This window comes from Oleispirillum naphthae (assembly GCA_027864655.1).
In the GTDB taxonomy this organism is placed as follows: Bacteria; Pseudomonadota; Alphaproteobacteria; order Rhodospirillales; family Rhodospirillaceae; genus Oleispirillum; species Oleispirillum naphthae.
In genome coordinates this window covers 338,415-445,866 of the sequence record JAQAZG010000002.1, presented here as the reverse complement: position 1 = coordinate 445,866, position 107,452 = coordinate 338,415, and the positions used below count along the sequence as shown (strand labels likewise).

Annotated in this window: 124 protein-coding genes, 2 tRNA genes and 1 other RNA gene (2 of these 127 only partly in view); 52 read left to right on the top strand and 75 right to left on the bottom strand. The window is 67.5% G+C overall.

What is annotated here, in order from left to right; translation table 11 throughout:
* On the bottom strand, positions 1-105 hold the 5' end (the start) of the coding sequence (locus tag O7R11_RS04345; protein ID WP_337996260.1) for a glutathione S-transferase N-terminal domain-containing protein. It extends 519 nt beyond the left edge of the window; 105 of the gene's 624 nt are visible here — the first part of the coding sequence; it begins with the start codon at positions 103-105; its stop codon lies off the left edge, out of view.
* Between the two features lie 28 nt (positions 106-133).
* Positions 134-1,039 carry a LysR substrate-binding domain-containing protein gene (locus O7R11_RS04340; protein WP_337996259.1) on the bottom strand — a complete coding sequence of 302 codons (906 nt, stop codon included), beginning with the start codon at positions 1,037-1,039 and terminating at the stop codon, positions 134-136.
* Between the two features lie 206 nt (positions 1,040-1,245).
* Here O7R11_RS04340 and O7R11_RS04335 point away from each other — a divergent pair, with 206 nt between their 5' ends.
* The gene (locus tag O7R11_RS04335; RefSeq protein ID WP_337996258.1) at positions 1,246-1,749 is read left to right on the top strand and encodes a Dps family protein; all 504 of its coding nucleotides are present in this window, start codon (positions 1,246-1,248) and stop codon (positions 1,747-1,749) included.
* Between the two features lie 79 nt (positions 1,750-1,828).
* Here O7R11_RS04335 and O7R11_RS04330 read toward each other — a convergent pair whose 3' ends face one another.
* Positions 1,829-3,373 (bottom strand): acetyl-CoA hydrolase/transferase C-terminal domain-containing protein, encoded by a 1,545-nt coding sequence (locus O7R11_RS04330; protein ID WP_337996257.1) that lies wholly within the window; start codon positions 3,371-3,373, stop codon positions 1,829-1,831.
* A gap of 439 nt (positions 3,374-3,812) precedes the next feature.
* Positions 3,813-3,888 (bottom strand) — tRNA-Glu (locus O7R11_RS04325).
* Positions 3,889-4,044: 156 nt separating this feature from the next.
* On the opposite strand from O7R11_RS04325, the gene O7R11_RS04320 reads away from it, so the two are divergent.
* The gene (locus tag O7R11_RS04320) at positions 4,045-4,614 is read left to right on the top strand and encodes a GNAT family N-acetyltransferase (protein WP_337996256.1); all 570 of its coding nucleotides are present in this window, start codon (positions 4,045-4,047) and stop codon (positions 4,612-4,614) included.
* Here the strand turns inward: O7R11_RS04320 and recJ are convergent.
* The 9 genes from recJ to rplM form a co-directional block, all read right to left on the bottom strand.
* Entirely contained in the window at positions 4,611-6,413 is a 1,803-nt protein-coding gene (gene recJ / locus O7R11_RS04315) for a single-stranded-DNA-specific exonuclease RecJ (RefSeq protein ID WP_337996255.1), read from the bottom strand. The two genes, O7R11_RS04320 and recJ, sit on opposite strands and share 4 nt — an antisense overlap.
* Before the next feature lie 3 nt (positions 6,414-6,416).
* A complete protein-coding gene (gene glpX / locus O7R11_RS04310) occupies positions 6,417-7,418 on the bottom strand; it encodes a class II fructose-bisphosphatase (RefSeq protein ID WP_337996254.1) in 1,002 nt (333 codons plus the stop codon).
* Positions 7,419-7,428: 10 nt separating this feature from the next.
* Positions 7,429-8,748, bottom strand: coding sequence for a homoserine dehydrogenase (locus tag O7R11_RS04305; RefSeq protein ID WP_337996253.1), 1,320 nt, complete (start codon positions 8,746-8,748; stop codon positions 7,429-7,431).
* Positions 8,749-8,750: 2 nt separating this feature from the next.
* The gene (locus O7R11_RS04300) at positions 8,751-9,971 is read right to left on the bottom strand and encodes an LL-diaminopimelate aminotransferase (protein ID WP_337996252.1); all 1,221 of its coding nucleotides are present in this window, start codon (positions 9,969-9,971) and stop codon (positions 8,751-8,753) included.
* A gap of 200 nt (positions 9,972-10,171) precedes the next feature.
* Entirely contained in the window at positions 10,172-11,071 is a 900-nt protein-coding gene (locus tag O7R11_RS04295) for an OmpA family protein (RefSeq protein ID WP_337996251.1), read from the bottom strand.
* 163 nt (positions 11,072-11,234) lie between these two features.
* Entirely contained in the window at positions 11,235-11,753 is a 519-nt protein-coding gene (locus tag O7R11_RS04290) for a gamma carbonic anhydrase family protein (RefSeq protein ID WP_337996250.1), read from the bottom strand.
* Positions 11,754-11,798: 45 nt separating this feature from the next.
* Positions 11,799-12,839 carry an N-acetyl-gamma-glutamyl-phosphate reductase gene (gene argC, locus O7R11_RS04285; protein ID WP_337996249.1) on the bottom strand — a complete coding sequence of 347 codons (1,041 nt, stop codon included), beginning with the start codon at positions 12,837-12,839 and terminating at the stop codon, positions 11,799-11,801.
* A gap of 162 nt (positions 12,840-13,001) precedes the next feature.
* Positions 13,002-13,472, bottom strand: coding sequence for a 30S ribosomal protein S9 (gene rpsI / locus O7R11_RS04280; RefSeq protein ID WP_337996248.1), 471 nt, complete (start codon positions 13,470-13,472; stop codon positions 13,002-13,004).
* 4 nt (positions 13,473-13,476) lie between these two features.
* A complete protein-coding gene (rplM, locus tag O7R11_RS04275; RefSeq protein ID WP_337996247.1) occupies positions 13,477-13,941 on the bottom strand; it encodes a 50S ribosomal protein L13 in 465 nt (154 codons plus the stop codon).
* A gap of 390 nt (positions 13,942-14,331) precedes the next feature.
* Between rplM and O7R11_RS04270 the strand changes: the two genes are divergently transcribed.
* The 3 genes from O7R11_RS04270 (at position 14,332) to O7R11_RS04260 (ending at position 16,431) form a co-directional block, all read left to right on the top strand.
* Positions 14,332-15,360, top strand: a complete 1,029-nt coding sequence (locus tag O7R11_RS04270; RefSeq protein WP_337996246.1) for a phosphohexomutase domain-containing protein — start codon at positions 14,332-14,334, stop codon at positions 15,358-15,360.
* Between the two features lie 81 nt (positions 15,361-15,441).
* The gene (locus O7R11_RS04265) at positions 15,442-15,864 is read left to right on the top strand and encodes a CoA-binding protein (protein ID WP_337996245.1); all 423 of its coding nucleotides are present in this window, start codon (positions 15,442-15,444) and stop codon (positions 15,862-15,864) included.
* 36 nt (positions 15,865-15,900) lie between these two features.
* Positions 15,901-16,431, top strand: coding sequence for a hypothetical protein (locus tag O7R11_RS04260; RefSeq protein ID WP_337996244.1), 531 nt, complete (start codon positions 15,901-15,903; stop codon positions 16,429-16,431).
* Positions 16,432-16,608: 177 nt separating this feature from the next.
* On the opposite strand, the gene O7R11_RS04255 is transcribed toward O7R11_RS04260, so the two are convergent.
* From O7R11_RS04255 to O7R11_RS04180, 16 genes are all read right to left on the bottom strand, one after another.
* A complete protein-coding gene (locus O7R11_RS04255; RefSeq protein WP_337996243.1) occupies positions 16,609-16,890 on the bottom strand; it encodes a hypothetical protein in 282 nt (93 codons plus the stop codon).
* On the bottom strand, positions 16,890-17,102 hold the full coding sequence (locus O7R11_RS04250; protein ID WP_337996242.1) for a helix-turn-helix domain-containing protein: 213 nt from the start codon (positions 17,100-17,102) through the stop codon (positions 16,890-16,892). The genes O7R11_RS04255 and O7R11_RS04250 overlap by 1 nt, the downstream gene beginning before the upstream one ends.
* Positions 17,099-17,266: a hypothetical protein gene (locus O7R11_RS04245; RefSeq protein ID WP_337996241.1), complete on the bottom strand. Its 168-nt coding sequence runs from the start codon at positions 17,264-17,266 to the stop codon at positions 17,099-17,101. The genes O7R11_RS04250 and O7R11_RS04245 overlap by 4 nt, the downstream gene beginning before the upstream one ends.
* Before the next feature lie 340 nt (positions 17,267-17,606).
* A complete protein-coding gene (locus O7R11_RS04240; RefSeq protein ID WP_337996240.1) occupies positions 17,607-18,137 on the bottom strand; it encodes a hypothetical protein in 531 nt (176 codons plus the stop codon).
* Positions 18,127-18,684 carry a glycoside hydrolase family 19 protein gene (locus tag O7R11_RS04235; RefSeq protein WP_337996239.1) on the bottom strand — a complete coding sequence of 186 codons (558 nt, stop codon included), beginning with the start codon at positions 18,682-18,684 and terminating at the stop codon, positions 18,127-18,129. Before O7R11_RS04235 ends, O7R11_RS04240 begins: the two co-directional genes overlap by 11 nt.
* Complete coding sequence (locus O7R11_RS04230) at positions 18,665-19,063, bottom strand: phage holin family protein (protein WP_337996238.1); 399 nt, start codon at positions 19,061-19,063, stop codon at positions 18,665-18,667. The genes O7R11_RS04235 and O7R11_RS04230 overlap by 20 nt, the downstream gene beginning before the upstream one ends.
* Positions 19,064-19,149: 86 nt before the next feature.
* Complete coding sequence (locus tag O7R11_RS04225) at positions 19,150-21,579, bottom strand: host specificity factor TipJ family phage tail protein (protein ID WP_337996237.1); 2,430 nt, start codon at positions 21,577-21,579, stop codon at positions 19,150-19,152.
* Positions 21,580-21,987 carry an NlpC/P60 family protein gene (locus tag O7R11_RS04220; protein WP_337996236.1) on the bottom strand — a complete coding sequence of 136 codons (408 nt, stop codon included), beginning with the start codon at positions 21,985-21,987 and terminating at the stop codon, positions 21,580-21,582.
* Positions 21,988-22,007: 20 nt separating this feature from the next.
* Complete coding sequence (locus O7R11_RS04215; RefSeq protein WP_337996235.1) at positions 22,008-22,622, bottom strand: DUF1833 family protein; 615 nt, start codon at positions 22,620-22,622, stop codon at positions 22,008-22,010.
* 39 nt (positions 22,623-22,661) lie between these two features.
* Positions 22,662-24,188 carry a hypothetical protein gene (locus O7R11_RS04210; protein ID WP_337996234.1) on the bottom strand — a complete coding sequence of 509 codons (1,527 nt, stop codon included), beginning with the start codon at positions 24,186-24,188 and terminating at the stop codon, positions 22,662-22,664.
* Between the two features lie 16 nt (positions 24,189-24,204).
* Positions 24,205-24,714, bottom strand: a complete 510-nt coding sequence (locus tag O7R11_RS04205) for a hypothetical protein (protein WP_337996233.1) — start codon at positions 24,712-24,714, stop codon at positions 24,205-24,207.
* 3 nt (positions 24,715-24,717) lie between these two features.
* On the bottom strand, positions 24,718-27,180 hold the full coding sequence (locus O7R11_RS04200; RefSeq protein WP_337996232.1) for a phage tail tape measure C-terminal domain-containing protein: 2,463 nt from the start codon (positions 27,178-27,180) through the stop codon (positions 24,718-24,720).
* Entirely contained in the window at positions 27,170-27,361 is a 192-nt protein-coding gene (locus O7R11_RS04195; protein WP_337996231.1) for a hypothetical protein, read from the bottom strand. The genes O7R11_RS04200 and O7R11_RS04195 overlap by 11 nt, the downstream gene beginning before the upstream one ends.
* A gap of 95 nt (positions 27,362-27,456) precedes the next feature.
* Complete coding sequence (locus tag O7R11_RS04190) at positions 27,457-27,939, bottom strand: hypothetical protein (RefSeq protein ID WP_337996230.1); 483 nt, start codon at positions 27,937-27,939, stop codon at positions 27,457-27,459.
* Positions 27,939-28,817, bottom strand: coding sequence for a BRO-N domain-containing protein (locus O7R11_RS04185; protein ID WP_337996229.1), 879 nt, complete (start codon positions 28,815-28,817; stop codon positions 27,939-27,941). The genes O7R11_RS04190 and O7R11_RS04185 overlap by 1 nt, the downstream gene beginning before the upstream one ends.
* Positions 28,814-29,179, bottom strand: a complete 366-nt coding sequence (locus O7R11_RS04180; protein ID WP_337996228.1) for a hypothetical protein — start codon at positions 29,177-29,179, stop codon at positions 28,814-28,816. The genes O7R11_RS04185 and O7R11_RS04180 overlap by 4 nt, the downstream gene beginning before the upstream one ends.
* Before the next feature lie 76 nt (positions 29,180-29,255).
* Between O7R11_RS04180 and O7R11_RS04175 the strand changes: the two genes are divergently transcribed.
* Genes O7R11_RS04175 through O7R11_RS04165 form a run of 3 tightly spaced genes read left to right on the top strand, consistent with a single transcriptional unit; the run spans position 29,256 to position 30,551 of the window.
* A complete protein-coding gene (locus O7R11_RS04175) occupies positions 29,256-29,492 on the top strand; it encodes a helix-turn-helix domain-containing protein (RefSeq protein ID WP_420792969.1) in 237 nt (78 codons plus the stop codon).
* A gap of 58 nt (positions 29,493-29,550) precedes the next feature.
* Positions 29,551-29,826 carry a hypothetical protein gene (locus O7R11_RS04170; RefSeq protein WP_337996227.1) on the top strand — a complete coding sequence of 92 codons (276 nt, stop codon included), beginning with the start codon at positions 29,551-29,553 and terminating at the stop codon, positions 29,824-29,826.
* Between the two features lie 23 nt (positions 29,827-29,849).
* Positions 29,850-30,551, top strand: a complete 702-nt coding sequence (locus O7R11_RS04165) for a hypothetical protein (RefSeq protein WP_337996226.1) — start codon at positions 29,850-29,852, stop codon at positions 30,549-30,551.
* Here the strand turns inward: O7R11_RS04165 and O7R11_RS04160 are convergent.
* The 19 genes from O7R11_RS04160 to O7R11_RS04070 all read right to left on the bottom strand — a co-directional run bounded on the left by O7R11_RS04160 (position 30,545) and on the right by O7R11_RS04070 (position 45,795).
* Positions 30,545-31,513: a phage tail tube protein gene (locus O7R11_RS04160; RefSeq protein ID WP_337996225.1), complete on the bottom strand. Its 969-nt coding sequence runs from the start codon at positions 31,511-31,513 to the stop codon at positions 30,545-30,547. The two genes, O7R11_RS04165 and O7R11_RS04160, sit on opposite strands and share 7 nt — an antisense overlap.
* An 11-nt stretch (positions 31,514-31,524) precedes the next feature.
* Positions 31,525-31,956, bottom strand: coding sequence for an acyl-CoA transferase (locus O7R11_RS04155; RefSeq protein WP_337996224.1), 432 nt, complete (start codon positions 31,954-31,956; stop codon positions 31,525-31,527).
* A gap of 6 nt (positions 31,957-31,962) precedes the next feature.
* Positions 31,963-32,649 carry a DUF6441 family protein gene (locus O7R11_RS04150; RefSeq protein WP_337996223.1) on the bottom strand — a complete coding sequence of 229 codons (687 nt, stop codon included), beginning with the start codon at positions 32,647-32,649 and terminating at the stop codon, positions 31,963-31,965.
* Positions 32,650-32,652: 3 nt separating this feature from the next.
* Positions 32,653-32,964 (bottom strand): head-tail joining protein, encoded by a 312-nt coding sequence (locus O7R11_RS04145; RefSeq protein ID WP_337996222.1) that lies wholly within the window; start codon positions 32,962-32,964, stop codon positions 32,653-32,655.
* A gap of 52 nt (positions 32,965-33,016) precedes the next feature.
* Positions 33,017-33,388 carry a capsid cement protein gene (locus tag O7R11_RS04140; protein ID WP_337996221.1) on the bottom strand — a complete coding sequence of 124 codons (372 nt, stop codon included), beginning with the start codon at positions 33,386-33,388 and terminating at the stop codon, positions 33,017-33,019.
* 66 nt (positions 33,389-33,454) lie between these two features.
* Positions 33,455-35,542, bottom strand: coding sequence for a ClpP-like prohead protease/major capsid protein fusion protein (locus O7R11_RS04135; RefSeq protein ID WP_337996220.1), 2,088 nt, complete (start codon positions 35,540-35,542; stop codon positions 33,455-33,457).
* Positions 35,543-35,545: 3 nt separating this feature from the next.
* On the bottom strand, positions 35,546-37,057 hold the full coding sequence (locus O7R11_RS04130; RefSeq protein WP_337996219.1) for a phage portal protein: 1,512 nt from the start codon (positions 37,055-37,057) through the stop codon (positions 35,546-35,548).
* Positions 37,058-37,059: 2 nt separating this feature from the next.
* Positions 37,060-37,263, bottom strand: coding sequence for a phage head-tail joining protein (locus O7R11_RS04125; RefSeq protein ID WP_337996218.1), 204 nt, complete (start codon positions 37,261-37,263; stop codon positions 37,060-37,062).
* A 3-nt stretch (positions 37,264-37,266) separates the two neighbouring features.
* Positions 37,267-39,228 carry a phage terminase large subunit family protein gene (locus O7R11_RS04120; RefSeq protein WP_337996217.1) on the bottom strand — a complete coding sequence of 654 codons (1,962 nt, stop codon included), beginning with the start codon at positions 39,226-39,228 and terminating at the stop codon, positions 37,267-37,269.
* On the bottom strand, positions 39,218-39,748 hold the full coding sequence (locus tag O7R11_RS04115; protein ID WP_337996216.1) for a hypothetical protein: 531 nt from the start codon (positions 39,746-39,748) through the stop codon (positions 39,218-39,220). Before O7R11_RS04115 ends, O7R11_RS04120 begins: the two co-directional genes overlap by 11 nt.
* A 276-nt stretch (positions 39,749-40,024) precedes the next feature.
* Positions 40,025-40,669 carry a hypothetical protein gene (locus O7R11_RS04110; protein WP_337996215.1) on the bottom strand — a complete coding sequence of 215 codons (645 nt, stop codon included), beginning with the start codon at positions 40,667-40,669 and terminating at the stop codon, positions 40,025-40,027.
* A gap of 162 nt (positions 40,670-40,831) precedes the next feature.
* Positions 40,832-42,343, bottom strand: a complete 1,512-nt coding sequence (locus O7R11_RS04105; protein ID WP_337996214.1) for a DNA primase family protein — start codon at positions 42,341-42,343, stop codon at positions 40,832-40,834.
* A complete protein-coding gene (locus tag O7R11_RS04100; protein ID WP_337996213.1) occupies positions 42,340-42,741 on the bottom strand; it encodes a hypothetical protein in 402 nt (133 codons plus the stop codon). Before O7R11_RS04100 ends, O7R11_RS04105 begins: the two co-directional genes overlap by 4 nt.
* Positions 42,738-43,472 carry a DNA-methyltransferase gene (locus O7R11_RS04095; protein ID WP_337996212.1) on the bottom strand — a complete coding sequence of 245 codons (735 nt, stop codon included), beginning with the start codon at positions 43,470-43,472 and terminating at the stop codon, positions 42,738-42,740. Before O7R11_RS04095 ends, O7R11_RS04100 begins: the two co-directional genes overlap by 4 nt.
* Positions 43,472-44,482, bottom strand: a complete 1,011-nt coding sequence (locus O7R11_RS04090; protein WP_337996211.1) for a CHC2 zinc finger domain-containing protein — start codon at positions 44,480-44,482, stop codon at positions 43,472-43,474. The genes O7R11_RS04095 and O7R11_RS04090 overlap by 1 nt, the downstream gene beginning before the upstream one ends.
* Entirely contained in the window at positions 44,479-44,796 is a 318-nt protein-coding gene (locus O7R11_RS04085; protein ID WP_337996210.1) for a DUF6378 domain-containing protein, read from the bottom strand. Before O7R11_RS04085 ends, O7R11_RS04090 begins: the two co-directional genes overlap by 4 nt.
* Positions 44,793-45,275 carry a hypothetical protein gene (locus tag O7R11_RS04080; RefSeq protein WP_337996209.1) on the bottom strand — a complete coding sequence of 161 codons (483 nt, stop codon included), beginning with the start codon at positions 45,273-45,275 and terminating at the stop codon, positions 44,793-44,795. Before O7R11_RS04080 ends, O7R11_RS04085 begins: the two co-directional genes overlap by 4 nt.
* On the bottom strand, positions 45,272-45,583 hold the full coding sequence (locus O7R11_RS04075) for a hypothetical protein (protein WP_337996208.1): 312 nt from the start codon (positions 45,581-45,583) through the stop codon (positions 45,272-45,274). Before O7R11_RS04075 ends, O7R11_RS04080 begins: the two co-directional genes overlap by 4 nt.
* Positions 45,583-45,795, bottom strand: coding sequence for a helix-turn-helix domain-containing protein (locus O7R11_RS04070; protein ID WP_337996207.1), 213 nt, complete (start codon positions 45,793-45,795; stop codon positions 45,583-45,585). The genes O7R11_RS04075 and O7R11_RS04070 overlap by 1 nt, the downstream gene beginning before the upstream one ends.
* A gap of 117 nt (positions 45,796-45,912) precedes the next feature.
* Here O7R11_RS04070 and O7R11_RS04065 point away from each other — a divergent pair, with 117 nt between their 5' ends.
* From O7R11_RS04065 to O7R11_RS03955, 23 genes are all read left to right on the top strand, one after another.
* Entirely contained in the window at positions 45,913-46,665 is a 753-nt protein-coding gene (locus O7R11_RS04065) for a LexA family protein (protein WP_337996206.1), read from the top strand.
* Between the two features lie 158 nt (positions 46,666-46,823).
* A complete protein-coding gene (locus O7R11_RS04060; RefSeq protein ID WP_337996205.1) occupies positions 46,824-47,066 on the top strand; it encodes an Acb2/Tad1 domain-containing protein in 243 nt (80 codons plus the stop codon).
* 61 nt (positions 47,067-47,127) lie between these two features.
* Positions 47,128-47,379 (top strand): hypothetical protein, encoded by a 252-nt coding sequence (locus O7R11_RS04055; protein WP_337996204.1) that lies wholly within the window; start codon positions 47,128-47,130, stop codon positions 47,377-47,379.
* 3 nt (positions 47,380-47,382) lie between these two features.
* Positions 47,383-47,712 carry a P-loop NTPase family protein gene (locus O7R11_RS04050; protein ID WP_337996203.1) on the top strand — a complete coding sequence of 110 codons (330 nt, stop codon included), beginning with the start codon at positions 47,383-47,385 and terminating at the stop codon, positions 47,710-47,712.
* A 3-nt stretch (positions 47,713-47,715) separates the two neighbouring features.
* Complete coding sequence (locus O7R11_RS04045; protein WP_337996202.1) at positions 47,716-47,910, top strand: hypothetical protein; 195 nt, start codon at positions 47,716-47,718, stop codon at positions 47,908-47,910.
* Positions 47,911-47,979: 69 nt separating this feature from the next.
* Positions 47,980-48,102, top strand: a complete 123-nt coding sequence (locus O7R11_RS04040) for a hypothetical protein (protein WP_337996201.1) — start codon at positions 47,980-47,982, stop codon at positions 48,100-48,102.
* Positions 48,103-48,105: 3 nt separating this feature from the next.
* Complete coding sequence (locus tag O7R11_RS04035) at positions 48,106-48,360, top strand: hypothetical protein (protein ID WP_337996200.1); 255 nt, start codon at positions 48,106-48,108, stop codon at positions 48,358-48,360.
* The gene (locus O7R11_RS04030) at positions 48,357-48,953 is read left to right on the top strand and encodes a DUF2312 domain-containing protein (RefSeq protein ID WP_337996199.1); all 597 of its coding nucleotides are present in this window, start codon (positions 48,357-48,359) and stop codon (positions 48,951-48,953) included. Before O7R11_RS04035 ends, O7R11_RS04030 begins: the two co-directional genes overlap by 4 nt.
* Positions 48,953-49,840 carry an AAA family ATPase gene (locus tag O7R11_RS04025; RefSeq protein ID WP_337996198.1) on the top strand — a complete coding sequence of 296 codons (888 nt, stop codon included), beginning with the start codon at positions 48,953-48,955 and terminating at the stop codon, positions 49,838-49,840. Before O7R11_RS04030 ends, O7R11_RS04025 begins: the two co-directional genes overlap by 1 nt.
* The gene (locus tag O7R11_RS04020) at positions 49,837-49,959 is read left to right on the top strand and encodes a hypothetical protein (protein ID WP_337996197.1); all 123 of its coding nucleotides are present in this window, start codon (positions 49,837-49,839) and stop codon (positions 49,957-49,959) included. The genes O7R11_RS04025 and O7R11_RS04020 overlap by 4 nt, the downstream gene beginning before the upstream one ends.
* Positions 49,956-50,573 carry an HD domain-containing protein gene (locus O7R11_RS04015; protein ID WP_337996196.1) on the top strand — a complete coding sequence of 206 codons (618 nt, stop codon included), beginning with the start codon at positions 49,956-49,958 and terminating at the stop codon, positions 50,571-50,573. The genes O7R11_RS04020 and O7R11_RS04015 overlap by 4 nt, the downstream gene beginning before the upstream one ends.
* A 2-nt stretch (positions 50,574-50,575) precedes the next feature.
* Positions 50,576-51,055, top strand: a complete 480-nt coding sequence (gene ssb / locus O7R11_RS04010) for a single-stranded DNA-binding protein (RefSeq protein WP_337996195.1) — start codon at positions 50,576-50,578, stop codon at positions 51,053-51,055.
* Positions 51,056-51,071: 16 nt separating this feature from the next.
* Positions 51,072-51,494 (top strand): hypothetical protein, encoded by a 423-nt coding sequence (locus O7R11_RS04005; RefSeq protein ID WP_337996194.1) that lies wholly within the window; start codon positions 51,072-51,074, stop codon positions 51,492-51,494.
* 12 nt (positions 51,495-51,506) lie between these two features.
* Positions 51,507-51,872, top strand: a complete 366-nt coding sequence (locus O7R11_RS04000; protein WP_337996193.1) for a hypothetical protein — start codon at positions 51,507-51,509, stop codon at positions 51,870-51,872.
* 20 nt (positions 51,873-51,892) lie between these two features.
* Entirely contained in the window at positions 51,893-52,084 is a 192-nt protein-coding gene (locus O7R11_RS03995) for a hypothetical protein (protein ID WP_337996192.1), read from the top strand.
* Positions 52,081-53,103 (top strand): hypothetical protein, encoded by a 1,023-nt coding sequence (locus tag O7R11_RS03990; RefSeq protein ID WP_337996191.1) that lies wholly within the window; start codon positions 52,081-52,083, stop codon positions 53,101-53,103. Before O7R11_RS03995 ends, O7R11_RS03990 begins: the two co-directional genes overlap by 4 nt.
* 2 nt (positions 53,104-53,105) lie before the next feature.
* Entirely contained in the window at positions 53,106-53,549 is a 444-nt protein-coding gene (locus O7R11_RS03985; protein WP_337996190.1) for a hypothetical protein, read from the top strand.
* 241 nt (positions 53,550-53,790) lie between these two features.
* Positions 53,791-54,111, top strand: a complete 321-nt coding sequence (locus O7R11_RS03980) for a hypothetical protein (protein WP_337996189.1) — start codon at positions 53,791-53,793, stop codon at positions 54,109-54,111.
* Positions 54,089-54,412 carry a DUF4326 domain-containing protein gene (locus O7R11_RS03975; protein WP_337996188.1) on the top strand — a complete coding sequence of 108 codons (324 nt, stop codon included), beginning with the start codon at positions 54,089-54,091 and terminating at the stop codon, positions 54,410-54,412. The genes O7R11_RS03980 and O7R11_RS03975 overlap by 23 nt, the downstream gene beginning before the upstream one ends.
* Positions 54,406-55,248 carry an adenine nucleotide alpha hydrolase family protein gene (locus O7R11_RS03970; protein ID WP_337996187.1) on the top strand — a complete coding sequence of 281 codons (843 nt, stop codon included), beginning with the start codon at positions 54,406-54,408 and terminating at the stop codon, positions 55,246-55,248. Before O7R11_RS03975 ends, O7R11_RS03970 begins: the two co-directional genes overlap by 7 nt.
* Positions 55,245-55,475 (top strand): hypothetical protein, encoded by a 231-nt coding sequence (locus O7R11_RS03965; protein ID WP_337996186.1) that lies wholly within the window; start codon positions 55,245-55,247, stop codon positions 55,473-55,475. Before O7R11_RS03970 ends, O7R11_RS03965 begins: the two co-directional genes overlap by 4 nt.
* Before the next feature lie 59 nt (positions 55,476-55,534).
* Positions 55,535-55,753, top strand: a complete 219-nt coding sequence (locus O7R11_RS03960) for a helix-turn-helix transcriptional regulator (protein ID WP_337996185.1) — start codon at positions 55,535-55,537, stop codon at positions 55,751-55,753.
* A 14-nt stretch (positions 55,754-55,767) separates the two neighbouring features.
* Positions 55,768-56,865 carry a tyrosine-type recombinase/integrase gene (locus O7R11_RS03955; RefSeq protein ID WP_337996184.1) on the top strand — a complete coding sequence of 366 codons (1,098 nt, stop codon included), beginning with the start codon at positions 55,768-55,770 and terminating at the stop codon, positions 56,863-56,865.
* Positions 56,866-56,952: 87 nt separating this feature from the next.
* On the opposite strand, the gene O7R11_RS03950 is transcribed toward O7R11_RS03955, so the two are convergent.
* Positions 56,953-57,029, bottom strand: a tRNA-His gene (locus O7R11_RS03950).
* Between the two features lie 39 nt (positions 57,030-57,068).
* Positions 57,069-57,893 (bottom strand): hydroxypyruvate isomerase family protein, encoded by an 825-nt coding sequence (locus O7R11_RS03945; RefSeq protein WP_337996183.1) that lies wholly within the window; start codon positions 57,891-57,893, stop codon positions 57,069-57,071.
* 114 nt (positions 57,894-58,007) lie between these two features.
* Between O7R11_RS03945 and hemN the strand changes: the two genes are divergently transcribed.
* Positions 58,008-59,369 (top strand): oxygen-independent coproporphyrinogen III oxidase, encoded by a 1,362-nt coding sequence (gene hemN, locus O7R11_RS03940; protein WP_337996182.1) that lies wholly within the window; start codon positions 58,008-58,010, stop codon positions 59,367-59,369.
* A 228-nt stretch (positions 59,370-59,597) separates the two neighbouring features.
* On the opposite strand, the gene O7R11_RS03935 is transcribed toward hemN, so the two are convergent.
* Complete coding sequence (locus O7R11_RS03935; RefSeq protein WP_337996181.1) at positions 59,598-60,575, bottom strand: mitochondrial fission ELM1 family protein; 978 nt, start codon at positions 60,573-60,575, stop codon at positions 59,598-59,600.
* A 161-nt stretch (positions 60,576-60,736) separates the two neighbouring features.
* Between O7R11_RS03935 and O7R11_RS03930 the strand changes: the two genes are divergently transcribed.
* On the top strand, positions 60,737-61,438 hold the full coding sequence (locus O7R11_RS03930) for an orotate phosphoribosyltransferase (protein ID WP_337996180.1): 702 nt from the start codon (positions 60,737-60,739) through the stop codon (positions 61,436-61,438).
* Between the two features lie 81 nt (positions 61,439-61,519).
* Here the strand turns inward: O7R11_RS03930 and O7R11_RS03925 are convergent, their stop codons facing one another.
* From O7R11_RS03925 to pdxH, 4 genes are all read right to left on the bottom strand, one after another.
* On the bottom strand, positions 61,520-62,467 hold the full coding sequence (locus tag O7R11_RS03925) for a ketopantoate reductase family protein (RefSeq protein WP_337996179.1): 948 nt from the start codon (positions 62,465-62,467) through the stop codon (positions 61,520-61,522).
* 238 nt (positions 62,468-62,705) lie between these two features.
* Positions 62,706-63,542 (bottom strand): universal stress protein, encoded by an 837-nt coding sequence (locus tag O7R11_RS03920; protein WP_337996178.1) that lies wholly within the window; start codon positions 63,540-63,542, stop codon positions 62,706-62,708.
* A gap of 137 nt (positions 63,543-63,679) precedes the next feature.
* Positions 63,680-64,639: a cation diffusion facilitator family transporter gene (locus O7R11_RS03915; RefSeq protein ID WP_337996177.1), complete on the bottom strand. Its 960-nt coding sequence runs from the start codon at positions 64,637-64,639 to the stop codon at positions 63,680-63,682.
* Between the two features lie 11 nt (positions 64,640-64,650).
* Positions 64,651-65,241, bottom strand: coding sequence for a pyridoxamine 5'-phosphate oxidase (gene pdxH, locus O7R11_RS03910; RefSeq protein WP_337996176.1), 591 nt, complete (start codon positions 65,239-65,241; stop codon positions 64,651-64,653).
* Between the two features lie 211 nt (positions 65,242-65,452).
* Here pdxH and O7R11_RS03905 point away from each other — a divergent pair, with 211 nt between their 5' ends.
* Positions 65,453-66,367: a DnaJ C-terminal domain-containing protein gene (locus O7R11_RS03905; RefSeq protein WP_337996175.1), complete on the top strand. Its 915-nt coding sequence runs from the start codon at positions 65,453-65,455 to the stop codon at positions 66,365-66,367.
* A 170-nt stretch (positions 66,368-66,537) separates the two neighbouring features.
* Here the strand turns inward: O7R11_RS03905 and O7R11_RS03900 are convergent, their stop codons facing one another.
* A complete protein-coding gene (locus tag O7R11_RS03900; protein ID WP_337996174.1) occupies positions 66,538-67,824 on the bottom strand; it encodes a YihY family inner membrane protein in 1,287 nt (428 codons plus the stop codon).
* A 129-nt stretch (positions 67,825-67,953) separates the two neighbouring features.
* On the opposite strand from O7R11_RS03900, the gene fabI reads away from it, so the two are divergent.
* From fabI to sppA, 4 genes are read left to right on the top strand one after another with little or no spacing between them, the layout of a single operon-like run.
* Positions 67,954-68,790, top strand: a complete 837-nt coding sequence (gene fabI, locus O7R11_RS03895) for an enoyl-ACP reductase FabI (protein WP_337996173.1) — start codon at positions 67,954-67,956, stop codon at positions 68,788-68,790.
* A gap of 46 nt (positions 68,791-68,836) precedes the next feature.
* The gene (gene aroC, locus O7R11_RS03890; RefSeq protein ID WP_337996172.1) at positions 68,837-69,937 is read left to right on the top strand and encodes a chorismate synthase; all 1,101 of its coding nucleotides are present in this window, start codon (positions 68,837-68,839) and stop codon (positions 69,935-69,937) included.
* A 25-nt stretch (positions 69,938-69,962) separates the two neighbouring features.
* Positions 69,963-70,313, top strand: a complete 351-nt coding sequence (locus O7R11_RS03885; RefSeq protein WP_337996171.1) for a rhodanese-like domain-containing protein — start codon at positions 69,963-69,965, stop codon at positions 70,311-70,313.
* Positions 70,314-70,342: 29 nt separating this feature from the next.
* Positions 70,343-72,088 carry a signal peptide peptidase SppA gene (gene sppA / locus O7R11_RS03880; protein ID WP_337996170.1) on the top strand — a complete coding sequence of 582 codons (1,746 nt, stop codon included), beginning with the start codon at positions 70,343-70,345 and terminating at the stop codon, positions 72,086-72,088.
* A gap of 189 nt (positions 72,089-72,277) precedes the next feature.
* Here sppA and O7R11_RS03875 read toward each other — a convergent pair whose 3' ends face one another.
* The 4 genes from O7R11_RS03875 to O7R11_RS03860 form a co-directional block, all read right to left on the bottom strand.
* Positions 72,278-73,012: a TlyA family RNA methyltransferase gene (locus O7R11_RS03875; protein ID WP_337996169.1), complete on the bottom strand. Its 735-nt coding sequence runs from the start codon at positions 73,010-73,012 to the stop codon at positions 72,278-72,280.
* Between the two features lie 184 nt (positions 73,013-73,196).
* Positions 73,197-75,110: a 1-deoxy-D-xylulose-5-phosphate synthase gene (dxs, locus tag O7R11_RS03870; protein WP_337996168.1), complete on the bottom strand. Its 1,914-nt coding sequence runs from the start codon at positions 75,108-75,110 to the stop codon at positions 73,197-73,199.
* Positions 75,107-75,958 (bottom strand): polyprenyl synthetase family protein, encoded by an 852-nt coding sequence (locus O7R11_RS03865; protein ID WP_337996167.1) that lies wholly within the window; start codon positions 75,956-75,958, stop codon positions 75,107-75,109. The genes dxs and O7R11_RS03865 overlap by 4 nt, the downstream gene beginning before the upstream one ends.
* Before the next feature lie 63 nt (positions 75,959-76,021).
* On the bottom strand, positions 76,022-76,279 hold the full coding sequence (locus tag O7R11_RS03860) for an exodeoxyribonuclease VII small subunit (protein WP_337996166.1): 258 nt from the start codon (positions 76,277-76,279) through the stop codon (positions 76,022-76,024).
* Positions 76,280-76,503: 224 nt separating this feature from the next.
* Between O7R11_RS03860 and O7R11_RS03855 the strand changes: the two genes are divergently transcribed.
* A complete protein-coding gene (locus O7R11_RS03855; protein WP_337996165.1) occupies positions 76,504-76,830 on the top strand; it encodes an ArsR/SmtB family transcription factor in 327 nt (108 codons plus the stop codon).
* A gap of 7 nt (positions 76,831-76,837) precedes the next feature.
* Here O7R11_RS03855 and O7R11_RS03850 read toward each other — a convergent pair whose 3' ends face one another.
* The gene (locus O7R11_RS03850) at positions 76,838-77,866 is read right to left on the bottom strand and encodes an MBL fold metallo-hydrolase (RefSeq protein WP_337996164.1); all 1,029 of its coding nucleotides are present in this window, start codon (positions 77,864-77,866) and stop codon (positions 76,838-76,840) included.
* Here O7R11_RS03850 and O7R11_RS03845 point away from each other — a divergent pair.
* Together O7R11_RS03845 and O7R11_RS03840 are read left to right on the top strand one after the other, a co-directional pair.
* Positions 77,865-78,851 carry an ROK family protein gene (locus tag O7R11_RS03845; RefSeq protein WP_337996163.1) on the top strand — a complete coding sequence of 329 codons (987 nt, stop codon included), beginning with the start codon at positions 77,865-77,867 and terminating at the stop codon, positions 78,849-78,851. The genes O7R11_RS03850 and O7R11_RS03845 overlap by 2 nt on opposite strands.
* A gap of 104 nt (positions 78,852-78,955) precedes the next feature.
* The gene (locus O7R11_RS03840; protein WP_337996162.1) at positions 78,956-79,387 is read left to right on the top strand and encodes a hypothetical protein; all 432 of its coding nucleotides are present in this window, start codon (positions 78,956-78,958) and stop codon (positions 79,385-79,387) included.
* Between the two features lie 184 nt (positions 79,388-79,571).
* Here the strand turns inward: O7R11_RS03840 and aspS are convergent, their stop codons facing one another.
* Positions 79,572-81,386: an aspartate--tRNA ligase gene (gene aspS, locus O7R11_RS03835; RefSeq protein ID WP_337996161.1), complete on the bottom strand. Its 1,815-nt coding sequence runs from the start codon at positions 81,384-81,386 to the stop codon at positions 79,572-79,574.
* 170 nt (positions 81,387-81,556) lie between these two features.
* Between aspS and rnd the strand changes: the two genes are divergently transcribed.
* Positions 81,557-82,792 (top strand): ribonuclease D, encoded by a 1,236-nt coding sequence (rnd, locus tag O7R11_RS03830; RefSeq protein WP_337996160.1) that lies wholly within the window; start codon positions 81,557-81,559, stop codon positions 82,790-82,792.
* A 25-nt stretch (positions 82,793-82,817) separates the two neighbouring features.
* On the opposite strand, the gene O7R11_RS03825 is transcribed toward rnd, so the two are convergent.
* Together O7R11_RS03825 and O7R11_RS03820 are read right to left on the bottom strand one after the other, a co-directional pair.
* Positions 82,818-84,347: a Ppx/GppA family phosphatase gene (locus O7R11_RS03825; protein WP_337996159.1), complete on the bottom strand. Its 1,530-nt coding sequence runs from the start codon at positions 84,345-84,347 to the stop codon at positions 82,818-82,820.
* A 66-nt stretch (positions 84,348-84,413) separates the two neighbouring features.
* Positions 84,414-86,570 (bottom strand): RNA degradosome polyphosphate kinase, encoded by a 2,157-nt coding sequence (locus tag O7R11_RS03820; RefSeq protein ID WP_337996158.1) that lies wholly within the window; start codon positions 86,568-86,570, stop codon positions 84,414-84,416.
* A 138-nt stretch (positions 86,571-86,708) separates the two neighbouring features.
* Here O7R11_RS03820 and O7R11_RS03815 point away from each other — a divergent pair, with 138 nt between their 5' ends.
* Positions 86,709-87,221, top strand: a complete 513-nt coding sequence (locus O7R11_RS03815; RefSeq protein WP_337996157.1) for a SixA phosphatase family protein — start codon at positions 86,709-86,711, stop codon at positions 87,219-87,221.
* 175 nt (positions 87,222-87,396) lie between these two features.
* Here the strand turns inward: O7R11_RS03815 and O7R11_RS03810 are convergent, their stop codons facing one another.
* The 3 genes from O7R11_RS03810 to O7R11_RS03800 are packed head-to-tail and all read right to left on the bottom strand — an operon-like array spanning position 87,397 to position 90,248.
* Complete coding sequence (locus O7R11_RS03810; protein WP_337996156.1) at positions 87,397-88,080, bottom strand: P-loop NTPase family protein; 684 nt, start codon at positions 88,078-88,080, stop codon at positions 87,397-87,399.
* Positions 88,073-89,143 (bottom strand): AI-2E family transporter, encoded by a 1,071-nt coding sequence (locus O7R11_RS03805; RefSeq protein ID WP_337996155.1) that lies wholly within the window; start codon positions 89,141-89,143, stop codon positions 88,073-88,075. Before O7R11_RS03805 ends, O7R11_RS03810 begins: the two co-directional genes overlap by 8 nt.
* Positions 89,144-89,153: 10 nt before the next feature.
* Positions 89,154-90,248: a DUF2066 domain-containing protein gene (locus O7R11_RS03800; RefSeq protein WP_337996154.1), complete on the bottom strand. Its 1,095-nt coding sequence runs from the start codon at positions 90,246-90,248 to the stop codon at positions 89,154-89,156.
* 93 nt (positions 90,249-90,341) lie between these two features.
* Here O7R11_RS03800 and purM point away from each other — a divergent pair, with 93 nt between their 5' ends.
* Positions 90,342-91,508: a phosphoribosylformylglycinamidine cyclo-ligase gene (gene purM, locus O7R11_RS03795; RefSeq protein WP_337996153.1), complete on the top strand. Its 1,167-nt coding sequence runs from the start codon at positions 90,342-90,344 to the stop codon at positions 91,506-91,508.
* Entirely contained in the window at positions 91,505-92,167 is a 663-nt protein-coding gene (gene purN, locus O7R11_RS03790; protein WP_337996152.1) for a phosphoribosylglycinamide formyltransferase, read from the top strand. Before purM ends, purN begins: the two co-directional genes overlap by 4 nt.
* Before the next feature lie 448 nt (positions 92,168-92,615).
* Here the strand turns inward: purN and ndk are convergent, their stop codons facing one another.
* Entirely contained in the window at positions 92,616-93,038 is a 423-nt protein-coding gene (gene ndk, locus O7R11_RS03785; RefSeq protein ID WP_337996151.1) for a nucleoside-diphosphate kinase, read from the bottom strand.
* A gap of 214 nt (positions 93,039-93,252) precedes the next feature.
* Between ndk and O7R11_RS03780 the strand changes: the two genes are divergently transcribed.
* Together O7R11_RS03780 and O7R11_RS03775 are read left to right on the top strand one after the other, a co-directional pair.
* Positions 93,253-95,160, top strand: a complete 1,908-nt coding sequence (locus tag O7R11_RS03780; RefSeq protein WP_337996279.1) for an ABC-F family ATP-binding cassette domain-containing protein — start codon at positions 93,253-93,255, stop codon at positions 95,158-95,160.
* Between the two features lie 38 nt (positions 95,161-95,198).
* A complete protein-coding gene (locus tag O7R11_RS03775; RefSeq protein ID WP_337996150.1) occupies positions 95,199-95,570 on the top strand; it encodes a cyclophilin-like fold protein in 372 nt (123 codons plus the stop codon).
* Between the two features lie 191 nt (positions 95,571-95,761).
* On the opposite strand, the gene O7R11_RS03770 is transcribed toward O7R11_RS03775, so the two are convergent.
* From O7R11_RS03770 to hflK, 6 genes are all read right to left on the bottom strand, one after another.
* A complete protein-coding gene (locus O7R11_RS03770; protein ID WP_337996149.1) occupies positions 95,762-96,166 on the bottom strand; it encodes a hypothetical protein in 405 nt (134 codons plus the stop codon).
* Between the two features lie 18 nt (positions 96,167-96,184).
* Positions 96,185-97,897: a hypothetical protein gene (locus O7R11_RS03765; RefSeq protein ID WP_337996148.1), complete on the bottom strand. Its 1,713-nt coding sequence runs from the start codon at positions 97,895-97,897 to the stop codon at positions 96,185-96,187.
* Positions 97,898-97,976: 79 nt separating this feature from the next.
* Positions 97,977-98,441 carry a DNA polymerase III subunit chi gene (locus O7R11_RS03760; protein WP_337996147.1) on the bottom strand — a complete coding sequence of 155 codons (465 nt, stop codon included), beginning with the start codon at positions 98,439-98,441 and terminating at the stop codon, positions 97,977-97,979.
* Between the two features lie 69 nt (positions 98,442-98,510).
* Positions 98,511-100,025, bottom strand: a complete 1,515-nt coding sequence (locus O7R11_RS03755; protein WP_337996146.1) for a DegQ family serine endoprotease — start codon at positions 100,023-100,025, stop codon at positions 98,511-98,513.
* Positions 100,026-100,057: 32 nt separating this feature from the next.
* Complete coding sequence (gene hflC, locus O7R11_RS03750; RefSeq protein WP_337996145.1) at positions 100,058-100,927, bottom strand: protease modulator HflC; 870 nt, start codon at positions 100,925-100,927, stop codon at positions 100,058-100,060.
* Positions 100,924-102,060: an FtsH protease activity modulator HflK gene (gene hflK / locus O7R11_RS03745; protein ID WP_337996144.1), complete on the bottom strand. Its 1,137-nt coding sequence runs from the start codon at positions 102,058-102,060 to the stop codon at positions 100,924-100,926. The genes hflC and hflK overlap by 4 nt, the downstream gene beginning before the upstream one ends.
* 169 nt (positions 102,061-102,229) lie before the next feature.
* On the opposite strand from hflK, the gene O7R11_RS03740 reads away from it, so the two are divergent.
* Complete coding sequence (locus O7R11_RS03740) at positions 102,230-103,318, top strand: Mrp/NBP35 family ATP-binding protein (RefSeq protein ID WP_337996143.1); 1,089 nt, start codon at positions 102,230-102,232, stop codon at positions 103,316-103,318.
* A 10-nt stretch (positions 103,319-103,328) separates the two neighbouring features.
* Here the strand turns inward: O7R11_RS03740 and thyX are convergent, their stop codons facing one another.
* The gene (thyX, locus tag O7R11_RS03735) at positions 103,329-104,264 is read right to left on the bottom strand and encodes an FAD-dependent thymidylate synthase (RefSeq protein WP_337996142.1); all 936 of its coding nucleotides are present in this window, start codon (positions 104,262-104,264) and stop codon (positions 103,329-103,331) included.
* Positions 104,265-104,344: 80 nt separating this feature from the next.
* Here thyX and ssrA point away from each other — a divergent pair.
* The 4 genes from ssrA to O7R11_RS03715 form a co-directional block, all read left to right on the top strand.
* Positions 104,345-104,698: a transfer-messenger RNA gene (gene ssrA / locus O7R11_RS03730) on the top strand.
* A 137-nt stretch (positions 104,699-104,835) separates the two neighbouring features.
* Positions 104,836-105,357, top strand: coding sequence for an SspB family protein (locus O7R11_RS03725; RefSeq protein ID WP_337996141.1), 522 nt, complete (start codon positions 104,836-104,838; stop codon positions 105,355-105,357).
* Between the two features lie 63 nt (positions 105,358-105,420).
* Positions 105,421-107,034 (top strand): fumarate hydratase, encoded by a 1,614-nt coding sequence (locus O7R11_RS03720; RefSeq protein ID WP_337996140.1) that lies wholly within the window; start codon positions 105,421-105,423, stop codon positions 107,032-107,034.
* 184 nt (positions 107,035-107,218) lie between these two features.
* Positions 107,219-107,452: the start of an alpha/beta family hydrolase gene (locus tag O7R11_RS03715; protein WP_337996139.1), read on the top strand. It continues 402 nt past the right edge of the window; the window shows 234 of its 636 coding nt (coding positions 1-234); it begins with the start codon at positions 107,219-107,221; the stop codon falls past the right edge of the window.

Genomic DNA, 107,452 nt, shown 5'->3' with positions numbered 1-107,452 from the left:
GGCGCGGATATTGACCACGTGGGTGGCATACGGCAGCCCGAGCTCTTCGAGCATTACCGAAACCTTGCGCCCGTTGGGCGTGCCGAAGGTGTAGAAATCGATCATCCGGGGAACTCCTGCTGGGAACCGAAACTCAGTTCCCTAGATGGGTACGCAGGGTCTCTCCCAAAAGCCTGAATTCCTCCTTGCGCGGCGACGAGGCGCGCCACGCCAGCGCGATCCCCCGGCTCGGCCGCGGCGCGGCGAAGTGGCGCGCGATCACCCCGGAGTTGTCGTGCGCCTCGGTGGGCACCGCCATCGCCGGGATCAGGGTGAGGCCGAGGCCGTTGGCGACCATCTGGATCAAGGTGCCGAGGCTGGTCGCCTGCACCGCCTCGTTGGTGCGCAGGGGGTGCCCGGTGCACGCCCCGAGCGCGTGGTCGCGCAGGCAGTGGCCGTCCTCCAGCATCAGAATTTCCTCGGTCTCCAGGCGCGCCGGGTCGATCTCCTTGGCGGCGGCGAAGGGGTGCCCCGCGGGCACCGCCACCAGCAATTCGTCGAGGCCGAGGTCCATGGTGGAAAGATCGCCGAGATCGTAGGGGGTGGCCAGCACCGCACAGTCGATGCGCCCGCCGCGCAGCCCGTCGATCAGGCGTGCGGTCTGGTCCTCGCGCAGATAGAGCTTCAGTTCCGGATAGCGCTCCCGCACCCGCGGCAGCACCCGCGGCAGGAAGTACGGCCCGATCGTCGGGATCACCCCCAGGCGCAACCGCCCGGCCAGGGGGCGGCGGCCGCTTTCCGCCACTTCCGCCAGCGCCTCGGCATCGCGCAGGAGGTTGCGCGCGCGTTCGACGATCTCCTCGCCCAAGGGCGTCAGCATCACGCGCCGCCGCGTGCCGCGCTCGATCAGGCGGCAATCGAGAACGGTTTCCAGGTCCTGGATGCCGGAACTCAGGGTCGATTGGGTGACGAAACACGACTCCGCCGCCTGGCCGAAATGGCGCAGGTCGGCAACGGCCACCAGATATTGGAGTTGGCGGAGAGTCGGGATCAGCTTCATAGGTTTTCCCAATCGATTTTGTAGTTTTTACTCGTTTTACGAAAAACTGCAAGGTGTTTAGGGTTGTTCACGAACCGATTGGTTCGCCAGAAGTTTTCCGGCTGCGCCGCCCCATGGGGCGGCAGGCCGGGGTTGCCGCAACCCGGAAGAGACCACACAATAACCGGGATCACCCCAACGATCCACCGAGACGAAGGAGCACGATCATGTCCAAGTCCACCGCCATCGATATTTCCAAGCCGCTGCCGATCGACATCGGCATCTCCGAGAAGGACCGCCAGAAGATCGCCGAGGGACTGAAGGTCCTCCTGGCCAGCAGCTACACCCTCTACCTCAAGACCCACAATTTCCACTGGAACGTCACCGGCCCGATGTTCAACGGCCTGCACAACATGTTCGAGGAGCAGTACACCGAGCTCGCCGCCGCGATCGACGAAATCGCGGAGCGCATCCGCGCCCTCGGCGTCTTCGCGCCGGGCAGCTTCAGCCAATACAAGGAGCTCTCCGCAGTGAAGGAGGAGACCGGCGTACCCTCCGCCGTCGAGATGATCGCCCAGTTGGCCAAGGACAACGAAACCTTGTCCAAGGTGGCGCGCGAGGTCCTGCCCGCCGCGGGCAAGGCCGAGGACGAGCCGACCAACGACCTCCTGACGCAGCGCATGCAGACCCACGAAAAGGCCGCCTGGATGCTGCGCAGCATGCTGTCCTGAACCGGCCACGACGGCCGGACGAAGAAAAAAAGAGCGGCAGTGCAAACTGCCGCTCTCTCGTTTTGGGGTCGGCCTGCAATTATTCGCAGAGATCGACCTTGATGTCCCAGTTCTTGACCTTCATGGTGCCGTTCTGCGCCAGGTTCAGCTGCATCTTGAGGGCACGGTCCCACAGCTGCGGCTCGTGGCCGACACCCTTCGCCAAGCATTCCTTCTTCGCCATGTCGTAGTATTCCTGAAGGATCGGCTTGTACTCCGGGTGCACGCACTTGTCGATGATGCACTGGGCGCGTTCCCGCGGCGCCAGGCCGCGCAGATCGGCGAGGCCCTGCTCGGTGACCAGGACGTCGAGATCGTGCTCGGTGTGGTCGATGTGCTGCGCGTGCGGCACGATGCAGCTGATGCCGTGCGGGTCGGTCTTCGACGGGCGCACCGACGGGGAGTGCATGATCTTCAGGAAGCCGGAGCGCAGGAAGTCGCCCGAACCGCCGATACCGTTCACCATGCGGGTCCCGTTGATCAGGGTGGAGTTGGCGTGGCCGTAGATGTCGAACTCGACCGGGGTGTTCATCGCGATGACGCCGAGGCGACGGCTGACTTCCGGGTTGTTGGAAATCGCCAGCGGACGCAGGACGATCTTCGACTGATAGAAATCCCGCTTTTCCAGGAAGTGGGCGAAGCCGGTCTCGGACAAGGACAGGGAGCACGCGGAAGCGCTGTCCAGACGGCCGGCGTCGAACAGGTCGAGCATGCCGTCCTGCAGCACTTCGGTGTAGACGCTGAGGTTGTAGAACGGGCCGGTGGCCAGGCCGCCGACGACGGCGTTGGCGATGGAACCCACACCCGACTGCAACGGCAGCAGGTTCTTCGGCAGGCGGCCGGCCTTCACTTCGGCGCCGAAGAATTCGAGCAGGTGGTTCGCGATGGCGACCGAGCTGTCTTCCGCGTCGGCCAGCGCACGGCCCTGGTCGGGAAGCTCGGATTCGACGATGGCGACGATCTTGTTCGGGTCGCAGGGCACATAGGTGGTGCCGACGCGGGTGTCGGCGGCGGTGATGCCGATGATTTCGCGATGCGGCGGCGCCTTCTGCACGATGACGTCGTGCATGCCCTCGAAGGACGGCATGGCGGTGTTGACTTCGAGGATGATCTTGTCGCAGACCTTCAGGATTTCCGGAACGATGCCGCAGGAGGCGGTGAGCACCAGGCCGCAGTTCTCGGTGATGGCGGAGACTTCGATGACGGCGATGTCCAGCTTACCGGACGGGGTATCCTTGGTATAGAACCCATAGCCCATGTCCTGGGCGAACAGCGACAGGTGCTTGTCGCCCATGCGGATGTGGCCGGTGTTGATGCCCTTGGCGATGTCCTTGCCGGTCTGGTACGGCCACCGGCGGTCGATCATGTCGTTCTGCGCCCAGCGGTTCTCGATGGAGGCGGTGGACGACGCGCCGACGAACAGGCTGAAACGCAGTTTGCCCTGCAGATTGTTCTTCTCGACATAATCGACCAGAGCGGTCGGCACGGCCTTCGGACAGCCGGCGGGAGTAAACCCGGAGAAGCCCACATGCATCCCGTCCTTGAACATCGGAATGACACCGTCAACCGGAACGACCTTGGACATAAGGGACTTACAGCGGATGCGCTCATCCAGTGTTCCATACTTACCCATTTACAGTCTCCTGTTAGAGATTTGCCCGTTTTGAACAACCAAGTTTTGGGTCAGTTCTACGCCCCGCTTCCGGCAAAAGAAAAAGCGCGGCGCATCACTGCGACCGCGCCGGCTGGACTCGTGACATAATTTCCCGGCACTGCGGCAACCCCCATCGCAGTGCAAGCCGTAGAGTGGACGCAAGCATCCTCCGCCATCCCGGCGCTCCGGCGCGGCATGGTCACCTGCGAGTCATCGTATTCGGCGTGTCCCTTATGCGGCCACAAGGTCGTCGCCCCCACTTCGTCATCGATCCAACACGTTTCGTGCGCGCGTTCTCCCCGCGCGCTGCAACGCTTCGGACCCTCCCCCGTGCCGACGGCGCGAATGCAAGCTCCCCCGCCGGTTAGACTGGCGACCCCAACGGGATTCGAACCCGTGTTGCCGGCGTGAAAGGCCGGTGTCCTAGGCCTCTAGACGATGGGGTCGGCGCCAGATTTCTTAGCCGAAAAACGCCACGCTATTCAATCCTTTTCGGTAGGTTCCGGGCCAAAAAGCGGCGGGTTGCGCGGTCTCTTGCAGGGGATGCGCAAATTGTCCTATACCACTGCTCCACGGTTTTTCCGGCCAAGGATGGCAGAACGATGACGCAGTCCGGACTCTCGGTGCTCAAGGTCGCGGTCCCGATCGACATGACGGTGCGGGATTCCCGCCCCGAGGACATCGCGGAAATCCACCGCATCTACGCCGCGAGCGTGATGCACGGCACCGGCTCTTTCGAGGAAACCCCGCCCTCCGCCGCGGAAATGGTCGCGCGCCGCCAGGCGATTCTCGACCGCGGCCTACCCTATCTGGTGGCGGAGTTCCGCGGCGGCGTGGTCGGCTATGCCTATGCCGGGCCGTTCCGCCCGCGCTCGGCCTACCGCTACACGCTCGAGGATTCCGTCTACGTCGCGCCCGAGCTGCGCGGGCTCGCGGTCGGGCGCACCCTGCTCGCCGCGCTGATCGACCGCTGCATCGCGCTCGGCTACCGCCGGATGATCGCGGTGATCGGCGATTCCGAGAACCACGCCAGCATCCGCGCGCACGAGGCCAACGGCTTCATCCACGCGGGCACGCTCGTCCACGTCGGGCTGAAGTTCGGGCGCTGGCTGGATTCCGTCTACATGCAGCGGCCGCTCGCCGACGAGGCGGGCCGCGACCCGCAGGACTAGGCGGGTTCCTCGTCCGCCCAGGCGGCGTCCTCGACGACGAGCTGCACCTCGTTGCGCCCCTGCCAGGTGTCGGCGCGCAGCGCCCCCAAGAGATGCAGGGGCCGGTCGCGGTGCGCCAGCAGCGCGCGGCCCAGTTCCTCCTCCGCGGCGCGGAAGGCGATGATCTTCAGCCGCCCGCCGTTCTTGCCGTAGGCGTGCGCCCGCACATGGCTGGAGCCGACGATCTCGGCACGGCCCAGGCGCACCGCGGGCACCGCGAAGCGCGGCTCGTCGTTGCCCGCGCCGAAGGGTTCCATGCGGGCGAGCACGGAGACCAGCTCCGGCACCGCGCCGCGCACGTCGATGGCGCCATCCACCGGCACCACGGTCACCGCCTCGCCGCCCGCGCGCTGCGCCCGCACGTGGTCGGCGAGGAAGGTGCAGAAGCGCGAAAGCTCGCTGCGCATGATGGTGAAGCCCGCAGCCATGGCGTGGCCGCCGCCGGTGAGCAGCACCCCCGCCTCGCGCGCCGCCAGCACCGCGGCGCCGAGGTTGACGCCGGGCACCGAACGGCCGGAGCCCTTGCCGTGCTCGCCGAGGAAGGTGACGGCGCAGGCGGGCACGTTGAAGCGTTCCTTCAGCCGCGCCGCGACCAGGCCGACGACGCCGGGGTGCCAGTCCTCGCCCGCGGCCACCACCACCGGGGAGTCCGGAGGCAGGGTCGCCTCCACCTGGGCCACCGCCTCGTCCAGCGCCGCGGCCTCGATCTCGCGGCGCGAGACGTTGTGCTCCTCCAGTTCGGCGGCAAGCGCCCGCGCCTCCGCCGGGTCGTCGCAGGAAAGCAGGCGCACCCCGAGGTCCGAGGTGCCGACGCGCCCCCCGGCGTTGATCCGCGGGCCGAGGACGAAGCCGATGTGATAGGTCTCGGGCGTGGTGACCCCCGCCATCTCGGCGAGCGCGGCAAGCCCGGTGTTGCCGCCCGCCGCCAGCACCTTCAGCCCCTGGGCGACGAAGGCGCGGTTGATCCCGGTGAGCGGCACCACGTCGCACACCGTGCCGAAGGCCACCAGGTCGAGCATGCGCATCAGGTCCGGCTCCGGCCGTCCGGCGGAGAAGCGCCCGGCGGCGCGCAGCGCGCGGTTGAGGCCGACGAGCAGCAGGAAGGTCACCCCCACCGCCGCCAGGGCCTCGGCGCCGCTCGCGTCGTCGCGGCGCTTCGGATCGACCACGGCGAAGGCCGCGGGCAGGGCCTCCTCCACCTGGTGGTGATCGACGACGATCACCTCCATCCCCGCGTCGCGCGCGGCCTCCAGCGCGGCGAACGCGGTGACGCCGCAGTCCACGGTGACGAGAAGCCGCGCGCCGCGGTCGCGCAGCCCCAGAATCGCGGCGGCGTTGGGGCCGTAGCCCTCGGTGATGCGGTCGGGAATGTGCACCGCGACGGGCATGCCGAGCGCGCGGAAATAGCGCACCATCAGCGCCGCGGAGGTGGCGCCGTCCACGTCGTAATCGCCGAACACCGCCAAGGGCTCCGCCGCCGCCACCGCCGCGGCGAGGCGCGCCACCGCGCGGTCCATGTCGGCAAGGCGGGACGGGTCGGGCAGCAGGGTGCGCAGGGTCGGCGAGAGGTAGGCCTCGGCGGCCGCCTCGCCAATGCCGCGCGCCGCCATGGCGCGCGCCACCACCTCCGGCAGGCCGAAGCGCCGGATCAGGGTGGAGACGAGGGCGGCATCGGCCGGATTGAGGCGCCAGAAACGGCCGCGCAGCGAGCGGCGCACGCCGAGAAAGGCGTCCTCCCCCGATGCGGTGGGATCCGCCACCCTCTACTCCTCCCGGCGGCGTTGCTGATGAAAGGCGGTGATGTAGCGCACCGTGCCGGACTTGGAGCGCATCACCACCGAATGCGTCACCACGCCGTGCGGCATGCGGCGCACGCCTTGCAGCAGCGCGCCGTGGGTGACGCCGGTGGCGGCGAACATCACCTCGCCCTTCACCATGTCGGCGATGCCGTACTTGTGGTCGAAATCGACGATGCCGAGGCGCATCGCGGCGGTGCGCTCGGCCTCGCTGCGCAGGCGCAGGCGGCCCTGCATCTGACCTCCGGCGCACTTCAGCGCCGCGGCGGCGAGCACGCCCTCCGCCGCGCCGCCGGTGCCGAGATAGATGTCCGGCCCGACGTCGGGGCCGCCGTGGGCGGTGGCGATGGCGGCGGAGACGTCGCCGTCGGGGATCAGCATCACCCGCGCGCCGCAGGCGCGCACCTCGGCGATCAGGCTCTCGTGGCGCGGCCGGTCGAGGATGCACACCAGGAGGTCGCGCACCGCCACGCCCTTGGCCGCGGCCAGGGCGGAAAGGTTGTCGCGCGGCGGCGCGTCGAGATCGACCACGTCCGCGGGCAGGTCCGGCCCCACCGCGATCTTGTCCATATAGACGCGCGGCGGGTTGAGGAAGCCGCCCTGCCCGGCGAAGGCGATCACCGACAGCGCGTTCTGGCCGCCGCGGGCGACGATGGTGGACCCCTCCAGCGCGTCCACCGCGATATCGACACTGGGGCCCGCGCCGGTGCCGATGCGTTCCCCGGAGTGGAGAAGCCGCGTCTCGCCCGCATCGCCCTCGCCCACCGCGATCACCCCGTCGATGCCGATGAAGCCGAGGGTGTGGTGCATCGCCTCGATCGCCGCCTGGTCGGCGGCGCGTTCGTCGCCGTGGCCCATCAGGCGGGCGGAGGCGAGCGCCGCGCATTCGGTGGCGCGCACCGCCTCGAGCGCCAGGTTGCGGTCCATGCGGCCGTCCGGGTTGTCCTGCGGCGCGTCGTGCTCGGCCATGCTGTCCTCCTTACACCGCCTCGATGCGGATGGCGCGCGGCGTGTCGAGAATGCCATCGACGCGGGCCATGCGGTCCAGGGCGCGCATGAACGCGCCCTCGGTGGTTTCGTGAATGGTCAGCACCACCGCCACCGGGCCGTCGGGATGGCGGCCGTGCTGCAGCACCGATTCCATGGAAACGTTCTCCTCCCCCAGCGCCGTGGCGATGGCGGCGAACACGCCGGGCTTGTCCACCACCATCAGGCGGACGTAGTAGGAGCCGAAGTGATCGCCCATCGGCGCCGGGATCAAGGCCGCCTGCGCCGCCGCGGGAATGCCGAAGGGCGCGGCGGGCGCGCGCCCCGCCGCGATGTCGATGAGGTCGGCGACCACGGCGGAGGCGGTCGGCCCCTCGCCCGCGCCGCGGCCCTGGAACACCACCGGCCCGACGAAATCGCCCTCCACCATCACCGCGTTGAACACCCCTTCCACCGCGGCGATGCCGGAGGTTTTCGGCACCATGCAGGGGTGCACCCGCTGCTCGATGCCCGCCTCGGTGCGCCGCGCGATGGCGAGAAGCTTGATGCGGTAGCCGAGTTCGTCGGCATAGGCGATGTCCTGGGCGGAGACGTGGCGGATGCCCTCCACGTGCACCTTGGCGAAGTCCACGGCGGTGCCGAAGGCGAGCGAGGTGAGCAGGGCGAGCTTGTGCGCCGCGTCCACCCCGTCGATGTCGAAGGAGGGGTCGGCCTCGGCATAGCCGAGCGCCTGCGCATCGGCCAGCACGTCGGCGAAGTCGCGGCCGGTCTCGCGCATCGTGGTGAGGATATAGTTGCAGGTGCCGTTGAGGATGCCGACGACGCGGCCGATGCGGTTGGCCGCCAGCCCCTCGCGCAGCCCCTTGACGATGGGGATGCCCCCCGCCACCGCCGCCTCGAAGGCGAGCGCCGCGCCCTTGGCCTCGGCCTGTGCCGCAAGTTCGCCGCCGTGATGCGCCAAAAGCGCCTTATTTGCGGTGACCACGGAACGCCCGGCGGCAAACGCCGCCTCCACCGTCGCCTTGGCCGGGCCGTTGGCGCCGCCGATCAGCTCCACCACCACGTCGGCGTCGGCCTCGCGCGCCATCGCCACCGGGTCGTCGAACCAGGCGAACCCGGCAAGCGGCACGCCGCGGTCCTTGCCGCGGTTGCGCGCGGAGACCGCGGTCACGGTAATCGGGCGGCCGGCCCGCGCGGCGATCCCCGCGGCGTTGCCGCGCAGCAGTTTCAGCACCCCGGCGCCGACCGTTCCCAGTCCGGCGACCGCGACCTTCAGCGGCGCTTTGCCGCCGGATTTACCGGATTCGCTCACCTCTATTTCCCCACAGGTTTGGCGTCGGCGTCGGCCAGGACCGCATCGCCGCGCGACAGGAAGGATTTGATGTTGCGCACCGCCTGACGGATGCGGTGCTTGTTCTCGACGAGCGCGATGCGCACGTGGGTGTCGCCGTATTCGCCGAAGCCGAGGCCCGGCGCCACCGCCACCGACGCCTCGGAAAGCAGCAGCTTGGAGAACTCCAGCGAGCCGAGATGGGCGAAGGCGGATGGAATCGGCGCCCAGGCGAACATCGTGGCGGGCGGGCTGGGCACCTCCCATCCCGCCTGGGCGAGCCCCTCGATCAGCACGTCGCGGCGCTCGCGGTAGAGGGTGCGGATCTCCTCCACGCAGTCCTGCGGGCCGTTCAACGCCGCGGAGGCCGCCACCTGCACCGGGGTGAACGCGCCGTAGTCGAGGTAGGACTTGATGCGCGCGAGCGCGGCAACCAGGCGCGGGTTGCCCGCGGCGAAGCCGATGCGCCAGCCCGGCATGTTGTAGCTCTTGGACAGCGAGGAGAACTCGATGGCGATGTCCTTCGCGCCCGGCACCTGCAGCACCGAGGGCGGCGGGTTGCCGTCGAAATAGATCTCCGCATAGGCGATGTCGGAGAGGATGTAGACCTCGTGCTTGCGGCAGAACGCCACCACCTCGCGGTAGAAGTCGAGGTCGGCCACCCGCGCCGTCGGGTTCGACGGGAAGTTGAGGATCACCGCGACCGGCTTGGGAATGCTGTGGCGCACCGCGCGGTCCATCGCCTCGAGGAAGCTCTGGTCCGGCGCGGCGGGAACCTGGCGGATCGCGCCGCCCGCGATGATGAAGCCGAAGGCATGGATCGGGTAGCTCGGATTGGGCACCAGCACCACGTCGCCGGGCGAGGTCATCGCCATCGCGAGGTTGGCCAGGCCCTCCTTGGAGCCGAGCGTCACCACCGCCTCGGTTTCGGGGTCGAGGGTCACGCCGAAACGGCGCTCGTAATACCCGGCGAGCGCCTTGCGCAGGCCCGGAATGCCGCGCGACATCGAATAGCGGTGGGCGCGCGGGTTGCGCGCCGACTCGCAGAGCTTATCGACGATGTGCGCCGGAGTCGGCTGATCCGGATTGCCCATGCCGAAATCGATGATGTCCTCCCCGGCGGCGCGGGCGCGCGCCTTCATCGCGTTGACGGCAGCGAAGACGTAGGGGGGCAATCGTTTCACGCGGTAGAATTCTTGTTCCATTTCAGAGCCGTTTGACTGGCCGACACGCGGTCGGATGGGTTTCACGCACAGGTTTCATTCACAGGATCGCCCGGTTTTCCGGGTCGGGGGACAAATACTAGTCTGGCAGCAGCGGGATTGGCGACTGGTTTTCCGCAACGCAAAAGGCCCGGCGATCGGGCCGGGCCTTTTTTCGTCGATACGACGAAGGGCTCTCCCGATCAGTGATTCAGGAAGATCTCGGTTCGACGGTTGTAGGCCTCGCCGGACGGCATGACTTCCTGGTACACGGGCTCTGCGTCGGCAACCGCGCCGACGTAGATAGCTCGGGCCGGCACGCCGAGCTTGGCGAGCGCCAGGGCGACGCTTTCGGCGCGGCGCGCGGAGATGTCGAAATTGGCGATCTTGTGCGACACCGCGGACATGTCGCCGGTGCGCGACGAGGCGTGGCCGACCACGGTGACCGCGCCGCCGGTCTTCTTGTATTCGGCGGCGATGCCGCGCAGCGCCGCGAGATCGGCGGAGCTCAGGTGCGCCGAGCCGTGGCCGAACGGCACCGTGGCGGCGAGGTAGGAGAGACTGTAGTTCTCCGGCGAGAACGACTCCAGACCCTGCATCGCCTCGGCCTTGGCCTTCTTGCCGGAGGCCGGAGCCTTGGAGGCGGAATTGGGATCGCCCAGCATCCTCGGCGCGCCGGGCGCGTCGGAAGGCACGTCGGAGGCGGAGGCGACGGCGGACGGCGCAGGCTGCGGCGCGGTGCGCTCCACCGGCGCGACCGGCGCGGCGGCGGGCGCGCCGGGCTGCGCGCCGACCGTGACCTTGGGCGGCGGCGCGTTGCGCAGCGGCCGGACCACGGTGACGTCGGAGCGCCCGCCCTCGGCATAGCCGTGGCCGGAGTCGGCGGAAAGGCCCTGCGGCAGATCGCCCCGGTCGGCGGTCGGCTCGTCGGGCAGCGCGATCTGCTGCGGTTTCGGCGCGTCGGAGCCGAACCAGTTCACTGGATTGTAGGAACTGGAGCACCCGGAAAGCAGAAGCCCCAAGGCCCCGGCCATCACGACGGCGCGCACGCGCGCGGACCAGCGGATTCCGGCGCCCCCCAAACCTTCTGCCCCGATCTGCATTGTTTCCCGTTCCCTATGTGACGCGAAGGACCGACGGCACGGTCCGACCCGGCGCCCAGACCCCCAGAGATCGGCGCCGCTCCGGTGCTTTTCCGATACCGTTATCCATATAGCATCAAAACCGAAACAGGTGAAATCCGAAACGCGTCCAGACGCTTCCGGATCACAACCCGTTTTCGGTCTTGTACCGGCGGGCGAGTTCCACATAGTGCCAGGCGTGCGGTACGAAGCCCTCGATCTCTTCGGCGGTCAGCTTGCGCAGGAAACGCGCGGGCGAACCGGCCCACAGCTCGCCCGCGGGCACCCGCTTGCCCTGGGTGAGCAACGCACCCGCGCCCAGCATGCCCTCCACCACCGCGCCGTCGAGCACGGTCGCGCCCATGCCGACGAAGGCGCGGTCCTTGAGCACGCAGCCGTGCAGGATGGCGCCGTGGCCCACCGTCACGTCGTCGCCGATAATGGTAGGCGCGTCGCGGCTGAGGTGCACGATGGTGCCGTCCTGGATATTGGTGCGCTTGCCGATGCGGATGACGTCCACGTCGCCGCGCAGCACGCAACCGAACCAGATGTTGGTGTCCTCGCCGATCACCACGTCGCCGAGCACCGCGACGCCGGGCGCGACGAAGGCGGAGGGGTGGATGTCGGGAGAGACGCCCTTGTAGGGCAGAACGATCGCGGCCATCGGCTATCCTTTACGCTTGCGGCAGGGGTCTTCGGATATGGGGGCTCAGGGGAACATCGGCGCCTGGGCGAGTCCCAGGGTCTCGTCGAAGCCGAGCATCACGTTCATGTTCTGCACCGCCTGGCCGGACGCGCCCTTGGTGAGGTTGTCGATGGCGCAGGTGAGGATCGCGGCGCCGGGGCGGCGGTCGGCGGTCACGCCGATCAGCGCGAGGTTGGAGCCGCGCACGTGCCGGGTGTGCGGCGTCGCGCCGAAGGGCAGCACCTTGACGAAGGGCTCCCCGGCATAGCGCGCGGAAAGCGTGGCGTGCAGGTCGGCGGCGGCGGCCCCGGTCATGTTGACGTAGATGGTGGAGAGCATGCCGCGGTTCATCGGGATGAGGTGCGGCGTGAAGCTCGCCATCACCGGCTTGCCCGCGGCGATGGAGAGGCCCTGCTCGATCTCCGGTCCGTGGCGGTGGCCGGCGACTCCATAGGCGTGCATGCCCTCGGCCACCTCGCAGTAGAGCGAGCCCTCCTTGGCGGCGCGTCCCGCGCCGGAGACTCCGGACTTGGAATCGATGATGATGTTGTCCAGGCCGATCTGCCCCGCCTCGATCAGCGGCACCAGCGGCAGCTGCGCCGTGGTCGGGTAGCAGCCGGGGTTGGCCACCAGCCGCGCCTTGGCCACCGCGGGCCGCGCCAGCTCGGTCAGGCCGTAGACCGCCTCCGCCTGCAACTCCGGCGCGCGGTGCGGATGGCCGTACCAGGTGGCGTAGGCGTCGAGGTCGGCGAGCCGGAAGTCGGCGGAAAGATCGCAGACCTTCAGGCCGCGCGGCAGCCCGGCGATGATCTCCTGCGTCGTGCCGTGCGGCAGCGCGCAGAACACGAAGTCCGCCGACGCCGGGTCGAAGGCGTCGAGGGAGACGAGATCCGGCAGGTCCATCGCGGCGAGGTGCGGAAACACCGAGGCCATCGCCTGCCCGGCCTTGCGGTCGGCGGTGAGCGCGGACAATCGGACGCGCGGGTGGCTCGCCAACAGGCGGATGAGTTCCGCCCCGGTGTAGCCGCTCGCTCCGAGAATCGCCACGTCGGCCATATCCGCCATCGCCCTGGTCCTTTCCTGACTCGTCATCCGCGCGGCATCCGCGCCGCATCACATTATGAAAACCCAATCGCCGCCGCAATTGGAGATACCGTGAAAAACGAAAAGGCCCGCCGGGTGGGCGGGCCTTTCCAACATCGCTGCAACGGGCGGCCGCCCGCCGCCTCAACGCTTGGAGAACTGGAAGCTGCGGCGGGCCTTCGCCTTGCCGTACTTCTTGCGCTCGACGACGCGGGAATCGCGGGTGAGGAAGCCGCTCTTCTTCAGAACCGGACGCAGATCCGGCTCGTAGAGGTTGAGCGCGACCGAAATGCCGTGGCGCACCGCGCCCGCCTGGCCGGACAGCCCGCCGCCCTTCACCGTGCACACCACGTCGAACTGACGCTCGCGGTTGGTCACGACGAACGGCTGGTTGATCACCATGCGCAGCACCGGACGCTGGAAGTACTCCAGGATGTCGCGGCCGTTGACGGTGACCTTGCCGGACCCGGCCTTCACCCAGACGCGGGCGATCGCGTTCTTGCGCTTGCCGGTGGCATACGAACGGCCCAGAGCGTCGCGCTTCGGCTCGGCCTTGGCCGGGGCCTCGGCTTCGACGGGCTTCAGCGCCTCGAGGGACTTGAGATCATCGGCCATGGAGTTACGCGCTCCTCTTGTTCTTCGGGTTCAACGCGGCGACGTCGAAGGTCTCCGGCTGCTGCGCCTCGTGCGGATGCGCCGGGCCGGGGTAGACCCGCAGCTTCTTGAGCTGCGCGCGGCCCAAGGGCCCCTTCGGCACCATGCGCTGCACCGCCTTTTCGATGACGCGCTCGGGGTTCTTGCCCTCGAGGATCTGGCCCATGCTGCGGTTCTTGATGCCGCCCGGATAGCCGGTGTGCCAGAAGAACAGCTTGTCGGTCAGCTTGCGGCCGGTCAGCTTCACCTTTTCGGCGTTGATGACGATGACGTTGTCGCCGCAGTCGATATGCGGCGTGTAGGTCGGCTTGTGCTTGCCCCGCAGAAGGTTCGCGATAATGACCGCCAGACGGCCGAGGACCACGTCCTCGGCATCGATCAGCAGCCACTTGCGCTCGACTTCGGAAGGCTTGGCGGAATAGGTCTTCATCACACCATCCGTCTGGTTCTGAATCCATGAATCGCCGTCCGGGACACCACGCCCCGGGCCGTCGAGGCCGCGGAGTATGCCACAGAACGAAGCGCCGTCAATTACTATTTTTCCTTTGTTTTCATGAAGTTAGTATGTGGTATTTTGATACCACCATTATTCTCTTTTTATATCAAAGGATTATTGTGTTTTTCCGGAGCGGATGAAAGCGTTGCCAATCTGCAAAACGCCCCGCCGGGGTTTTGCATTTCGCAAACCGCTTTGCCCCGCCGGGCTGCGCCGATAGCGATTAATTCATTGTAAATCAATCGACTATTCCGAAGTTCGGTCTTGGCATAAAGCGTGCTTTCTTTCTTCTGAAATCAAACAACCCGGTTGCGGAGCAGATAAATGAGCGGAAAAATCGCGATTCGCCAGGATCACCACATCTACGGTCTCTTCGGCGAGGACTTCTCCGCGCGGGACATCTACCGCTTCGGTCTGTCCATCGGGCTTTCCATCGCCCCGGGCTCGGAACGCCGCATCGCCGTCGCCTCCGACCGCCGCAGCCTCAACCGCATCCACGTGCAGCTCGCCATCGGCGGCCTGCAGGGCGCGGACTGCGACGTGGTGTTCCTCGGCTGCGCGCCGTACCCGATGCTCACCTACGCCTGCCGCAGCCTCGGCATTCCGCACGCGCTGATGATGACCTCCGCCGAGGCGGAGGACGGCACCGTCGGCTTCCGCCTGGTTCTCGACCAGCGCCCGCTCGCCAGCTTCGAGCTGAAGGAGGCCTTCGAGGCGAGCCGCGTCGCCGGGTTCGAGGCCGCGGCGGGCACCGGCCGTCTCAACGAGGTGGATCTGGAGCACGGCTACCTGCGCTGGCTGATGCACGGCTCGCGCCCGGCGGGCGAAGGCCCCGCGGTGCTGTGGGACGCGGGCAACGGCGCCGCCGCCGACATCGTCACCAGCCTCGCCGCGATGCTGCCCGGCCGCCACGTGGTGATCAACCAGGGCGGCGACCCCACCCTCGCCGCCCGCGACACCGAAACCGTGCTGCGCGACCTCGGCGCGGCGGTGACCGGCGGCGGCTTCGACCTCGGCGTGGCGTTCTCCGGCGACGGCGCGGGAATGCTGATGGTGGACGAACTGGGCGAAGCGATCCGCGAGTGGCACCGCCTGCACATCCTCTCCACCCGGCGCGGCCGCCAGCCGATCGCGGGCAACGGCCTGCTCGCCTCGCGCCGCAAGGTCCGCACCGACATCATCAAGCACGCCCTCAAGATCATCCAGGTTCTGAGCGAGGGCAGGCAGTCCGCCTCGCACCTGCGGCGCGAGATCGACGACCAGCCGATCGTCCTCGGCAAGGGTTCGGTCACGCCCGCCTATGCCGGGGCCAATGTCGTCGCGGGCGCCGGGCTGCGTCTCGGCAAGGACTGACGCCGACGTTGAACCGCGGCGGCGGGAAGGGCATGATGGCGGCATCGCCGTTCCCGGCCAGACCCTTTCCGGAGGCCCGCCATGACCGCCACGTCCGCCACCGACGAAACCCTCCGCGGCATCCTCGCCTCGGTGCGCACCATCGCCCTGGTCGGCGCTTCCGCCAACCCGCACCGCCCGAGCTACGAGGTGATGGCCTTCTTGCAGGAGCACGGTTACCGGGTGATCCCGGTCAACCCGGGACTCGCCGGGCAGACCCTGCTGGGCGAGACGGTGCGCGCCTCCCTCTCCGATCTCGGCGAGCCGGTGGACATGGTGGACATCTTCCGCAACAGCGCCGACGCCGGGCCCCTGGTGGACGCCGCCGCCGCCATCGGCGCGAAGGTCGCCTGGATGCAGCTCGGCGTGGTCAACGAGGAGGCGGCGGCGCGCGGACGCGCCGCGGGCCTCGCCGTGATCATGGACCGCTGCCCGAAAATCGAAATCGTCCGCCTGGGGCTGTGACTCCACGCCCACGGCACGCCCGGAGGACCAGCCCGCATGAGTTTCGCCGCCGTTCTGGGCATCGCCCTGGTCATCGGGACAGCCGTCATCCTGGGGATCGCCCTGGTCTCCTACATGTCGTCGCTGGCGCGCAGCGCCTATGAGCTCAAGGTCGAGATGCGCAAGGACCTCGACGACGGGATCAAGCGCGTCGAGGCGGAGATGATCAAGCAGACCAAATGGGCGCGCGGCGACCTGATGGCCGAGGTGGAACGCAGCCGGGCGACGATGCTCGAAGACCTCGCCCGCCGCGCCGAGGCGCTGCGCGCCGCGCTCGCCGCCGAGGCCCTGCACCGCGAGGCCGCCGCCACGGCGGAACGCGCCGAGATCTCCATGACCCTCACGCGGATCGCCGAGCGCATCGGCGCGCTGGAGGCCCGCACCGCGCGCCTGCGCCTGCGCGACATGACCAAGGAGCCCGAGGCCGCGCCCGCCGAGCCGGTGGCCCTGCCGCCCGAACTCCCGTCCTTCCCGGAAGAAACGGCGAACGGCAGCAATGGCGCAACCACCACCTCCGCAGTGCGCTGACGGCGGGTGGACGGCGTGGGAAAAGGGGGGAATGGGGCGAGTGATCGGAATCGAACCGACGACATCCAGTACCACAAACTTAAAATTCTGCAACGATATCAATGCGGTTTGCCACAATTCCCGCTCTGTTCACGGTTATAGATATCAATGCGTTATAGGTGGTGTGGCAAACCGATGTTAACGGCGCAGCCTCCGAATGCACCACTCAGCCGCGCCAACCATCACTTCACCGGCAACATTCAACAACCCAGCGACCGTGATTCCCTTCATCGCGCCGACCGATGCGCCGAGAACGGCAAAACCGATTCCTGGAACACCCGTCAAGGTTTCCAGGAAATCGTTCATCTGGACGTGGATACTTCCGCTGACCACCATGAGCAGCACCGTCAAAACGATGGTTCCGACCCCAGCCGAAACCGCCCCAAGAAGCGCGGCCCCCACCAACACCCGGAAAAACATCACGCCCCCTCCCCCCATGGAGAAAGCCTGTGGTACAGAGCCGAACAGGCCAAGGCGACCGTGTGCGGGATATCGACCGGAGCGCCGTTGTCCCGGCGCTTTCCGGCCTCATACAGTTCCACCGTTGACTTGCCGAGGCCCAATGCCTGCGCCGCAGCAGTCTGGGTAAGCCCAAGCGCCTTACGCCAGGCGCGAAAATCGTCCGACGTCATGATCCTTCTCCCTCCACCCGTTTACCGAAGATCAACGCCACGGCGATCGCCACCGGAACGCCGATAGCAAGCGCCACCAGCAACCCGAAGAGGAAAAGCACCGCGCCGCCCGCGATCACCCCCCCCGCGATTGCGGGGATAATAGCACGCGCTTGAAATCGCATGAGCAGCCTCCTACACTTAGGGAGTTCCGGGGAGGGGGTTCCAGCCCCTCCCCGGCCTCCTACCTCTCGATTTTCAGTTCAACGGTGAAACCGAAGAACCTGAACCGGAGGTGAAGGAAGAAAGGGACGTCCATCTTTTCTTCCTCCGTTGTGGCGGGGGAGCGGGACCGCCCCGCCCCCTGACCACAAAAGAAATATACCGTACTGAGTACGGTTTTTCAACGAAAATAAGCGTACTGAGTACGTTTTTTGTTGGCTCTGGGCACAAAAAAAGCCCCGGACTCAATGAGAGTCCGGGGCTTTTTGATGCCCGTTTCCTTCAGTCCCTATGGGCAAGTGGCTACTTCCGCCCCGCACCGATTCTCGAAATCAGGTCATCCTTGCTGCGCGAGCCTGCGCTCGAGCCGAAGTAGTAGCTCACCACCTGATCGGCCTTCGCGGAGACATAGCCAATCACGGTGCCGACCAGAGTGGCATTCACGGTGTCCGTCACGGTGTATCCAGAGATGACCATGAACACCGCCACCATGAACCCAACCACAACGAGGCTCGCCAGCAGCGGGTTAGCCCACCCTCCGACCTTCGCCTCCCGTTCGCGCGCGCTCGATCGATCCACCACCGCGAGCTTTTCGAGATCGACATCGAGTTCCGCGATCCGCTGCTGATACTCGATTTCCGCTTTCTTGATCTCGGCTATAGCCTCCGGTGAGGCCGAAGCGATGGCGGACACGATGTCCTTTTGGCTCGCATCGCTGCTCAAACCGAGCGCACTCGTCAGCAGCGACACAGCCCCACCGGCAAGCGGTCCGCCCAAGGCGGTTGCGATCGTCGGGGCAACAGCGCCGATCAACCCTTTGACATCATCCCACATGATCGTCCTCCACCTTCAGGCCCAAGGCCTTCTTCGTCCGCCGCAGGTTCGCCAGGCGGTCCTCGAGGCCGTTGGTCCCGCCGTTGATGCGCCGCGTCACCTTCAGCGCGTCATCGGTATCGGCGATGCCGTTGAGTCCGCGGGTCTCCCAATACCAGCCTGCCGAGAGACACGCCGCCTCGGGCTCCGCCAGCAGCTCTGGCTGGTCCTCGAGCGGCAGGTTAAGCGCCGCGCCGCATTCGCGGTAATTGAACCGCCCGGTCAACTGGATCAGCCCGCGCCCCTTATAGCGCCGCCCATCGCCAGGATGGGTGTTGCCGAGATTTGTCCGGCCTTCGTAGGCATCCCCGCTCGCAATCTCTTCGGTGTAGCGCAGGCTGCCGCTCTCATGCGCTACCTGCGCGAGGAAATGCGCCAACCGCAGAGGCCTAGCCGCGATGCCGAAGCGGTCGACCGTAGCCTGAAGATGCGGCATGAAAACCTCGACACGCCGCGTCTGCGCATACGGCATCGCGGCGAACAGAATGTCACGCGTCAGCGCGATCATGATGATCCCCCTTTGGCTGCGGAAAGTACTTGTTGACGACGCGACCGAGCAGCACCTCGGTGCCGCGCGGACCAAGCCAGGCGCACACCCCCACGATGCAGTTGCCGATGGTGTAGAGCCGCGCCGGATCGTCGCGCACCGCGTCGGCGATATGCGGCATCAGGATCTCGGCGACGCCGCTGCCGATGGTCGCCGAAAACAGCGCGGTCGGGACCTCCCACAACAGATCGCGGGACCAGAACCTCCGCTGCCCCAGGCGCACGAGGCGGTGATGCCACAGCATCCGCGCCAGCCCCGCCGTCATCACCATTCCGCCGAAGCCCCCGGTCAGCGACCGGAGCGCCTCGATCCCCTTGTCCGCTTCCGGCGGCACGTCCATCGGCCCTCTCCCCCATGAAAAAGGCCGCCCATGCCCGGGCGGCCCGAATATGCGCCGAACGCGGCGCGTCGAATGCTTGTGCATGCCTAATTCACATAGACCCTGGTATCATCCACCACGCCGGAGACTTCCACTTGCTGACCGGCGCGGCGGGGGCGCAGGCCGGTGATGATCACCATGCGGGAATAGGCGCTGGCGGGGCCGAAGCTGAAGTGCGTCCGCTCGGCCTTGGAGCCGACGTAGGGGGCAATCGTCAGAGTCTCCTCCAACGCCACGGTGTCGGCACTCGCCCCCGGCGTTACGAGGAACGGACCCGCCATCCCGCCCGTGCGATCGCGGAGGGCGATATAATGGTCCTCCCCCTCGGTCCACTGCGGCGGTTCCGAGAGTCGCAACACCGCGTTGGGCCACGCCACCGGGTTTCCCTCACCGTCGGTTTCCGGATCGTCCGAGGTCCAGGCGATCACCTCGCCCGACAGACCCCACGCCACCATCGGATAACTGACCGAGGCGAGATCGCCGTAGGTCGGGATCATCCCCTCCATCTCGGTGCGGAAGGTGGGGAAGATGCGCCGATATCGGTTCTTCGCGGCGAGGTAGTCGGCCTCGCGCAACGCATGCGCCTTGCCGGTGATTCCCGGTTGGCTCACCCGCACCGGGTTTTCGGCAAGGTCCGCCCACGCCAGGCGGGCCGCGTCACCATCCGTCAGACCTTCGCTTGCCAGCCATGCGTCGTAGGCCGCGTCCCGCACCCTCGCCTTGACCTCGGCGAGCTTCCAGGTTTTTGCCGAGTAGTATTCCAGGATCACCGCATCGGCGGTGTCATCGGACGGCATGGCGTACTTGACCGAGAAGCTGGACTTGAGGATGTTGCGCCCGGTGAACATCGCGCTTGGGATCGCCTGCGGCGCATCGCGGAACACGCGGATAACGCCGCCCTGCTGGATCGGCACGGAACGCCCGCACAGCAGGATTTGCTTGGCCGCATCCCACACCGTCGTCTGGGTTTCGAAGCGATAGTCGAAATAGTCGCCGCGCGCCGCGTGCACCGCGTCGAGCGCCGCCCACTCCGCCAGCGGCAGACGGGCGTCGGCCACCTTGCCGCCGTAAGCCGCGCGGAACACGTCGGCGGCGGCCCACACCAGAGACCGAGACGCCTGCAGCGACCAGCCGGTTTCCGGCGTCCACACCTGGATTTTCCGCGTGGAGATCACCTTGATCGCGCGCGAGGAGCGGTTGGAGAGATTGTCGGTCGCCCGCATCTTGAAGGCGAGCAAGGTCTTATCGCCCCAATTCTGCGCCGCGTCGAGATACCCCCGCGCCTGCGCCCAGCGCAGTTCGTGCCCGGCCTGGGCGGAGGTGTCGATATCGTTGGTCCGCCGCAGCCGCGCCTGATAGCGACCGGATGCCACGGCGTATTTATAGCTGCGGTACTGCGGCGTGTTCGTGGCTGCGGTCACGCTCTCGCTGCCCAGCGCGAACCAGTCGTCCACCGCCTCGCCATCGTCGTCGATCAGCTGCGCCTGCACCTCCCACGTCACCGTGCGGGAGTCGAACCCGCCCGAGGTGTTGGCGTAATAGAGCCCGCGCGCGAAGGCGGCATCGATGCCGATGGAGGTGATGGTGTCGCCCGCATCGCAGATCACGAACGGCCCCACCCAGCCATCCTCGCCCTCAGCCAATTCATTGGGGGCCACCGCCTCCTGCCCCGCCACCTCGAGCGCGGTCACCACCTGCGGGTCGATCAACGTCACCGACCCGCCGGGTTCCACCACCTCGTACTCCACCTCCTCGAAGCTCGATATCGGCGTGTCGTCGATTCGAATCTGCTCGATTTCGTGATAGCCCTGGCCGAGGCAGACCACCGCGTGGAGCATTTGATCGTTATCGACGTATTCCTGGTAGGGCGGGGACGCGTAATCCGGCACCGCGATGTGACGCCCATACTGCGCCGGCACCGCCTGCCCCAACCGCGCCTGATTGCCTGTCGCGGTCAGGCTGTAGGTCGGGCTGGCCTCGGGATAGGCGGAAGCGGAAACGGCGGTCGAGGCGGGCTTGCCCGCGGGCACGACCGCCGAGATCAGCGCCGACCCGGCGACGGCAACACCTCCAGTCACAAGGGCAGTGCCGTAAAGCGCCTGGGTGGGGGTGATCACCCCGGAGCCGCCCCACAGTTCGATTGCCAGGTCCGCGCCCCACACCTGACCCGCCGCGACCGCACCGATCATCACGGCAAGAGACAGGACCGTCGCGAGGGGGTTCTTCTTGCCGCCACCGCCACCGCCCTGCGGCAGAGCGACGAACACGCACACGTCGCCGCCAAGGATGCGCGTCGTCGCCCAATCGGCACGCAGCAGCGCGCCACCGTTATGAATGCAGATGGTCGGTCGGGCGAACTCGACGATGCCGTGCGCATCCAGCCACCCGCGCACCGTCGTCGGTTCCGTCACCGGGTGCAGCTTGCGCCCCGCCGCCAGGTCGAAGGCATTGGGGCATTCCACCACGCTCGCCAGCATCTAGGCTCCCTCCCCCACGAAGCGGTAATACCCCTCGATCTTCCAGCCGTTTCCCGCCAGAGCGTCGGGCCGCTGGTAGACCACCCCCGCCGCCTCGGCGCAGTGCAGCACCCCACCGCCGACCGCAGGCCCAGCCCACACGCCGACGTGCACCGGATAGCGGGCGCAGCGCAGCAACACGCAATCGCCCTCCATCGGCACTTCGACGCGCGGCCAGCGTACCCGCTCCGGATGATCGCGGAACGCCCGCGCCAAGGGCAACAGGTCGCCCGGGTTGGGAATCGGCGGCAGGTCGCGGCCAAAATGCTTGGCCTCGACCATCCGCACGAACGACCAGCAGTGATAGCTTTCCGGTCCTTCCCCGGTTTCGGACCAGGGAAGGCCGATGTATTGCGCCGCCCAATGCATGCTGTATCTCCGCCGGATGCTTACTGAGACGCCGCGAGGGCGGGAAACCGTGTCGCGGTATAGGTCTCGTTGGGGAATGCCCGGTTGCCCACGTCCGACACGCCCGCGTTGCCGGAAACCTGCATGTCGGTGACCGTCACGTCGCCCACCGTCAGCACCATCGGCGGGTCCGCCTGCGGCCCCTCGATATCCGAGGAGATGTAGGGTCGATAGATCATGCGGATTTTTTCGGTGCTGGTGGCGGCAAGATCAAGCTGCCGCGTGATCTCTTGATCCACGTTGTCGATCGTCACCGTCGCCTCCGGCGCGGCGCTTGTCGCCACCTCAGGCAGATCGACGTCGAAGGCCAGAGCGACCCACGCCACCATCTCGCCCGGGTTTTCCGGCGCGCTCGCTTCCAGCCGTGCGACCAGGCCGATGTTCCGGCGCGTCTTTTCATCGAGCGCATCGAGCACCGACTGCACCGCCGCGCCGCCGAGCGCGAGCCAGGTCTTCGTATCCGCATGATTGCGCACCACCCGGACCGGCGCGTCGAAGTTGGGGTGCAGAAGCTCGAGCGTATGCAGCGTCACCACGCCGGAAGGCGACGACGCATACGCCTCACGGATCGCCTCGGAAAGGTTCGGATCAGGCATAATCGCCGCCCGCCTCAAAATCGATCCGGTTTTCCTTGCTCACAGCGCCACCTCCACGATCACGTCGCGCGGCGCGCCGGAACGGTTGATAAACGTCGTGTTGGTATCCTGGTTCGCGTCTGATGCATCGGCAAACTTCACCGTAATGCAGTCCGTTGCCGCGCTGTCGATGGTGGCGGAGCCGATGCGCACAGGCTCATCGCGGGTCGCAGAGTATTCGTAAAAGGTTAACTCCGCGCAGTAGCAGAAGTTTTCCGACCCGGATGAAGACAGAACGTCAACCCAGTAGTTGGCATATGTCGAGGCATTCGCCCCCTCCAGAGTAACGGACAGCAAACTGGCATCCGAAACCGTTGTGGTGGCAATAGAGGTACCGCCGCCATAAGCGGCAGCAGAGTCCGACCCGCGCAGGGTCAGCGTGACGCTGGCTCCGTCGTAGATGAACCCATAATTGTTTGACCCGACTGCAACAGCCTTGATAACGCGTTTCCCTCCGGAATAGGTTTTGCCAACGAACCCCGTGGTTCCGCTCTTAGTCGCACATGAGGTGTGCCCCTGATTGGCATTCCCGTCGAAAGCGGCGGCAATCCCACCGTTTTCAGTCATGTTCCCGATGGCGGTGCCGGTTCCTTGCGCGATAGCGGAAGACCCGCCGGCCGCGACGTAGGCATGAGGCACACGCTCTCGCGCGCCGCCATCGGTCCAGTGGTTGACAACCACCGATGAGCCGACGGTAAGTGCGGAATTGCGCGCAATGAAGGTAGTGACCGCCTCGGGCGTGAAGTCGATCTCGGTGGCAGAGGCGGCGATGCCGACCAGCCGAGATGCCGTCTGCGTACCGCTGGCCGGAACTGCGGGCGCGGTCTGCGTCACGCCGCCAGCCGTGGCGGAGGCCCACACAAGACCGCCCACCGTCAGGCCGGTGAAGCCATCGACGCGACCGGAGCGCACCTGCGCGGACCCCGAGGCGGCTGAGGAAATGGCCTCCAGCGCGATGCCAACCCGCGGCGATATGCGAACCGGGGCCGTGGCGTCCGCATCAATCTTGTACCACAGCGTTGCCCCGCCGCCGCGCTGGTTGAACACGTCCTGATAGATCAAGTCGCGGTCGGCAAGGTTCTCGCCAGCGGTGATAGTTTCGGAACCCGACGCCGACAGTGCCGCGATGGCCTGGGCAGTCCTCAGCGCGGTCATGTATGCGTCGTTATCAGTTCCAGAGATAGCCTGTGCTTCGGTAGCAAGGGCCGGGACAGACGCAACCGCAGCAGCCGCAGCCAGGGCATAGTCATGCGCCGCATCAGCGGCGGTTTCCGCCAGCCCCCGCTCGGTTTCGGCCAGTCCCCTCGCCGCCTCCGCTGCGGTGCGCTCCGCCTCGCACGCGGCTACCGCCCCCGCCGCCGCGTAGGCGGCATCCAGGTCCGCCAGCTTTTTCGCCACGGTCGGCACCGATCCGCCTTCGGTCTCCACCGTCTCGGTCGGGCCGCCGTGCACGATATCGTGCAACAGACCCTGATTGGTTTCCATGTTCTCGGTCGCCGTCTCGATCCGCTCCTGCAGCGTCGCCATGCCGTTCCCCTTTTTCTCAGGCCGCGAGATCCGGCCACACGATATTCGCCAGCGTGCCGACCCCCGCCATCGCGGCGATCAGCCCATCCATGTCCTCGGTCAAAGCGAGATCCAACACCTCTTCGGACAGGTCCGGGCTTTCCCGGACCTCCAGCGTCGCGGTGACGATCCACGTCACGCCGTCGCCCTTGCCGCCGCGTTTCGGCTTGGCCGAAAACGGCTTCCCACCGGACCCGGTGAAGCGCGCCTCGTGTTCGACCATGCCGAGGCCGGTCAGCAACGTGATGCCGAACCACTCCGCCCCGCGCTCGCCCTTGAATTTGTACCAGGCCCGGAACAGCGCGTACTGCCACTGCGTGAGCCGCCACCGCACGGAAACCTGTTCCGGCACCGAGGTGTATTGCACCCGCTGCCGCGCCGGACCCTGGGTCATATCGGTGCGCAGAACGCCGTCCTGCGGATCGATGCCGTAGCCGTCGAAGGTCGGCAACGGCAGCTTGTCGGGCCACTGCAAATCCACCGCCATGCCTCACCCCCTCGCCGCGCCGGACGCAGCGGAAAGGCCGTAGCGGCCCTCCAGCGTCGGGGCCAATCCACGGCCTTTTCCGATGTTGCTCGCCAACCGGCCTTCGATGGTTTCGACGATGGTGTCGATTTGCAGCGACCCGTCCGCGCCGCGCGAGACCTGCGTTTTCGCCTCGGTTCCGGTGGCATTGTTATAGACGTTGCTCACCACCTTGAGGTCGCCGCCGCCGGACTGCATCGCCATCTTCGCCAAACCGCTGATGGTGGCGGCGGTGTTATCCTGCTGCGCCTGGGTCAACACGCGCTCGCCCGCCTGCGCAATGATCGGCACCTCGCCGGGCAGCAGCCCACCCGTGTGGAAGCGCGACGCACCCGCGAACACCAGCGGCGACACCGCACGTGACATCGCGCCGGGCTCCCCGACCACTCCGCCCTCGTGGAAGAGGCTCAGGAGCCCCGAAGCCAATGGCGCGGTAATCGTTTGCCTTGCAATGATTCTTGCCATATCCGACAGCACTGAATCGGCAAAGTTGCTGAACGATAGCTTTCCCGTCGTGACAAACGTGGCGAGCGCATTCTCCATAGAAGAAAACGATTGCTTAACTGCGCTCTCGACGACGGAAGCAGAGTCCGCCGCAGACTTCTGATATTCCTGGAGAGCGCGCTTCATCCCGCTCGCCGCATCGGTTGCGGCATAAAGCTTCCGGCGCTCCGCGTCTTGCGTCATTAAGGCGTAGACCTGATCATTGATCGCGCCATTCGCCTTGAGCTTATCAATTTCTTCAATTTGAAGCTTATATACAGTCTCAGCATCTGCGTTTTGCAGAAGGAACTGCCGACTGCGCTCAATCGCCCGCCCGCGCTCGTCTTCCGCCTTGGCGTCCTCCTTCTTCCTTTCCGTCAGATCGTAGAGTTCCCCAGCCCACGCGGCGGTATCCGCAATCTCGTCTGCGGTCGCCGACTTCGGCAGGCTCGCCACCTTCTGATCCACGAACGCCGTGCGCGGATCGGAGACGCCGCCAACCTCGCGCTGCAGGTCGGCAAGCACCTTGGCCGTCTGCTCCGCCCCGCGCTTCTGTGCTTCCAGCAGCGGCTTCTGCACCGCGTCGATTTTCTGCTGTGCCACCGCGCGCAGCAGAGCTACCTCCTTGTCCACATCGGCTTGGGTCACCCCGGCGAGGGAACCGCGCTGCTGCGCCGCCGCGACGTCCTTGGCAAGCTGATCCTCGATCGTCTTGATCTTCGCCGCCGCGTCGGAAACGCCCTTGACCCTCTCCGCCTCCAGCGTCTTCAGCCGCGCGGACATCATCTCCGCGTTGCGGGTGCGTTCGGCATTCGCCCGGCCTTCGTCCGCCTTGCGCTGCGCCGATGCCTCGGCTTCCCTCTGTGCCGTGTCGAGTTTGCGGAGAGCCGAGACTTCCCTCTCGATATCCCTGATTCGCGCGCGGGCGAAATTCGCGACCGGAGACCAGCCGCGCCCGCTGTTTTCAAGCTCCGCCAGCTTGGTCTGATATTCCGCCAGCGCCGCCTCGCGCTCCGCCAGTTTCGCGGAGGTATCTTCGGCCTGGCCAAGTCCGCGCAGAGATTCGGTGATCCCATTGAGCGCATTCGCCACCGCCGAGCCAACGCCCGTGGTGCGTGCAAACTCCTCGAGCATATCGTCCCAGGCTTCCGCCGCATGCTTCGCCGCGCCGGTCACCCCGCCGTCTTCGCCCCGCGACGCACCGCCGACCTGCTGCTCCAGCGCGTCGAGGATCACGCCTTGCGCCCCGGCGACGTTGCCGGTCTCGACCATCGCGGAGATCATGTCCTTCTGCGCCTGCGTGAACGACACGCCGACACGCCGCAACGCGGTCAGACCCTCGACCGGGTCCTCGAGCGCCTTGCCCAACTGCATAGCCGACGAACGCATGTCGCCGCCGAACACCGTCGCCATGTCGAGCGCCAGAGCCGTCGCGCGGCGGAAGGCGTCGCCGGACACCGAACGAAAGGTCGAAAGAACCGACGTGGCGTCAACAACGTTTTCCGCCGTCGCCATCGTCGATTTCTCGATCTCGTCCGCCATGTCGGCAATCTGTTTCGACGTCAGGCCCGAGGCATAGCCCGTCGCCTTCATCACGGAGCCCAATCGCCGCATCGACGTGTCGGCGAGTTCCATCTCCCGCACGCCATGGGCCAGACCGGCGCTGATCGCCGCGATCGACACGCTCGCCATCAGGCCCGCCGGGCCGAGCGCAGACATCGCCTCCCCGGCGATGCCCAGGCGGCTCGCATAGCCTTGGATTTCGCCTTTCGCGCTGGAGGTCACGGTGTTGATCGCGAGCAGACCACGCGACGCCGGGGCCGAAGCCGCCTCGATCCGCGCCAGGGCCTTCTGTCCATCAGCGCCCAATTCGTTCAGGGCGCGACGGACAACCTCGGAATCCTTGAGGCTCAGGCGGATTGCAAGGTCGCGTTCAGTCATCATTCTCACGCCCCTCCACAATCGCCTGCGCCACACCCGCCTGTGCGAACGGCAGCAAAAAAGCGGCGCGGCGCTCTTCGCGCCCAGCCGCCCGCGTCAACGCCAACACCGTCGCGGGGTCCACCCCCGCGCCCAGGACCGAAACCCCCACCTGCCCCACGCAAGCGGTCACCGCATCCGCCATTCCCTGCCCATCCGCCGTGCGCGGCGGATCGGCATAGGGGCACAACTCCCCGGTTTCCGGGTCGCGCGCTGCACAGGGGCAACAGGTGCCGACGCTCAGGCACCCTTCGCGATATTGCCGCCCGGCCCCGAGGTCCCATCGGAGCCAGCGGCGGACCCGTTTCCCTCCGCACTCGCCGCCGCCGCCGGAGCCAGGTACGCCGCCAGGAACGGCGGACCGATATCGGGGTTGCGCATCAACTGCGCCGCCGACCCCTTCGAGAGATCGGCCTTGACGCCCTCCCACGCGACGATGCCGATTTCCGCCAGGGCCTCGACGAACAGGGCCTCCGCCAGACCGGCGCGGATATCCGGGTCGCCGAAATCCGGCAGGCCGGTGACATCTCCGCCCGCCTCGCGCACCCCGGCGACGTGGGTCACCAGTTCGCGCACCTTGCGCTGGCTGCGCGCCTCCGCCGCCTTCATCGCTGCGGTATCGAGCGGACGCACCCGAACCCGCACGCCGCGCGGCAGATCGAGCCAATAAGGCTCGGTCGGCAAATCCAAACTCACCAGTTCGGGCATCGTCATCTCCACCATCAGGCCGTTCGCCGCTCGAAGCGGGGAACGGCGTTCACGCACGCCATCGGCACCATCACCGCACGACGCTTGCGACCGTTGAAACCGAGTTCGGGCACCTTCCGCGCGCCGGGCAGGCCCATCAGTCCGACCGTCCAACCACCCTCGCACCACGGCGTATCGCGATAGATCGCCGAGAGGGTGGCGCTGCGCTCCGCGACCGCCAACTTGCCGGGGTGACCGGCGGGCGAAACCAGCAGGCCGATTTCCGCCAGAATTTCGAAATCGCCGCCGCTCACCGCCGAGTCGATCAGATCGCCGATGGTGTTGTGCTTGCCCACCGCATAGCGCAGCAGGTGCGCGAGGCAGCCGGTGGGATCGAACAGTTCCGTTTCCTCCGGGTCTCCCTCCACCTGCGGAAGGCCGCTCGCCCGCCACAACTGCCGCGCCGCCGCAGCGCCGAACACCGCGCGGGCCTCGGCGATCATCCGAATTTGGGTGTTCAGCACCTGGACCGGCTGTTCCCATTGGTCCCCCGCATCCTCCGCCCGTTTCGGCAACGCCAGAACGTAGCGCCCGGTGCGGCGGATGGCGGGCAGCACCTCGGCGGTGACCCACTTCTTGAACCGCCTGGCCGAGGCCTTGCGGCTGGTGAGCACCAGCGAGTAGAGACCGGATTCGTTGATGATGGTGAACACCTGAGCGCCACACCCTGCCTGACCCTCCATATTATGGAGGGTCGTCTTTTCGTCATCGTCGAGCCGCGCCGCAACGTTGGACGGATTGGCGATCTCCAACACCCGGCAAACATCCGCCAGCACGAACCAGGGCGAACCCTCTCGATCCAGCACCCGCACCGACGCGCCCTCGAAATCGAACGGAATCACGTTGCCCATCATCCGGCCCTCCGCAGCAGGTCTTCCATCTCCCGCGTCTGCCGCCCGGTGGCGACGCCGACGCCGGACCTGGTTTCCAGATACGCCGTCAGCCGGTCCGCCAGCCGCCAGCCGAGGCGAAGAAACGCCGGGTCCACCGCCGCGCCCGCCTCCAGGTTTTCCATCACGCCTTCGATCAGCGCCGTCAGGTGATGCGCTCGCAGCGCCGCATCGGCCTCCCCCGTCACCGGGGTGAACGACAGCGCCGCGAGAAAGCCCTCCATCCGGTCGCCGAGGTGGCGGGAGGTATCCTCCGATAGCCGCACGGTTTCCGATTGCACCCGCATCGTCCGCCGCAGTTCTTTGTCCAGTTCCACATTGCACATGGTTACCGCCTCCGTTTGGAAACTTTCACCATGTTGTGCATAATTCCATTTGTCGTCAAGGTGCATTTTGTGCAAAATGCACAACATGACGCCTGAACAATCACGAATGGCGCGTGCGGCGCTCAACTGGAACCTGGAAACGCTGGCCTTCAAGTCCGGCGTTAGCAGGAACACCATCTCTCGCTTCGAAGCAGGAAACCCTGCAAACAAGGCCACGATTACGGCAATGCGGCTTACCCTCGAAGCCGCTGGCGTCATCTTCATCGACCAGAACGGCGAAGGCCCCGGCGTGCGGTTGAAGAAAACCCCTTGACGCGACTCCTCCGCGAAGCCGACCCTTCCCCTGGAACGCAACCTGGGGAAAGTCCGCCATGCATACCTGCCGAGCGTTGATCGTCGTTCTTTCATCCCTTTCCATCGCCGCCTGTGCAACAACGATGGACCGCACCCCATCCGGTCCACCCGCCTACCGCGAAGGCTTCGCCGCCGGGTGCGACAGCGGCTACTCCGCCGCCGGTAACATCTATTACCGCTTCAACAAAGACCCTCAGCGCGCGATCTCCGACGCGATGTATGCGTCAGGATGGAATGACGGCTTCGCCGTCTGCAAAGGCAAATACGACAACATCGTCCGCAGCCCCTATTGAGCCTCGCCAGATTGGAGCAATTCATGGGCACGCTTCTCTTGGCCGTGTTGGCGATCGCCATCGGCACATGGTTCTTGTTCCAGACGCAACAAAAAAACAAAAACGCGGAGCCCCAGCTGCGCCGCTTCGATCCCGGCCCAACCCTCGCCGACAATCTCAACCTCGTATGGGACATCGCCTACACCGACCGCAGCGGCGAAAGCACCGAGCGGCGCATCACCGTGCGGTCACTGCATGGAAAGAAGTATCCGAAGTTCGCCTTCGCCTTCTGCCACCTGCGCAACGAGATGCGCCACTTCGACCTCTACAGCGTCACCCGCGCCATCGAGGCGGACACCGGCTTCGAGGTTCCCGTCACCTACCAACTGATTCCGTGGATCGGCAATCGCGAAGGCCGCCTACTGTCGGCGCGGCTCCGCACCACCGCCGAGGCGGACGTTTCCGCCTTCGGCGTCTCGTTGATCGTCGAAACCGGCGGCGAGACGTTCACCGTCGCCGTCGAGCACGCCAGCGCGAACGGCGAGTTCTCCACCATCCGGGGCAAGGCGAAACGGGCGAGAACCGATCTCAAGCGCGCGTGGAGCGGGCAGAAAACCTTCCGCTCCCACGAATGCACGCTGGTCGCGCTCGCCGAAACCGGCGAGGTATTCGACCCCGACGCTACATTCCGCATTTTGGCAAACGGTCAGATTCCGGTTTCGCCATCGTCGGTTCAGACTCAGTAGCCATCCACGTCGTTGACCAGCGTTGCCCGCAGCAGATAGCCCGCAACCGGGTCGCGGGCGGCTTGCCAGTTGTAGGTGGCCTCGATGCCGCCGGGGCCGGAAATCTCGGTTTTCGGCTTGGGCAGATAGACGCGCGGCAGTTCGAACTTGAGCAGATAGTCGGTGTCGGGGATCGAGTAGGCGTATTCCAGCGCCACGGGGGACTGCGCCGCCACCGCCGCGCGAATCGGGCTATCGGGGCCGAAGCGCACGGTCAGTCCGCCGGTCGCGGTCGCCTCGCCCTCGTCCACGCCGTCGATCTTGCCGTCGTCGCGGATGGTTTCCACCCCTTCCAGATTGTTGCTGTAGGTCAGGTTGCCGCCGGTCACCGCCGCCACCTGCGACCCGTCGAGCTTGATGGTGCCGCGCCCGGCGCTGAAACGGGTGAGCGCGAATTCCAGCGGCGCGGCATCCAGCGCCGTCGCGGCGGAGGTTTCGCCCTGGGCGATGGTGGCGATGGTGGCGTTGACCGCCCCGGTCCGCGCCATCTGAAACGCGAGGGAGCCGAGCTTGACGCCCGCGTGGGCGAAGTGCACCTGCGGCGAAAGCTGCATGTGCCCGACCTGAAGGGCGAGAGAAGGCAGCGCCCCGCCCGAGGTGAAGACATGGGTATACACCCCTTCGGCCTCGGTGGTGACCGGCGCACCGAACAGACCGCGCAGCCAGAAGCCGATGCCCCGCAGATCGACCGGCGCGACGATATCGCCGGACACCGAGATGGCGTCGTAGTACGGGTCCTGCGCATCGCGGCCCATGCCGAGCAGCGGATCGGTGCCGAGCGGCTGTTCGGACCCCAGCGCGTGGGACTTGAACGACAGCTTGCGATAAACCCCACCGCCCGCGCCGCTGGGGGCGGTGCCGTAGGTGGTCTCGAACGCGCCGAGCAGCTGGGTATCGGCACCGGAAGCGCGAATTTTCGCCATGTCTCTCTCCTTCAGCCCAGCGGGCTATCGCTGATGAATTCCAGCGCGCAGACGATCCGCGCGCCCTTGATCGGCTTGCCTTCCTCGGCGGGCTCGGTCAGGCGCTCGGGCGATCCCAGGTTTACCGACTCCACCGTGCCGCCCAGGGTTTCGTCGGCAGACACCGCCGCCTCGATCTTCAGCACCAGCGCGTCGAGAGCCGCGTCGCGCTCCGCCGCGTCCGCCGCCTGCACCATCGCAACGATCTCTGCGTTGGCGGTGTGACCATAGGACAGCGGCGACAGGTAGACCTCCGGCTCCGCCAGGTCGCCGTCACTCAGGTCGATCCGCCCGCCAGGCGGCACCTCACGCTCGGAGGGGTCGTTGCGCGCGAACTCCGGCCCCGGGATCGCCGCCAGCACCGACGCCAACGCCGCCAGGGCGGTTTCCCACTTACTCGCCATAGCTCATCACTCCTTGACCCGGCGGTCCGCCGCGTCGATCCCGGCGAGGACATGCCCCATGAAATCGCGCCCCGCCTGCGCCGCCGCGCCGCCGATATCCAGCCGCTTACCGAGCCGTACCCGCTTGACCAGCAGGAACAGCGGCATCGAAACGTTGCCCACCCCCTGCACCGTGCCGCCACCCTTGGCCTGCCGCACCTTGCGGCGAGAGCCTGAGGCGGTGACGCCATCCGCGACCAGAAGGATGCGTCCGCCCTTCAGCGGAACCCGCCGCAGCGAGCCGAAGCGCCGCACCGCGGCGTCCACATCGGACCAGTGCCGAGGCTTGCCGCCGCGCGAGCGCGAATAGGACACATCGAATTTCAGCCTCCGCGCGGCGGGCAGGGGGATCACCAGCCACTGCCCGTTGCGCGGCGAGATCGACGCCCCCGCATCGAACGCCGCGTGAATGCGCGTCGCCTTGGAAAACACCAGGCCCGCCGCACCCATACTGTCGCCCTTGGGGTAGACCTTCGACTGCCACGCCTTTTGCACCGACTGCGGCAGCCCGGCGGCACGCACCTGCGCGCGCAGTTTCTCCTTGAGATTATCCGTCGCCGTCTGCGTACCGGACTTGATACCGGACCTCAGCACGCTGATTTCCCGCGTCATGATCTTGCGCAGGTCACCCTCGAGAGCCGCCCCGATTTTCACGGCTCAGTCTTCCACCGCCGACGCCACCCAGATCAGCCGCGTCGCATCCCGCTTTGGCTTGGCGGAAACGGTCAGCACGCCGCCGTCCGCCAGGGTGAAGGTATCGCCCCGCGCCAGGGCCGCGACCTCGGAAACCCGCACCTGCAGCGCGGTCGAGGCGGAAACCACGGGCACATCGTAGACCGGCGTCATCACGTCCGGCTGCGAGAGGATCACCCGCACCGGAAGCGGGTCGCCGTTGGCCGGGGTGTAGGTGGCGTCCACCGCCATCGGCCCCGCGAACATCAAATCCACCGATACCGAAAACGGGTTCATCCGATCCTCCCTCGTCACGCGGCGGGGCGCTGCCGCCCCGCCGGATGCTCGCTTAGGTGCCGGAGGCCACCGCGCCGTTGCCGACGCCGATCTTGACATTGACCGTGGTGTCGGCGCTCGCCGCCGTCGCCCAGGCGGTCACCGCGCCCGTGATATCGCCCGCCGCCGTGGCGGTGCCCGCAGGCACGAACGCCCCGGCGCTGACGTCGAAGATCGGCGCGGTGCCCACGTTGATCGCCGCACCCGACGTCTTCGGCAGGGTGTAGACGCCTTCCATCGAAAGCGTGCCGGAAGCGCCGTCCGCGATGTCGTTGATCGCCACGCCGACCTGCCCGCCAACCACCACGGCGGCACCAGCGGAAATCGTCGCGCCGCTGGAATTGTAGTAACTGAGGGTCCGTCCCTCCTGAACGTAGTTGCGCATCTGCTTTCTCCTTGCGCGAAGGGGTTATCGGCGCGGCGCAGGGTTGCGCCGCGCCAGGGGTATCGATTACACGCCCGCGTTCTTGTAGAGACCGCGATGATCGAGAGCCTTCACGCCAGCGTCGATCCGGACCTTGAAGTCCACGCCGTCGACGTTCCAGCCATCCTTGCTTTCCAGGTACGGTTCCTCGACGCCGTCGAGATAATCGACCTCGATGGTATCGACGACGTTGGGGTTGGCCGCGCCATACCACGCCGTGGTGGAGGCGATGTCGAGGCGCGCATCGGAGATGACCTCCGCGAAGTCCCGCACCGAGTTGGGCAGACCCTTGTCGCCCGAAGCGCTGTCGAACTCGGAGGCGATCACCGCCTTGCTCTTACCCTCCAGGGCGACCGGCGCAAGCACATAGGCCGGTCGGATGTTGAGGGCCTGGGTCTTCAGGTCGGGATCGCGCTGCGTCGCCATCGCGGTCCGCATCGCATCGAACGTCGCGGTCGAAGGCGCGGCACCGGCGGAGGCCAGGTTCTTGTGCGTGGCGTGGAACAGCGCCACGCCGTCGGAAAGAGCGGCGTTGCTGGTCAGGACCGCATAGACGAGGTTGCCGATGGTCCGTTTCGAGGCCGCGCCCATCTTGCCGGGAATGCGGGTGAAGGCACCGACATCGTCGTTGATGATCGCCTGCCGGGTGATCGAGAACATCTTGCCGTAGGTCGCGAGCTGGATGGTCTCCCCGCGATCGCCGAAGGTGCCGTATTTGTATTCCGCGCCTTCCGGAACCTCCGCCAGGGCGTCAAACAGACCGGCGTCGATGCGCTTCAACGGCTTGAAGTCGGTAAGAATGCCCTTGCCGGTCCACAGCGTGAACGTCTCCTCCGCGTCGGTGAACCCTTTGAGCATGGCCTTGTTGGCGACGTTCGACAGAACGTTGGCGAAGTCGGAAGTGCTGTGCGTGCCGCCCGCCATGCTCGGCACGAAGGCAGTGCCGATCATCTGCAACACGTTCATACTCCCGGAACGGATGCCGCGGATATCCAGCGCAGCGCGGGCCATCTCGCGCAACGACAGGCCGGAGAACTCGTTGCGCTCGCCGCCGAGACCGGCGCGCAGGAGCAGCGCCTCCTCCATCCCGGCACGGAAGCGATCCACCGCGTCGTCGGTGACGATGGCGCGGATGTGCGAACGCGGTTCCGGCCCTCCCTCCGCCTGGAGACGGGCGAGTTCGGCGATGATGCGGGCGCGGGCGTCGGCGACGCTGACGCCCTCGGCAACCATCTGGTCGCGGAAGGCATCGGTCATCCGCGCAGCACCGCAAGCGACGCCGATGTCGGCGACGCGCTTGCGCTCGGCGGCGACGGCGGCGTTGGCCGCCGCCTCGATCGCGGCGGTATCGGCCACGTCCACGGGGGCCGGAGCCGGATTGTTGGCGGAGGTCTTCGGGTCCGCCGCGTCCGGATTGGTATTGGGCATGGGAATGCTCCTCGGCTGGGGTTCGGCGGCGGACGCCGCCAGGGAACGCAACGGCGCGGGCAGCGCCCGGCAGTTGCGAAGGTCGAATTTCGCGGCGGCGGCGAGATCCGCCTCCACCTCGATCAGCTCGTCGGCGAGGCCAAGCGCGACCGCGTCGGCACCGGAAAGCCAGGTTTCCTCCGCCATCATGCGGCGGATTTCGGCTTCGTCCTGGCCGGACTTCGCCACGTAGATGCCGACCAGTTGATCGCGGATTTTGTCGAGCACGTCCGCCTGCTTGCGCATCTCCTCGGGCGTGCCGGAGGCATACCAGGACGGATCGTGGATCATCATCAGCGCATTGGCGGGCATCTGCGTCGGCTTGCCCGCCAGGGCGATGATCGAGCCCATCGAGAGCGCGATGCCATCGACGATGGTGGTGACCGAGGCCGCGCGGCTGATCAGGATGTTGTAGATGGCCAGGCCTTCCCACACGCTGCCGCCGACGCTGTTGATGTGCACCACCAGCGGCGTGGTGGGCGTCGCCACATCCCGCAGGTCGTTGAGGAACGACTGGGCGGTGACCTCCCAACCGATCTCGCCGTAGACGAAGATTTCGACGGCGGCGTCATTGCCGACCGCCATGCGCATGTCATAGCCGTAGGGGCCGCGCGCCCCCGGCCAACTGCGCCGGATGCTTTTGGGCATGGCTTACTCCTTGATGTCGGGGAACTGCGTATTGTCGGTACGAACCTGCGTGAGGCCCGCGCGCGAAACCCGGCGCGGGTCCGAATCCAGGATCAGGCCGAGGCGGTCGATCAGCTCGACGCCCCGCGCATATTCGGCAAAATGTTGCTCCGGGTCCTTCCCGGCTGCGCGGACCATCTGCTGTGGCGTCATCCGCCCGGCGCGGACCTCGGAGACGACGGTCTCGATTTCTTCCTTCGGGTTGATCATCTCCACCGCAGGTGGCGTCCACACGCCGCGAAACGGCACGGTAACGCCGCGCTCAATCGCCATCGCTTCGCGAAACCATCCCTCCAGGCGGCGGCAGATCATGCGGATGCTGATCCTCGCCTGATAATCCTTGATGCCACGCCGGTAATCGAGCCACCCCAGCCGCCCGGCGGAAAAGTTGATTGCGCCGTAATCGCCGGAAAGCACAAACGGCGGCATGCCGATCCCCACCGCCACCTCGCGCAGCGAGATCGCCGCCGTCTCGGCGAACCCTTCCACCCCCGGCGGGGTGGCGAACTTGATGTCGCGCCCGGCGGGCAGCTTGACGATCATGCCGGGGGAGAATTCCTCGACCGGCATATCGCCCGCCGACGATCCGCCAGAAACCAGGGGCGATTCCGCCGTACCACCCTGATAGTCGGTCTCGAACGCCGCGAAGCATGCGGCGATCTTCTGCCGCATGCGGTAGGCGTCGGCGAGATCGGCGTAATCCGCCACTGCCAGCATCACCGGAGCGAGCCACGGCACCCCACGCACCTGCCCAGGCCGGTCGATGCGGTAGGCGTGGATCACGTCTTCCGCCGGGACCCGGCGCGACTGGGTAATGCGGTAGCTGCCGCGCGACCCCGGATGTTCGTCGAACAACCAGTAGGCAACCCGCCGACCGATGCCGTTGAACTCAACGCCCTGCACCGCGACGTTGCCGTTGCCGAGGGGACCGTCCTTTGTGGAGTCGAGAAAATCCGGCTCCAAGATTTGCACCTGGAATGCCAACGGCAAACCGTCCGATGCCTTGCGGCGGCGGCGGCGGAACAGCACCTCGCCGCCCTCGAACACCGTCCGCGCTGCCAGAGATTGCAGACCGTAGAGGTCCATCTGCCCGCCCGCGTCGATAGCCTCGGTATCGAGAAATTCTCGCGCGACCGCCTCCGCCTCCGGCTGCGCCAACTCATCCGGCGTGACGAAGCTCGGGATGATCCCCTCGCCGATAATGGTCTGAGCCAGTACCGCAGCCGCGCGGGAGGCGTGCGGGTTGTTGCGGACCATCTCCCGCGAGGCATCGCGCAGGCGACCCAGCGCGCCGCCCGCCGTTTCGGCATTGGCGTCGGTGGACACCCGCCGCCAGCCGGAGGTGCGCCGACCGACGCTCGCGCCGTCATAGGCGTTGCGAACCTCCCGCAGTGCCCGCACCTTGAGCCGGGCATGCTCCCGCCGCGCCGCCGTCTCTGGCGAGATGGCGGCGATCACGTTTTCGAACCAGCGCATGGTCATGTCCCCCGGCGATATGCCGCGACGGTGCGGACGATGCCGCCGCCGGTCGCGACCCCGGCCTTGCGGGCCAGAATCTCACGCACCCGCAGCATGTCGTCGAGCGAGCGGTATTCGTGGGTCTTTCCCTCGAATGTGAAGCGCAGCAGGCCGGAGGCGATTGCGTCCTCGAGTGCCTGCAGTTGGGTCGCGGCATCCGCCATCCGTCACCTCCTCAACCAGCTTCCGCCCCGACCGCCGAGGTAACCGCCGCGCGGCTTCGCGGGTTGCGCCGAGGCCGCCGGTTTCGGCGGCGGCGGCGCTGGCGGCTGCACCACGCTTGGGGTAAACAGGTCGCCCTGCATTTTCGGCGGCGGCACATTGCGCTGCGCCGCCAGACGCGCCCAATCGTCCATCGTCATCCGGTCGATGCCGAGGTGATACGCCAGGGCGAGGTTATACACGCGGCAGTCGAGAAAGTGATTTTCGCCCGTCGCTTTCCACACCTTCACCGTCCGTCCGCCACGCACTTCGTCCGCGACGTATTCGGCGGTCAGTTGCTTGAAAAACGCCTCGTCGTGCAGAGCCTCGGTGAAGTGGCAGTACCCGGGCGGATCGTGGTCGGCTCCCTCGCGGAGACCGGGCTTACGCAGCAGCGCATAGACCTCGGCCTTCAACGGCCACGTCCCCACCGGCCACATCACCGCGCCGCGACGAAGCTTCTTCCCGCCGTAGTCGATGTCCTGTTTCGACGGCGTGCCGAGCGGCGGGCGGCCCCAGCCGTCCTCGCCCTTGATCACCATCGCCTTGGGCCGTCCACGGCACCACCACTTGACCGCGTTCGTGTTATAGCCGCTGTCGATCCCCATCAGGTCGATAGGCCAGGAATTGCCGTAAGCGTCCGGATACCGGCGTTCGTAGACCTCCGCCAGCGCCCGCCAGGCGGGGCTGTCGGCGTCTGCCGTATCGCCGGGCAGGAAGCCCTTGTCGATGGACCAGGACTCCTTCCCGACGCCCCAAGCGACGACTTCGTAGAAGAGCCCCTTCATCTGCACGTCAACCGCACAGGTGATCACCAGACCGCCGAGCAGCACCGTGCGTAGCGAATAGGTTTCCCGCCGCGTGTAAAGCCGTTCCCACTCCGGCGCTTCGCCGCGCTCCTCCCAGCTTTCGCCGAGCCAGAGGTTGACGAACGTCTTGAGTTTCCTCGGGTCGCCCTGAGCCGCGATCCACTTGGCGGCGATGTCGTCCCAGGTCACCAGTAGCGACGTGAGGGTGTCGAGATGGAACGACGGATGCCGCCCCGGCCCCGGCATGGTCGCCACCCACCGGCCCCCGCGCACCATCGCGTCGCGGTCGGAGGCCTCGATCGGGCAACCGTTGCACTGGCACTCGTAGAACGCCTTGTGCGGAAACGTCTTCTCGAATTTCAGGTGTTTGAACTCAAGCCGCTGTTCCTCGCCGCAGTGCGGGCAGGTGACGGTCCAGTACCGCTGATCGCCAGCCTCGAATGCCGCGTCGATCCGGGAGATGCCCTTGATCGTCGGCGTCGAGCCTTCGAGCTTCTTGTACCCACCGACCCGGAGGAACGCGCGAAACCGCGCGTCGAACATCTCCATCGGGTCGCCCTGCTTGTTCAGGTCGAGCGGCCAATCGTCGATTTCGTCCGCGAACCCGAACTTGACCGTCTTCGACCGCAGGTCCGCCGAGGAGTTCGCCCCGGTGATCGTGATCGTGCCGCCGGGGAAGCGCTTCTTCCGCGACGTCGAGGCCCGGGCCGAACGGCTGCGGGTTTCCGCCACACGGCGCTTCAGGCACTTCGTCGCCTCAAGCGTCGGGTGGAACTTCTCCGAGTTGAAGTCGTCGCCCACCTCGATCGTCGGGAACACCACCAGGGTTTTCGCCGGGGTGTTGTCGATGATCGAACCGAGCCAGGCGATGCCGACCTGGGTGAAACCCACCTGTGCGGACTTCCGGACCGACACCCGCGTGCACGGATCGTCCGGCCCGAGGCAGTCCAAAATCTCGATCAGTTGCGGTGTCAGCGACGGGTCCCACAACTCGCCCTCAAGCGGGCCGTCCGGAACGATCAGATTGGCCCGCGCCCACTCCGAAGGGCGCACCCGCCGATCCGGCGCGAGGCCCTTCGCCAGAGCGCCGCCGACCAGGGCAAGCGCGCTATCCGTCATCCTCGCCCCCCGGCTTCGCCAGGGCGTCCGCAATCGCCTGTTCCAGAGCCTTCACCCGCTCGGTGATGGCCTGACGCACGTCGCGGGCACCGCCGCCCCCGGCGACGATCGCCACCACCTCGTCCGCCATGTTCGGCAAACTGTCCAACTTGTTCCGGATCTTCCGCCCCGTCGCCACCAGCGCGTCGGCGATATCCTGCCGCGAGATCAACTCGCCCTTGAGCTTGGCGAGGTTCATCGCATCGCGCTCAGCGGCGATCCGCTCGCGCTCCGCGCGGCTGGATCGGTACGTCGCATCCTCCGGCGCGGATGTATCCGCATCGGTTGGCTCCGGCAGAAACTCTGTTTCCGGATCTCGCGCCGGATTTGCCGACCGCCGCCGGGCTTCGTCCGCCAACTCGAAATCGATTTTCCCGTCAGGCCGAAGCGGGATGGTCCCGGACTTCACGGCCTTGCTCACCGCCTGACGGCTGATCCCGGCGCGCTTGGCGTATTCGGCTTGCGATCCGATTTGAGCCATGCCGCCTCCGTCCAGTTGACGCGGATGTCAACCCGTCAACCCATTCGTCAACCTCGATTTTTTGCAAGAAAACTAGCGACATATCGCGCCTTTGCCACCCGTGTAGCTCGGGGCCTGGGAAGGACCCAAGAAGGGGCGGAGGGCTGTGCGTGTGGGCTGCGGCCCCGCCCCGAGGGGGAGCGTCAGCAAGAGCGCGAAAAAGAAGAGGCCCGCAACCCATCGTGGGTAGCGGACCTATCGCATCTTCATGTGGTATGCCAAACTTTTTCTGCGGCGTCAAGCCCGGTCTATCCACGGCTCCCTCGCGAGGGCCGGGCCGGTGACGCGGTAGCGGTCCAGATCAAGATGGGCAGCAGCAAGCCGCGCCACCGCATCCCACCACTCGACGTAAAGCTGACGGGCAAAGGCCAGATGCACCGGGTCCACCGGAACGTAGCGGAGGAGGCAGTAGAAGGGCTTGGTCTTTGCCCCGTCGCGATACTCCATTTCAGCCTTGCCGTTCGGGCGGAAGACGCCAACCGGGCGGGGTATCACCCCCTCCAGCCAATCCGGAGCCGCGCCCTGCTTGGCGTAGTCGATGACGATACAGACCATCTTCCGAGGCAACAGATACCGCACCGCGTCGTGAACACGCTCTGCGTCCTCGGGAAGATAGTCGGCCCCGTCCGCGCCAAACCCCATGCGCCCACCATCGGTGATGACACCGAGGCACCCGGTCTCAAGCGCCCTGGCCGCGTTGCTTCGATACCCACCGTTTATCCCGCTCGGCACAGACCGCCGCACCACCTCATCGACCCTCTGGGTCTGGTAAGCCCAGCGGAGTAAATCGACGATGTCGATATCCTCCCGTGGAGGGTTGTGGAGGCCCTGGAGGGTGACACTGGAGGGATTAACCTGTGATTTCATCATTATTTTCAACATGGTAACAACTCCAATGGAGGATATGGAGGGTCAGTTATTAAAAACCTCACGCGCTTGCGCGCATAATATGCTTCCGAAACAATCCTCCACACCCTCCACACCACCCAAACCTATTGATATAGAACACAAATTCCGATGGAGGGTTGTGGAGGGTGTGGAGGGTCAGAAGTCCTCCGGACCGGGCGGCGGCGGCGTTTCGTCCTCGGACGGCACATCGTGCAGGACGATATCGGCATACTCGTTCCCGAAAGCCTTCTTGACCCGGCGGAACCCGCGTTCCGGCAGCCCCTGCCCAAAGGCCTTCTGCGACCACGGCCTTTCCGCATTCGCGCGGCACCACGAGACGAACGCCGCATACAGCCGCGCAGCCGGAACGCTCTGGCCTTCCTCGCGGTTCACGCAGTCCTCGATAAACCGCCCCAGAGGGTCCGAATCGCGCCGGTATTCGTCGGTCGCCGCCCGCACTGCTGCGGGAACGACAAGGCCCTTCTCCAGCCAAATACGCGCCCCGTCCAACAGCCAGTTCAGCACCCCCGACCGCTCCTCCCACAGCTTAGCGGGGAGCGTCTTATCCTGCCGTTCGTCCGGGATAATCACCTCCCATGGCACCAGCAGGAACCGCCGCCAGATGCCGTGGTCGCCGCCGCGTATCCGAGGCCGGTGGTTGCCTGAGAGGATCAGCTTGAACATCGGCACCATGTCGAAGAAATCGTGCCGCAGCCGCCGTACAGGGAACTCCTCGCCCCCGGTGATCGACTTGATCGTCGCCTCAGCGAAGGCGGCCCCCTTTTCGGGTTCCGAGGCCCGAACCATCCGCGCCCCAGGCAGCCGGGCAAGATCCGGCGTCGCCTCGCTTCCGCGCTTGCGATCGTCGCGCAGCAGAGAGGAAAACGGCAGCGTGACGGCATAAGGCCCCATGATCTTCGCCAGAAGATCGACGAACACCGACTTGCCGTTGCTGCCCTCGCCGAAGTTGAAGAGCAGCTTCTGCTCGCGGGTGTCGCCGGTCAGGCAGTACCCCCCGAACACCTGCAGGAACAAACGACGTTCCGGGTCCGGCTGCACCTCGCAGAGGAAGTCATGGAACGCATGGCATGTCGCCGCCGGGTCGAACGCGACCGGCATCACCTTGGCCAGCAAGTCGTCTCGGCAGTGCTTGCGCAAATCATCGCACGAGCCCTCAATCCGCAACGTGCCGTTCTCCAGGTTGAGGATCATCGGGTCGGCATCGAGTTCTCGCGGCCCGACCGTCAAATACGGCACGGCCTGGGCGATCATCGCGGCGGTCCGGCGCTTGTCCCCGCTCTCGACCGCCCAGTCGAGCAGCATCTTGGCTCGTCTTTCGTCCCCGTTACCGCCACGCTTCTGCAGCGCGTCCGCCTCCTCGACCACAGACCGCGCGGTTTCATGCGCGGCGCGGAGCCATCGCTCCGCCGCCCCTTCAGGGGACCAGTGCGTGCCGGTCCACTGGTGTTCGCCCACGTCCTTGACGTAGATCAGGTCCGCGCCATGCCGGGCGCGGAAGCGGTCGCCGTTGCCGAGGTCGTTGAACTCCTTATCGGCGAGTTCCAGGTTTATGTCCCGCCCGCCGCCATCGTCGTCGCGCCCACGCGGGAATCGCACGACCGCCGCGCCGTCGATGCATTCGCGAACCGCATCCGCCCCGCCGCTCATAGCAGCACCCCCTGCCCATTGATCACCTGCCGACGCGGCGGTTCCTCCCGCCGCTCTGCCGCCTGGGGCTCACTCGCAGTCACCTGCGGCTGTGCCAGGAAGCTTGGCGGCACATGCTCCCGGCACCACCAGCGTCCCAGCCAACGTGCGGCGTCCTGCTTATCCGAGGCCTTGGCATAAGCCTTGAGGATGTCGCCGCCCTGGCCATAGCACCCCTCCCGCCCGCATCCGGGGTGCGAGCACGGATGATGCAGCCGCCCGGCGGCGTCGATCGCCGGTGAAGCGTTCGGATGCTTCGCGCCGGAAGCTTCGCTACGGGCATGTAGGGGTGTATCCGCACCACCCGTATCGGAAGAGACGGATCGATGCTCCAGCGCCTTGCCGCCGGGGCCGGTCATCCGACCGCACTCCCGAACAAATCCTCCTGCGCTCCGGAAACCCCGACGGGGTTTTGGGCCATTCTGTCGCAGGCGACACGGAAATGGTTTTCGTCGATCTCAACCCCGACGAATCTCCTTCCCAACTCCAGCGCCGCAACACCCGTTGTTCCGGACCCCATGAACGGGTCTAGGACGATATCCCCCGGTCTGGTCGACTGCCGGATATATTCACGCATGAGCGCAACTGGCTTTTGCGTCGGGTGGACCTTGGAGCCGACAGGATTCGGAAACCGGTGCAAGGATGGTGAAGACGGATCGTTGATGCCGCGCGCCTTGCCCTTATAGACATAGGCTGTGAATTCGCACCCCTTCATGTACCAACGGTTAGGGGTGACGTTACCCTTGTCCCAAACCAGCAGATTATGATCACGGAATCCGGCCTTCAGAGCCGACGACATCAGCTCGACGATATTGCGAGAATCCGCCATCAAATAGGCGTCGGCATCGGCGGCGCATGCCGCGTAGATCAGCGGCAGGAATTCACGAAACGTGATTTCACAGCGGACGATCTTGCCGTTGTTGTTGTATCCCTTAGCGACGCGCCATGCGGCCATGGAGCCCCCCCCCCCCGAAGTCAGCAGGTAAGGCACGTCGCTCACCACGCAATCGGCTGTCCCGCGCAACAATGGGAGAACCTTTCGAGCGTCCGCGCAATAGAGCGTCGCGTCACCGATGATCACGGGTTCCATCACACCCTCCGCAACAGGTCGTTGAAGTCCATGCCGCGCGGCGGGCAGGCGACGCGGACGATCACGCCGCGCGCGGAATGGGCGGCGATGGCGGAATCGACGCGCTTGATCGTCGTCGCCTCGTCCTTGGTGTCGTTGTCGCGGCAGATGGTGAGGTCGCGGACGATGGTGGGCATCGCCGCGCCGAGGTTGCCCTCCGACAGCGCCGCCCACCCCGGTCGCCCGGTCGCGCCGATTGCCGAAAGCGTTGTCTCGATCCCTTCGGCGTTGAGCATCTTCGCCGAGGCTGGGCACAGGCGAAGGTATCCGCCGAACACGTTGCCGAGCATCTTCTTCGGCTTCGGCACTACGGCCTTGCCCGAGCCGTCCGGCGTCAGGAATGTGCGGTGCACCCCCACGAACTCGCGGTTCGGTCCCTGCACATAGCCGACCATCGCGGGGAACGCCCCGGCGTACCAACTGCGGTCCGCCGCCTTGTCGTATTGCCAGCACGGCAACGCGGGGACGAAGCGCAGCGTCGGCACCGGCCAGCCCGGCACCCGCGGCAGGTCGATCCCCCGCGCCTCGAGATACCGTTCCGCCAGGCTCCCGGCGATCGGCAGCGCGTCGCGCCAGATCGCCGCCGCCTTGGCCAGCTTCTCCGCGTCTTCGGCGGCGGCTTCGGCCTCCGATGGCCGCGCGATCGGCTTCGCCTCCGGCAGCATCCGGCCTTCCCGATCCGGTTGCAGCCCGGCCTTGATCGCCAGTTCCTCGACCGCTTCGGGGAAGGTGACGCCGTGCCGGTCCATAACCCAGTCGAAGGCGTCGCCATGCGCGCCGCAGCCGAAGCAGTGATAGAACCCCTTGCGCTCGCTCACCGTGAACGAGGGCGTCCGCTCGGAATGGAACGGGCACAGGCCCGAGAACTCGCCATTACGGCCCGAGAGTTTGACCTTCGCGCCGATCAGCGCGACCAGCGAAGTCCGCGCCCGCACGTCGTCGATGAACCTGTCGGAGAACCCGCCGTTCATCGCCCGGACTCCAGCCGCGCCGCGACCTCTCCGCCACAGCCGCCGTAACCGCTGATATCCACGAAGTCGTCGGGATTGTGGTGACCGTGCAGCACCCGCACCCGCTTGAGGTCGATCAGCATCAACGGCACGTCCAGCGGGGTAATCACCGAACGCCCGTTGAGGTAGGCGGTCCACAGCGCCGCCAGGTGTTCCGCCCCGGCAAGGATGTCGCCGTGCGTTTCCGCCCTCGGTCCGCCCACCGCGTCGGCGGCGGCAAGGCAAATCCCCACGGCGGTATTCACCGCGCGCGGTGGCGGTGCGGGCGCTTTCATCGCCCGTCCTCCAGGGTTTCGAGGGCAGAGTCGATCCGCGCGAGCACTTCCATCGCCTCGCGCAGTTCTCTCCGCAGGCCCATCTTCCGGCACTTCGCGGCGGACAAGGGTTCGGGCGCGCCCAGCGCAGAGCCCAGGAAGGTTATGGCCTCACCCGCTTCCTTCGCGAGCGCGCCGACATCGCCGATGGAAACCCCGCCCCTCGCGGCGGGTTTTGGCTTCGGCACCAGCACGTAACCGAGGAACCCGGCAAGCACCCGCGTCACCTCCGGCACGCCCGCCTCGGCTTCAAGGTCGGCGATCACGTCGAGCGGCGCGTGCATCGCCTCCTCCGCAGCGCCGTAGCGCGAAAGCCGGGGCGCGTCGCTTCGGGTAATCCCGGCGGCGGCATTCGGCCCGCCGCAGGAACGCACCAGAGAGCGGACAGACGCCTTGAGCGCGAGGTAATCGTTGAGCGGCAGATAGCGGGCGGCGGTCATGCAACACTCCCGATCCGGATTGCATGGCGGGGCTTCACCCCGGCGGCGATAATCACCGCATGGAACAGCACCTGAACGACCTGGATCACCTCGCCGCCCAACTGGCACAGCGCCTGAAAGCCGACCCGAACCACCCGGACGCGGCGCACATGCAGCAGAGCCTCGCGGCGTACCGCCGCGCCGTGGAGAGGGGAAAAAGAGCGGCGCGGAGAGGTCCTTCTGAGGATGGAGCGGACCCCCCCGTCCGTGCCGATTGCCGAACGGAGGCAGTAGTCGAAAAGAACCGAAAGGATCGAGAGGAATGACATCACGCCCCCTTGAGCAATTCGGCAATCGGAAAGAAGTCGTTCGGCTGCACCTCGCCATGCGAACCGACGATGATCCGGCGCATCACCTCATCAGTCGGTGCGCGACCGTCCGAAAGAATGCGATTAATCGTCGAAGGGGGAAGCCCACACTTCCGCGCAAAAGCGGATGGAGTAATGCCTTCCCGCGTCAACCAATCTCGAAGATGCATCATGCCCTCACCGTTTGAGCGATCATCATGCGCAATGATGCGCACTGCGTCAAGCGCAATGATGCACAGACGTTCACCGGGTGAAATATGCAAAAATGCACCAGCAGAACAGAGGGACGGATGGACACATCGACTGAGAAAATCCAGGAAGGCGCGCGAAACCGTATACGCCTCGCCATGCAGATCACCGGATGGACATCGACCCAATTGGCCAGAGCCTCAGGAATCGCGCCGTCGACGTTAAATCGCTTCCTCAACCAAGAGGTGAAACACACCCTAAGCGTACCCACCATGGCGAAAATCGACGACGCCGTGAGTAGCTACCTCAAAAAAATCACCGACAAACATGAAGCGGCGGTCAAGGCGCAGATATATGGAATATCTGGATCGTCATCCCTGGAGCCTGTTGCGGCGGATTCCATAACCATTGACGTCAAGGGCGCAGTCCAGGCTGGCGTATGGACCAGCGCTTATGAGCTACGCGAGGATGAGTGGACCCCGGTTACTCTTCCCAGACCAGACAGCCATACCCAATATTTCGGGCTGCGCGTCATGGGAGAGTCGATGAACCTTGTCTATCCTGAGGGAACAATCCTCGTGTGCGTCCCCATGATGGAATACGACCACTCGTTGATCGATGGCGATCATGTCATCGTGCAGCGGTGGGAGAATGGCATGGTGGAAGCGACGGTAAAGGAACTCCGCCACGACAAAGATGGTCAGGCTTGGCTCTGGCCTCGATCCGACAGGCCGGAATTCCAGGCACCCTTACGCCTTCCGAAAAACGGCGACTGGACCAACGAAGCCGAACCCCAAAACGAAATTCTGGTCACCGCCGTCGTCGTCGCAGACTACCGGACACGGCACCGGTAAACACGACAATTTCGATCAGATGAATCCCTGACGGACTTCCGCAGCGCGTAGACTGCGCATTATTGCGCTTGACATGTTGCGCAATACTGCGCATCGTTCTCCCGTAACCACCTCGGGAGGGCACCCCTCCTGAGAACACCATCAGGAGGAGACCAGACATGTCCACGAACGACACCACCACGGTTCCCAGCACCTCCGACGAACGCACCGTCAACAACGTCATGCGCCACGCCTATCGCGTCCTGTCGGATGAAGAGAAAGCCGCGATGTCGGCCCTCAAGGATCAGGGCCTCGCCTTCGTCGAGTACTGCGACTGCCTCGGCAGCAGCCGCGAACTCGCGCTCGCCAAGACGAAAATGGAAGAAGCCGTCATGTGGGCGGTCAAGCACATCACCCGCTGACGCTTACACCCCGCGCCGGATGCATCCGACGCGGCAGTAAGCGCCAACCCAGGAGGTCAGCATGATCAACCCCGTTTCTCCGCAGTATGTGTGCCGCCGACAGGCGCAGGCGACCCATGCCCGCGCCAGGATCGAAGCCCAGGCCGCCCGCAAGGGCATGACCGCCGTGATGGCCGAAGTGATGCAGGACCGCGCCGCCGCGTCCGGCGCTTGTACGGAGGACGACCTCCTCGCCGCAGGCTTCACCCCCGAGGAGATCGCCACCCACGCCCGGGCCGCCCGCCGCGCGGCCCAGCGCAACGCGAGGGCCTGAGCCATGCCTTTTCACACCACGATCAATACGATCAACGGCGAACTGCGCGTCAGCATCACCGAGCGCACGTCCACTGGGACAGTTGTTCGCCTGACCGGGTACGGCCCGGTCGGCAAGTCCACCGTCCGCTGGGCAATGGAAGACGAACTCCGCAAGCGCGGTTGCTCCATCGCCTTCAGCGACCAGGAACTCACTAAGGATTTTGGGTTCCTCCCCGCGGACCGGCTCGTCGTCGATGACGCGCATGTGAAAACCGTCATCTCGATCTTTCGTTCGCACGGAATCCCGGCACTTCGCAACGCCGGGCTGATCTCTTCTGACGCGAGGGCCTGAGCCATGCCGCGCACCGATCACGCCGCCAACCTGTTCGCCATCGCCCTCGGCATGCGCGAAGCCGCCAGTGCGCCGCAGCGCACCGATGCCGAGCGCCGCGCCTTCGCGACGATGGTCGGCAAGATCGAAGCCGCCGCCGTCCACATCCGCAAGGGCGAGGACAAGCGGCAGACGATCAACCTCCGCAAGAGGGCCTGAACCATGGCCAAGCCGCCGCCGGAACATGAATACGGGGAGCCCACCTCCCCACGACAACTCCCGTGGAATGTGAGCTTCACGGTGGTCCTCGCCCTCTCCACCGTCGTCGGTGCCGGTCTGGTGATCGGCGGCACCTGCGCCACCGAGGTCATTCGCCTGATCCGCACCCTCGTGCATGCATTCGGAGCCTGAGCCATGCCCGCCACCCTGTGCCAGTTGGGCCTCGCCCTCCCCGCCATGTCGCTGTGGCGCGCCACGGCAGCCGCCCGCGCCGCCATTCGGCGCGGAGACGACGCCACCGCCCGCGAAATGGTTGACCGCATCAACACCATCGAGACGTTCGCGCGGGTCCAGTCCCTGCGCTCCGCCTGTTCCAGCGCCCGCGCCAGCCTGTTTCGCGCCCGCCGCGAGGCCCACCCCGTCACCACCACACAAGGAGCCGCGTCATGAGCATCGGCGGTGCATCCGGAGAAAAACTCCGCAGTCTGATCGAGCGCGTCGAGCGCCTGGAGCAGGAAAAAGCGGCGATCACCGCCGACATCGCCGCCGTCTATTCCGAGGCCAAGTCCCAGGGCTTCGATACCAAGACGATGCGCGAGATCGTCAAGCTGCGGAAGCTCGACCCGCTCCAGCGGGAGGAGCAAGAAGCCCTGCTCGACATCTACAAGGCCGCCCTCGGCATGCTCTACGACACGCCGTTGGGCGAGGCCGCGCGCCGCCGCCTGGAAAAGAAGCCGAAGCGCGACGACGACGGCGACGGCCAGTACGACATCGAGGACCGCCGCGAGCCGGAGCCGGAGCCGGAAGCGCCCGCCCCCTTCGACGCCGACGCCGACATCGATAAGGCCCGCGAAATGGGCGATGCCGCCGCCCGCGCCGGACAGTCCGTCACCGCCAATCCCTTCCCTGCCCGCGACCCCCGCCGCGCGGCGTGGGATGAGGCATGGTGCCGCGCCGCCGGAAGCGACGGCATGGACCTCCCCGAGGCGTGGCGGCGCAGCAAGAAGCCGAAGAAGCCCGACGATGAAGGGAGCGCCGAGTGATGGGAAACGACCTGAAGATTCCGCACGACGTGAAGGGGTTCGTGCGGGTGTTGATGCCGAGCGAGGCGGAACAGCCGATTCTCGCCCGCCCCGTCCGCGAGGCGGTCCACCAGTGGATGACCGAGTTGTGGGCGACCGAGGAGTTAAAGGCGGTCGGGCTCAAGCCGCGCCGGTCGATGATTCTCGAAGGCCCGCCCGGCTGCGGCAAAACCACCCTCGCGCATCACTTTTCCGCCCGCCTCGGCCTGCCGCTCCTGTGCGTGCAGACCGACAACATGGTCGGAGCACACCTCGGCGAAACCGGCAAAAACATCGCCGCCGCCTTTTCGTGGCTGGAGGAACGGAAGGACGACGCCATCCTTTTCCTCGACGAGTTCGACGCCGTCGCCACAAAACGCACCGAAGACAACCAGGCCTGCGCGCGGGAGATGAACGCGACCGTCAACAGCCTTCTGCAGCGGCTCGAAGCGTCGCAAGGCATCATCATCGCCGCGACCAACCGCTCGGAGGCGATCGACCCGGCGGTATGGCGGCGGTTCGGCATGCATCTGACCATCGAACTCCCCGGGGACGAGGAACGCTATGCGATCATCTCGCGCTATCTCGCCCCCTACAGCGTCGGCATTCCCATGCTCGACGCGCTGACCGACGCGCTTGACGGGGCAAGCCCCGCCCTCCTCCGCCAGCTGATGGAAGGCATCAAGCGCGACCTTATCCTCGCGCCGCGACTGAACCGGGACCTCGACCTCAAGGCCACGCTGCTGCGCCTGACGGTATCCGTCCGCCCGCACCCTGCCTACAAGCTGCCCCCCTTCTACAAGAGTTCTGCGGTGATCGACCGCATCGCCGGAATGCCCTGGCCACCCGAGAGAAAGGACGCCGCATGACCGCCGCCCGCCGCCTTCACCGCGCCGCCCGCGTCTTCCGGATGCTCACCCCGTTCGGATGGTCCTGTCTGTTCGTCGCCCTCTGCGCCACCTGCGTCATCGGAGTCTGCGCGCGATGAACGCCATCCCCCCGTATAACCCGGACTTCTTGTTGCAGATGTGCTCCGGGCGCGCATGGAGCCTCTCCGACCCCGAACCCGCCGCCATCCACTGGCCCGACATCGCCGAGCAACTGGCGAAGGTCAACCGCTTCGTCGGCGCGACCCCCGGCGTTACCTACTCGGTGGCGCAGCACTGTTGCGTGGTGGCGGACATGCTGCCCCCGGCGCTGCGCCCATATGGCCTGCTGCACGATGCGCCGGAAGCGTTCTCGGGCGACATCCCCACGCCATACAAACGCCTCTGCGCGATGATCGCCGCCGAGTACGGCGCGGGGGACGTGCTGGCCATCGCCGAGGACATGCAGGCCCGCGCCATCCACGCCGCCGCCGGGCTCGATTACCCCCTGACGGTCGGCTTCGGCGGCGCGATCAAACACGCCGACCTCGTCGCGCTGGCCACCGAACACCGCGACATGCAGGTCGAAAACGCCGCGCTCTGGCGCGAGCCCCTGCCCGGCCCGCTCACCACCGTCATCCGCCCCTGGCCTTGGCCCAAGGCGGCGGACGAATGGCTCACCCGCCTTTATCGCTGGTGCCCCAGCGCCTGGGCCCGCGAACACATGAGCTTCTGATCATGGCCGGTAGCGTCAACAAGGTCATCTTGATCGGCAATCTCGGGCGCGACCCCGATATCCGCACGATGGCGAACGGCAATCGCGCCGCCACCCTCAGCCTCGCCACGTCGGAAAGCTGGACCGACAGGGCCACCGGCCAGCGCCAGGAACGCACCGAGTGGCACCGCGTCGCCGTCTTCAACGACACCCTGGTCGGCGTGCTGGAAAAGTACGCCCGCAAGGGCTCGAAGCTCTACGTCGAAGGCCAGTTGAAGACCCGCAAGTGGACCGACCAGAGCGGCGTCGAGCGCTATACCACCGAGGTGGTTGTCCATGCCTTCAAGGGCGAAATCACCCTGCTCGACAAGCCCGCCGGAACCCCGCCCGCCGCCGATCCCGACGCCTACGGCACGCACAGCGGCGGAACCGCCCCGCAAACCGCGTCCGGCGCTTCGTGTGGCACCACCTCGCCGCCGCGCGACGACGACATCCCATTCTGAGGCAGGAGGCTACACGATGCCCGCACCCACGAAGAAATGCCCGCGCCTTCGCCGCTTGGCGAAGCAGTACCTGTTCTTGGAAGAGAACGGGGTCAAGGTCTACCACGTCCTCCACGACCGCGAGAACTATCCCCTCGGCTACTGGTATTGCCTCGATCCGATCGGCATTCCGGGAGGATGCACCGAGGAGGAACACGCCGTCACGTTCGATGTCCGCGATCTTCCGGAAGAGTTCCGGCAAGGACCGATGGAAATCCTGAGAACCTATGAAGTGGTGAGGAAGCAGTGCGAACGCGACCTGCACCGCGCTGCGATCCGGCGCGCTATCGCTGCTGGGTTCGACATCCTCGCGAACCAGGAGGCGGTTCTCAACAAAAGGTGGGCCGAAGAAGCAGCGCGCCAAGCTGCCGCCATTTCTGACGACGACGTGCCGTTCTAAGGGAGCCCAATCATGCCGATCACCATCATGAAACCGCGCGACGTCGGGAAGACGCTGGATATGCAGCACATCAAACCCAAAGGTATACCGCTCGGTATCCGCTATTGCCAGGAATGCGGCGCGCCCTTCTACCCAGCCCGGCAGGATCAGGTGTTCTGCGCCACCGCCTGCCGCCGCAATCACCACCACCGCCGCGAGGGCCGCGCCGCCCAGCTTTACGACTTCGCGATGAACTGGCGGGCCAAGCGCGGGCGCGGCGGCTTTGCCGAAATGTGCCAGATCATCGACGGCTTCCGCGCCGAGGACCGCACCCGCAAGGCCAAACACGCGGAGATTCGCAAAGCCTACGAGAAGCAGCGCAAGGACGGATCGCCATGAGCTTGAAACCCCGTACGCCGATGACGGACAGAAAGCTCGGATACCAGATCGGCCTGGAGCGTGCCGCGATCGATAAGGGAGACGGCATCCGCCAAAACCCCGATCAGCTCTGGCACCCGCACCACGCGTCTACCGACTACGTCGCCGGGCTCACCGAAGGCTACCGCGACGGCATGGACAACAAACCTAAACACCTGGAGGACGTGGCATGACCGACACCATAAAACAGACGACCATCGAGGCGATTCTGGAGGTTGCCGCCGAAGAGGGCGTGCCGGATAGCACCGTCCTTCCCATCTGGACCGCCCTGCCCATCTTGCCTGCCGGATGCTCCGGGCCGGATTATCCGAGGCTCACCATCGGCGACTTGCGCGCCGCCGCGGATGTAATCGAGGACCTTCGAGGGGAAATGAAGGATATCGCCATCGCCGTTGGCCGCAGTCAGACGGATGGCGAGAACGATTGCGATTGGCACAACCTTTCCGGAGATGTGCGCGCCGCCGTGGCGCGGGCCGAGAGGGCGGAGAAAGACGAATCCGATTTGCGCTATGCCGTCCGTGTCCTTGAGCGCGATCATGCGTCAGATATTGCTCGTCTCCAGCATGAAATCGAGGGTTGGCAGGCGGAGCGCAACATAGCTCGGCAGGATCAAGAAGCGGCGGAGGATGAAGCGAGCGCCCTCCGCGCCCGCGTCGCCGCGCTGGAAGCGGCGCTCGCTGAAGATGATGCGGCGCTGATCGAGGCGCGCGACACGCTGTGCGACGTTCCGCCGGAAGACGATGATGTCTACTGGGAATGGTTCAACCGCTACGAAGATACGGTTTTCACGCGGCTTGCCGGGAAGACCGTTGCCGATGTGACCGCCGCCCCCTCCATCCCGCCCACGTCAGTCTCCCAGGCCGCCGCCGACGTGATCGCCGCTGTTAGGAAGCTCGGCACGAAAGAGCCTGGGTGGAAGCCGGGAGACGATGACGAGCGTATGGGCGAGGGTGAGGGCGAACTCGGCCTCGCCGCTGCGCTCTATCTACTGCCCTACGAAGCGACCGTCGACGGGGAGAAACTCCTCAAACAAGACGATTACATCCGCCTCGACATGATCCTTGAACTCACCTGCGGGTGGAGCCTCAAGCCCATCCCTGACCGGCGAGAACGACTGGTTATGGGTGTCGCGCTCGGCCTCGCCGAGATCGAGCGCCTTGACCGCGCGAGCACCGGCAGCGGGGAGGGCTGAACATGGTCAAGAAATGGGTCCCCACGGACTACATCGACGAAGTCACCCCGCCCGGACGCGCCACCCCGGACGATTGGATCGTCGAAGGAGCCGGACTTGGCGGGTTCGACGAGACCGACCCGCCGATGCCCCTGAATGAGGGGGAAATCGTCCTCTTCGATTGGGTGGTGGATTTGGGGCGCGCGACCGTCCTCATCGAGGAAGACGGCACCTACGACTGCACCGTACCCATTCCCGTGCCTCCGCCGGGCGGCACCTTCCATGTCTTCATCCCGTTCGACCCGGACACCATGGCCCTCGACATGGATACCTTCGTTGCGGCGACGTTCGCCGCCGATGGGCCGGGCGGATACGACGTCTCGTTCTACTCGTGGTCCGCCGAATCGCTCCCCTTCGAATTCCGCGACGGAAGATTCATCCAGGTCGGCAGCGGGGAGGGCGAGTGATGCGCCTAGAAATTCCAGGCTCAGGTGGAACAAAGCCTAACGTAGAGATCGGTGATGTCTATCGGAACACAAAGGGCAGTTACTACTTCGTCGTTGGGCAGAAGTCTGATGAAACCTGCTTCTGCCTAATACTTGATGCACGAGGAGAGGTGTCTGGCGTGATGCGGTGTGGCACTCGCTACCTCTCTGATCGGTCCTATGTTGGACGCGCCAGACTTCCAGCGAAGTTGGAGGTGCTGCAATGACAGACCGTAATCTCTATGCCAACGAGGATGCAGCGCTTTTCAAGTCTCGGGCAGGTCACCCATATCGCCCCACCAGCGGCACCGAGGGCGACGGTTTCTATTACAACTGGTGCGCGGATTGCCGACGAGACGAGGCTTTCCGCAAAGACCCGGATAGCGGCTTCGGATGTTGCATTCTCTCGGCTGCCCTAGCCTTCAACATTGGCGCCGCTGAATACCCGAAGGAATGGGTGTACGACGAGGAAGGCCAGCCGAAGTGCACGGCACACGAACCCATGGACGGCACCACGCACGATGGGAGGCCGGGCCATGCCTAAGCGTATACAGCGCAAGCGCACCAAGGGGTGGCGCATGCCGCCGAATACCGTCTACGTCGGGCGAGGCAGCCGATGGGGGAACCCCTATCAGGCCGGGAAAGACGGAGATGGAAAGCGGGAATATCTCTCCGACCTGTACCGAGGCTATTTGGAGCGCCCGGAGAACGCCCGCCTTGTCGAGGCGGCGAGGATTGAACTGCGCGGGAAAGACCTTGCCTGCTGGTGCCCGCTCGACCAGCCCTGCCATGCAGACGTGCTATTGGAAATCGCGAACCAGGACGACGGGAGGCCGGGATGCTGAACCCGTTCGCCATTACCGGCCCCGCCATAATCTCCTTCTCCGGAGGGCGCACGTCCGCGTACATGCTCCACGAAATCATCCAAGCACATGAGGGGCGGCTACCTGATGACGTCCAGGTCGCCTTCGCCAACACGGGCAAGGAGCGCGAGGAAACCCTTCGCTTTGTCTATGAGTGCGGCGTGCGCTGGGGTGTGAATATCCATTGGCTGGAATGGCGCGACGCGAAGCCGTGCTTCGAGGAAGTGGGCTTCAACAGCGCCTCGCGAGATGGCGAGCCTTTCGAGGCACTGATCAAGAAGAAGCAACGCCTGCCAAATTGGCGGGAACGGTGGTGCACCGGGTTCCTCAAGGTCAAAGTCCTTACGGCCTTCGCTGCATCGTTGGGATGGAACCCCGGAGAGTACGCGGAAGTCATCGGCCTGCGCTATGACGAAGGCATGCGCATCTTCCGCGGTCTTGAAAACGCCGAAAAGGATGGACGCAAGGTTCTCTACCCACTCAGCCGCGCAAAGGTGGTGAAACAGCAAGTCATGGCGTTCTGGAGCGCCCAGGACTTCGGTCTACAGCTTGAGCCGTGGGAGGGAAACTGCGACCTGTGCTTCAACAAAGGCCGAGACATCCGCAAACGCATCATCGCTGACCACCCCGCCTCGGCAAAGTGGTGGCACGAGCAAGAAGTGGAACAGAATGGGTTCTTCGACCGGCGCGACCGCGTGGCCGACCTTGCCAGAGAAGTCCGCGAAAACCCTGATCTCCTCGACCCTCCGATAGACGAGGAAGAATTCGACACCGAATGTGGTCTGTCGTGCGGGTACACCCCGGAGGCTGCGGAATGATGCTGACCCTGACCGGCGGCGCGGTGCCACAGCGCAAGAACGAAATCATCCTCGACAGCTTCGCGGGCGGCGGCGAGGCGGATTTCGTCGATATCGAGTACAACGGCAAGCGCCTGTCGAAGGCGTCGCAAGTTCGCATGTGTGGCAACTCGGTTCCTCCAGTCATGGCAGAGGCCATCGTCCGCGCGAACGCCGCCGACCTCGCCCGCCAGGCGGAGGCCGCATGATGCCAAGAACACCACGCAACTGGCCACCAGGCGCGCTGCCGCGAAGGATGGATAAGGAGATGGCCGCATACTACTGCGGGCTATCTCCCACCACATTCGACAACCGTGTCCGCTGCGGCTCCCTGCCTCGACCCCACAAGGACGGGAAACGCGTGTTGTGGGATTTGCGCGAGATCGATCGAGCCCTCGGGGAGGTTGACGGCAGCGACAACGGCAGCGCATCGTCTGCTGATGATGTATCCGCCGCCGAGGCTCAAGCTATGGCGGCCATCGGCTAATGGAGCCTGACGCTGTGGGCCTGATCGACCTACCGTACCTCCACAGTTTCCGCGACCGTCACGGTCACCTGCGCTGTTACTACCGGCGCGGCGGACGGCGGCAAGCCATATCTGGAGATCCGGGATCGCCAGAGTTTCTGGCAGAATATCATCGTATCCACGCTCAAGCGGATCGCCCTCGCACGAACAAGGCGACGCGCGGCACCTTCGGCGCACTTGTCGAAGCCTACTACGCTGCACCGGAATTTTGGAAAAACCTGCGCGAATCGACGCAGATCGAATACAAGCGCCACATCGAGCCGATGCGAGAGAAATGGCGGGACGTGCCGGTGATCGGCATCACTAAGCGCGTGATCCGCGCCTACCGCGACAGCCTCGCCGAACAGCCGCGCAAGGCAAACCAGGCGCTCGACGCGCTGCGCATCTTGCTCAACTACGCGGTCGAGATCGAAATCATCGACAACAACCCCGCCACTCGGATCAAGCCGATCCGAATCGATACCGAAGGGTGGAAGCCTTGGCCGCAGCCCGCGCTTGAGAGGTTTTCCAAACTAGCGTCCGGTGCGCCCCGCACCGCGTTTTTCCTTGCTCTGTTCACAGGCCAGCGCCGCGCCGATGTTTTAGCCATGCGATGGGACGCCATCACGCCGGACGGCGGCGCGATTGTGGTAAAGCAGGCCAAAAAGAAAAAAGAGGAAGGCGCGCTCACCATCCCGCTCCACCCGATTCTCCGGGTAGAACTCGCTAAAATCAAAGCCGAGCAGACCTCTCGCACCGAGACTCGCCGCCGACAAAAGCGCGCGGCAGCCACGCCTCTCACCATCGTGGCACGTCTCGATGGCTCCGCGTACACCGAGGACGGATTCGCCGCCCTATGGAATCGCGCCCAGCACGCCACCGGCTGCGCCGGACTGCCATTCCACGGACTACGGAAAAACGCGACGAACACACTGATGGAAGCAGGCTGCTCTACAAAAGAGGCGCAGGCCATCACCGGGCATAACACCCTGATGATGCTTGAACACTACGCTAAAGGTGCGAACCAAAAGCGACTCGCCGAGTCCGCGATGGCCAAGGTGGTCCGCGCCGAAAAGAGCAAAGCGAGAACGTGAAGTGGCAAACCTTCAGAATAAAAGTGGCAAACCTTCAACGCCCCTCTCGCGGAGAGTTGATAACATATTGGTTCTAAAGGGGAAAAATGGGGCGAGTGATCGGAATCGAACCGACGACATCCAGTACCACAAACTGGCGCTCTAACCGACTGAGCTACACTCGCCACACGGGGCGCTGTTGATAACGCCCTTCGCCCGCCTCGTCAAGGGGCGGATTTGCCCTTGCCCGGCGCCGTCGGCCCCTCCGGCATGATCCCCCAGGAGCGCGCCCAGCGCAGCCCGGCGAGCGTGCCCAGGCGCGGCCGGTATTCCAGCCCGACCCAGCCGGAATAGCCGTGCGCGTCCAGCAGGTCGAAGAGATAGGGATAGTTGACCTCGCCCGCGTCCGGCTCGGCGCGCTCCGGCACGCCCGCGATCTGCACGTGCGCGAGGCTGCCCATCGCCGCCTCGATGGTCTCGGCCAGGCGGCCCTGCGCCATCTGCGCGTGGAACACGTCGAACATCAGGCCGAGGCCGCGGTCGTCCACGTCGGCGATCACCGCCAGGGCCTGGTCCGGCGTCTCCAGCATGTAGCCGGGAATCGCGGCATGCGAGACCGGCTCGATCATCACGGTGAGGCCGCGCTTGCGCGCCTCCTTGGCCGCCTGCGTCAGGTTGTCCACGTAGGTGTCGTAGACCTCGTCGAAGTCCGCCTTCTCGGGGATCAGCCCGGCCATCACGTGGACGCGCTTGGCGTCCACGAAATCCGCCAGGTCGAAGGCCCGCTCCAGGCCGTCGAAGAACTCCTCCTCGCGGCCCGGCAGCGCGGCGAGGCCGCGCTCCCCCGCTTCCCAGTCCCCCGCCGGGGCGTTGAACGCGGCGAGTTGCAGGCCGTTCATCGCCAGCAGGTCGCCCAGCTTGCCGAGGCCGATATCGTAGGGAAACGGCAGCTCCACGCCCTTGAAGCCGGCCTCGCGCGCAGCGACGAAGCGCGCTTCCGGCGCCCATTCTTGGAAAAGAAACGACAGGTTTGCGGAAAACCTCGGCATCTGGCAAATCCTTACAGACGGAATGCGTTACGGAAAAGGAAGTGTGCGCAGGTACGCCGCCCCTTGCAACCCCCTCGCCGCAAGCCTAGCTTTCAGCAGGAACAGGGAGCCTTCATGCCGACCGAGTTGATTGCCAAGTACGATGCGCGCATCCCGCGCTATACGTCCTATCCCACCGCCCCGCATTTCCATGCCGGGGTCAGCCCCGAGGTGTTCGGCGGCTGGCTCGACGCGCTGTCGCCCGCGCAGGAACTGTCGCTCTATCTGCACGTGCCCTATTGCGAGGTGCTGTGCTGGTTCTGCGGCTGCCACACCCGCGGCACCACCACCTATACGCCGGTCGCCTCCTACCTCGACACCCTGAAGCGGGAAATCCGCCTGATCGCCGAACGCCTCGGCGCCGGGGGCCGCGCGCCGCAGCCGGTGCGCCACCTGCACTTCGGCGGCGGCAGCCCCTCGATCCTCGCCGCGCCGGACTTCGCCGGGCTGATCGCGGACCTGCGCAGCGCCTTCACCTTCCGCGACGACGCCGCCATCGCCATCGAACTCGACCCGCGCACCACCCGCCCCGAACTGGTCACCGCCATGGCCAAGGCGGGGGTCACCCGCGCCTCGGTGGGGGTGCAGGACCTGACGCCGAAGGTGCAGAAGGCGATCCACCGCATCCAGCCGTTCTCGGTGGTGGAAAACACCATCGCCTCCCTGCGCGCCGTCGGCATCGACCACATCAACGTCGATCTGATGTACGGCCTGCCCTACCAGACGCAGGCCAACGTGCGCGACACCATCGACCGCATCCTCACCCTTTCGCCGGACCGCCTCGCGGTGTTCGGCTATGCCCACGTGCCGTGGATGCGCAAGCACCAGAACCTCATCGCCGAGGACACCCTGCCCGGCGCGGCGGAGCGCTGGGACCAGGCGGCGCTGGCGCGCGAGCTGCTCCTCGCCGCGGGCTATGTGGAGATCGGCTTCGACCACTACGCCAAACCCGAGGACGACCTGGCGCTGGCGCTGGCGGCGGGCACCCTCAACCGCAACTTCCAGGGCTACACCAGCGACACCGCCATCGCGCTGATCGGCATCGGCGCCTCCGGCATCAGCGAACTGCCGCAGGGCTATGCGGTCAACGACGGCGACATCGCCGCCTACAAGGACTCCATCGCGGCGGGGGTCTACGCCACGCGGCGCGGCATCTCGGTCTCGGTGGAGGACAAGGCGCGGCGCGCCATCATCGAACGCCTGATGTGCGACCTCCGCGTCGATGTGGCGGCCACCGCGGCGCTGCACGGCGTGGATATCAGCGACCTGCGCGCCGACTACCCGCGGCTCTCGGAAATGGAAAGCGACGGCCTCCTCACCCGCAGCGGCGACATCGTGGCGATGACCGAGGCGGGCCGCCCGTTCGTCCGCTCCGCCTGCGCCGCCTTCGACCGCTACCTGGTGGCGGGCGAACAACGCCACTCCCGCGCGGTGTGAGCGGGTAAAACTTTGCGAGGGGACATTTCCGTCTTGGGAACGCCCACCGGGCGTTCCCACCGCCTCCGGCGGTCGGCTCCAATCCCCTCGCGCACCCCATAATTTTTAGTTTTTGCGCGTAGCGCCATAAGCCTGCGGCGGTTGCCGCAGGTCTGTTGTCTGCCGCTTCGCGGCGAAAAACATATGGGGGGTGTGGGGGACCGAGTCCCCCCGCAAAGTTTTGGTTTTTCAGATCAGGTTCTTCGCGCGGATCGCGGCGGCCACCTCCACCGCGGCGTTGAGCGGGCGGCAGGAGAGCCGCGCCAGGGCCTGCGGCCCCGCGGCGGCAAGCGGCAGGGCGCGGCCGCGGGCGATGAGGTCGGCGTGCAGGCGGGCGTGCTTGGCCGAGGTTTCGGCTTCCGGCGCGTCGATGAGGACCGGGACCTCGGTGCCGCACGCCTCCGACACCATGGACATGGAATCGCCGGTGACCACCACCGCATCGGCCCAGGCGAGGAGGCCGAAATAGGGGTTCTCGCCGGAGTCGCCCCAGCGGTAGGTCCAGGCGTTTTGCGGCAGTTCGGCGATCAGCGCGTCCTCCGCCTCGCGGCCGGTGCGGCGCGAGGTGGTGAGCATCACCCGTCCGCCCATCTCGTCCGCCAGGACGGCGACGGCGCGGCCGAGCGCCGCGGCGCGGCCTGCGGTGAACGGCAGGGACTTGGTCGCGCCGCCGACGAGCACCGCGATGCGCGGCGCGGGGATCGGCACGATGCGCTGCGCCCAGGCGGCGCGCGCCGCGGCGAGGCGCGCGGCGGTGACGCGGTGCGGCGCGCCGGGGATGCGCAGGATGTTGCCCCCCGCCGGGGCGTGCAGGTCGTGGGTGGGCACGGCGATGAGGTCGAAGCCGCGGCGCCCCGGCCAGCCGGGGTCCATGATCTGGCACAGCGCGCAGGCCCGCCCCTTCGCCCCGGACTGCGCCTTGATCCAGCGCGCCACCGGGGCGAGGCGGCGGCCGGAGGCGATCACCAGGCGCGGCCACGGCGCGCGCAGGCCCTCGCGCTCCGCCACGCCGGCGAGTCCCTTGCCCCGTATCAGGTTGGGCAGACCTGCGAGCGCGGTGTAGGCGATGCGCTTTTCCACGAAGGGCTGGCCCAGCGCCTCGGCGACGCCGAGGGTCTGTGCGGTGTTTCCGGCCCGGTCGTCGAGCAGCGCCCAGATCTCGTCCACGGATCGTATCCCCTTGCTGCGCCGCGCGGCGCGGCGTTCCCGCGTCAGCGATAGCCGGTTTCCGCGGCAAAAAAAAGCCCCGCGTCGGCAAACGTATTGTCACGGGGGCGGCTTCGTCATAAAAGGCAAGCACCCCACCCGACCGCAATGAGAGAGGACAGATGTCCACCGCTTCCCGCACCTCCGACCAACGCCGGACCGGACAGACCGTGGCCCGCATCCTGATGGAGATCGGCGCCGTCAACTTCCGTCCCGAGGACCCCTACACCCTGACCTCCGGATGGATGAGCCCGGTCTACATCGACTGCCGCAAGGTGATTTCCTTCCCGCGCGCCCGCAAGGAGATCATCGAGCACGCGCGCCAGACGATCGTGCGGAAGATCGGCTTCGAATCCCTCGACGCGGTGGCGGGCGGCGAGACCGCGGGCATCCCCTACGGCGCGTGGCTGTCCGACAGCCTGGAACTGCCCATGCTCTACGTCCGCAAGAAGGCCAAGGGCTTCGGCCGCAACGCGCAGATCGAGGGCGATCCGCGCCCCGGCCAGCGCGTCCTCCTGGTCGAGGATCTGGCCACCGACGGCGCGAGCAAGATCAACTTCGTCAACGCCCTGCGCGCCGCCGACCTGCAATGCGCGCATGCCCTGGTGGTGTTCTTCTACGGCGTCTTCCCCGGCGCGCTCAAGCTCTTGGAAGAGAGCGGCGTCACCCTGCACTACCTCGCCACCTGGTGGGACGTGCTGGAAGCGGCGGAGGACGGCGGCTATTTCTCCCGCGAGGCGATCCAGGAGGTGCGCGCCTTCCTCCACGATCCGGTGGAATGGTCGCTGCGCCACGGCGGGCGCGGCCCCGAGGTTGCGGTCTGAGCGGCAAAAAGGCCCCCGAAACCGGGGGCCTTTTTCCTTGGGCGGGATGCGCGGCGACCGCCGCGCCCGGCGTACCGGCGCCTACGACCACAACTTCAACGCGGTATAGATCGCGTCGTGCATCGGCGTCGGCACGTTCGCCTCGTGGCCGAACCGGCTGGCCGTGCCGGACAGCCACGGAACCTCCAGCCGCTTGCCCTGCAGCATGTCGGTGAGCATCGAGGTGCCCATCTCCGGCGGCATGGTCTCGAACATCTGCATGATGGTGTCCTTCAGCGGCGCCTCGAGCTTCAGGCCCTTGGCGGTGGAGACGCGGATCACCTCCATGATCGCGGCCTCCAGCATCGCCCGGGTATCCGGGTCCGCGAGAATCTCGCCGAGCGGCAGGCGCAACAGCGCGGCCATGCCGGAGAGCGGCGCGAGATAGGCGAACTTCTTCCAGATCTCCGTGCGGATATCGTCGCTGACCGCGGCTTCGAGGCCCGCCTCGATCAGCGTCTCGCGGATCGTCTCGGCGCGCAGTTGCGGCGCCTTGTCCATGATCATTTCGCCCTGGGCGGTCGCGCCGGGCGCGAAGCGGCCGACGATGAAGCGGCCCCAGCGGCCGATCTGCTGGATGATGCCGGGGGTCTCGACGTAGGCCATGGTATAGGCGACGCCGCCGAGCACCATCTCCGGCCCGAAGGCCTTCATCAACGGTTCGGCAGCGGTCAGGCCGTTCTGGAAGGAAACGATCACCGTCCCCGCGCCGACCATCGGCTCCATGAGCTTGATCGCTTCGTCGCTGTCGTAGAGTTTCACGGTGAAGAACACGACGTCGCAGGCGCCGACCTCTTCGGGGTCGTCGGTCACCTGCGGATGCGCGATATAGGTATTGCCGAAGGCTTCGCTCTTCACGGTCAGGCCGTTCAGGCGCATCGCCTTCATCTGGTTGTCGCGGGCGATGAAGTGCACATCCTGGCCGGCCGCAGCAAGCTTCGCCCCCAGAAAACCACCAACCGCACCCGCACCGAAAATGCCTATCTTCATGTTCCATCCTCCGCTCGCGTTGTTTCCGTCGCTCCGGCGGAATTGGCGCTCCCCGCGCCGTCCGGGACCACTCCGACGGCCCCGGAGGAACGGGAACAGAAGACCCCGTTCCTTATCTTCGATATGGGGTCTCCGCTTTATTTTTACAGGTTTTTTCGGGAAATTTTCGCAACGGAAACGCGAAAAGGGCGGGCCGGTCGCCCGGTCCGCCCCGCGGAAATCGAGTCGCGCCGCGCGTTCAGTGCGACATCAGCACCGGCACCGTCATGTTGCCGAGAAGGTGCCGCGTCACGCCGCCGAGGATCAGCTCGCGCAGGCGCGAACGCCCGTAGGCGCCGGTGACCAGAAGGTCGATGCTGTCGTCCGCCGCGCGCGACAGCAGGATCGCGCCGACGTTCATGTCGTCGGCATAGACCGTCTTCGCCACCGCGGAAACGCCGTGGCGTGACAGATGGGAACAGATCGCGGCGCAGGGAATGTCGCCGTGCACGCCCTCGGCGTCCTGCGGGTTGGCGGCCACCACCTCGACCGATTTGGCGGTCTTGAGGAAGGGCAGCGCGTCGTGCACCGCACGCACCGACTCGCGGCTGGCGTTCCAGGCGACCATCACCTTCTCGCCGACGGTGGGGAAGGTGCCGGCATAGGGCACCACCAGCACCGGGCGTCCGGCGTCCATCACCACGTTGTCGGCCATCGCCATCTCGCCCTCGCGGTGGTCCTCGTCGGGGTTGAACTGGCCGATGATCACCAGATCGACGTACTTGGAATGCAGGCACACCGTCTCGATCATGTCGCCTTCGTCGCAACGCCATTCGCCGCTCCGCCCGGCCTTGGCGCAGCGGTCGAGAAAGTCCTTGCGCACCGCCATTTCCTCGCGCTCGGCGACGCGCTTCTGGGTCTCGTAGATGTCCGGACCGATCTGTGCGGCGACGAAGTGCGGCACGTAAGGCAGGGATCGCACGAACAGGCCGATCAGGCGCGCCTCGTATTTCGCGGCGAGCCGCAGCGCCACATCGATGCGCTCCCCGCACGCCGCGCCGGTGTCCAGATGGACAAGGATGTCTTTGATGCTCATGGCTGATCCTCCCAACCGAATGGGGCCGCCCCGGCCGCAGCCGGTCGCCCTCCCCCGTTACCTCTCGTATCGTACCTAATAGATAATATCGCCGCGAGGAAAATTCATGCGGCGAAACAAAGCGATACTGCGATTTTTCAGGGGGTGTCGGCGGCGGGCGGGACGGCCTCGTCGGAAACCACGCGCTCCCGCGCGGTGGAGCCGTCCGGCTCGACGATGCCGATCGGGTCGAGGTGGACGATCACCTCGGCGCCTTCGAAGGCGGCGGCGAGCGCATCCTCGACGCGCTGCGCGACGTCGTGCGCAGCCACCAGGGGCATGCCGCCGTCCACCTCGAGATGCAGCTGGATGAAGGCGTTGGGGCCGGAAACCCGGGTGCGCAGGTCGTGCAGCGCCAGCGCCCCGCTCTCCGCCAGCGCGACGGCGATGATGCGGGCACGCTCCTCCTCCGGCATTTCCTTGTCCATCAGCTGGTTGAAGGCGGTCACGCCGATCCCCCAGGCGTTGTGCGCCAGGTAGGCGGCGATGCCGCAGGCGAACACCCCGTCGGCCCACCCCCAGCCGAACAGGCGGTTGAGCAGGAAGGAGACGATGACGCTGCCGTTGACCAGGATGTCGCCGGTGTAGTGGGCGGAGTCCGCGCCGATGGCGAGCGACTGCGTCTCGCGCACCACATAGCGCTGGAACGCCACCAGCAGCGCGGTCGCGGCCATGGCGAAGACCATCACCCCGATGCCCACGCCCTCGCGCACCACCGCCACCGGCGAGACGATGCGTTGCGCCGACTCCAGCGTCAGGAACACCGCGGAACCGCCGATGAAGGCGGCCTGCGCCAGCCCGGCCACCGATTCCGCCTTGCCGTGGCCGAAGCGATGGTCGCTGTCGGCGGGTTGCAGCGCGTGGCGCACCGCCATCAGGTTGATCAGCGAGGCGGCGGCGTCGAGGCCGGAATCCACCAGGCTGGCCAGCAGCGACAGCGAGCCGGTGGCCATCCACGCCGCCGCCTTGACCACGATCAGCAGGCAGGCGGTGGCGACCGCGGCATAGGTGGCGGCGCGCATCAGGCGGTGGGCGCGCGGTATCGAAGAGACGGCCATGGCCTCGCCCCTCAGGGGAACTGCTTCTCGGTGGCCCAGGCGTCGCCCTCGCGCAGATAGATGCTGCGGTCGTGCAGGCGGAAGGGCTTGTCCTTCCAGAACTCGATGCGCTGCGGCAGCACGCGGAAGCCGGACCAGTGCGGCGGCCGCGGCACCCGGCCGAGGCCGAACCTGGCGGTGAACTCGGCGACGCGGCGCTCCAGCGCGAAGCGCCCCTCCAGCGGGCGCGACTGCTGCGACGCCCACGCGCCGATCTGGCTGCCGCGCGCGCGGGAGGCGAAATAGGCGTCCGCCTCCTCCGCCGTCACCGGCTCCACCGGACCTTCGACCCGCACCTGGCGGCGCAGGCTCTTCCAATGGAAGCACAGCGCGACATGCGGGTTGCCCGCGATCTCGCCGCCCTTGCGGCTTTCCAGGTTGGTGTAGAACACGAAGCCCCGGTCATCCACCGCCTTGAGCAGCACCATGCGCGAGGAGGGCCGCCCCTCCGCGTCCACGGTGGCGAGGTTCATCGCCTCCGGATCGTTGGTCTCCTTGGCGGCGGCCTCCTTCATCCAGGCGGCGAAAAGGCCGAAGGGTTCCGGCCACGGGTGCAGGGTCATGATGAGTCCGATACGATAAAGCGACAGGATGAACCGCGTGCGGAAAGTTCGGTTCCGGCGGCGGAGGGGAGTCTTTCACGGAATCGCGGCGCGAACAAGCGCCCTTCGCGCCCAGGCACTGGCGCACGGCGCGGAAATTCCATAAATCATTAATGCCTGAAACGGTATGCTGCCGATGTTCGGACAATCGATCGAGGACCATCTAGAGACCATGCCGACCCGTGACCCCTATACCATTCTCGGCGTCCCGAAGTCCGCCGACGCGGCGGCCATCAAGAAGGCCTTCCGCGCCAAGGCGCGCGCCGCGCATCCGGACAGCAACCCGGACGACCCCAAGGCCGAGGACCGCTTCAAGGAAGTCAACCGCGCCTACGAAATCCTCGGCGACGCGGAAAAGCGCGCCCGCTTCGACCGCGGCGAGATCGACGCCGACGGCAACGAAAAGGCCGCCGCCTTCACCGGCGCGCGCCACGGCCGCGCCTATTCGGCCCATGGCGGCGGGGCGCGCGGCTTCTCCTTCGAGGACATCTTCGGCGACAACGAGGCGTTCTCCGACATGTTACGCGGCGGCAACATGGGCGGCGGGCGAGGCGGCTTCCAGACCCGCGGCGCCAACGTCTCCTATACCCTTCGGGTCGGTTTCGTCGATGCGGTGGCCGGAACCACCAAGCGCGTCGCGCTGACCAACGGCAAAACCCTCGACGTGCGCATCCCGCCCGGAACCGAAAGCGGCCAGACCCTAAGGCTGAAGAGCCAGGGCATGCCCGGCGCCAACGGCGGCGCGGCGGGCGACGCGCTGATCGAAATCCAGGTGCAGGACCACCCGCACTTCAGCCGCCAGGGCAACGACATCCTGCTGAACCTGCCGGTCACGCTGAAGGAGGCGGTGCTCGGCGCCAAGGTGCCGGTGCCCACCCCGCACGGCACCGTCACCCTCTCCGTCCCCAAAGGCTCGAGCAGCGGCAAGGTGCTGCGCCTGCGCGGCAAGGGCGTGCCCGGCAAGACCGCGGGCGACCTGCTGGTCACCCTGATGGTGGCGCTGCCGGAAAACGACCCGGCGCTCGCCGCCTTCGCCGAAGCCTGGACCCCGGCGGACCCCACCGACCCGCGCAAGGACCTGGGCTGAAAAATAAAACTTCGCGGGGGGACTCGGTCCCCCCACACCCCCCATCATTTTTCGCCGCGCAGCGGCTATCAACCGTCACGCCACGTGATGGCTCTATCGCGCTACGCGCAAAGACCAAAAGTGTAGGGGAGGCCCGGAGGGACCGAGTCCCTCCGGAAAGTTTTGGTTTTTCATTCGCCCCCGGCGCGCGCTTCGACGACGCTGCGCACCGGCATGCCCCAGGCGGTTTGCTCCGCGGCGAGGCTGTCGCCCAGGGCCGCGGCGAGCGCCGGGCGCCATGCGCCGGGCAGGCGCTCCAGGCTTTCCGCCGACCATCCCCAGCCCAGCGCCGCGACCAGGGCGGACATCGGCACCTCGGCGAGGTCGCGGGTGAGAATCCAGTCGCCGTCCTCGCTGCGTTCGGCGAATCCGGCGGCCTTGAGCTTGGCGAGCACGCCCTCCACCGCCGATTCCGGGGCCGCCGCGGCGGCGAGCAGGAGCCGCCGCCGCGCCGCCCGCCCGGTCTGTTGCGCGGCGCGCAGTTGCGCCAGAAGGCCGAGCGCGATGCCGATCTCCGCCGCCGCGCCGGTGCTCTCGCCGCCGCCTGCGGCGTGCGCCCGCCACTCCGGCAGCGCCGCAGTCATCACCGCGCCGAACAGCACCACCGCCCAGGAGAGGTACATCGACAGCAGGAACAGCGGGATCACCGCGAGCGCGCCGTAGAGCGTGCGGTAGGTGTTGCCGCTCGCCACGAAGCGGGAGAAGCCGAAGCGCAGCAGCGCGAACAGCACCGCCGCCACCGCGCCGCCGATCAGCGCATCGCGCCAGGCCACCGGGCGGTTGGGAACCGCCATGTAGAGCAGCGAGAAGGCGATCCAGGAGAACAGCATCGGGGTGAACAGCCCGGCCGCCGTGGAGATGCTGTCGAAGGCCCCGCCCGCGAGCGCCCGGCGCATCGCGAAGAGGCCGCCGGACAGCGTCGAGGACGCGCCGAAGAGCAGCGGCCCGAGGGTGAGCACCGCCCAGTACATCAGCACGCGGGAGAGCATCGGCCGCTGCCGCGCGACGCGGAAGATGGCGTTGAAGGCGGTCTCGATGGTGATCAGGGTCAAGACCGCGGTGGCCCCCAGGCCGACCACGCCGACGGTGGTCAGCTTGCCGGTGGCGTTGATGAACTGCCGCAGGTAGACGTGCACCGACTGCCCGGCGTTGGGCACCATGGACTGGGAGATGAAGTTCTCGAACTGCCCGCGCGCCTCGGAGAACGCCGGAAACGCTGAAAAAATCGCCACCGCGATGGCCAAAAGCGGCACCAATGCGATCAGCGAAGTATAGGAAAGCGAGGCGGCGACGCGCAGAAACTGGTCCTTCTGGCCGCGGGCGAACACGTAGAGCGCAAGGTCGAACCACGGTGCGCGCGGCCCCAGGCGGGTGCGCAGGCGCGACATCAGGGTCCGTTCGGCGGCTTTGTCGGTCATCCCGTTCCCCTTTGCCGGTGTGTGGGTTTCGTGTAGGATACGCGCGCTTTACCGCTCATACACCCCGTTTTGCATAGCCGCGGGGAGCGGAGCCACAGATTTTTGTAGTTCGCTGCCAAGAGGATATCCATGACATCCGCCGCACCTTTGATGGCCGGGAAAAAAGGCCTGATCATGGGGGTCGCCAACGACCGTTCCATCGCCTGGGGCATCGCCAAAGCCTGCCATCGGCATGGCGCGGAGCTGGCCTTCACCTACCAGGGCGAGGCGCTGCAGCGCCGCGTCGAACCGCTCGCCGCGGAGGTCGGCTCCGACTTTCTCGCGCCCTGCGACGTCACCGACGCCGCCAGCATGGATGCCCTGTTCGCCGCCATCGCCGAGCGCTGGGGCGGCCTGGACTTCGTCGTCCACGCCATCGCGTTTGCGGGCAAGGAGGCGCTCAAAGGCAAATACTACGACGTCACCGCCGAGAACTTCGCCAACACCATGCACATCTCGGTGTTCTCGTTCACCGACGTCTGCCGCCGCGCCCAGCCGCTGATGAAGGAGGGCGGCAACCTGCTCACCCTCACCTACTACGGCTCGGAGAAGTTCATCCCCCACTACAACGTCATGGGCGTGGCCAAGGCGGCGCTCGACGCCTCGGTGAAGTACCTGGCGATGGACCTGGGCGAATTCGGCATCCGCGTCAACGCGCTCTCCGCCGGGCCGATCAAGACGCTCGCCGCCTCCGGCATCGGCGACTTCCGCTACATCATGAAGTGGAACGAACTGAACTCGCCCTTGCAGCGCAACGTCACCATCGACGACGTCGGCAACGCCGGGATGTACATGCTGTCCGATCTTGCGGGCGGCGTCACCGGCGAGGTGCACCACGTGGACTCGGGCTACCACGTCAACGGCATGATCAACCCGGCGAGCGCCGCGGGCAACGCCGAGCTGATGCAGTCCTTCGCGGGCGAATGACGAGAACCCGGGGCGCGCCCGGCGCGCGCCCCGCGAGGAGGGGCTCATGGCCGGCAACGCCTTCGGCGCCGCTTTCCGCTTCACCACCTTCGGCGAAAGCCACGGGCCCGCGATCGGCTGCGTGGTGGACGGCGTGCCGCCGCGCATCCCGCTTTCCGAGGCGGACATCCAGCCCTTCCTCGACAAGCGCCGCCCCGGCCGGTCGCGCCACACCACCCAGCGGCGCGAACCGGACGCGGTGAAGATCCTCTCCGGCGTGTTCGAGGGCCTGACCACCGGCACGCCGATCGGCCTCCTCATCGAGAACACCGACCAGCGCTCCAAGGACTATTCCGGGATCGCCCAGTCGTTCCGCCCCGGGCATGCGGACTTCACCTATCAGGCGAAGTACGGCATCCGCGACCCGCGCGGCGGCGGCCGCGCCTCGGCGCGGGAAACCGCGATGCGCGTCGCCGCGGGCGCGGTGGCGCGCGCGGTGCTGAACGCGCTCGTCCCCGGCGGGGTGCTGATCCGCGGCGCGATGACCGCCATGGGCGGCCACGCGGTGGACCGCGCCCGCTGGGACTGGGAGGCGGTCCCGGCCAACGACTTCTTCTGCCCCGACGCAGGGACCGCGGAAGAATGGGCGGCGGAACTGGACGCGGTGCGCAAGCGCGGCTCCTCCACCGGCGCGCTGGTCGAGGTGGTGGCCGAGGGCGTGCCCGCGGGCCTGGGCGAGCCGGTCTACGACAAGCTCGACGCCGACATCGCCAAGGCGCTGATGAGCATCAACGCGGTCAAGGCGGTGGAGATCGGCGCGGGCCTGGCCGCCGCCGCGCTCTCGGGCGAAACCAACGCCGACGAGATGGAACCCGACGGCCAGGGCGGCGTGCGCTTCCTCTCCAACCACGCGGGCGGCATCCTGGGGGGCATCTCCACCGGCCAGCCGATCGTCGCGCGCATGGCGGTGAAGCCCACCAGCTCCATCCTCACCCCGCGCAGAAGCGTCAATCTCGCCGGCGAGGCGGTGGACGTCTTGACCAAGGGCCGCCACGACCCATGTGTGGGCATTCGCGCGGTGCCGGTGGCCGAGGCGATGATCGCCTGCGTGCTGGCCGATCACCTGCTCCGGCATCGCGGTCAATGCGGCGGGTTCGGCGCCTCCTGACCCGCCCTGCGTGGAGTATTCCCCCGTGTTCTTCCGCCGCCGTTCCATCGCCGAGGTCGATGCGGCCACCGCCTATGCCTGGCAGCAGTCGGGCGAGGCCTGCCTGATCGACGTGCGCGAGCCCTTCGAACTGGAAGAGGCCGCCATCTCCGGCGCGATTTCCCTGCCGATGAGCCAGGTCGGCCTCGACTCCTACCCGGATTTCGGTGCAAAAAAGGTCGTGGTGGTCTGCCATTCCGGCGTCCGCTCGGCGCGCGTCGCCGCGGCGCTTGCCGCGCGCGGCGTGCCGGAGGTCTACAACCTGCGTCACGGCATCGTCGGCTGGGCGGGAAACCGCCTGCCCCTTGCCGGAGCCCCGGGCGGATCGGACGCCTGAACCCGCCCGCGCGAAAGGAACCTTGAAAGATGCGCACGCTTTTCCGCTGGCTGGTGATCGTCCTCGCCCTGATCGGCACGGTTGCCACCGTCGCGGCGATCGCAGGGGTGATGATCCTGCGCTCCGCCGAGCCGGAAAAGACCAAGGTGCGCAAGGGCGACTACCTGGTCGTCGATTTCGACCGCGGCATCGCCGCGCAGCCGCCGCGCGACGCGCTCGACAGCTTCTCCCTCGGCCGTTCCTACGTGCTCGCCGACCTCATCACCGCGCTGCGCCGCGGCGCGGCCGACCCGCGCATCGCGGGCGTCGCCGCCCACATCGGCGGCGCGCGGCCTGCCCCCGCCACGGCGCAGGAACTCGCCGAGGCGATCGCCGATTTCAAGAAGGTCGGCAAGACCACCCTGCTGTTCTCCGAATCCCTCGACGGCGGGCCCGGCGCGGCGGCGCTCGCCTCCGCCTTCCGGCAGGTGTGGCTGCAGCCCTCCGGCCTCTACGGCCTGCGCGGCCTGGCGCTGGAAACCCCCTTCCTGCGCAGCGGGCTGGCCGAATACGGCATCCGCGCCGAGATCGTGCAGCGCCAGGAATACAAGTCCGCCATGGACTTCCTCTCCCGCGACGACATGGCCCCGGCGGTGCGCGAGAACATCGGCGCGCTGGTTTCCGACATCGCGGACAGCCTCAACGAAAGCATCGCCACGGCGCGCGGCCTCACCCCCGAGGCGGTGCGCGGTCTCGCCGCGCGCGGCCCTCTGCTCGCCGCGGAGGCCAAGGCCGCCGGGCTGGTCGATGCGCTGGGCTACCAGGCCGATTTCCAGGCGGCGGTGAAGGCCGCCTTCCCCGGCGGCGCTCTCCCGGCGGAGGCCTATGCCGCCACCGCCGAAACCCCCAACACCGACATCCGCCTCGCGCTGATCCAGGCCGCGGGGCAGATCGTCCCCGGCGAGACCGAGTTCGATCCGCTCGCCGACCGCGCCGCCATCGGCGCCGCCACCATCGCCCAGGCGATCCGCGACGCGGTGAAGGCCAAGGGCGTGCGCGCCATCGTGCTGCGCCTGGAAACCCCGGGCGGCGACTATGCCGCCTCCGACACCATCCGCCAGGCGATCGCCGAGGCGCGCGCCGCCAACCGCCCGGTCATCGTCTCCATGGGCAACGTCGCGGCCTCCGGCGGCTACTTCATCGCCTCGGCGGCGGAAACCGTGATCGCCGAACCCGCCACCATCACCGGCTCGATCGGCGTGATCGCCGGCAAGATCGTGCTGGAAGACGCCTGGCGGAAACTCGGCATCCGCTGGAATACCCTCTCCACCGGCGAAACCGCGGCGATGTGGTCGCCCAACCACGGCTTCTCCCCCGCCGAAAGGGCGCGCCTGGAAGCGGTGGTGGACGCCGCCTACGCCGACTTCACCGCCAAGGTCGGCGAGGCGCGCAAACTCGCGCCCGAAGCGCTGGACAAGGCGGCGCGCGGCCGGGTGTTCAGCGGCAAACGCGCCCTTGCGCTCGGCCTCGTGGACGATACCGGCGGCCTGCTCAAGGCCTTCGCCTACGCCAAGCGCGCCGCAGGCATCCCGGCGGACCAGATCCCCGCCGTCGTCGCCTTCCCGCGGCCGAAATCGCTCACCGAAACCCTGCGCGGCCTCATCGGCGGCGACGGCAGGGAACTGATGCAGGCCGCCCTGCCCCGCCTGCCGGAGCCGCTCGCCACGCTGTCCGCCTGGAGCCGCCTGAAGCTGGAACGCGGCGCGGCGATCATGCCGCCGATCTCGGTGCGGTAGGCCGTAAAAACCAGGCCGGGCGCTGCCCGGACCCGCCGGGGTCGCGGACCCCGGACCCCATAACTCGGTTTTTGCCGCGCAGCGGCAATCAACCGTCACGCCGCGTGATGGTCTTATCGCGCTGCGCGCAAAACCCGAAAGTTATGGGAGGCGCGGAGGGTCCGCGACCCTCCGCAGAGTTTTGGGTTTTCAACCGGCCAGACGCGCGCCGATGAGGAACTCGACGTTGCCGTCGGGGCCGGTGATCGGGCTTTCGGTGATGCCGTCCACGCTCCAGCCCTGGGTTGCGAACCACGCCGCCGCCTCGGCGCAGGCGCGGGCGCGCGCCGCCGCGTCCTTGACCACGCCGCCCTTGCCCACCGCGGCGGGCCCCACCTGGAATTGCGGCTTGATCAGCGCCACCGCCCATGCGCCGGGCGCGGCCAGCGCCAAGGGCGCGGCGAGCACCGTTTGCAGGGAGATGAAGCTCGCGTCGCACACCACCGCGCCCACCGGCTCGGGAATCTCGGCGGTGGAGAGGCGGCGCGCGTTCACCCCCTCAAGGCTCACCACCCGCGGGTCGGCGCGCAGCGCCTCCGCCAACTGGCCGTGCCCCACGTCCACCGCATAGATGCGCGCCGCACCGGCCCGGCGCAGAACGTCGGTGAAGCCGCCGGTGGAGGCCCCCACGTCCAGGCACACCCGCCCCGCCGCGCCGTAGCCGAAATGCGCCAGACCGTGCGCCAGCTTCAACCCGCCGCGCGAGACCCAGGGCAGCGCCTCGCCCCGCACCTCCACCCCATCGCCCGCCGCAATGCCGCGCGAGGGCTTGTCCAGCACCGCGCCGTTGACCAACACCGCCCCCGCCTCGATCAGCATCCGCGCCCGCGCCCGCGAAGGAGCCAACCCCCGTGCCACCAACGCCTGATCCGCCCGTTCGGCCATCGCCGCCGCTCCGTCGTAAAAGCAAAAACTTCATGGGGGGACTCGGTCCCCCCACACCCCCCATAACTTTTTCGCCGCGCAGCGGCAATCATCTCCTGCTGCATCGACGGCAGGTTTTATGGCGCTTCGCGCAAAAACCAAAAGTTAGGGGAGGCGCGGAGGGACCGAGTCCCTCCGCAACGTTTTAGCGGCCCAGCGCCGCGCGCACCGCCTTGGCGATGCCGGGGGCGTCGAGGCCTGCGGCCTTGACCTGGCCGGTTTGGCTGTCCTGTTCGAAGCAGGCGTCGGGGATATGGAGGGCGCGCACCTTGAGGCCCGCGTCGAGCAGGCCGTGGTTGGCCAGCGCGTCGAGCACCTGCGCGCCGAAGCCGCCGGAAGAGCCTTCCTCCACGGTGACGAGGGCGGCGTGCCTGCCTGCGAGGTCGCGCAGCAGGGCGAGGTCCAGCGGCTTGGCGAAGCGGGCGTCGGCGACGGTGGCGGAGATGCCTTCCGCGGCCAGGGTTTCCGCGGCGGCAAGGCTGTCGGCCAAGCGGGTGCCGAGGCTGAGGATGGCGGCGTCCGTGCCCTCGCGGACGATGCGGCCGCGGCCGATGCGCAGGGGTTTCGGGGCGTCCGGCACCGGCTCGCCCGGGCCGCAGCCGCGCGGGAAGCGCACCGCGACGGGGCCGGAATCGTGGGCGATGGCGGTGGCGATCATGCGGGCGAGTTCCGCCTCGTCGGCGGGGGCCATCACCGTCATGTTCGGCAGGCAGCAGAGATAGGCGAGGTCGTAGGCGCCCTGGTGCGTCGCGCCGTCCGCGCCGACGAACCCGGCGCGGTCGAGGATGAAGCGCACCGGCAGGTTCTGCAACGCCACGTCGTGCACCACCTGGTCGAAGCCGCGTTGCAGGAAGGTGGAATAGATGGCGACGAAGGGGCGCAGGCCCTCGGCCGCCAGCCCGGCGGCGAAGGTGACGGCGTGCTGTTCGGCGATGCCGACGTCGAACATCCGCTTCGGGTGCGCCGCGGCGAAGGCGTCGAGCCCGGTGCCCGCGGGCATGGCGGCGGTGGCGGCGACGATTTTGGGGTCGGTTTCGGCGGCGCGGGTGAGGGCATCGGCGAACACCTCGGTGAAGGTGGGGCCGTTGCGCTTCGCCTTTTCCTGGCGGCCGGTCTCCACATCGAAGCAGGAGACGCCGTGGTACTTGTCGGCGGCGCGCTCGGCGGGCGCATAGCCGCGGCCCTTCTGCGTCACCACGTGCACCAGGATCGGGCGGCTCGCCTTGGCGGCGCGCACGTTCTTGAGCACCGGCACCAGGTGGTCGAGGCGGTGGCCGTCCACCGGGCCGATGTAGTGGAAGCCCATCTCCTCGAACAGGGTGCCGCCGGTCACCAGGGTGCGGGCGTATTCCTCCGCCTTGCGGGCGGCGCGTTCGATCGAGGAGGGGAACAGCGCCGCCACGTCCTTCATCGCGCTGCGCAGGGTATGGTAGGACTGCGAAGAGAGGAGGCGCGAGAGGTAGGCGCTCATCGCGCCCACCGGCGGCGCGATCGACATGTCGTTGTCGTTGAGGATGACGATGAGGCGCGAGTTCGCCGAGCCCGCGTTGTTGAGCGCCTCGAAGGCCATGCCCGCGCTCATCGCGCCGTCGCCGATGACGCAGACGACGTCGCGGTTTTCGTGCTTGAGGTCGCGCGCCACCGCCATGCCCAGCCCGGCGGAGACCGAGGTGGAGCTGTGCCCCGCGCCGAACGGGTCGAAGGGGGATTCGCCGCGCTTGGTGAAGCCGGAAAGGCCGTCCTTCTGGCGGATGCGGTGCATCAGGCCGCGCCGCCCGGTGAGGATCTTGTGGGGATAGCACTGGTGGCCGACGTCCCAGATCAGGCGGTCGTCCGGCGTGTCGAAGACGTAGTGCAGGGCGACGGTGAGCTCGACCACGCCCAGGCCCGCGCCGAGGTGGCCGCCGGTGGTGGAGACCGCCTCGATCATCGCGGCGCGCACGTCGTCGGCGAGCGCGGGGAGTTTCTCCTCCGGCAGGGCGCGCAGCTCCGCCATCGAGGAAATGCCGTCGAGCACCGGCGTCGCGCGCGGCGCGGATTTACCGTTTTGCGTCGTCATCGGCTGCGGTCCACCACGAAGCGCGCCGCCTCTTCGAGCAGGGTGGCGCGGCCCTCGAACACCTCCAGGTGCGACACCGCCTGTTCGATCAGAAGCAGCGCCTGGTCGCGGGCGCGTTCCGCCCCGAGGACGGCGACGAAGCTCGCCTTGCCGCGCTCCGCATCCTTGCCGGTGGCCTTGCCCACGTCCTCCGCCGAGCCTTCCACGTCCAAGAGGTCGTCGGCGATCTGGAAGGCCAGCCCGACGTCGTGGGCATAGGCGGCGAGCGCCTGGCGCAGCCGCGGCGCGGCCTTGCCCATGATGCCGCCGCACTCGCAGGAGAACGCGATCAGGCAGCCGGTCTTCATGCGTTGCAGGCGGGTGATCGCGGGCATGTCGAGGTCGCGGTGCTCGGCCAGCAGGTCGAGCATCTGGCCGCCGACCATGCCGTGCGCGCCGGATGCGGCGGCGAGGCGGGCGACGAGTTCGCAGCGCACCGCCGGATCGGTGTGCACCGCGGGGTCGGCCAGAGTGCCGAGGGCGGCGGTGAGGAGCGCATCGCCCGCGAGAATGGCGGTCGCCTCGTCGAAGCGGCGGTGCACCGTGGGGCGGCCGCGGCGCAGGTCGTCGTCGTCCATGGCGGGCAGGTCGTCGTGCACCAGGGAATAGCAGTGCAGCATCTCCACCGCCGCCGCGGCGCGCACCGCGGCGCGGCGGTCCACATGGAAGAGCGCGGCGCTCCGCATCACGAAGAAGGGGCGCAGGCGCTTGCCGCCGTTGAGGCAGGCGTAGCGCATCGCCTCGACCACGCGGTCTTCCGGCGCGCCTTTGAGCGGCAGCAGGGCGTCCAGTTCGTCCTGCACGCGCATTGCGGACTCCGCAAGTGCCGCGCGGAAGGCGTCACGGGGATCGGTCTTGGCCACGGCGCTCCCCTATTCCATGTCCGGCAGGGGGGCGAGGCCGAGGCTGCCGTCGGGGGCCTGGGTGATCTGCTCCACCCGTTCCCGCGCCTCGGCGAGCTTCTTCTCGCAGTGGCGCTTGAGCTGCACGCCGCGTTCGAAGGCATCCACCGCCGCGTCGAGCTCCACCTCGCCGGAATCCAGGCGGCGGACGATCGCCTCCAGCCCGGCCAGCGCCTGTTCGAAGCTCATTTCCGCAATATCCTGGGGGGCTGCCGGTTGCTCGGGCATACGCGTCCTCTGCGTTCTTGGAATGCCGGCGGCGGGGGCGGCGCGCCGCCCGTTGCCGAAGTCCGGTACTGTACGCCGAAGGGCCCGCCGCGACAACCGCGGAGACGGCGGAACGGGGAGACGCCGCGCCCTTTGCGTACAAGAAGCATTTTCTTTTTCAGGAGAATCGCATACAAATGCGGTCCTAGAGGGGGGAGAGCGGGACCTGACTAGATGGGAACGCCATGGATATCGAACAGTTGCAGAATAATGCCCGCAACGCCAGCGCCCTGCTCAAGGCGATGAGCAATCAGCACCGTTTGCTGATTCTCTGCCAGCTGCAAGTGGGGGAACGCTCGGTGGGCGAGTTGGAGCGTCTTGTCGGCTTGAGCCAATCCGCCCTGTCGCAGCACCTGGCGCGCCTGCGCCGCGACAAGCTGGTGCGCACCCGCCGCGTCGCGCAGACGATCTTCTATTCGCTGAACGGCACCGAGGCGACGGAAGTCATCCGCACCCTCTACGGCCTCTATTGCACCCCGTCCTACGCCCCGACCTGCGCGGTGGCGGAATAGGGCGGCCTTACGCCGCGGTGAAGCGCAGCACGCCGTCAGGGCCGGTCTCCTCCACCAGGAGACCGCGGCCCTGCAGGCAGCGCACGTGCGCCAGCGCCTCGCCCGAGGCGATGACGCGCTCGTGGTCGCCCAGCCCGCCCTCGAACAGCACGTCCAGCAGGTCCATGATGCCGCGCGGCTGGGCGCACGCGGCGATCACCTTGTCGAAGCGCTCCTCGTGGTGCGCCTGAAGCTGGCGGATGCGCGCGGAAAGCCCGTAGAACGGCCGCCCGTGCGAGGGCAGCACCAGGGTCCCCTCCGGCAGGGCGAGGAAGGGGGCGAAGCTCGCGAGGTAGTCGCCGAGCGGGTTCCCCTCCGGCTCCGCGGGATAGATGCTGACGTTGGGGGTGATCGACGGCAGCACGTGGTCGCCCGCGATCAGAAGGCCGAGCTCCGGCTGGTAAAGGCAGATCATCTCCGGCGAATGGCCGGAGGCGGCGATCGTCCGCCAGGCGCGCCCGCCGATCGCAAGCTCCTCGCCGCCGCGCAGGCGGACCATCTGCGGCGGCACCGGAATCACCTTCGCCGCATAGGCGTTGCCCACCGCGGCGAGGCGCGCCAGGCGCTCCTCGTCGTAGCCGAGGCGGCGGTAGAACGCCTGCTGCACGTCGAGGAACGGCTGCGTCGCATCGATCGCCAGCACGCGCGCGGTGGCCCACTCCACCAGGCTCATGCACAGGGGCGCGCCGGTGCGCGCGCACATCCACGCGGCCAGCCCGATGTGGTCGGAATGGTAGTGCGTGCCGATGATCCGCCGCACCCGCCGGAAGGCGAAGGTGGAGGTCAGCACCGCTTCCCAGGTTTCCCGGGTTTCTGGCATATTCATCCCGGTATCGACCAGGGTCAGCGCGTCGCCGTCTTCGAGGATCCACAGGTTGACGTGGTTGAGGCGGTAGGGCAGCCGCATCCGCAGCCAGTGGATGCCGGGCGCGACCTCGCGGACCTCGCCGGTGCGCAGCGCCGGGATGGGAAATTCCAGAACGGAAGGGGACGGCATGGGAGAATCACTCTTCGCGGAAGGAGCCGAGGGCCACAGTCTGCACGCCGCGGGCGGCCTTGACAACCCCGTGCTCGGCATCGACCTCGGCGGCACCAAGACCGAGGCGATCGTGCTCTCCCCCGCCGACGTGGTGCTCGACCGCCGGCGCGTCGCCTCGCCGACCGGCGACTACGACGCCACCATCCGCCTGATCCGCGGCCTCGCCGCCACGGCGGAAGACCGCTTCGGCCCCCTGGGCGGCATCGGCATCGGCATTCCCGGCGCGCTCTCCCCCGCCTCCGGCCTGGTCAAGAACGCCAACTCCACCTGGCTCAACGGCCGCGCGCTCAAGGCCGACCTCGCCGCCGCGCTCGGCCGCACCCCGGCAATCGCCAACGACGCCGACTGCTTCGTCCTCTCCGAGGCCGCCGACGGTGCGGGCAAGGGCGCGGAAAGCGTCTGGGGACTCATTCTCGGCACCGGGGTGGGCAGCGGCATCGTGGTGCGCGGCCGCCTGCTCGCCGGACCCAACGCCATCGCCGGGGAATGGGGGCACAACCCCCTGCCCCGGCCCAAGGACGAAGAACGCCCCGGCCCCGCCTGCTATTGCGGCAAGCAAGGCTGCATCGAGACCTTCCTCTCCGGCCCCGGTTTCGCCGCCGACCACCGCGCCCACGGCGGGGCGGACCTCTCCCCCACCGCCATCGCCGCCGCCGCCGCGGACGGCGACCCCGCCGCCGCCGCATCGCTCGGCCGCTACCTCGACCGCCTGGCGCGCGCCACCGCAACGGTGATCAACCTGCTCGACCCGGAAGTGGTGGTCCTCGGCGGCGGACTTTCCAACATCGCCGCGCTCTATACCGGCCTGCCCGCACTGTGGCCGCGCCACGTGTTCTCCGACCGCGTGCTCACCCGCCTGCTGCCGCCGCTGCACGGCGACGCCAGCGGCGTGCGCGGCGCCGCCCGCATGGCGCGGAAATACCCGGAAAAATTTTCCAACTAGGCAGCTTTTGCCGCCTATCGGTTGTGCTACCGCCTTGAATATTAATGAAAAGTTAAGGCACGCGGGATGCATGGCTCCTCCACCGTGCAACCTTCGGGACAGCCATGCGCACCCTCATGCCCGCCTCCGCCCTGCCCGCCCTGCGCTTCCCCGAAGGGGATGCCCCGTTCTTCGACCCCGCGCCGCCGCCGGTCCTGCTGCCCGCGCCGCCGCCCGCCTATCCGGTGCGCGAGATCAGCCCGCGCGGACTCGCCGCCCTCGCGCTCGAACTCTACCTCGCGGGCAGCGTCTGCCTCGACGACTACCTGCTGCTCGGATTCCCCGCCGAACTCCACCCCGCCTACGACCGCACCATCGGCGCGCTCACCGGCCAGCCCGCCCGGCCCGACGCGCCGCGCGACATGATCCGCGAATGGGAAACCCGCCTCTACGAACGCCAAACCTCCGACGCGCCGCTGCCGGAACTCACCGCCCGCGCCCGCCGCACGCTGGCCTTGCTGCGCTGGCTGGAACGCCCGGAAATCGGGAAGCCGTAGGGGGAAAAACCAGGCCAGGGCTCCGCCCTGGACCCGCTGGGGCCGCGGGCCCCAGACCCCATAACTGGTTTTTCGCCGCGTAAGCGGCAGGCAACCGTCACGCCGCGTGACGGCTCTATCGCGCTACGCGCAAAAAACCAAAAGTCATGGGGTGCGCGAGGGGACCGAGTCCCCTCGCAAAGTTTTAGTTTTCCTCCGCCGACGGCTCGGTGCTGACCTTGAGCTTCGGCTTCGGCAGGTCGAGTTTGATGTGGAGTTCGCGCAGGCGTTCCGGTTCCACTTCCGCCGGGGCCTGCATCAGGAGGTCCTGCGCCTGCTGGTTCAGCGGGAAGGCGATGATCTCGCGGATGTTGGGTTCGTCGGCGAGCAGCATGACGATGCGGTCGATGCCCGGGGCGGAGCCGCCGTGCGGCGGCGCGCCGAACTTGAAGGCATTCAGCATGCCGCCGAAGCGCGCTTCCACCACTTCCGGCGGGTAGCCCGCGATCTCGAAGGCCTTGTACATGATCTCCGGGAGGTGGTTCCGGATCGCGCCGGAGGAGAGTTCCACGCCGTTGCAGACGATGTCGTACTGGAAGGCCTTGATCGTCAGCGGGTCCTGGTTGAGCAGCGCGTCGAGTTCGCCCTGCGGCATCGAGAACGGGTTGTGGCTGAACTCGATCTTGCCGGTTTCCTCGTTGAGTTCGTACATCGGGAAATCGACGATCCAGCAGAAGGCGAAGCGGTCGGCGTCCAGCAGGCCGAGGTCGGCGCACAGCTTGGTGCGCACCTTGCCCGCGAACTTGGCCGCCGCGAGTTCCTTGTCGCAGGCGAAGAACACCGCGTCGCCGTCGGCCGCGCCCACCGCTTCCTTGATCTGCGCGACGCGCGCCGGGTCGAGGTTCTTGGCGATCGGGCCCTTGGCCTCGCCGCCCGCGAAGCTGATGTAGCCGAGGCCGCCCGCGCCCTCTTCCCGCGCCCAGGCGTTGAGGCCGTCGAACCACGAGCGCGGCTTGGCCGCGCCGCCGGTGGCGGGAATGGCGCGCACCGCCGCGCCGCCCTCGATGGCGCGGGCGAAGATGCCGAAGCCGGAGCCGCGGAAGGCTTCCGTCACGTCGGCGATCACCAGCGGGTTGCGCAGGTCCGGCTTGTCCGAGCCGTACTTCAGCATCGATTCGTCATAGGGGATGCGCGGGAACGGCGCCGGGGTGACGGCGCGGCCCTTGCCGAATTCCTCGAACACTCCGGCCATCACCGGCTCCACCGCCGCGAACACGTCGTCTTGCGTCACGAAGCTCATCTCGAGGTCGAGCTGGTAGAACTCGCCCGGGCTGCGGTCGGCGCGGGAGTCCTCATCGCGGAAGCACGGCGCGATCTGGAAATAGCGGTCGAAGCCCGCGACCATGAGCAGCTGCTTGAACTGCTGCGGCGCCTGCGGCAGGGCGTAGAACTTGCCCGGATGCTGGCGGGCGGGCACCAGGAAGTCGCGCGCGCCCTCGGGGCTGGAGGCGGTGAGGATCGGCGTCTGGAACTCGGTGAAGCCCTGCTCGATCATCCGGCGGCGGATCGACGAGATGACCTGGGAGCGCAGCACGATGTTGGCGTGCAGGCGCTCGCGCCGCAAATCGAGGAAGCGGTAGCGCAGGCGCATCTCCTCCGAGAAGTCCTCGCTGGAGGCCACCTGGATCGGCAGCACCTCGGCGGTGGAGAGCACCTCCACGCTGTCGGCGCGCACCTCGATGTGGCCGGTGGGCAGTTTCGGGTTGATCGTGTCGGAGTCGCGCTTCACCACCCGGCCGGTGACGCAGATCACGCTTTCCGGGCGCACGCCTTCCAGCGTCGGGAACACCGCGCTCGAGCTGTCGGTGACGCACTGGGTGATGCCGTAGTGATCGCGCACATCGACGAACAGCAGATTGCCGTGGTCGCGCTTGCGATGCACCCATCCGGACAGGCGGACGGTTTCCCCGGCGTCGGCAAGGGTCAGGGCGTTGCAGGTGTGCGTGCGGTAGGGATGCATGGCGCGGTCCTTCGGGTTAACTCAAGCAGGCAAAAGCACAACGAAGCCGCGCCTTTGTCAAGGCGGGATTTGCCGCAACGCCGCGGGCGCGGCTTTTCCGCCACAGGCCCGCGTGCGCGCGCCACGCGAGGCTTGCCAGCCGATATCCCGAAGAGGTATAGCTTGCCGCCATGAGCCTGATCACAGACACCCAGGCCTTGGCCGCTCTCTGCGAGCGCCTGGCCGAGTCCAAATTCGTCACCGTCGATACGGAATTCATCCGTGAGAAGACCTATTGGCCGCGCCTCTGCCTGATCCAGGTGGCGGGCGAGGACGAGGCCGCGTGCATCGATCCCCTGGCCGACGGCATCGAGCTGGCGCCGTTCTTCGAACTGATGCGCGACGCCTCGGTGCTCAAGGTCTTCCATGCGGCGCGCCAGGATCTGGAAATCCTGATGAAGCTGATGGGCGAGCTGCCCAAGCCGATCTTCGACACCCAGGTCGCCGCCATGGTCTGCGGCTTCGGGGAATCGGTGGGGTACGAAACCCTGGCCACCCGCCTCGCCAACGCCCACATCGACAAGTCCACCCGCTTCACCGACTGGTCGAAGCGCCCGCTGACCGAGCGTCAGGTGATCTATGCGCTGGGCGACGTGATCCCGCTGCGCAAGGTCTACCGCAAGCTCGCCGCGGTGCTCGCCCGCTCCGGCCGCGCCGACTGGCTGGCCGAAGAGATGCTGGTGCTGACCACGCCCGCCACCTATGTGCCGGACCCGCGCGAGATGTTCCGCCGCTTGAAGTCGCGCACCAAGAACCCGCGCTTCCTCGCGGTGCTGCGCGAGCTTGCCGCCTGGCGCGAGATGGAGGCGCAGCGCCGCGACCTGCCGCGGCAGCGGGTGCTGCGCGACGAGGCGCTGCTCGAACTTGCCGCCTCCGCCCCGACCACCCCCGCTGCCCTGGCCGAGACCCGCCAACTGCCGAAGAGCATGACCGACGGCCCGGTCGCCGAGGCGATCGCCGAGGCGGTGGAAGCCGGGCTTTCCCTGCCCATGGGCGAGTGCCCCGACCTGCCCGCGCACAAGGACCATCCGCCGGGCCTCGCGCCGGTGGTGGACCTGTTGCGGGTGCTGTTGAAGACCAAGTGCGACGCCCACGGCGTGGCGCCCAAGATCGTCGCCACCACCGAGGAGCTGGAGGATCTCGCCTCCTCCGACGACGCGCCGGTGCGCGCGCTTTCCGGCTGGCGGCGGGTGCTGTTCGGCGAGGACGCGCTGCGTCTGAAGCACGGCCACATCGCCTTCGCCATCTCGCCGGAGAGCGGCCGCATCGAACTGATCCCGGTGGAGGACGCCCCGGAGGAAGACGAAGACTTCACCGAGGACGGCGTCGTGGTCGCGCCGATGAGCAGCGCCGCGGGCGCCGCCTGAACCGCCTTCCGCGATTCGATCCGGATCAGACCCGCTCGATCGCCCCGTCGCGCCCGAGGGCGCGGGCCAGGCGGTCGAGCCGTTTCTCGAACGCCGCGCCGTCGAAGGCGGGGTCGTCGGCGGGAATGCGCAGCACCAGCCGCCAGGGTTCCAGAATCAGACGGCAGCGCCCGAGAATCCCCGGCGCGCCGCCGGAGATGACGTGCGCCAGGCGCAGGCCGCAGCCCACCGCCTGCACCCGCACCCGGTCCTCCGGGGAAAGCAGGCCGAGAACCCCCTGCGCGTCGTGAATCTCGTCGTAGGTCTGGTAGCGGTAGAGCACCATCAGGGAGAGCGCGGCGCGGTCCTCGTGGTCGAAGCCCACCACCGGCAGGCGCAGCGTCTTGAAGAACGCCTGCTGGCCGCGGAAGTCCGGGTGCTCGTCCCAGTAGAGGTCGCCCAGCATGCAGGCGGCGAAACGCTGGCGCAGCTGCTTCTCCGTCTCGTTGGAGAACAGCGGGTCGAGGAAGCGCATCAGCACCGAGGGCTGCTGCGCGAAGCGGTGGCCGTCGCCCGCCACCGCCTCGCACATATCGACGATCGGGTCGCGGTCGCGGATCTCTTCCGGCAGGTTGGTGTAGTAGAACCCCTCGCGCATGCCGTGGATGGAGAACACCAGGCGCTCCGGCGCGATCTCGGTCAGAAGCGTCTGCAACAGCCGCGCGGCGTGCGGCAGCGCCGCGATGCGCCGCCGCGAGATGCCGGGAATCTTGTCCATCGAGCGCCGCCCGATGCGCGCCACCAGGTCGGTGAGCGCCAGCGCCTTGCCGCGGGAAAGCGTGTACTTGTCGAGCACCTGGAGCGGGTGGTTCTCCTGCGCCATGCACAGCTTGGCGAGGGCGCGCCAGGAGCCGCCGACGGCATAGAGCGTGCGCACCGGGCGCTCCGCCGCCCAGGGCGCGCGGGCGAGATTGTCGCGGATCGCCGCGTCCACCGCCGCCTCGCCGCCCTGGGCGATGTCGTCGAGGCGCAGCACGCCGAGGGGGAACGAAACCAGCCGCCCCAGCGGGTCCACCTGGCCGCCGTCGATCTCCACCAGTTCCAGGCTGCCGCCGCCGAGGTCGGCGACGATGCCCTCCGCGTCCGGGGTGCCGAGCAGCACCCCGAGCGCGGCGAGGCGGCCCTCGTCCTGGCCGGAGAGCACCTGCACCGCCACGCCGAATCGCTCCGTCAACTCGGCGACGAAATCCGGGCCGTCGGTGGCGTCGCGCACCGCCGCGGTGGCGAGCAGGTCGAGCCGCCCCACCCCCATGGCGCGGGCCAGCCGCACGTAGCGCCCCACCGCGGCGACGGCGCAGCCGCGCCCGTCCGGATTGAGCAGGCCGCTGGTCTGGATGCCCGCGCCCAGCGCGCAGGCGGACTTTTCGTTGAACAGCTGCACCGGCGCGCGGGTCAGCCCGGCGAAGACGACGAAGCGGACGGAGTTGGAGCCGATGTCGATGATGCCGACGGGGCGTCCGTCGCCGGAAACCGACGCCTGGGCATCCACGAGGTGATGCAGGGGGTGGGCACTCATAACCGCTCGATCCGTTCGCTCCCCGGGGAGTCTCCGCCCCGGCGCCGCGCCCGCGGCGGGCGCATTCTACTGGTCACTCCCGCCCAGGGACAAGGACTGAGTCGTGCCGCCGGTGCGGGCGATGGCGGCGCTGCCGCGCCCCGACAGGCTGGGGTTGGTCATGAAATAGGTATGCGCGGAAAAACCCTCGCCCACCGGCAGGCAGCGCTTGAACACGCCGTCGGAGCCGAGAGTCCAGCTCTGCGCGGTATCCTTGAAGTTGGCGACCATGATCTGGTCCAGTATTTGGCGGTGCACCGTGGGGTTCTCGATCGGCACGAAGCTCTCCACCCGGCGCAGGGTGTTGCGCTGCATCCAGTCGGCGGACGAGATGTAGATCTTCGCCTCCGGCGAGGGCATCGGCCGGCCGTTGGCGAAGCAGGCGATGCGCGCATGTTCGAGGAAGCGCCCGACGATGCTTTTGACCCGGATGTTCTCCGAAAGGCCGGGCACGCCGGGCCGCAGGCAGCAGATGCCGCGCACCACCAGGTCGATCTGCACCCCGGCCTGCGAGGCGCGGTAGAGCGCATCGATGATCGCGGTGTCCACCAGGGAATTGAGCTTCGCCCAGATCGCCGCGGGCTTGCCCGCGCGGGCGTTTTCGATCTCCGCGTCGATATCGGCGATGAGGCGGCCGCGCAGGTTGATCGGCGCGATGGTGAGCTTTTCCATCTGCTCCGGCCGGGCATAGCCGGTCATGTAGTTGAACACCTTGGCGGCATCGCGGCAGAGCGCCGGGTCGCAGGTGAAGAACGACAGGTCGGTGTAGATCTTGGCGGTGATCGGGTGGTAGTTGCCGGTGCCGAAATGCACGTAGGAGCGCAGCTCGCCGCCCTCGCGCCGCACCACCAGGGAAATCTTGGCGTGGATCTTGAGGTCGATGAAGCCGTAGACCACCTGCGCGCCCGCGCGCTCCAGGCGGCGCGCCCAGCGGATATTGGCCTCCTCGTCGAAGCGCGCCTTCAACTCCACCATCGCCGCCACCGACTTGCCCGCCTCCGCCGCCTCGATCAGCGCGGCGACGATCGGCGAGTCGTTGCTGGTGCGGTAGAGCGTCTGCTTGATCGCCACCACGTCGGGGTCGCGCGCCGCCTGGCGGAGGAACTGCACCACCACGTCGAAGGACTCGTAGGGATGGTGGACGACCAGGTCCTTGTTGCCGATCGCCGCGAAGCAGTCGCCGCCGAAATCGCGGATGCGCTGCGGAAAGCGCGCGCTGAAGGGATAGAACAGCAGGTCGGGGCGGTCATCGACGATCACCTCCTTGACGTCGGCCACGCCGATCATCCCCTCGAGGTCGAACATGTCCTCCTGCGCGATGTCGAGTGCGCCGGCGATCAGGGCGCGCAGGTCGGGCGACATCTCGCGGGTCATGGTGAGGCGGATGACATGGCCGCGGCGGCGGCGCTTCAGCGCGCTCTCGAAACTGCGCACCAGGTCCTCCGCCTCTTCGTCGATTTCCATCTCGCTGTCGCGCAGGATGCGGAAGTGGCCGCTCTTGTCCACCCGGTAGCCGGGGAACAGGCGGTCGAGGTGCATCATCACCACCTGCTCCAGCGCGATGAAGCGGATGCCCTCCCCCGGCAGGCGGATGAAGCGGTCCGCCTGCGCGGGCAGCGGCACCAGGGCGTGCAGCACCGCGGCGCCGGTGCGCGCCTTCAACTCCAGAACCAGCGCCATGCCGAGGTTGGGGATGAACGGGAAGGGATGCGCCGGGTCGATGGCGAGCGGCGTGAGAATCGGGAAGATCTGCCCCATGAAGTGATCGGTCAGCCAGTCGCGGTCGGCACGCGTCAGCTCCTTCGGCTCGATCACCGAAATCCCCTCGCGGCGCAGCTCCTTCTGCAGGAACTTCCAGCCGTTGACCTGGCGTTTCACCAGGTTGCGCACCTCGGCGTTGATCCGCACCAGTTGCTGCGCCGGGGTCAGGCCGTCGTCGGAGGGGGTGTTCACCCCGGCGTCCACCTGCCCCTTCAGACCGGCGACGCGCACCATGTAGAACTCGTCGAGGTTGGAGGCGGAAATCGACAGGAACCGCACCCGCTCGAGCAGCGGATGGTTGGGGTTGTCCGCCTCCTCCAGCACGCGGGTGTTGAACGCCAGCCAGGAGAGTTCGCGGTTGATGTACAACTTGTCCACCGGCAGCGCGCCGATGTCCAACGGCTTGGCGACAACACCGCTCATGGGTCCTCCCTTCTCCTCGCTCCGCCCGGGCGCATGCCTCTGGACTCGACCGCCTATTGTGGCGGAAACTCGATCCCCCCGAAAGGGCCAACACGCACCCCATACCGGACCTCGGCCCCATCGCAGTATGATGTTTTCATGACAAAAACCCTGATCCTCCTGCGCCACCTGAAATCCGACTGGAGCGACGCCGCGCTCTCCGACCGCGAGCGCCCGCTGAACGACCGCGGCAACGCCGCAGGCCCCCTGGTGCGCGACGCCCTCGCCCTGCGCTGCCCGCGCCCCGATGTGGTGCTGTGCTCCCCCGCGCGGCGCACCCGCGACACCCTCGCCCACGTCGCCGAAGGATTCCCCGAGGCCGAGGCGCGCATCGTCCCGGCGCTCTACGAGGCCTCGCGCAACACCCTCGTCCGCCTCGCCGCCGAGTTGCCGGAGACGGCGCAGACCGCCCTCATCGTCGGCCACAACCCCGGCCTCCTGGAATTCGCCTGGCACCTCGCCGAACCCGACGCCCTCGCCGACCACCCGGTCTTCCTGAAATTCCCCACCGGCGGCGTCATCGCCTTCACCCTGCCGCACGATACCTGGGCCGCCGCCGCATACGGCGCCTGCCGCGTCCTGGACTCCTTCTTCCCCAAGCAGCTGGGGTAAAACCAGGCCAGGGGCGCTGCCCCTGGACCCCGCCGGGGACTCGGTCCCCGGACCCCCTTAGTTTTTCGCCGCGTAGCGGCGATCAACCGTCACGCCGCGTGATGGCTTCATCGCGCTGCGCGCAAAAACCAAAAGTTGTGGGGGGCGCGGGGGGCCTAAGGTCCCCCGCAAAGTTTCAGTTTTCCCCGCCGAAGCCTTCCAGGGTTTCCCGCAGAAGCGCCACGGTGACGCGGCGCTTCAGCGCCAGCGCGCGGCGGTCGGCCTCGGCGACCACCGCCTCGGCGGCGGCGATGGCGCGTTCCATGTGGGTGAGCAGGAAGGATATCTCCGCCTCGCCGACGCTGAGCTGGCGGTCGTGGAAGAGTTTGACCAGCACCGCGGTCATCAGGCGGTCGTCGGGGCGGCCGATTTCCGCCACCGGGCAGGTGAGCAGGCGCGAACGCCAGTCGGGCAGCGCCAGCGGGATGGCGGGCGGCGGGATTCGGCTGGTGAACAGCAGCGAGGTCGCGGCCTCGCGGGCGCGGTTGAACAGGTGGAAGAGCGCCTCTTCCGGCGGGTCGCGGTCGATGTCCTCCACCACCAGGGCGCGCGCGCCGGGCGCGGGCAGGCGCTCCCCCGCGGCGGCGAGGTCGGCGGCGGCGGCCACCGCCGCACCCGCGGCCCGGGCGAACATCCGCGCGATGTGGGTCTTGCCCGCGCGAGGCGGGCCGACGATCACCAGGGCGGGCGCGGGCCAGCCCGGCCATGCGTCGAGCCAGGCCATGACCTCCGCATGGCAATCGGAAACCCAGAAGTCCTGCCCGCCGAGGGCGGGCCGGTGCGGCAGGTCCAGAACGTACTGGGATGGCGGCTCACGCATCGCCGCCGGTCTCTCCGCGGTAGACATCGCTCACCAGGTAGCGGCGCAGGGCATAACGCGCCAGCACGCCGATCGCCGCCGCCACCGGCAGCGCCACGAGAATGCCGAGGAAGCCGAACAGCGCCGCCCCGGCGAACAGGGAGAACAGCACCCACACCGGGTGCAGGCCGACCTTGTTGCCCACCAGGCGCGGCACCAGCACGTAGCCTTCGAGGAACTGCCCGCCGCAGAACACCGCGACGACGCCGAGGATCGACGGCCAGTCGGTGAACTGCACCAGGGCGAGGACGACGCCGACGACGAACCCGGCGATGCCGCCGACGTAGGGGATGAACGAAAAGAGCCCGGTGCCGATGCCGACGAGCAGCCCGGCCTCCAGCCCGGCGATGGAGAGGCCGAGGCCGTAATAGACGGCGAGCGCCAGGCACACCGTGGCCTGGCCGCGCAGGAAGCCGGAGAGGGTGAGGTCGATATCGTGCGCCATGGCGCGGATGATCGGCGCGTGCTCGCGCGGCAGCCAGCCGTCGATCAGGGTCATCATGCGGTCCCAGTCGCGCAGCAGGTAGAAGGTGACCACCGGGGTGACGACGCAGAACGACAGCACGCTGACCACCGCGAAGCCGCGCGACAGGATGCCGCGCGCCAGGCCGCCGGACCAGTTGACCAGATTGCCCGCATAACTGCCCGCCGCGTTCTCCACGGACTTCACCTGCTCCTCGGGCAGATGGTCGAGCACCCAGAGCACGTGCGGGTGGATCGCCTGCCAGGCGCGGTCGGCATAGCCCGGGCCGTTCTCGATGAGGCTCATCACCTGCACCTGGATGACCGGGATCAGCACCACCAGCAGGCTGACGATCACCGTCATCGCCGAAAAGATGATCGCCACCACGGCGGGGGTGCGCTTCATCCCCAGGCGGACCATGCGGTCGGCCAGCGGGTCGAGGAAATAGGCGAAGGCCAGCCCGGTGACGAACGGCAGCAGCATGCCGCGCAGCAGGTAGAGCGCGGCGAAGAACGCCGCGAAGGCGATCAACCATCCCCGTAAGGTGCTGCGGCGAATCACGTGCGCTCTCCTATTGCAGCGGCGGCGTCGCCGGTTCCGGTGCGGGCGTCACTTCCCAGTAGCCGTCGCGCACCGCGACCGAGAAGCCGACGCGGGCGATCGCGGCGCGCAGGGCCTCGGCGTCGCCGGTGTATTGCAGGGCGGCCTGCACCACGTCGATGCGCGCGGCGCGCAGGATCACCGCCTTCACCCCCGGCAGGGCGCGCAGGGTGCGGTCCACCCGCACCCAGTCGGCCAGCGAGGCCACCGGCACGAGGATGGCGAGGGAATCGGTCTCGCCCACCATGGTGCCGGAGACCGGCGGCTTGCCGCCGCGCGCCACCGCCAGCACCGCGTGCGCCGCGAGGTCGCCCAGCGCCGCCGCCGGGTCGTCGGCGATCGGCGAGGAGAGTTCGCTCAGGGCGGCGGGCAGCGGCCGGGGATAACGCTTCAGGATGAGGTGCGCGCCCTCGCCCGGCTTGATCTCGGCAAGCGCGACGATCACCGCGTCCGCGCCGTAGCGGGCGAGCAGAGCGTCCATCGCATCCACATCGAGGGCGAGCGCCTTCTCCGTCGGCACCTGCTCGGCGTCCAAAAGGTCGCCGAGCGGCACCGCGACGGGAAACAGGCCGCGCGACACCGCGGTCTGCGCCAGCAGCGGCCGCCAGGGATTGGTCTCCTCCCAGAGTTGCGGCGGCTCGCCGGGGGCGGCGCGGTAGACGCCGAGCAGCACCACCGTCTCGTCGCTGCCGCGCACCATGGCCACGCCGTTGGCGCGGAGGAAGGCGGCCACCCGTTCCGGATCGAAGTGCACGGTCAGGCTGGCGATGTAGCGGGTGGAGGAGGCCTTCTCGTCCGAAACCGAAAAGTCGGACACCAGGGACTCCACCGCGTCGGCGCCAAGCTCCGGCAGGCGGGCGCGGTCGGCGTCGATGACGACGACGGCGAGCAGGCGGCGGTAGGCCTCCACCTGGCCCTGCCGCAGCGCCTGTTCGCGCGCCTTGGCCGCCGAGGCGGCGCGCACGTCCACCGTCACGCCGCCGACGGTGAAGGCATCCGCCCACGCCGCGCCGCCGCCCGCCAGCATCACCGCACCCCCGAAAACCACAGCCAGGAGCGCACGCACGCACGCCCACCTTCTCACGCCTGACACCGTCATGTCCGTCCCTGATGGAGGAATCCCTTCGCGAGCGTCTTTGCAAAAGACGCCGGAAACCGTATGGTTCAACTCCGCCCGCCGGGCTTCCGCCGCGGGCGCGACACCACTCTAGCAAAAGAGGCGGCCATTTCCAGTTTTCCCGAGAGCGACCGGAACAATCCCGGCCTCAGCTACCGCGACGCGGGCGTCGATATCGACGCCGGCGACGCCCTTGTCGAAGCGATCAAGCCGCTCGCGCGCAGCACCATGCGCCCCGGCGCGGACACCGAACTCGGCGGCTTCGGCGCGCTGTTCGACCTGCGCGCCGCCGGGTTCGAAGACCCGATCCTGGTGTCCTCCACCGACGGCGTCGGCACCAAGCTGAAGATCGCCATCGAAACCGGCATCCACGACTTCGTCGGCATCGACCTCGTCGCGATGTGCGCCAACGACCTCGTGGTGCAGGGCGCGGAGCCCTTGCTCTTCCTCGACTATTTCGCCACCGGGCGCCTCTCGGTCGAAGCCGGGCGCGCCATCGTCGCGGGCATCGCCGAGGGCTGCCGCCAGGCGGGCTGCGCCCTGATCGGCGGCGAAACCGCGGAAATGCCGGGCATGTACGCGAAGGGCGACTACGACCTCGCCGGGTTCTGCGTCGGCGCGGCGGAACGCGCGAACATCCTCACCGGCCGCACCATCGCGGCGGGCGACGCGGTGCTCGGCCTCGCCTCCTCCGGCGTGCACTCCAACGGCTTCTCCCTGGTGCGCAAGATCGTCGAGAAAAGCCGCCTCGCCTGGACCGACGCCGCCCCCTTCGCCCCCGGCAAGACCCTCGGCGAGGCGCTGATCGCCCCGACGCGCATCTACGTGAAACCCTGCCTCGCCGCGATCGCGGCGGGCGGCGTGGCCGGATTCGCCCACATCACCGGCGGCGGCATGACCGAAAACGTGCCGCGCGTGCTGCCCAAGGGCCTGCACGCGGCGATCGACGCGCGCCGCTTCCCGGTGCCGCCGGTGTTCGCCTGGCTCGCCGAGACGGGCGGCGTCGCCCTGCCCGAGATGCTGCGCACCTTCAACTGCGGCATCGGCATGGTGGCGGTGGTCAAGCCCGCCGCCGCCGCCGCCGTCACCGCCGCGTTCGAAGCCGCGGGGGAAACCGTCTACGCCATCGGCAGCATCGAGCCGGGCGCGGACGAACCGACCTGCCGGGTCGAAAACTTCGACCCCCACCGCGCCGAACCCGCAGCATGACCGCACGCAAGCTGCGACTCGGCGTGCTGATCTCCGGCAAGGGCAGCAACCTGCAAGCCCTGATCGACGCCTGCGCCGATCCCGCCTTCCCGGCGGAGATCGGCATCGTCGTCTCCAACGTCGCGCGCGCGCCGGGCCTCGCCCGCGCCGCCGCCGCCGGGCTGCCCGCCGCGGTGATCGACCACGCCGGATTCGCCGGGCGCGAACCCTTCGAAGAGGCGCTCACCGCCACCCTCGCCTCGGCGCGGGTGGACCTCGTCTGCCTCGCCGGGTTCATGCGCCTGCTCACGCCGGGCTTCGTCAACCGCTGGAACGACCGGCTGATCAACATCCACCCGTCGCTGCTGCCCGCCTACAAGGGCCTGCGCACCCACGAACGCGCGCTCGCCGACGGCGCGCGCTTCTCCGGATGCACCGTCCACTTCGTCCGCCCGGATATGGACGCAGGCCCGATCATCATCCAGGCCGCGGTGCCCACGCTCCCCGCCGACACGCCGGAAGACCTCGCCGCCCGCATCCGGCTGAGCGAACACATCATCTACCCCGAGGCGGTGCGCCTGATCGCCGAAGGCCGCGTCCACATCGCCGGAAACCGCACCACCATCGACGGCTTCGATACCCCGCCCGACGCCGCGGTGAACCCGCCGCCGGGGGCGTAAAACCAAAACTTTGCGAGGGGACTCGGTCCCCTCGCGCACTCCCTAACTTGTTTTTCGCCGCGCAGCGGCTATCAACCGTCACGCCGCGTGACGGGTTCTCTCGCGCTACGCGCAAAAACCAAAAGTCATGGGGTCAAGGGGCCTCCCGGCCCCTTGCGGGTCCAGGCGAAGCGCATGGCCGCGAGGGTTTCCGCATCCTGCCGTTGCGGGATCATTGCAGCGGAGGCGCCGCCCGTGGGCGCGGGCGGGCACCCCGAATCCGCAGCAAAGGCAAATCCGCAAGGCAGCAGCAACGCGGCGGCGGTCAGCGAAAGAAGGGCACGCATCGCATTCCCCCATCTCATGGCGAGATGGGAACAATCATAGAACTTACGTGCTCGGGAGGCAACAAAACAAACGGCCCGGACGGGATGTCCGGGCCGGGAACGGTTCGCGCGGCGGCGTCGGGTCAGCCGACGATTTCCACCTTGCTGAAGAAATAGCTGATTTCCTCGGCGGCGGTTTCCGGCGCGTCGGAGCCGTGCACCGAGTTCGCCTCGATGGATTCCGCGAAGTCGGCGCGGATGGTGCCCGGCGCGGCATTGGCCGGGTTGGTCGCGCCCATGATCTCGCGGTTGCGCGCAATCGCGTTCTCGCCTTCGAGGACCTGCACCACCACCGGGCCGGAGATCATGAACTCCACCAGCTCGCCGAAGAAGGCGCGCTCCTTGTGCACCGCGTAGAAGCCCTCGGCCTGTTCGCGGGTCATGTGGATCCGCTTTTGCGCGACGATACGCAGACCGGCTTCCTCGAAGCGGGCGCAGATCTTGCCGACGAGGTTGCGGCGCGTGGCGTCCGGCTTGACGATAGAAAACGTGCGTTCAACGCCCATCTTGAGTTCCTTTGATTGACGACAGATGACCCGGCGGATCAAACGCCGGGGGCCCGGCATCCCCCTTCGAAGCGGGCACATGCAGGTCCGGACTGGGCGCATTACATACCCGCATCGCAAGCCGAACGCAACCGCGAGAGTGTGGCAATCGTCACACATCGGCCTTGCGCGCCGCGCTTGGCCGCGGGGGCGTGGCTGTGCTATGACCGCCGCCATGCTGCACATCAACGACTTGAGCTTCCGCATCGGCCCGCGCGTGCTCTTCGACGGCGCCACCCTGCACGTCGCGGCGAACCAGCGCGTCGGCCTGGTCGGACGCAACGGCTCGGGCAAGACCACGCTGTTCCGCCTCATCCGCGGCGAGCTTTCGCCTTCCGGCGGCGGCATCTCGGTGCGGCCGCGCGCCAGGCTCGGCTGGGTCTCCCAGGATGCGCCGGACGGCGAGATCAGCCTGCTCGATTGCGTGCTCGCCGCGGATGCGGAGCGCAAGGCGCTGCTGGACGAACTGGAAGGGCTGGAAGGCGCGCCGCCCGCGGGCGCAGGCGCGCGCATCGCAGAGATTCACGAGCGCCTGCTCGCCATCGACGCGCACTCCGCCCCGGCCCGCGCCGCGGCCATCCTCACCGGCCTCGGTTTCCCGGCGGAGAGCCACGGCCTGCCGGTTGCGCACTTTTCCGGCGGCTGGCGGATGCGCGTGGCGCTCGCCGCCGCGCTGTTCCCCCGCCCCGACCTGCTGCTGCTGGACGAGCCGACCAACCACCTCGACCTGGAAGCGACGCTGTGGCTACAGAACCACCTGGCGGGCTATCCCGGCACCCTGATCATCATCAGCCACGACCGCGACCTGTTGAACGCGGTGCCCGACCGCATAGTCCACCTCGACGGCAAGCGCCTCGCCGCCTACGGCGGCAACTACGACACCTTCGAAAAGACGCGGCGGATGAAGATGGACCTCGCCGCCAAGGCGCTGTCCAAGCAGATGGAGCAGCGGCGCAAGATTCAGGGGTTCATCGACCGCTTCCGCGCCAAGGCGACCAAGGCGCGCCAGGCGCAGAGCCGCATCAAGATGCTGGAGAAGATGGAGGTTCCGGTGCCGATCGTCGAGGAGAAGGCGATCTCCTTCGACTTCCCCGACCCCGATCCGCTCTCCCCGCCGTTGATCACCATCGAGGGCGGCAGCGCGGGCTACGACGGCCGCGCGGTGCTGCGCGGCCTCGACCTGCGCATCGACACCGACGACCGCATCGCGCTTCTCGGGGCCAACGGCAACGGCAAGTCCACGCTGGCCAAGCTGCTCTCCGAGCGCCTCGGGCTGATCGAGGGCACGATGCGCCGCTCGCCGAAGCTCAAGATCGGCTATTTCGCGCAGCATCAGACGGAGGAGCTGCGGCTTTCCGCCTCGCCGCTCGACCACATGGCGGCCAAGATGCCGATGGCGACGGAGGCGAAGGTGCGCGCCCACCTCGGGCGCTTCGGCTTCGGCGCGGAGCTGGCGGATTGCAAGGTCGCCACCCTCTCCGGCGGCGAGAAATCGCGCCTGCTGTTCGCCCTGATGAGCCGCGAAGCGCCGCACATCCTCATCCTCGACGAGCCGACCAACCACCTCGACATCGATTCCCGCGCCGCGCTGACCGCCGCGCTCAACGCCTTCGACGGCGCGGTGATCCTGATCTCCCACGACAGCCACCTCGTCGAGATGGTCGCCGACCGCCTGTGGCGGGTCGGCGACGGCCGCTGCCTGCCGTTTGCGGGCGACCTGGAAGACTACCGCAAGACCCTGCTGGAGGAACGCCGCGCCGCCGCCCGCGAAACCCGCGAACCGCGCGAGGCCGCCCCCGACCGCAAGGAGGACCGCCGCGCCAAGGCCGACCGCCGCGCCGCGCTCGCACCGCTGAAGCGCCGCGTTGCGGATACGGAAAAGACCCTGGAACGCCTCACCGCCGCCTCCGCCGGGATCGAGAACGCGCTCGCCGACCCCGGACTCTACGAACGCGACGGCGCGGCGCAGGTGATCGCCCTGCAGAAGGACCTTGCCGCCCTCGCCGCCGAGATCGCGGCGGCGGAGGCCGCCTGGATGCAGGCGATGGAAGACCTGGAAACCGCCGAGGCGGAGCAGGTCTGAAGCGGCTATACTGGGGGCCACCCGCCAGGAGCCCCCCGATGCCCGATACCGTGCGCCTCTCCATCGACTACCAGACCTTCGAAATCGCCCTCTACGACAACGCCACCACCCGCGCGATGTGCGCCGCCCTGCCCCAGACCATCGCGATGACGCGCTGGGGCGGCGAATACTACGGTTCGTTCTCCACCCGCATCGCCGTCGATTCCGACCGGCGCAGCGACTTCCAGCCCGGCGAGGTGGCGCTCTGGCCCGCGGGCAACGCCTTCTGCATCTTCTTCGGCCCCACCCCCGTCTCCACCGGCGAAACCCCGCGCATGGCCTCCCCCGGCGTCGCCATCGGCAAGATCGCAGGCGACATCGAAGCCCTCCACGAGATGGACGACGACATCGTCGCCACGCTGTCGAAGTGAGGAGAAAACCAGGCCAGGGGCGCAGCCCCCGGACCCCGCTGGGGACTCGGTCCCCAGACCCCTTAACTTTAGGTTTTTGCGCGTAGCGCCATCATCCCGCGCGGTTGCCACGGGAGGTGTTGTCTGCCGCTGCGCGGTGGAAAAGTTAGGGGAGGGGCGGAGGGTCCGAGACCCTCCGCGAAGTTTTCGTTTTACCGCACCACCGGGTCGAGGTGGATGAGTTCGTCGAAGCCGCGCCGCCAGGCGAGTCCGGCGAGGAGGCCTGCGGCGAAGCTGAGGGAGAGCGGGAAGATCAGGACGCCGAGCAGGCGGCCCCCGGCGCTGAGGGATTTGAACTTCACCCAGGCGTTGCGGCGGAGTTTGAGGATGGTTCCGTCGCGGTCCACGACGCGGAAGCCGTAGGAGGCGGCAAGCTCGCGGATGCCGGGGTCGTCGCAGCCTGCGGGGCCGAAGAGCCTGCGGGCGCGGATTTCGCCCAGCAGGCGGGCGACATCGGGGCTGGCGGGCATGCTGCGGCGGCCGGGAAAGTAGCGCACGGCCATGCCGAAGCCGAGGAGGAGGCTTGCCGCGAGAACCGCGCACACCGACAGAATCATCCCACCCTTTCCTTCGACCTAACCCCGCGGAAAGCCCGCGCGCGCCAGCAGCACATGGAAATCGCGCAGGCGGCGCTCGCAATCCGCCGCATTGCCGCATCCGGCGGCGAAGGCTTCGACGAAATCGGGGCGCTTCAGATGTTCGCGGATATGTTCGCGCGCCATGGCGGAGGCCTTGCCATCGGTGAGGATGCCCGAAAGCACGAAGTTGAGCAACAGGATGGCCCGTTCCGCCAGGGGCAGGTCGGGGCGGTCCATGCGCTCGATGATGCGCTCGCGCACCAGGTGGCGGGCGGAGAGGTCGTCCAGATGCGCGATCAGCGGCGCCGCCGGCTTCGGCGGGAAGGCGGCGGCCAGCCAGCGGCACAGGTCCGCCGCCGCGGCCAGCGGCGCGACGGGGTCGGCGCCGGGGGCGAACACGGTGACCGAGCCCGCCGACAGGATCATCGTGCGGATCGCTTCGAACGCGGCGACGCGGACCTCCGGCTCGGTTTTCAGGGACTCGTCGAGCGTGCGCAGCAGGCGCATGCGGCAGGCCGGGGTGTTGAGCGCGCCGAGCAGGTGGCGCAGGGCCAGCTTGCGCCCGGTCACCCCGCCCTCGACGATGAACAGCCCGGCGCGGGAGAGCAGCGCCTCGGCGGTTTCGGCCCCGCCCTGCACCGCCGTGGCGGCGACCACGCAGTTGGCCAGCTTGCGGAAGCAGGGGCGCTCCTGCGAGGCATCGTTGCGCGCCAGTTCGCCCGGCCCCGCGAGTTGGCGCACGAAGCGGTCCTTCAACGTGGCGTGCAGCGTCGGCAGGCGCCCACCGCGCAGCGCCGCGGAGAACACCTCGCAGCGCGGCAGGGCCGCATCGAACTCCGCCTGCGGCGCGCCCGACAGCAGGTCGGCCATCCGCAGCAGCGCCCCGGCCAGGTTGGGCTGCGGCCCCAGGGCGTCCTGCATCACTTCGCGGCAGCCGAACGCCTGGGCGGTGACGCCGTCGAGGATGGCAAGCGCCGCGGCGTCGGTTTCGCGCGCGATCAGTTCGCCCAGACGGTCGAGCTTGGCGATCCAGTCGCGGCGCTGCACGAGGTCGCGGGCGAGCACCACGGTGGCGGAAAAACGCCCGTCGAGTTCGTCCTCGGCCTCGCGGGAGACCGCCGCCAGCACCTCGCCGAGGCTTCCCGCAACCTCCTTCGGCAGGCTGCGCCGCCGCGCGCAACGCAACGCCCGCGCGCCGATCGACTCGAGGATGCGGTAGATCTCCTCGCCGCGCGTCTTGGCGTTCAGATCGGTGCCCCGGGTCTGGATCGTCGCCACCCGGTCCACCCCTGCCGGAACGATCGATTCGGTATCCCAGATGCGCTTGTACTCGCGCTCCAGGTGCAGCACCTCGGCCGGGGTCAGGCAGACCTCGTCCAGGTATTTGCGGTAGAGGCGGCCCATTGCGGCGAGGCTCTCGGCGGAGAGGAGATCCGCCTCGTCGCGGCAGAACGGCGCGGATTCGATCGGCACGATGCGGACGTCGTGCAGCGGCTTGGCCGCCCCCAACTGTTCGTGCACCACCTTTTCGGTATGGGCGCCGTCGGCGCGCTGCCAGACGCGGATGACCCGCACCCCCTCGACGCGGCCCGCAGACAGTTCCTGCTCGGCGGCGCGTTTCGCCGCGGCTTCGTCGTCGAACAGGTCCCGCACCGTCCAGTTCTTGGCGATCAGGACATGAAACTCGAAAGACGCCCGTCGGTTCGGCATCGCATTCCCCTCTTTCCCCAGACCCGCTCCGCCGCCCGCCTTCTTTGCGAAGCGGTTCCGGCAAGAACAGGTTCCCGCGTCAGGTTCTTACCGAATTCGCCTTTTCAGTCCAGCGTCCTTCGCCATCCTGTTGCCAATAGGCGAGTCCATGCCCGGCCTCGCGGTAGCGCGCCCAGCGGCGGCGCGCCGACTCCACGTCTTCGGGGAGGCCGCCGTCGAAGAGATCGAGGCAGCGGGCGAAGCCCGCGGGGTCCAGCAGGTCGGCCCCTTCGGTGATCACCAGGAGGTCCGCACCGTTGGGGTTTTCCGCGGCATCGGTGATCCATACCGGCTGCGACGCCGGGTCGTCCGCGCCCGCCGCGCCGTGCGGCAGCCAGGAGTCCTCGCGGTAGGTCCACAAAAGCGCGTCCAGGTCCTTCACCCGGTCCGCCGAGGCGGCGGTGACGAGCGCGGTCATGCCGCGCGCCAGCGCCCGCTCCAGGAGTTCGGGCAGGGCGCGTTCCAGGGGCCATTTCTGCAGGTGGTAGAAATCGATCCGGGCCATCACTGTCGTATAACACGAAAGGCCCGGGGGGCGGGAGCCTCCGGGCCTTGGTTTTCGCGGACGGAAAGATCAGTCCTTGGCGGGATCGATCTTCAGCGCGAGGAAGCGCTTGCGGTCGCCGAGCCGCACCTGCAGCAGCACCGACTGCCGCCCCGACTTCTTCGCCGCCTTGACGCCGGCGGAGAGGTCCTCCGGGGTGTTGACCGGGCGCTGCGTCACCGCCTCGATCACCACGCCGGGCTGCACGCCCTTTTCCGCCGCCTGGCTGTTGGCTTCGACCGCGGTGACGACCACGCCCTTGACGTCGTCGGGAAGGTCGAACTTCTCGCGCAGGGCGGGGGTGATCGCCGCGACGGAGAGGCCGAGCGCGCGCACCTCGTGGCCCGGAGCGGCGGCCTTGCCGTCGGGCTGCGGTTTGGCCGAGGTCACCTTGACCTCGTCCTTCATCTCGCCGACCTGGACCTTGCGGGTCATGTGCTTGCCGCCGCGGATGAACTCGACGGAGGACGACTTGTTGATCGGGGTCTCCGCGACGATGCGCGGCAGGCGCCGCATCTCGTCCACCGGCTTGCCGTCGAAGGCGACGATGACGTCCCCTTCCTGCAAGCCCGCCTTGGCGGCCGGGCTGTCCGGCTGCACGTCCTGCACCAGGGCGCCCATGGCGTGGTCCATGCCGAGGCTTTCGGCGATGTCGTCGGTGACGTGCTGGATGGTCACGCCGAGCCAGCCGCGCCGCGCATGGCCGAAGGACTCGATGTCCTTGATCACCGACTGCACGGTCTTGGCCGGAATCGCGAAGCCGATGCCGACGGAGCCGCCCGAGGGCGAGAAGATCATCGAGTTCACGCCGATCACCTGGCCGTCCATGTTGAACATCGGGCCGCCGGAGTTGCCGCGGTTGATCGAGGCGTCGGTCTGGATGAAGTCGTCGTACGGACCGGCGTTGATGTCGCGGCCGCGCGCCGAGACGATGCCCGCGGTCACCGTGCCGCCGAGGCCGAAGGGATTGCCGATGGCGAGCACCCAGTCGCCCACCCGCGCCTTGTCGGAATCGCCGAAGGAGACGAAGGGCAGGGGCTCTTTCGGCTCGACCTTCAGGAGCGCGACGTCGGTCTTGGGGTCGCGGCCGATCAGCTTCGCCGGCAGGTCTCGGCCGTTCTGGAAGCTGACGACGATTTCCGTCGCATCGTCGATGACGTGGTTGTTGGTGACGATCAGGCCCTTGGCGTCGATGATGAAGCCGGACCCGAGCGAGCGGGTCTTGCGCTTCACCGGCGCGCCGTTCTTGTGCTGACGGTCGAAGAACTCCTTGAACAGGTCCTCGAAGGGCGAGCCGGGCGGAAACTGCGGCATGCCGAGGTCCCGCTGGTCCTCGCCTTCGACGATATGGGTGGTGGAGATGTTGACCACGGCGGGCAACAGCTTCTCCGCAAGGTCGGCGAAGCTCTCCGGCGCGCTTCTCGCCGCGGCGGGGGATGGCGCTCCCGCCAGGACGACCAGCACCAGGGCGCAAAAAGCACCCGCCCAGCGGCGGCGGGCGGTTCCGCCCGCAGCCGGCCACATGGTTTTCATCGCGTCGTTCACGCTGCACTCCTCATCGTTCTGGTAGTCCCACCCTATTTTTTACCCCGGGACGCATCGAAATAGCGGAAGAACTCGGAGTTCGGCGACAGCACCAGGGTGGTGTCGGGGCCGAGCGCCTCGCGATAGGCTTCCATCGAGCGGTAGAAGGCGAAGAATTCCGGGTCCTTGCCGTAGGCCTTGCCGAGGATTTCGTTACGCGTCGCATCGCCCTCGCCGCGCAGGATCTGCGACTTGCGCCGCGCCTCGGCGAGGATGACGGTGCGCTCGCGCTCCGCCTCGGCCTGGATTTTCGCCTTCATTTCCGCGCCGTCGGCGCGGAATCGCGCCGCCTCGGCGAAACGGTCGGAGCGCATGCGGCTGTAGAGCGCCTCGGCGGTGTCCTTCGGCAGTTCGGTGCGCCCGATGCGGACGTCGATCACCTCGATGCCGAATTCGCCTTCGCGCTCCTTCACCGCCTCGCTGATGCGGTCCATCACCTCGGCGCGCTTTTCCGACAGCATGTCGGGCAGCAGCACCTTGGCCACCTCGACGCGCACCGCGTTGTTGAGTTCGCGGCCGAGGCGCTGGCGCAGCACCAGTTCGTTGCCCGCGGATTTGCGGAATTGCAGCGGATCGACGATCTTGTAGCGCGCGTAGAGGTCCACGATGATGCGCCGCTGATCGCGCAGGTTCATTTCCTCGGGCTCGGGGTCGAGGTCGAGCACCCGCTTCTCGTAGAGGGCGACGTCCTGGATGAACGGCAGCTTGAAATAGAGCCCGGGGTCGCGGTAGACCGCCTTGGGATCGCCGAACTGCATCACCAGCGCCTGCTTGGTCTGATGCACCACGAACATCGCATTGGCGGCGACGAACAAAACGGCCAGAAAGCCCAGGCCGAAGAAGGCATAGCGGCGGTTCATCATTTGCCTCCCTTGGCCGGAGCGCGTTTCTGAATCTCGGGCAGCGGCAGATAGGGCACCACGCCCTTACCCGCGCCCTCCTCGATCACCACCTTGTTGGCCTTGCCGAGGACGTCCTGCAAGGTTTCGAGATAGAGGCGCTTCTGGGTCACGCCTTCCGCCGCCTTGAAGCTGGCGTACACCGAGAGGAAGCGTTCCGCCTCGCCCTGGGCGTCCTTGACCTGGCGTTCCTTGTAGGCGAGGGCGTCCTGCTGCACCTTTTCCGCCTCGCCCTTGGCGCGCGGGATGATGTCGTTGCGATAGGCGAGCGCCTCGTTGCGCTGGCGGTCGAGGTCCTGGCGCGCGTTGTTGACGTCGTGGAAGGCCTCGATCACCTGCTTCGGCGGATCGACCGCCAAGAGCTTGACGCCGGTGATCTCCACGCCAGCCTTGTAGTAGTCCATCAATTCCTGGAGTCGCTGCGTCACCTCGGCCTGGAGGGCCTCCTTGCGGTCGGTCATCAACTGGTCGAGGCTGGACCGCCCGGCGACCTCGCGCATCGCGCTTTCCGCGGCGCGGCGGATGGTTTCCTCGGGATTGCGGATGTTGAACAGATAGTCCTCCGCCCTGGCGACGCGCCAGAATACCGAGTAGTCGGCGTCCACCACGTTCTGGTCGGCGGTGAGCATCTGGCGTTCGTCGGTATCGTGCCGCACCGAGGCATAGCGCCGCGACGTCTCCTCGGCCTGGGCGCCGATGTTGATCTGGCGGATGTTGGTCACCGCCACCGTCACCACGTCGCCGACCGGCCCGGGGAACCAGTAGTGCAGGCCCGGCTCGGTGGACTTGACGAACTTGCCGAACATCAGTTCCACACCCTGCTCGTCGGGCTGCACCTTGTAGAAGCCGGAACTCGCCCAAGCCGCGACCAGGACGCACAGACCGAGCAGAAGCGCCCTCGGCCCTTGCGGCCCGCGCGGAAACAGGCCGCGCATGCGGTCCTGGCCCTTGCGGAGCAGATCTTCGATGTCCGGGGGTTGCTGGCCGGGGCCGCGCGGTTTGCGCGGGCCGCTCCCCCATGGGCTGTTGGAGTTCCCGGATTGGCCGCCGCCCCCCCAGGGTCCGCCACCATTCCCGCCGCCGGTGTTCCAGGGCATCGTCGTTCGTCCCCTCTATATTAAAATGATTTTTTCGGATCGCGGGTTTGCCAGATCCGTCCGCCGCAGATTATATCGAAGAACAAGTCCATGGAACCCGCTTGATAGAGGCACTGCGAAAGTGAATTGGCGCTCCTTGCTCCCCCGCATATCGGGACAACCCGACCCCGTGTCAACGCCCGAAGGCGGCGCGACCCCCATCACCGCGGATGAAATCCGCCGCCTGCTCGGCGCATTGCCGCCCCTGCCGGAGGCCGGAGACTGGCGCGCCGGCGACCACATCGCCGGGCTTTCGGTCACCGCGGGCAAGGTTCTGCTCGCCTTCGAGGCCGGGGCGGGCCAGGCCGAGTCGCTGGAACCCTTCCGCGCCGCGTTGGAAACCGAGCTCGCCGCCCTGCCCGGAATTTCCGCCGCCCAGGTGATCCTCACCGGGGAGAAGGCCGCCCCGCCGCCGCCGCCGCGCATCGGCCAGCACCCGACCGGCGGCAAGATCGAACTCCCCGGCGTCGGCCTGGTGGTCGCCATCGCCTCCGGCAAGGGCGGGGTGGGCAAGTCCACCACCACCGCCAACCTCGCCATGGCGCTTGCCGCCAAGGGGCTTTCCGTCGGCGTTCTGGACGCCGACATCTACGGCCCCTCCATCCCCACCCTGTTCGGCTGCACCGACGCCAAGCCTCTGGCCTCGGCCGAGGGCAAGCTGCTGCCGGTAATGGCGCACGGCATCAAGCTGATCTCCATCGGCTTCCTGCTGCCGCAGGACGCGGCGGTGATCTGGCGCGGCCCGATGGTCGCGGGCGCGATCGAACAGCTCTTCCGCGACGTGGACTGGGGCGCGCTCGACGTGCTCCTGGTCGATCTGCCGCCCGGCACCGGCGACGCGCAGTTGACGATGTGCCAGAAGGCCCCGCTCTCCGGCGCGGTGATCGTCTCCACGCCGCAGGACCTGGCGCTGATCGACGCCAAGCGCGCGCTGATGATGTTCCGCAAGGTGGAGGTGCCGGTGCTCGGCGTCGTCGAGAACATGAGCTACTACGAGTGCCCGCAGTGCGGCCACCGCGAGCACATCTTCGCCCACGGCGGCGCGGAGGCGGCGGCCAAGGAGATGGAGACCGCCTTCCTCGGCGCGGTGCCGCTGACGCTTGCCATCCGCGAATCCTCCGACGCGGGCGTGCCGATCGTCGCGGCGCAGCCGAAAAGCCCGCAGGCCGCGGCCTACGCCGCCATCGCCGCGGCGCTGCTGGAACAGACGAAGGCATAAGGGGGGGAATTCAGCAGCGGCCGAGCCGGTCCATCAGCTCGGCCCACTCCCGCTTACTGAGGCCGCTTTCCTCCTGCGCCACCGGCTTGCCCGCGATCAGTGCCTTGACCACGTCGAGGTCCTTGGCGGAGAAGCTCGCGCCGCCCAGGCGGTAGTCGCGGAAGGCCTCGTAGGTGGCGGGCACCCAGGCGGCGAGCACCTTCAGCATCTCCTCCGCATAGACGCGGATTTCGTACTGCGCGTGCGCATCGGCGCGCAGGGAGAGGAAGTGCATGAGGTTGTGCAGGTCGATCTTCCAGTACCACTGGGTATAGGTGTTGAGGGTGAGGTTCATCCGCGCCAGCTCGCGCGCCAGGCCGTCGCGCGCCGGGTCCTTCGGCGCGCCCGCCTCGCCCTCGTTGAGCATCTCCTCGTAGTGGGCGTAGCAGGCTTCCGCATCGGCGCGCAGCATCGCCAGAACCTGCGCCGCCTCCGCGCCTTCCAGCACCGCGCCGCGGCCCTGGCGGTTGTTCACCGCCTGCGCGGCCAGCTGCTCCGGCGCGGGGATATAGTATTCCTTGTCGAGAATCGAGTAGCGCGCCGAGATTTCGTTGACGTTGGCGGTGCGGTGGCGGATCCACTGCCGCGCCACGAAGATCGGCAGTTTGACGTGGAACTTGATCTCGCACATCTCGAACGGCGTGGAGTGCCGGTGCCGCATCAGATAGCGGATGAGGCCGCGGTCCTCGGAGACCTTCTTGGTGCCGCGCCCGTAGGAAACCCGCGCCGCCTGCACGATCGCCGCGTCGTTGCCCATGTAGTCGATGACGCGGACGAAGCCGTGGTCCAACACCGGAATCGCGGTGAACAGCATCGCCTCCAGCTCCGCCACGGTGGGGCGCAGAGTGGCGGATTCCTGGGCGCGGGCGGCGGAAATCTCGGCGATCTGATCCGGGGAAAGCGGCATCGCGGGCAACCTCTCGAAGCGGACGACAACGGGCAGCGAGCATAGCCGCAACCGCGTGCGAGGCGAACCCCCTTTCGGTTTCCCTTTCCCCGCGGGCGCGGACCGCTTATATAGAAGGGGTCCGGAAACGGACTATGGTGCTAAACCCATAACGGAATAATCGTTGCGGACCCGGGGGCAGTGCCCGGCGCCTCCACCATATCCCGGCAAGTCCGGGGCCATGGGGGCGAAACAGGATCGACGCGCGTGGTAAAGGTTATGGTTGTGCTCGGCATGGTTCCGCCGTTATCGGGCCGTTTTAGTAGCTGCGAATGATAATCGCACTCAGGTTCTGGCTGCTGCGTAAGCGGTCTCCAGACCAAGCCTAGAATTCCTGGTGCCTTGAGCGGCGCCAGGTGGGGAGTGGGGCTTCCTAGCAACAGAAATGCCCCATTTCTTTCCCATACCCCCTAACTTTTTGTCCATATCGCCATCGTGGGCATTTTCTCATCCGCGTGAGTGTGCGTAATATGGGCGCCGTTCCGGGCCTTCGTTTCGCCCGCGACCTTCTTGCCGAGGCGATACCCAGCACATGGATCCACGTCCGATATTCGATTACGACGCCCTGGTGGAGCAGGCCCTTCGCGGCGTGGTGCGCGAAGCGCTCTGCCGCGCCGCGCAGCACGGCCTGCCGGGCGACCACCACTTCTACATCACCTTCCGCACCGATGCGGAAGGGGTGGCGATCCCGGAGCATCTCGCGGCCACCCATCCCGAGGACATCACCATCGTGCTGCAGCACGAGTTCTGGGACCTCGCGGTGGACGACGAGGAGCCGGACAGCTTCTCGGTCACCCTCAGCTTCAACGACCGCAGGGAGCGCCTGGTGGTGCCGTTCGCCGCGGTGACCGGCTTCGCCGATCCGTCCGCCAAGTTCGGCCTGCAGTTCCAGTACGAGGACGATTTCGAGGACAGCCTCGACGACGACCCGCTGCTCGACGCGCCGCCCCCGCCGCCCACGGCGGAAAACGCCGCGGCCCCGCGGCCGGGCAAGGCCGCCGCACCCGCCGCCGACCAGAAGGTCGTCGTCCTGGACGCGTTCCGCAAAAAATAAACCGGGCGTGCGCAGTGCCGTCGCGCCGTCCGCAAGCAACAGCAAAACAGGGAGGCCCCATCCATGCCGTTCGATGCCGCCTATGCCGAGATGTTCCCCTTGGGCAAGGACGAAACCGCCTACCGCAAACTGACCGGCGACTTCGTCGGCACGCAGAAGGTGGGCGACAAGGAAATCGTCGTCGTCGATCCCAAGGCGATCGAGCTTCTCACCTACGAAGCCTTCAAGGACATCAACCACCTGCTGCGCCCGGCGCACCTGGCGCAGATGCGCACGATCATGGACGACCCGGAGGCCTCGGCCAACGACCGCTTCGTCGCGCTCGAACTGCTGAAGAACGCCAACATCGCCTCCGGCATGGTGCTGCCGATGTGCCAGGATACCGGCACCGCCATCGTCATGGGCAAGAAGGGCCAGCAGATCTGGACCGGCGGCGGCGACGCCGCGGCGATCAGCGAGGGCGTCGGCCGGGTCTACACCGACCTCAACCTGCGCTATTCGCAGAACGCCGCGCTCGACATGTACGACGAGGTCAACACCGGCAACAACCTGCCCGCGCAGATCGAGCTCTACGCGACGGAAGGCGACGCCTATAAGTTCCAGTTCGTCGCCAAGGGCGGCGGCTCGGCCAACAAGACCTTCCTCTACCAGCAGACCAAGGCGCTGCTGAACCCCGCCTCGCTCAAGAAGTTCCTCACCGAACAGCTCAAGAGCCTCGGCACCGCGGCCTGCCCGCCCTACCACCTCGCCATCGTCATCGGCGGCACCTCGGCGGAAATGACCCTGAAGACGGTGAAGCTCGCCTCCACCCACTACTACGACACCCTGCCGACTTCCGGCGGCAAGTTCGGCCAGGCCTTCCGCGACGTCGAGATGGAAAAGCAGGTCTTCGAGATGACCCGCGAATTCGGCATCGGCGCGCAGTTCGGCGGCAAGTACTTCTGCCACGACGTGCGCGTCATCCGCCTGCCGCGGCACGGCGCCTCCTGCCCGGTCGGCCTCGGCGTCTCCTGCTCCGCCGACCGCCAGTGCCTGGGCAAGATCACCCGGGACGGCGTCTTCCTCGAACAGATGGAAACCAACCCCGCCAAGTACATGCCGGAGATCAAGTCCGAGGCCCTGGACGGCGAGGTGGTCAGCATCGACCTCAACCAGCCGATGCCGCAGATCCTCAAGACCCTCTCCCAGTATCCGGTGAAGACCCGCGTCATGCTCACCGGCACGATCATCGTCGGCCGCGACATCGCCCACGCCAAGATCAAGGAGCGCCTGGACAAGGGCGAGCCGATGCCCGAATACCTGAAAAACCACCCGATCTACTACGCGGGCCCGGCCAAGACCCCCTCCAACTACGCCTCCGGTTCGTTCGGGCCGACCACGGCGGGGCGCATGGACTCCTACGTCGATCAGTTCCAGGCCGCGGGCGGCTCCATGGTGATGGTCGCCAAGGGCAACCGCTCCAAGGCGGTCACCGAGGCCTGCAAGAAACACGGCGGCTTCTACCTCGGCTCGATCGGCGGCGCGGCGGCGCAGCTCGCCAAGGAATCGATCAAGAAGGTGGAAGTCCTGGAATACCCGGAACTCGGCATGGAGGCGATCTGGCGGATCGAAGTGGTCGATTTCCCCGTCTTCATCGTCGTGGACGACAAGGGCAACGACTTCTACGCCCAGATCTGAGCCGGAAAAACTTCGTGGGGGGACTCGGTCCCCCCACACCCTCCATAACTTTTTTCGCCGCGCAGCGGCCATCAACCGTCCCGCCGCGTGACGGTTCTCTCGCGCTTCGCGCAAAAACACTTAAGTAATGGGAGGCGCGGAGGGTCCGCGACCCTCCGCAAGGCTTTTTCTTTCCGGCATCGCCATGACCGAATTCCTCATCGACGCGCCGCATGACCCCTTTGCGCTGCTGGTGCTGGCGCATGGCGCGGGCGCGCCGATGGACAGTGCGTTCATGAATGCCATGGCGGCGCGGCTGGCGGCGCGCGGCGTGGCGGTGGCGCGCTTCGAGTTTCCCTACATGGCGCGCCGGCGCGCCGAAGGCGGCAAGCGCCCGCCGGACCGCATGCCGGTGCTGCTGCCCGCCTTTTCCGAGGCG

What these genes read in the sequence shown, in the direction of transcription:
- O7R11_RS04220 (WP_337996236.1), bottom strand. Translation starts at nt 21,987, where the DNA reads ATGCATTGGGCGGCGCAATACATCGGCCTTCCCTGGTCCGAAACCGGG.
- O7R11_RS03915 (WP_337996177.1), bottom strand. Translation starts at nt 64,639, where the DNA reads ATGGCCGTCTCTTCGATACCGCGCGCCCACCGCCTGATGCGCGCCGCC.
- O7R11_RS04320 (WP_337996256.1), top strand. Translation starts at nt 4,045, where the DNA reads ATGACGCAGTCCGGACTCTCGGTGCTCAAGGTCGCGGTCCCGATCGAC.
- aroC (WP_337996172.1), top strand. Translation starts at nt 68,837, where the DNA reads ATGGCCGGCAACGCCTTCGGCGCCGCTTTCCGCTTCACCACCTTCGGC.
- O7R11_RS03840 (WP_337996162.1), top strand. Translation starts at nt 78,956, where the DNA reads ATGCGCACCCTCATGCCCGCCTCCGCCCTGCCCGCCCTGCGCTTCCCC.
- O7R11_RS04005 (WP_337996194.1), top strand. Translation starts at nt 51,072, where the DNA reads ATGCCCGCACCCACGAAGAAATGCCCGCGCCTTCGCCGCTTGGCGAAG.
- O7R11_RS04095 (WP_337996212.1), bottom strand. Translation starts at nt 43,472, where the DNA reads ATGGAACCCGTGATCATCGGTGACGCGACGCTCTATTGCGCGGACGCT.
- O7R11_RS04105 (WP_337996214.1), bottom strand. Translation starts at nt 42,343, where the DNA reads ATGAGCGGCGGGGCGGATGCGGTTCGCGAATGCATCGACGGCGCGGCG.
- O7R11_RS04200 (WP_337996232.1), bottom strand. Translation starts at nt 27,180, where the DNA reads ATGATGACTGAACGCGACCTTGCAATCCGCCTGAGCCTCAAGGATTCC.
- O7R11_RS04035 (WP_337996200.1), top strand. Translation starts at nt 48,106, where the DNA reads ATGCCCGCCACCCTGTGCCAGTTGGGCCTCGCCCTCCCCGCCATGTCG.
- O7R11_RS03810 (WP_337996156.1), bottom strand. Translation starts at nt 88,080, where the DNA reads ATGCGTGAGCCGCCATCCCAGTACGTTCTGGACCTGCCGCACCGGCCC.
- rnd (WP_337996160.1), top strand. Translation starts at nt 81,557, where the DNA reads ATGAGCCTGATCACAGACACCCAGGCCTTGGCCGCTCTCTGCGAGCGC.
- O7R11_RS04020 (WP_337996197.1), top strand. Translation starts at nt 49,837, where the DNA reads ATGACCGCCGCCCGCCGCCTTCACCGCGCCGCCCGCGTCTTCCGGATG.
- O7R11_RS04295 (WP_337996251.1), bottom strand. Translation starts at nt 11,071, where the DNA reads ATGCAGATCGGGGCAGAAGGTTTGGGGGGCGCCGGAATCCGCTGGTCC.
- O7R11_RS04160 (WP_337996225.1), bottom strand. Translation starts at nt 31,513, where the DNA reads ATGGCGAAAATTCGCGCTTCCGGTGCCGATACCCAGCTGCTCGGCGCG.
- O7R11_RS04235 (WP_337996239.1), bottom strand. Translation starts at nt 18,684, where the DNA reads ATGATCGCGCTGACGCGTGACATTCTGTTCGCCGCGATGCCGTATGCG.
- O7R11_RS04115 (WP_337996216.1), bottom strand. Translation starts at nt 39,748, where the DNA reads ATGGCTCAAATCGGATCGCAAGCCGAATACGCCAAGCGCGCCGGGATC.
- O7R11_RS04255 (WP_337996243.1), bottom strand. Translation starts at nt 16,890, where the DNA reads ATGTTTTTCCGGGTGTTGGTGGGGGCCGCGCTTCTTGGGGCGGTTTCG.
- O7R11_RS04190 (WP_337996230.1), bottom strand. Translation starts at nt 27,939, where the DNA reads ATGGTGGAGATGACGATGCCCGAACTGGTGAGTTTGGATTTGCCGACC.
- O7R11_RS03980 (WP_337996189.1), top strand. Translation starts at nt 53,791, where the DNA reads ATGACAGACCGTAATCTCTATGCCAACGAGGATGCAGCGCTTTTCAAG.
- O7R11_RS04085 (WP_337996210.1), bottom strand. Translation starts at nt 44,796, where the DNA reads ATGAAAGCGCCCGCACCGCCACCGCGCGCGGTGAATACCGCCGTGGGG.
- O7R11_RS03855 (WP_337996165.1), top strand. Translation starts at nt 76,504, where the DNA reads ATGGATATCGAACAGTTGCAGAATAATGCCCGCAACGCCAGCGCCCTG.
- O7R11_RS03825 (WP_337996159.1), bottom strand. Translation starts at nt 84,347, where the DNA reads ATGAGTGCCCACCCCCTGCATCACCTCGTGGATGCCCAGGCGTCGGTT.
- O7R11_RS04065 (WP_337996206.1), top strand. Translation starts at nt 45,913, where the DNA reads ATGGACACATCGACTGAGAAAATCCAGGAAGGCGCGCGAAACCGTATA.
- O7R11_RS03970 (WP_337996187.1), top strand. Translation starts at nt 54,406, where the DNA reads ATGCTGAACCCGTTCGCCATTACCGGCCCCGCCATAATCTCCTTCTCC.
- O7R11_RS03985 (WP_337996190.1), top strand. Translation starts at nt 53,106, where the DNA reads ATGGTCAAGAAATGGGTCCCCACGGACTACATCGACGAAGTCACCCCG.
- O7R11_RS04330 (WP_337996257.1), bottom strand. Translation starts at nt 3,373, where the DNA reads ATGTCCAAGGTCGTTCCGGTTGACGGTGTCATTCCGATGTTCAAGGAC.
- O7R11_RS04060 (WP_337996205.1), top strand. Translation starts at nt 46,824, where the DNA reads ATGTCCACGAACGACACCACCACGGTTCCCAGCACCTCCGACGAACGC.
- thyX (WP_337996142.1), bottom strand. Translation starts at nt 104,264, where the DNA reads ATGCCGCTTTCCCCGGATCAGATCGCCGAGATTTCCGCCGCCCGCGCC.
- O7R11_RS04015 (WP_337996196.1), top strand. Translation starts at nt 49,956, where the DNA reads ATGAACGCCATCCCCCCGTATAACCCGGACTTCTTGTTGCAGATGTGC.
- fabI (WP_337996173.1), top strand. Translation starts at nt 67,954, where the DNA reads ATGACATCCGCCGCACCTTTGATGGCCGGGAAAAAAGGCCTGATCATG.
- O7R11_RS04140 (WP_337996221.1), bottom strand. Translation starts at nt 33,388, where the DNA reads ATGCGCAACTACGTTCAGGAGGGACGGACCCTCAGTTACTACAATTCC.
- O7R11_RS04170 (WP_337996227.1), top strand. Translation starts at nt 29,551, where the DNA reads ATGCATACCTGCCGAGCGTTGATCGTCGTTCTTTCATCCCTTTCCATC.
- O7R11_RS04110 (WP_337996215.1), bottom strand. Translation starts at nt 40,669, where the DNA reads ATGTTGAAAATAATGATGAAATCACAGGTTAATCCCTCCAGTGTCACC.
- rplM (WP_337996247.1), bottom strand. Translation starts at nt 13,941, where the DNA reads ATGAAGACCTATTCCGCCAAGCCTTCCGAAGTCGAGCGCAAGTGGCTG.
- aspS (WP_337996161.1), bottom strand. Translation starts at nt 81,386, where the DNA reads ATGCATCCCTACCGCACGCACACCTGCAACGCCCTGACCCTTGCCGAC.
- O7R11_RS04055 (WP_337996204.1), top strand. Translation starts at nt 47,128, where the DNA reads ATGATCAACCCCGTTTCTCCGCAGTATGTGTGCCGCCGACAGGCGCAG.
- rpsI (WP_337996248.1), bottom strand. Translation starts at nt 13,472, where the DNA reads ATGGCCGATGATCTCAAGTCCCTCGAGGCGCTGAAGCCCGTCGAAGCC.
- O7R11_RS04230 (WP_337996238.1), bottom strand. Translation starts at nt 19,063, where the DNA reads ATGGACGTGCCGCCGGAAGCGGACAAGGGGATCGAGGCGCTCCGGTCG.
- O7R11_RS04290 (WP_337996250.1), bottom strand. Translation starts at nt 11,753, where the DNA reads ATGGCCGCGATCGTTCTGCCCTACAAGGGCGTCTCTCCCGACATCCAC.
- O7R11_RS03850 (WP_337996164.1), bottom strand. Translation starts at nt 77,866, where the DNA reads ATGCCGTCCCCTTCCGTTCTGGAATTTCCCATCCCGGCGCTGCGCACC.
- O7R11_RS04175 (WP_420792969.1), top strand. Translation starts at nt 29,256, where the DNA reads ATGCACAACATGACGCCTGAACAATCACGAATGGCGCGTGCGGCGCTC.
- O7R11_RS03760 (WP_337996147.1), bottom strand. Translation starts at nt 98,441, where the DNA reads ATGGCCCGGATCGATTTCTACCACCTGCAGAAATGGCCCCTGGAACGC.
- O7R11_RS04185 (WP_337996229.1), bottom strand. Translation starts at nt 28,817, where the DNA reads ATGATGGGCAACGTGATTCCGTTCGATTTCGAGGGCGCGTCGGTGCGG.
- O7R11_RS04050 (WP_337996203.1), top strand. Translation starts at nt 47,383, where the DNA reads ATGCCTTTTCACACCACGATCAATACGATCAACGGCGAACTGCGCGTC.
- O7R11_RS03965 (WP_337996186.1), top strand. Translation starts at nt 55,245, where the DNA reads ATGATGCTGACCCTGACCGGCGGCGCGGTGCCACAGCGCAAGAACGAA.
- O7R11_RS03845 (WP_337996163.1), top strand. Translation starts at nt 77,865, where the DNA reads ATGGGAGAATCACTCTTCGCGGAAGGAGCCGAGGGCCACAGTCTGCAC.
- O7R11_RS03900 (WP_337996174.1), bottom strand. Translation starts at nt 67,824, where the DNA reads ATGACCGACAAAGCCGCCGAACGGACCCTGATGTCGCGCCTGCGCACC.
- glpX (WP_337996254.1), bottom strand. Translation starts at nt 7,418, where the DNA reads ATGGCCGAGCACGACGCGCCGCAGGACAACCCGGACGGCCGCATGGAC.
- O7R11_RS04340 (WP_337996259.1), bottom strand. Translation starts at nt 1,039, where the DNA reads ATGAAGCTGATCCCGACTCTCCGCCAACTCCAATATCTGGTGGCCGTT.
- O7R11_RS04215 (WP_337996235.1), bottom strand. Translation starts at nt 22,622, where the DNA reads ATGCCTGATCCGAACCTTTCCGAGGCGATCCGTGAGGCGTATGCGTCG.
- sppA (WP_337996170.1), top strand. Translation starts at nt 70,343, where the DNA reads ATGCGCACGCTTTTCCGCTGGCTGGTGATCGTCCTCGCCCTGATCGGC.
- O7R11_RS04025 (WP_337996198.1), top strand. Translation starts at nt 48,953, where the DNA reads ATGGGAAACGACCTGAAGATTCCGCACGACGTGAAGGGGTTCGTGCGG.
- O7R11_RS03765 (WP_337996148.1), bottom strand. Translation starts at nt 97,897, where the DNA reads ATGCCGAACCGACGGGCGTCTTTCGAGTTTCATGTCCTGATCGCCAAG.
- O7R11_RS03945 (WP_337996183.1), bottom strand. Translation starts at nt 57,893, where the DNA reads ATGCCGAGGTTTTCCGCAAACCTGTCGTTTCTTTTCCAAGAATGGGCG.
- O7R11_RS04210 (WP_337996234.1), bottom strand. Translation starts at nt 24,188, where the DNA reads ATGGCGACGCTGCAGGAGCGGATCGAGACGGCGACCGAGAACATGGAA.
- O7R11_RS04000 (WP_337996193.1), top strand. Translation starts at nt 51,507, where the DNA reads ATGCCGATCACCATCATGAAACCGCGCGACGTCGGGAAGACGCTGGAT.
- O7R11_RS04100 (WP_337996213.1), bottom strand. Translation starts at nt 42,741, where the DNA reads ATGACCGGCCCCGGCGGCAAGGCGCTGGAGCATCGATCCGTCTCTTCC.
- hflK (WP_337996144.1), bottom strand. Translation starts at nt 102,060, where the DNA reads ATGCCCTGGAACACCGGCGGCGGGAATGGTGGCGGACCCTGGGGGGGC.
- ssb (WP_337996195.1), top strand. Translation starts at nt 50,576, where the DNA reads ATGGCCGGTAGCGTCAACAAGGTCATCTTGATCGGCAATCTCGGGCGC.
- O7R11_RS04205 (WP_337996233.1), bottom strand. Translation starts at nt 24,714, where the DNA reads ATGGCGGTGGATTTGCAGTGGCCCGACAAGCTGCCGTTGCCGACCTTC.
- O7R11_RS04135 (WP_337996220.1), bottom strand. Translation starts at nt 35,542, where the DNA reads ATGCCCAAAAGCATCCGGCGCAGTTGGCCGGGGGCGCGCGGCCCCTAC.
- O7R11_RS04075 (WP_337996208.1), bottom strand. Translation starts at nt 45,583, where the DNA reads ATGTCATTCCTCTCGATCCTTTCGGTTCTTTTCGACTACTGCCTCCGT.
- O7R11_RS03820 (WP_337996158.1), bottom strand. Translation starts at nt 86,570, where the DNA reads ATGAGCGGTGTTGTCGCCAAGCCGTTGGACATCGGCGCGCTGCCGGTG.
- O7R11_RS04335 (WP_337996258.1), top strand. Translation starts at nt 1,246, where the DNA reads ATGTCCAAGTCCACCGCCATCGATATTTCCAAGCCGCTGCCGATCGAC.
- O7R11_RS04240 (WP_337996240.1), bottom strand. Translation starts at nt 18,137, where the DNA reads ATGTGGGATGATGTCAAAGGGTTGATCGGCGCTGTTGCCCCGACGATC.
- O7R11_RS03905 (WP_337996175.1), top strand. Translation starts at nt 65,453, where the DNA reads ATGCCGACCCGTGACCCCTATACCATTCTCGGCGTCCCGAAGTCCGCC.
- O7R11_RS03775 (WP_337996150.1), top strand. Translation starts at nt 95,199, where the DNA reads ATGCCCGATACCGTGCGCCTCTCCATCGACTACCAGACCTTCGAAATC.
- argC (WP_337996249.1), bottom strand. Translation starts at nt 12,839, where the DNA reads ATGGCGGATATGGCCGACGTGGCGATTCTCGGAGCGAGCGGCTACACC.
- O7R11_RS03995 (WP_337996192.1), top strand. Translation starts at nt 51,893, where the DNA reads ATGACGGACAGAAAGCTCGGATACCAGATCGGCCTGGAGCGTGCCGCG.
- O7R11_RS04260 (WP_337996244.1), top strand. Translation starts at nt 15,901, where the DNA reads ATGAGTTTCGCCGCCGTTCTGGGCATCGCCCTGGTCATCGGGACAGCC.
- O7R11_RS04270 (WP_337996246.1), top strand. Translation starts at nt 14,332, where the DNA reads ATGAGCGGAAAAATCGCGATTCGCCAGGATCACCACATCTACGGTCTC.
- hemN (WP_337996182.1), top strand. Translation starts at nt 58,008, where the DNA reads ATGCCGACCGAGTTGATTGCCAAGTACGATGCGCGCATCCCGCGCTAT.
- O7R11_RS04245 (WP_337996241.1), bottom strand. Translation starts at nt 17,266, where the DNA reads ATGCGATTTCAAGCGCGTGCTATTATCCCCGCAATCGCGGGGGGGGTG.
- O7R11_RS03960 (WP_337996185.1), top strand. Translation starts at nt 55,535, where the DNA reads ATGGCCGCATACTACTGCGGGCTATCTCCCACCACATTCGACAACCGT.
- O7R11_RS04070 (WP_337996207.1), bottom strand. Translation starts at nt 45,795, where the DNA reads ATGATGCATCTTCGAGATTGGTTGACGCGGGAAGGCATTACTCCATCC.
- O7R11_RS03925 (WP_337996179.1), bottom strand. Translation starts at nt 62,467, where the DNA reads ATGAAGATAGGCATTTTCGGTGCGGGTGCGGTTGGTGGTTTTCTGGGG.
- purM (WP_337996153.1), top strand. Translation starts at nt 90,342, where the DNA reads ATGGTTCAACTCCGCCCGCCGGGCTTCCGCCGCGGGCGCGACACCACT.
- O7R11_RS04030 (WP_337996199.1), top strand. Translation starts at nt 48,357, where the DNA reads ATGAGCATCGGCGGTGCATCCGGAGAAAAACTCCGCAGTCTGATCGAG.
- O7R11_RS04120 (WP_337996217.1), bottom strand. Translation starts at nt 39,228, where the DNA reads ATGACGGATAGCGCGCTTGCCCTGGTCGGCGGCGCTCTGGCGAAGGGC.
- O7R11_RS04125 (WP_337996218.1), bottom strand. Translation starts at nt 37,263, where the DNA reads ATGGCGGATGCCGCGACCCAACTGCAGGCACTCGAGGACGCAATCGCC.
- ndk (WP_337996151.1), bottom strand. Translation starts at nt 93,038, where the DNA reads ATGGGCGTTGAACGCACGTTTTCTATCGTCAAGCCGGACGCCACGCGC.
- O7R11_RS03860 (WP_337996166.1), bottom strand. Translation starts at nt 76,279, where the DNA reads ATGCCCGAGCAACCGGCAGCCCCCCAGGATATTGCGGAAATGAGCTTC.
- O7R11_RS03770 (WP_337996149.1), bottom strand. Translation starts at nt 96,166, where the DNA reads ATGATTCTGTCGGTGTGCGCGGTTCTCGCGGCAAGCCTCCTCCTCGGC.
- pdxH (WP_337996176.1), bottom strand. Translation starts at nt 65,241, where the DNA reads ATGACCCTGCACCCGTGGCCGGAACCCTTCGGCCTTTTCGCCGCCTGG.
- O7R11_RS03720 (WP_337996140.1), top strand. Translation starts at nt 105,421, where the DNA reads ATGCCGTTCGATGCCGCCTATGCCGAGATGTTCCCCTTGGGCAAGGAC.
- O7R11_RS04155 (WP_337996224.1), bottom strand. Translation starts at nt 31,956, where the DNA reads ATGGCGAGTAAGTGGGAAACCGCCCTGGCGGCGTTGGCGTCGGTGCTG.
- O7R11_RS03990 (WP_337996191.1), top strand. Translation starts at nt 52,081, where the DNA reads ATGACCGACACCATAAAACAGACGACCATCGAGGCGATTCTGGAGGTT.
- hflC (WP_337996145.1), bottom strand. Translation starts at nt 100,927, where the DNA reads ATGATGAACCGCCGCTATGCCTTCTTCGGCCTGGGCTTTCTGGCCGTT.
- O7R11_RS03865 (WP_337996167.1), bottom strand. Translation starts at nt 75,958, where the DNA reads ATGCGCGTGCAGGACGAACTGGACGCCCTGCTGCCGCTCAAAGGCGCG.
- O7R11_RS04225 (WP_337996237.1), bottom strand. Translation starts at nt 21,579, where the DNA reads ATGCTGGCGAGCGTGGTGGAATGCCCCAATGCCTTCGACCTGGCGGCG.
- O7R11_RS04045 (WP_337996202.1), top strand. Translation starts at nt 47,716, where the DNA reads ATGCCGCGCACCGATCACGCCGCCAACCTGTTCGCCATCGCCCTCGGC.
- O7R11_RS04250 (WP_337996242.1), bottom strand. Translation starts at nt 17,102, where the DNA reads ATGACGTCGGACGATTTTCGCGCCTGGCGTAAGGCGCTTGGGCTTACC.
- O7R11_RS04265 (WP_337996245.1), top strand. Translation starts at nt 15,442, where the DNA reads ATGACCGCCACGTCCGCCACCGACGAAACCCTCCGCGGCATCCTCGCC.
- O7R11_RS04090 (WP_337996211.1), bottom strand. Translation starts at nt 44,482, where the DNA reads ATGAACGGCGGGTTCTCCGACAGGTTCATCGACGACGTGCGGGCGCGG.
- O7R11_RS04195 (WP_337996231.1), bottom strand. Translation starts at nt 27,361, where the DNA reads ATGGCGGATGCGGTGACCGCTTGCGTGGGGCAGGTGGGGGTTTCGGTC.
- O7R11_RS04300 (WP_337996252.1), bottom strand. Translation starts at nt 9,971, where the DNA reads ATGGAACAAGAATTCTACCGCGTGAAACGATTGCCCCCCTACGTCTTC.
- O7R11_RS04130 (WP_337996219.1), bottom strand. Translation starts at nt 37,057, where the DNA reads ATGCGCTGGTTCGAAAACGTGATCGCCGCCATCTCGCCAGAGACGGCG.
- O7R11_RS04180 (WP_337996228.1), bottom strand. Translation starts at nt 29,179, where the DNA reads ATGTGCAATGTGGAACTGGACAAAGAACTGCGGCGGACGATGCGGGTG.
- O7R11_RS03815 (WP_337996157.1), top strand. Translation starts at nt 86,709, where the DNA reads ATGACAAAAACCCTGATCCTCCTGCGCCACCTGAAATCCGACTGGAGC.
- O7R11_RS04145 (WP_337996222.1), bottom strand. Translation starts at nt 32,964, where the DNA reads ATGAACCCGTTTTCGGTATCGGTGGATTTGATGTTCGCGGGGCCGATG.
- O7R11_RS04080 (WP_337996209.1), bottom strand. Translation starts at nt 45,275, where the DNA reads ATGACCGCCGCCCGCTATCTGCCGCTCAACGATTACCTCGCGCTCAAG.
- O7R11_RS03930 (WP_337996180.1), top strand. Translation starts at nt 60,737, where the DNA reads ATGTCCACCGCTTCCCGCACCTCCGACCAACGCCGGACCGGACAGACC.
- O7R11_RS04165 (WP_337996226.1), top strand. Translation starts at nt 29,850, where the DNA reads ATGGGCACGCTTCTCTTGGCCGTGTTGGCGATCGCCATCGGCACATGG.
- O7R11_RS03875 (WP_337996169.1), bottom strand. Translation starts at nt 73,012, where the DNA reads ATGGCCGAACGGGCGGATCAGGCGTTGGTGGCACGGGGGTTGGCTCCT.
- purN (WP_337996152.1), top strand. Translation starts at nt 91,505, where the DNA reads ATGACCGCACGCAAGCTGCGACTCGGCGTGCTGATCTCCGGCAAGGGC.
- dxs (WP_337996168.1), bottom strand. Translation starts at nt 75,110, where the DNA reads ATGACGACGCAAAACGGTAAATCCGCGCCGCGCGCGACGCCGGTGCTC.
- O7R11_RS03920 (WP_337996178.1), bottom strand. Translation starts at nt 63,542, where the DNA reads ATGAGCATCAAAGACATCCTTGTCCATCTGGACACCGGCGCGGCGTGC.
- O7R11_RS03975 (WP_337996188.1), top strand. Translation starts at nt 54,089, where the DNA reads ATGGGAGGCCGGGCCATGCCTAAGCGTATACAGCGCAAGCGCACCAAG.
- O7R11_RS03780 (WP_337996279.1), top strand. Translation starts at nt 93,253, where the DNA reads ATGCTGCACATCAACGACTTGAGCTTCCGCATCGGCCCGCGCGTGCTC.
- O7R11_RS03725 (WP_337996141.1), top strand. Translation starts at nt 104,836, where the DNA reads ATGGATCCACGTCCGATATTCGATTACGACGCCCTGGTGGAGCAGGCC.